88 protein-coding genes, 1 other RNA gene and 1 pseudogene (1 of these 90 cut by a window edge) are annotated in these 115,343 nt (G+C 58.9%); 47 read left to right on the plus strand and 43 right to left on the minus strand.

All coding sequences use genetic code 11. From position 1 onward, the window contains the following. From ACNA0I_RS12315 to ACNA0I_RS12355, 9 genes are all read left to right on the plus strand, one after another. The coding region (locus ACNA0I_RS12315) for a hypothetical protein (RefSeq protein ID WP_415806298.1) at positions 1–340 on the plus strand (340 nt) is incomplete at its 5' end. Next, complete coding sequence (gene lpdA / locus ACNA0I_RS12320; RefSeq protein ID WP_415806299.1) at positions 324–1,751, plus strand: dihydrolipoyl dehydrogenase; 1,428 nt, start codon at positions 324–326, stop codon at positions 1,749–1,751. The genes ACNA0I_RS12315 and lpdA, both read left to right, overlap by 17 nt. A 219-nt stretch (positions 1,752–1,970) precedes the next feature. Next, the gene (gene zapE / locus ACNA0I_RS12325) at positions 1,971–3,062 is read left to right on the plus strand and encodes a cell division protein ZapE (protein ID WP_415806300.1); all 1,092 of its coding nucleotides are present in this window, start codon (positions 1,971–1,973) and stop codon (positions 3,060–3,062) included. Positions 3,063–3,208: 146 nt separating this feature from the next. After that, positions 3,209–3,742, plus strand: a complete 534-nt coding sequence (locus ACNA0I_RS12330; protein WP_415806452.1) for a sigma-70 family RNA polymerase sigma factor — start codon at positions 3,209–3,211, stop codon at positions 3,740–3,742. A gap of 4 nt (positions 3,743–3,746) precedes the next feature. After that, positions 3,747–4,730 (plus strand): FecR family protein, encoded by a 984-nt coding sequence (locus tag ACNA0I_RS12335; protein ID WP_415806301.1) that lies wholly within the window; start codon positions 3,747–3,749, stop codon positions 4,728–4,730. A 166-nt stretch (positions 4,731–4,896) separates the two neighbouring features. Beyond that, positions 4,897–7,395, plus strand: a complete 2,499-nt coding sequence (locus tag ACNA0I_RS12340) for a TonB-dependent siderophore receptor (RefSeq protein WP_415806453.1) — start codon at positions 4,897–4,899, stop codon at positions 7,393–7,395. A 106-nt stretch (positions 7,396–7,501) separates the two neighbouring features. Then, positions 7,502–7,807 (plus strand): DUF3649 domain-containing protein, encoded by a 306-nt coding sequence (locus ACNA0I_RS12345; RefSeq protein ID WP_415806302.1) that lies wholly within the window; start codon positions 7,502–7,504, stop codon positions 7,805–7,807. Positions 7,808–7,899: 92 nt separating this feature from the next. Further along, positions 7,900–9,684 carry a PepSY-associated TM helix domain-containing protein gene (locus tag ACNA0I_RS12350; RefSeq protein ID WP_415806303.1) on the plus strand — a complete coding sequence of 595 codons (1,785 nt, stop codon included), beginning with the start codon at positions 7,900–7,902 and terminating at the stop codon, positions 9,682–9,684. After that, entirely contained in the window at positions 9,684–10,010 is a 327-nt protein-coding gene (locus ACNA0I_RS12355; protein ID WP_415806454.1) for a DUF3325 domain-containing protein, read from the plus strand. Before ACNA0I_RS12350 ends, ACNA0I_RS12355 begins: the two co-directional genes overlap by 1 nt. An 87-nt stretch (positions 10,011–10,097) precedes the next feature. Here the strand turns inward: ACNA0I_RS12355 and ACNA0I_RS12360 are convergent, their stop codons facing one another. The 6 genes from ACNA0I_RS12360 to ACNA0I_RS12385 all read right to left on the minus strand — a co-directional run bounded on the left by ACNA0I_RS12360 (position 10,098) and on the right by ACNA0I_RS12385 (position 16,398). Continuing rightward, complete coding sequence (locus tag ACNA0I_RS12360) at positions 10,098–11,597, minus strand: tripartite tricarboxylate transporter permease (protein ID WP_415806304.1); 1,500 nt, start codon at positions 11,595–11,597, stop codon at positions 10,098–10,100. Positions 11,598–11,625: 28 nt separating this feature from the next. Then, on the minus strand, positions 11,626–12,093 hold the full coding sequence (locus ACNA0I_RS12365; RefSeq protein ID WP_415806305.1) for a tripartite tricarboxylate transporter TctB family protein: 468 nt from the start codon (positions 12,091–12,093) through the stop codon (positions 11,626–11,628). Between the two features lie 17 nt (positions 12,094–12,110). Beyond that, the gene (locus ACNA0I_RS12370; RefSeq protein WP_415806306.1) at positions 12,111–13,070 is read right to left on the minus strand and encodes a tripartite tricarboxylate transporter substrate binding protein; all 960 of its coding nucleotides are present in this window, start codon (positions 13,068–13,070) and stop codon (positions 12,111–12,113) included. A 143-nt stretch (positions 13,071–13,213) separates the two neighbouring features. Further along, entirely contained in the window at positions 13,214–14,380 is a 1,167-nt protein-coding gene (locus ACNA0I_RS12375; protein WP_415806307.1) for a mandelate racemase/muconate lactonizing enzyme family protein, read from the minus strand. A gap of 52 nt (positions 14,381–14,432) precedes the next feature. Then, positions 14,433–15,215: an enoyl-CoA hydratase gene (locus tag ACNA0I_RS12380; protein WP_415806308.1), complete on the minus strand. Its 783-nt coding sequence runs from the start codon at positions 15,213–15,215 to the stop codon at positions 14,433–14,435. Beyond that, on the minus strand, positions 15,205–16,398 hold the full coding sequence (locus tag ACNA0I_RS12385) for a CaiB/BaiF CoA transferase family protein (protein WP_415806309.1): 1,194 nt from the start codon (positions 16,396–16,398) through the stop codon (positions 15,205–15,207). The genes ACNA0I_RS12380 and ACNA0I_RS12385 overlap by 11 nt, the downstream gene beginning before the upstream one ends. 276 nt (positions 16,399–16,674) lie before the next feature. Between ACNA0I_RS12385 and ACNA0I_RS12390 the strand changes: the two genes are divergently transcribed. The 4 genes and pseudogenes from ACNA0I_RS12390 to ACNA0I_RS12405 form a co-directional block, all read left to right on the plus strand. Then, entirely contained in the window at positions 16,675–17,334 is a 660-nt protein-coding gene (locus ACNA0I_RS12390; protein ID WP_415806310.1) for a GntR family transcriptional regulator, read from the plus strand. Positions 17,335–17,372: 38 nt separating this feature from the next. Then, positions 17,373–18,095, plus strand: a complete 723-nt coding sequence (locus tag ACNA0I_RS12395) for a ribonuclease activity regulator RraA (protein ID WP_415806311.1) — start codon at positions 17,373–17,375, stop codon at positions 18,093–18,095. 254 nt (positions 18,096–18,349) lie between these two features. Further along, positions 18,350–19,600 carry an ankyrin repeat domain-containing protein gene (locus ACNA0I_RS12400; protein WP_415806312.1) on the plus strand — a complete coding sequence of 417 codons (1,251 nt, stop codon included), beginning with the start codon at positions 18,350–18,352 and terminating at the stop codon, positions 19,598–19,600. Positions 19,601–19,657: 57 nt separating this feature from the next. Beyond that, positions 19,658–19,846, plus strand: a pseudogene (locus ACNA0I_RS12405) (ankyrin repeat domain-containing protein); the annotation flags it as partial. A gap of 87 nt (positions 19,847–19,933) precedes the next feature. On the opposite strand, the gene ACNA0I_RS12410 reads toward ACNA0I_RS12405, so the two are convergent. From ACNA0I_RS12410 to ACNA0I_RS12445, 8 genes are all read right to left on the minus strand, one after another. Then, complete coding sequence (locus ACNA0I_RS12410) at positions 19,934–20,146, minus strand: hypothetical protein (protein WP_415806461.1); 213 nt, start codon at positions 20,144–20,146, stop codon at positions 19,934–19,936. A 128-nt stretch (positions 20,147–20,274) separates the two neighbouring features. Beyond that, complete coding sequence (locus tag ACNA0I_RS12415) at positions 20,275–22,569, minus strand: ankyrin repeat domain-containing protein (protein ID WP_415806313.1); 2,295 nt, start codon at positions 22,567–22,569, stop codon at positions 20,275–20,277. Between the two features lie 555 nt (positions 22,570–23,124). Next, on the minus strand, positions 23,125–25,380 hold the full coding sequence (locus tag ACNA0I_RS12420; RefSeq protein ID WP_415806314.1) for an ankyrin repeat domain-containing protein: 2,256 nt from the start codon (positions 25,378–25,380) through the stop codon (positions 23,125–23,127). 71 nt (positions 25,381–25,451) lie between these two features. After that, positions 25,452–27,818, minus strand: a complete 2,367-nt coding sequence (locus ACNA0I_RS12425; protein WP_415806315.1) for a hypothetical protein — start codon at positions 27,816–27,818, stop codon at positions 25,452–25,454. Positions 27,819–27,997: 179 nt separating this feature from the next. Further along, a complete protein-coding gene (locus tag ACNA0I_RS12430) occupies positions 27,998–30,253 on the minus strand; it encodes an ankyrin repeat domain-containing protein (protein WP_415806316.1) in 2,256 nt (751 codons plus the stop codon). Positions 30,254–30,646: 393 nt separating this feature from the next. Beyond that, positions 30,647–32,905: an ankyrin repeat domain-containing protein gene (locus ACNA0I_RS12435; RefSeq protein WP_415806317.1), complete on the minus strand. Its 2,259-nt coding sequence runs from the start codon at positions 32,903–32,905 to the stop codon at positions 30,647–30,649. Positions 32,906–33,098: 193 nt separating this feature from the next. Beyond that, on the minus strand, positions 33,099–35,018 hold the full coding sequence (locus ACNA0I_RS12440) for an ankyrin repeat domain-containing protein (RefSeq protein WP_415806318.1): 1,920 nt from the start codon (positions 35,016–35,018) through the stop codon (positions 33,099–33,101). A 100-nt stretch (positions 35,019–35,118) separates the two neighbouring features. Next, entirely contained in the window at positions 35,119–35,466 is a 348-nt protein-coding gene (locus ACNA0I_RS12445) for a hypothetical protein (protein WP_415806319.1), read from the minus strand. A gap of 241 nt (positions 35,467–35,707) precedes the next feature. On the opposite strand from ACNA0I_RS12445, the gene ACNA0I_RS12450 reads away from it, so the two are divergent. The 5 genes from ACNA0I_RS12450 (at position 35,708) to ACNA0I_RS12470 (ending at position 40,408) form a co-directional block, all read left to right on the plus strand. Next, entirely contained in the window at positions 35,708–36,340 is a 633-nt protein-coding gene (locus ACNA0I_RS12450) for a GntR family transcriptional regulator (RefSeq protein WP_415806320.1), read from the plus strand. A gap of 103 nt (positions 36,341–36,443) precedes the next feature. Further along, a complete protein-coding gene (locus tag ACNA0I_RS12455; protein WP_415806321.1) occupies positions 36,444–37,418 on the plus strand; it encodes a tripartite tricarboxylate transporter substrate binding protein in 975 nt (324 codons plus the stop codon). 23 nt (positions 37,419–37,441) lie between these two features. Further along, a complete protein-coding gene (locus ACNA0I_RS12460) occupies positions 37,442–38,455 on the plus strand; it encodes a Bug family tripartite tricarboxylate transporter substrate binding protein (protein ID WP_415806322.1) in 1,014 nt (337 codons plus the stop codon). A 25-nt stretch (positions 38,456–38,480) separates the two neighbouring features. Further along, positions 38,481–39,542, plus strand: a complete 1,062-nt coding sequence (locus tag ACNA0I_RS12465) for an isocitrate/isopropylmalate dehydrogenase family protein (protein ID WP_415806323.1) — start codon at positions 38,481–38,483, stop codon at positions 39,540–39,542. 2 nt (positions 39,543–39,544) lie between these two features. Beyond that, positions 39,545–40,408, plus strand: coding sequence for an amidohydrolase family protein (locus ACNA0I_RS12470; protein ID WP_415806324.1), 864 nt, complete (start codon positions 39,545–39,547; stop codon positions 40,406–40,408). 95 nt (positions 40,409–40,503) lie between these two features. Here the strand turns inward: ACNA0I_RS12470 and ACNA0I_RS12475 are convergent, their stop codons facing one another. Together ACNA0I_RS12475 and tex are read right to left on the minus strand one after the other, a co-directional pair. Then, positions 40,504–41,850, minus strand: coding sequence for a tryptophan--tRNA ligase (locus ACNA0I_RS12475; RefSeq protein ID WP_415806455.1), 1,347 nt, complete (start codon positions 41,848–41,850; stop codon positions 40,504–40,506). Between the two features lie 270 nt (positions 41,851–42,120). Continuing rightward, positions 42,121–44,511: an RNA-binding transcriptional accessory protein Tex gene (gene tex, locus ACNA0I_RS12480; RefSeq protein ID WP_415806325.1), complete on the minus strand. Its 2,391-nt coding sequence runs from the start codon at positions 44,509–44,511 to the stop codon at positions 42,121–42,123. A 139-nt stretch (positions 44,512–44,650) separates the two neighbouring features. Here tex and ACNA0I_RS12485 point away from each other — a divergent pair, with 139 nt between their 5' ends. Further along, on the plus strand, positions 44,651–46,861 hold the full coding sequence (locus ACNA0I_RS12485) for an ATP-dependent DNA helicase (protein ID WP_415806326.1): 2,211 nt from the start codon (positions 44,651–44,653) through the stop codon (positions 46,859–46,861). Positions 46,862–46,981: 120 nt separating this feature from the next. Here the strand turns inward: ACNA0I_RS12485 and ACNA0I_RS12490 are convergent, their stop codons facing one another. Further along, on the minus strand, positions 46,982–47,776 hold the full coding sequence (locus ACNA0I_RS12490; RefSeq protein WP_415806456.1) for an outer membrane protein assembly factor BamD: 795 nt from the start codon (positions 47,774–47,776) through the stop codon (positions 46,982–46,984). Between the two features lie 109 nt (positions 47,777–47,885). Between ACNA0I_RS12490 and ACNA0I_RS12495 the strand changes: the two genes are divergently transcribed. From ACNA0I_RS12495 to phaR, 5 genes are all read left to right on the plus strand, one after another. Next, positions 47,886–48,860: an RluA family pseudouridine synthase gene (locus tag ACNA0I_RS12495; RefSeq protein WP_415806327.1), complete on the plus strand. Its 975-nt coding sequence runs from the start codon at positions 47,886–47,888 to the stop codon at positions 48,858–48,860. Then, complete coding sequence (pgeF, locus tag ACNA0I_RS12500) at positions 48,848–49,636, plus strand: peptidoglycan editing factor PgeF (protein WP_415806328.1); 789 nt, start codon at positions 48,848–48,850, stop codon at positions 49,634–49,636. Before ACNA0I_RS12495 ends, pgeF begins: the two co-directional genes overlap by 13 nt. Positions 49,637–49,771: 135 nt before the next feature. Continuing rightward, positions 49,772–51,394 (plus strand): PHA/PHB synthase family protein, encoded by a 1,623-nt coding sequence (locus ACNA0I_RS12505; protein WP_415806329.1) that lies wholly within the window; start codon positions 49,772–49,774, stop codon positions 51,392–51,394. 149 nt (positions 51,395–51,543) lie between these two features. Further along, entirely contained in the window at positions 51,544–52,281 is a 738-nt protein-coding gene (gene phbB / locus ACNA0I_RS12510) for an acetoacetyl-CoA reductase (RefSeq protein ID WP_415806330.1), read from the plus strand. 91 nt (positions 52,282–52,372) lie between these two features. Beyond that, positions 52,373–52,939 (plus strand): polyhydroxyalkanoate synthesis repressor PhaR, encoded by a 567-nt coding sequence (gene phaR / locus ACNA0I_RS12515; RefSeq protein ID WP_415806331.1) that lies wholly within the window; start codon positions 52,373–52,375, stop codon positions 52,937–52,939. A gap of 59 nt (positions 52,940–52,998) precedes the next feature. Here the strand turns inward: phaR and ACNA0I_RS12520 are convergent, their stop codons facing one another. From ACNA0I_RS12520 to cphA (ACNA0I_RS12540), 5 genes are all read right to left on the minus strand, one after another. Continuing rightward, positions 52,999–53,349: a BON domain-containing protein gene (locus ACNA0I_RS12520; RefSeq protein ID WP_415806332.1), complete on the minus strand. Its 351-nt coding sequence runs from the start codon at positions 53,347–53,349 to the stop codon at positions 52,999–53,001. A gap of 71 nt (positions 53,350–53,420) precedes the next feature. Beyond that, positions 53,421–53,585, minus strand: a complete 165-nt coding sequence (locus ACNA0I_RS12525) for a DUF1328 domain-containing protein (protein ID WP_094820350.1) — start codon at positions 53,583–53,585, stop codon at positions 53,421–53,423. A 32-nt stretch (positions 53,586–53,617) separates the two neighbouring features. Further along, entirely contained in the window at positions 53,618–53,818 is a 201-nt protein-coding gene (locus ACNA0I_RS12530) for a CsbD family protein (protein WP_094820351.1), read from the minus strand. A gap of 158 nt (positions 53,819–53,976) precedes the next feature. Then, a complete protein-coding gene (cphA, locus tag ACNA0I_RS12535; RefSeq protein ID WP_415806333.1) occupies positions 53,977–56,568 on the minus strand; it encodes a cyanophycin synthetase in 2,592 nt (863 codons plus the stop codon). Between the two features lie 30 nt (positions 56,569–56,598). Then, positions 56,599–59,223 (minus strand): cyanophycin synthetase, encoded by a 2,625-nt coding sequence (gene cphA / locus ACNA0I_RS12540; RefSeq protein WP_415806334.1) that lies wholly within the window; start codon positions 59,221–59,223, stop codon positions 56,599–56,601. A gap of 217 nt (positions 59,224–59,440) precedes the next feature. On the opposite strand from cphA (ACNA0I_RS12540), the gene ACNA0I_RS12545 reads away from it, so the two are divergent. After that, on the plus strand, positions 59,441–61,699 hold the full coding sequence (locus ACNA0I_RS12545; RefSeq protein ID WP_415806335.1) for a cyanophycin metabolism-associated ABC transporter: 2,259 nt from the start codon (positions 59,441–59,443) through the stop codon (positions 61,697–61,699). After that, on the plus strand, positions 61,686–62,162 hold the full coding sequence (locus tag ACNA0I_RS12550) for a cyanophycin metabolism-associated DUF1854 family protein (RefSeq protein WP_415806336.1): 477 nt from the start codon (positions 61,686–61,688) through the stop codon (positions 62,160–62,162). The genes ACNA0I_RS12545 and ACNA0I_RS12550 overlap by 14 nt, the downstream gene beginning before the upstream one ends. Here the strand turns inward: ACNA0I_RS12550 and ACNA0I_RS12555 are convergent, their stop codons facing one another. After that, on the minus strand, positions 62,163–63,296 hold the full coding sequence (locus ACNA0I_RS12555) for a GNAT family N-acetyltransferase (protein WP_415806337.1): 1,134 nt from the start codon (positions 63,294–63,296) through the stop codon (positions 62,163–62,165). Positions 63,297–63,402: 106 nt separating this feature from the next. Here ACNA0I_RS12555 and ACNA0I_RS12560 point away from each other — a divergent pair, with 106 nt between their 5' ends. Together ACNA0I_RS12560 and ACNA0I_RS12565 are read left to right on the plus strand one after the other, a co-directional pair. Continuing rightward, positions 63,403–64,221 (plus strand): ferritin-like domain-containing protein, encoded by an 819-nt coding sequence (locus ACNA0I_RS12560; protein WP_415806338.1) that lies wholly within the window; start codon positions 63,403–63,405, stop codon positions 64,219–64,221. A 110-nt stretch (positions 64,222–64,331) separates the two neighbouring features. Further along, a complete protein-coding gene (locus ACNA0I_RS12565; RefSeq protein ID WP_415806339.1) occupies positions 64,332–65,621 on the plus strand; it encodes a lytic murein transglycosylase in 1,290 nt (429 codons plus the stop codon). Positions 65,622–65,653: 32 nt separating this feature from the next. On the opposite strand, the gene ACNA0I_RS12570 is transcribed toward ACNA0I_RS12565, so the two are convergent. Both ACNA0I_RS12570 and ACNA0I_RS12575 read right to left on the minus strand, forming a co-directional pair. Further along, on the minus strand, positions 65,654–66,442 hold the full coding sequence (locus tag ACNA0I_RS12570) for a dioxygenase family protein (protein WP_415806341.1): 789 nt from the start codon (positions 66,440–66,442) through the stop codon (positions 65,654–65,656). A gap of 138 nt (positions 66,443–66,580) precedes the next feature. Beyond that, positions 66,581–67,486, minus strand: coding sequence for a D-hexose-6-phosphate mutarotase (locus tag ACNA0I_RS12575; RefSeq protein ID WP_415806342.1), 906 nt, complete (start codon positions 67,484–67,486; stop codon positions 66,581–66,583). A 137-nt stretch (positions 67,487–67,623) separates the two neighbouring features. On the opposite strand from ACNA0I_RS12575, the gene ACNA0I_RS12580 reads away from it, so the two are divergent. Further along, complete coding sequence (locus ACNA0I_RS12580; protein ID WP_415806343.1) at positions 67,624–67,902, plus strand: adenine nucleotide alpha hydrolase family protein; 279 nt, start codon at positions 67,624–67,626, stop codon at positions 67,900–67,902. Between the two features lie 30 nt (positions 67,903–67,932). Continuing rightward, positions 67,933–68,826: a YihY/virulence factor BrkB family protein gene (locus ACNA0I_RS12585; protein WP_415806344.1), complete on the plus strand. Its 894-nt coding sequence runs from the start codon at positions 67,933–67,935 to the stop codon at positions 68,824–68,826. Here the strand turns inward: ACNA0I_RS12585 and ACNA0I_RS12590 are convergent. From ACNA0I_RS12590 to ACNA0I_RS12600, 3 genes are all read right to left on the minus strand, one after another. After that, on the minus strand, positions 68,809–69,306 hold the full coding sequence (locus tag ACNA0I_RS12590; RefSeq protein ID WP_415806345.1) for a GAF domain-containing protein: 498 nt from the start codon (positions 69,304–69,306) through the stop codon (positions 68,809–68,811). The genes ACNA0I_RS12585 and ACNA0I_RS12590 overlap by 18 nt on opposite strands. Further along, complete coding sequence (locus ACNA0I_RS12595; protein ID WP_415806346.1) at positions 69,303–70,274, minus strand: Bug family tripartite tricarboxylate transporter substrate binding protein; 972 nt, start codon at positions 70,272–70,274, stop codon at positions 69,303–69,305. The genes ACNA0I_RS12590 and ACNA0I_RS12595 overlap by 4 nt, the downstream gene beginning before the upstream one ends. Before the next feature lie 81 nt (positions 70,275–70,355). Continuing rightward, positions 70,356–72,194 (minus strand): gamma-glutamyltransferase family protein, encoded by a 1,839-nt coding sequence (locus tag ACNA0I_RS12600; RefSeq protein ID WP_415806347.1) that lies wholly within the window; start codon positions 72,192–72,194, stop codon positions 70,356–70,358. A 113-nt stretch (positions 72,195–72,307) separates the two neighbouring features. On the opposite strand from ACNA0I_RS12600, the gene ACNA0I_RS12605 reads away from it, so the two are divergent. Together ACNA0I_RS12605 and ssrA are read left to right on the plus strand one after the other, a co-directional pair. Next, positions 72,308–73,282 carry a LysR substrate-binding domain-containing protein gene (locus ACNA0I_RS12605; RefSeq protein ID WP_415806348.1) on the plus strand — a complete coding sequence of 325 codons (975 nt, stop codon included), beginning with the start codon at positions 72,308–72,310 and terminating at the stop codon, positions 73,280–73,282. Positions 73,283–73,442: 160 nt separating this feature from the next. Further along, positions 73,443–73,829: a transfer-messenger RNA gene (ssrA, locus tag ACNA0I_RS12610) on the plus strand. 480 nt (positions 73,830–74,309) lie between these two features. On the opposite strand, the gene ACNA0I_RS12615 is transcribed toward ssrA, so the two are convergent. After that, entirely contained in the window at positions 74,310–75,536 is a 1,227-nt protein-coding gene (locus tag ACNA0I_RS12615; RefSeq protein ID WP_415806349.1) for a Hint domain-containing protein, read from the minus strand. A gap of 331 nt (positions 75,537–75,867) precedes the next feature. Continuing rightward, entirely contained in the window at positions 75,868–76,578 is a 711-nt protein-coding gene (locus ACNA0I_RS12620; RefSeq protein WP_415806350.1) for a class I SAM-dependent methyltransferase, read from the minus strand. Positions 76,579–76,921: 343 nt separating this feature from the next. Between ACNA0I_RS12620 and ACNA0I_RS12625 the strand changes: the two genes are divergently transcribed. From ACNA0I_RS12625 to ACNA0I_RS12635, 3 genes are all read left to right on the plus strand, one after another. Further along, positions 76,922–78,442: a DASS family sodium-coupled anion symporter gene (locus tag ACNA0I_RS12625; protein WP_415806351.1), complete on the plus strand. Its 1,521-nt coding sequence runs from the start codon at positions 76,922–76,924 to the stop codon at positions 78,440–78,442. Between the two features lie 10 nt (positions 78,443–78,452). Continuing rightward, entirely contained in the window at positions 78,453–79,508 is a 1,056-nt protein-coding gene (locus ACNA0I_RS12630) for an Ldh family oxidoreductase (protein WP_415806352.1), read from the plus strand. A 144-nt stretch (positions 79,509–79,652) separates the two neighbouring features. Beyond that, entirely contained in the window at positions 79,653–80,117 is a 465-nt protein-coding gene (locus ACNA0I_RS12635) for a hypothetical protein (RefSeq protein ID WP_415806353.1), read from the plus strand. A 183-nt stretch (positions 80,118–80,300) separates the two neighbouring features. Here ACNA0I_RS12635 and ACNA0I_RS12640 read toward each other — a convergent pair whose 3' ends face one another. Then, positions 80,301–80,678 carry a hypothetical protein gene (locus ACNA0I_RS12640; RefSeq protein WP_415806354.1) on the minus strand — a complete coding sequence of 126 codons (378 nt, stop codon included), beginning with the start codon at positions 80,676–80,678 and terminating at the stop codon, positions 80,301–80,303. A gap of 341 nt (positions 80,679–81,019) precedes the next feature. Here ACNA0I_RS12640 and ACNA0I_RS12645 point away from each other — a divergent pair, with 341 nt between their 5' ends. After that, on the plus strand, positions 81,020–83,479 hold the full coding sequence (locus tag ACNA0I_RS12645; protein ID WP_415806355.1) for a penicillin acylase family protein: 2,460 nt from the start codon (positions 81,020–81,022) through the stop codon (positions 83,477–83,479). Positions 83,480–83,636: 157 nt separating this feature from the next. On the opposite strand, the gene lhpI is transcribed toward ACNA0I_RS12645, so the two are convergent. The 4 genes from lhpI to ACNA0I_RS12665 all read right to left on the minus strand — a co-directional run bounded on the left by lhpI (position 83,637) and on the right by ACNA0I_RS12665 (position 88,210). Continuing rightward, positions 83,637–84,569, minus strand: coding sequence for a bifunctional Delta(1)-pyrroline-2-carboxylate/Delta(1)-piperideine-2-carboxylate reductase (lhpI, locus tag ACNA0I_RS12650; RefSeq protein WP_415806356.1), 933 nt, complete (start codon positions 84,567–84,569; stop codon positions 83,637–83,639). A 10-nt stretch (positions 84,570–84,579) separates the two neighbouring features. Continuing rightward, on the minus strand, positions 84,580–85,863 hold the full coding sequence (locus ACNA0I_RS12655) for a TIGR03862 family flavoprotein (protein ID WP_415806357.1): 1,284 nt from the start codon (positions 85,861–85,863) through the stop codon (positions 84,580–84,582). Positions 85,864–85,950: 87 nt separating this feature from the next. Continuing rightward, on the minus strand, positions 85,951–86,973 hold the full coding sequence (locus tag ACNA0I_RS12660; protein ID WP_415806358.1) for a Bug family tripartite tricarboxylate transporter substrate binding protein: 1,023 nt from the start codon (positions 86,971–86,973) through the stop codon (positions 85,951–85,953). Between the two features lie 67 nt (positions 86,974–87,040). Further along, positions 87,041–88,210 (minus strand): M20 family metallopeptidase, encoded by a 1,170-nt coding sequence (locus tag ACNA0I_RS12665; protein WP_415806359.1) that lies wholly within the window; start codon positions 88,208–88,210, stop codon positions 87,041–87,043. Between the two features lie 129 nt (positions 88,211–88,339). On the opposite strand from ACNA0I_RS12665, the gene ACNA0I_RS12670 reads away from it, so the two are divergent. Beyond that, positions 88,340–89,110, plus strand: coding sequence for an IclR family transcriptional regulator (locus tag ACNA0I_RS12670; RefSeq protein WP_415806360.1), 771 nt, complete (start codon positions 88,340–88,342; stop codon positions 89,108–89,110). A gap of 36 nt (positions 89,111–89,146) precedes the next feature. Here ACNA0I_RS12670 and ACNA0I_RS12675 read toward each other — a convergent pair whose 3' ends face one another. The 3 genes from ACNA0I_RS12675 to ACNA0I_RS12685 all read right to left on the minus strand — a co-directional run bounded on the left by ACNA0I_RS12675 (position 89,147) and on the right by ACNA0I_RS12685 (position 96,728). Next, a complete protein-coding gene (locus ACNA0I_RS12675) occupies positions 89,147–89,617 on the minus strand; it encodes a YaiI/YqxD family protein (RefSeq protein ID WP_415806361.1) in 471 nt (156 codons plus the stop codon). Between the two features lie 7 nt (positions 89,618–89,624). Beyond that, the gene (locus ACNA0I_RS12680) at positions 89,625–89,888 is read right to left on the minus strand and encodes a hypothetical protein (RefSeq protein ID WP_415806362.1); all 264 of its coding nucleotides are present in this window, start codon (positions 89,886–89,888) and stop codon (positions 89,625–89,627) included. Positions 89,889–90,032: 144 nt separating this feature from the next. Further along, positions 90,033–96,728 (minus strand): hypothetical protein, encoded by a 6,696-nt coding sequence (locus ACNA0I_RS12685; protein ID WP_415806363.1) that lies wholly within the window; start codon positions 96,726–96,728, stop codon positions 90,033–90,035. Between the two features lie 279 nt (positions 96,729–97,007). Between ACNA0I_RS12685 and ACNA0I_RS12690 the strand changes: the two genes are divergently transcribed. After that, positions 97,008–97,139 carry a hypothetical protein gene (locus ACNA0I_RS12690; protein WP_415806364.1) on the plus strand — a complete coding sequence of 44 codons (132 nt, stop codon included), beginning with the start codon at positions 97,008–97,010 and terminating at the stop codon, positions 97,137–97,139. A 235-nt stretch (positions 97,140–97,374) separates the two neighbouring features. On the opposite strand, the gene ACNA0I_RS12695 is transcribed toward ACNA0I_RS12690, so the two are convergent. The 5 genes from ACNA0I_RS12695 to ompA form a co-directional block, all read right to left on the minus strand. Further along, the gene (locus ACNA0I_RS12695; RefSeq protein ID WP_415806365.1) at positions 97,375–99,996 is read right to left on the minus strand and encodes a hypothetical protein; all 2,622 of its coding nucleotides are present in this window, start codon (positions 99,994–99,996) and stop codon (positions 97,375–97,377) included. 158 nt (positions 99,997–100,154) lie between these two features. Continuing rightward, positions 100,155–101,336 (minus strand): MFS transporter, encoded by a 1,182-nt coding sequence (locus ACNA0I_RS12700; protein ID WP_415806366.1) that lies wholly within the window; start codon positions 101,334–101,336, stop codon positions 100,155–100,157. A 353-nt stretch (positions 101,337–101,689) separates the two neighbouring features. Continuing rightward, positions 101,690–102,364 carry an HAD-IA family hydrolase gene (locus tag ACNA0I_RS12705; protein WP_415806367.1) on the minus strand — a complete coding sequence of 225 codons (675 nt, stop codon included), beginning with the start codon at positions 102,362–102,364 and terminating at the stop codon, positions 101,690–101,692. Then, positions 102,361–103,086, minus strand: a complete 726-nt coding sequence (ubiG, locus tag ACNA0I_RS12710; RefSeq protein ID WP_415806368.1) for a bifunctional 2-polyprenyl-6-hydroxyphenol methylase/3-demethylubiquinol 3-O-methyltransferase UbiG — start codon at positions 103,084–103,086, stop codon at positions 102,361–102,363. Before ubiG ends, ACNA0I_RS12705 begins: the two co-directional genes overlap by 4 nt. 91 nt (positions 103,087–103,177) lie before the next feature. Further along, positions 103,178–103,762 (minus strand): outer membrane protein OmpA, encoded by a 585-nt coding sequence (ompA, locus tag ACNA0I_RS12715; RefSeq protein WP_094820395.1) that lies wholly within the window; start codon positions 103,760–103,762, stop codon positions 103,178–103,180. Positions 103,763–104,141: 379 nt separating this feature from the next. Here ompA and gyrA point away from each other — a divergent pair, with 379 nt between their 5' ends. The 9 genes from gyrA to ACNA0I_RS12760 all read left to right on the plus strand — a co-directional run. Then, entirely contained in the window at positions 104,142–106,799 is a 2,658-nt protein-coding gene (gene gyrA / locus ACNA0I_RS12720; protein ID WP_415806369.1) for a DNA gyrase subunit A, read from the plus strand. Next, positions 106,796–107,929: a 3-phosphoserine/phosphohydroxythreonine transaminase gene (gene serC / locus ACNA0I_RS12725; RefSeq protein ID WP_415806370.1), complete on the plus strand. Its 1,134-nt coding sequence runs from the start codon at positions 106,796–106,798 to the stop codon at positions 107,927–107,929. Before gyrA ends, serC begins: the two co-directional genes overlap by 4 nt. Beyond that, a complete protein-coding gene (gene pheA, locus ACNA0I_RS12730) occupies positions 107,922–109,007 on the plus strand; it encodes a prephenate dehydratase (protein WP_415806371.1) in 1,086 nt (361 codons plus the stop codon). The genes serC and pheA overlap by 8 nt, the downstream gene beginning before the upstream one ends. Positions 109,008–109,126: 119 nt before the next feature. Then, positions 109,127–110,248, plus strand: coding sequence for a histidinol-phosphate transaminase (hisC, locus tag ACNA0I_RS12735; RefSeq protein WP_415806372.1), 1,122 nt, complete (start codon positions 109,127–109,129; stop codon positions 110,246–110,248). Further along, positions 110,245–111,150 (plus strand): prephenate dehydrogenase, encoded by a 906-nt coding sequence (locus ACNA0I_RS12740; RefSeq protein ID WP_415806373.1) that lies wholly within the window; start codon positions 110,245–110,247, stop codon positions 111,148–111,150. Before hisC ends, ACNA0I_RS12740 begins: the two co-directional genes overlap by 4 nt. Positions 111,151–111,153: 3 nt before the next feature. After that, complete coding sequence (gene aroA / locus ACNA0I_RS12745) at positions 111,154–112,488, plus strand: 3-phosphoshikimate 1-carboxyvinyltransferase (protein ID WP_415806374.1); 1,335 nt, start codon at positions 111,154–111,156, stop codon at positions 112,486–112,488. Position 112,489: 1 nt separating this feature from the next. Continuing rightward, positions 112,490–113,182: a (d)CMP kinase gene (gene cmk, locus ACNA0I_RS12750; RefSeq protein WP_415806375.1), complete on the plus strand. Its 693-nt coding sequence runs from the start codon at positions 112,490–112,492 to the stop codon at positions 113,180–113,182. 154 nt (positions 113,183–113,336) lie between these two features. Continuing rightward, positions 113,337–115,049: a 30S ribosomal protein S1 gene (gene rpsA, locus ACNA0I_RS12755; RefSeq protein WP_415806376.1), complete on the plus strand. Its 1,713-nt coding sequence runs from the start codon at positions 113,337–113,339 to the stop codon at positions 115,047–115,049. A 2-nt stretch (positions 115,050–115,051) separates the two neighbouring features. After that, positions 115,052–115,343 carry the 5' portion of an integration host factor subunit beta gene (locus ACNA0I_RS12760; RefSeq protein WP_094820404.1) on the plus strand. It continues 68 nt past the right edge of the window, so 292 of the gene's 360 nt are visible here — the first part of the coding sequence; the start codon lies at positions 115,052–115,054; its stop codon lies beyond the right edge, outside the window.

Consider the following 115,343-nt stretch of genomic DNA (forward strand, 5'->3'; position numbering starts at 1 on the left):
ACTCCCCTTCGCCTACCTCGCCAGGCGGGGCGGCTGGGCAAACTCGCTCCGCTACGCTGCGCTCAAACATGCCCAGCCGAAATCCCCCCGCCTTCCTTCGGTAGCGCTCGGCGGCCTCAACGGGGCCCGCAGCTTACCGCTAGGCAAGCCCCTCCCCACTGCTGGCGACATCTTCAATTCTGAGGGTGATTCGAGTGATGCTGGGGTTGGGGTCCGTGCTAGCCTTTATGCGGGTGATGCGGTGTTGTCATCGATGCAGGTTTATGCTGCGGGTGAGGCTTGTTCGGCTGGCGCTTCTTTAATTCCCAAATTTCGAGATCATTATGTCCAAACAATTTGACGTCGTTGTCATCGGTGCTGGCCCTGGCGGTTATATCGCCGCGATTCGTGCTGCGCAGTTGGGTATGTCGGTAGCGTGCATCGACGCATGGCAAAATGGCCAAGGCGGCCCGGCACCCGGCGGTACCTGCACGAACGTGGGCTGCATTCCGTCGAAGGCACTGCTGCAGTCATCGGAACATTTCGAGCAAGCCAACCATCACTTTGCCGAACATGGCATCGAAGTCAAGGGCGTGAGCCTGAAGCTCGATACGCTGGTTGGCCGCAAGAACACGGTGGTCAAGCAGAACAACGACGGCATCCTGTATCTGTTCAAGAAGAACAAGGTCACGTTCTTCCATGGCACGGGCGCGTTTGCTGGTCAGGTTGACGGCGGTTATGCGATCAAGGTGACGGGCACTGCCGAAGAGGATATCGTTGCCAAGCACGTGGTCGTGGCAACGGGCTCGTCGGCGCGCGAACTGCCGGGTCTGCCGTTTGATGAAAAAGTGGTGTTGTCCAACGATGGCGCGCTGAATATTGACGCTGTGCCGAAGAAACTCGGTGTGATCGGGGCTGGCGTGATCGGCCTGGAGCTGGGCAGCGTGTGGCGCCGTCTGGGCGCTGAGGTCACCATCCTGGAAGCCATGCCCGATTTCCTGGCGGTTGCTGATCAGCAAGTCGCCAAGGAAGCCCTGAAGGTACTGACCAAGCAAGGCCTGAACATTCAGACCGGCGTGAAGATCGGCGAGGTCAAGGCGACGGCAAAGTCGGTCAACGTGTCGTATGTGGATGCCAAGGGCGCCGAGCAAAAGCTGGCGGTGGACAAGCTGATCGTGTCGATCGGCCGTGTACCGTACACCGGTGGCTTGAACGCCGAGTCGGTGGGCCTGAAGCTGGACGAGCGTGGCTTCATCGCTGTCGATGATGACTGCAAGACCAACTTGCCCAACGTATGGGCAGTGGGCGATGTGGTGCGTGGGCCGATGTTGGCGCACAAGGCCGAAGAAGAAGGCGTGGCGGTGGCCGAGCGTATCGCCGGTCAGCATGGGCATGTGAATTTCGCGACCGTGCCTTCGGTGATCTACACCTCGCCGGAAATCGCCTGGGTGGGCAAGAACGAACAGCAGCTCAAGGCCGAAGGCCGCGAGTACAAGGCGGGCAGCTTCCCCTTTATGGCGAACGGCCGTGCGCGCGCGTTGGGTGATACGACGGGTTTTGCCAAAGTGATTGCGGATGCCAAGACCGATGAGGTGTTGGGTGTGCATATCATTGGCCCGATGGCATCGGAACTGATTTCCGAAGCCGTGACCATCATGGAATTCCGTGGTGCGGCCGAGGACATCGCTCGTATTTGCCACGCTCACCCGACTCTGTCGGAAGCCGTGAAAGAGGCCGCGCTGGCGGTGGACAAGCGCACGCTGAATTTCTGATTCTGAGCGATGCATCGACGAGCGCCGGGCTATGACGGCTCGGCGCTCTCGTCTGTAGTGATGGTTCGTTCAGGCCTGTGCGCGTTGGCCGATACGATGGCAAATGTTTGTCAGCCTATTGCGCAATGGTGCCCCGTTACCGGTGGCGCATACAGATTGCCAGATGAACGGTACGAGGCGGTTGAACCGCCTTTTTTCTTTTAGGTTTGCAGCTGCGATATGAACGTCCGCGAATACTATGAACAATCCCTGGCGGAGCGGGGGTATCAACCTGATGTGGCGCAGAAGCAAGCCATTGACCGATTGCAGGCGTATTACGACGACTGGGTACGTTTCAAGGCCCTGCGCTCGAATGCGTTAAAGAAGTTATTGAACCGGCCCGATGTCCCGCGCGGCGTGTATCTGTGGGGCGGAGTGGGGCGCGGCAAAAGCTTTTTGATGGACGCGTTTTATGCCACGGTACCGGTGGTGCGTAAAACACGGCTGCATTTTCATGAGTTTATCCGTGGCGTGCATCGCGAACTGGAAAACGTCAAAGGGATGCAAGATCCCCTGGACGAGGTGGCGCGGCGTGTGGCCAAGCGTTATCGCTTGATTTGTTTTGATGAGTTTCATGTGTCGGATGTGGCCGATGCCATGATTCTCTACCGCCTGTTGCTCAAGCTATTCGAATACGGCACATCGTTTGTGATGACATCCAACTATGAGCCGTCGACCCTGTATCCGGATGGGCTGCATCGAGATCGGATTTTGCCGGCGATCGAGCTGATTCAGAAACGCATGGATGTCTTGAATGTGGATGCCGGGATTGATTATCGGCGCCGTTCGCTGGAGCAGGTGCAGTGCTATCACTCGCCGCTGAACGAGCAGTCCAAGGCCGCCTTGCAGGATGCTTTTGATCGATTGGCCGACACGCCGCCGCAAGAGCCTGTGTTGCACATCGAGCATCGCGAGCTGCGTGCACAGGCGTTGGCCGGGTCTGTGGTGTGGTTCGATTTTGCGACGCTATGCGGCGGCCCGCGCTCGCAGAACGATTACCTGGAATTGGCCAGCCGTTTTCATGCGGTCATTTTGTCGGATGTGCCTCGCATGGGGCCACGCCAGGCGTCCGAGGCTCGCCGGTTTACCTGGTTGATCGACGTGTTTTATGACCACAAGATCAAACTGATCATGTCGGCGGAATGCGAGCCCGAAGAGCTCTACACCGAAGGCGCCTTAGCCAACGAGTTTCACCGCACCGTGTCGCGCATCCTGGAAATGCAGTCGCGCGAATACCTGGAATCCGAGCGCCGTTTGACGGTCGGGCTGTAAAAACCGCAAACGGTCGCTTCAGGAAGAAGGGTAGGGTGACGTGTTGTTGTGTTAACACGTCATGGCCTGGGTGAGGCGGCATGTTTACGTAATCTGATTGATAATAATAGTGGTTATCAATTACCATCGCGGTTTGCGCTTTTTCTCTGCCCGCCGTGAAAACCTCCATACCGAGCGTGGCCGTCGCGCCCGCGGCGGCGCCCATTGACGAGCTGTACCGTGATCATCAGCCGTGGCTGTTCCGATGGCTGCGGGGCGAGCTGGGCAATCCTTTCCGGGCAGAGGACCTGACTCAGGACGTGTTTGTGCGGGTCATTGCCGGCCGCAAGCAAGTCCGGGCCGAGCAGGCTCGTCCATTTTTACGCACGATTGCGCAGGGCCTGTTGATCGATCATTACCGTCGCGCCGGCCTGGAGCAGGCGTATCTCGATTATCTGGCCACCTTGCCGGAACCTCACCAACCCTCCGCAGAAACGCGCGCGGCAGTTTTGCAGCAGATCGCCATGCTGGATCGGATGCTGGCGGACCTGCCTGACAATGTGCGGCGGGCATTTGTGATGGCCCAGATTGACGGCTTGAGCTATACCGAGATTGCCGAGCGGCTCGGCGTGTCATTGAGTTCGGTACAGCAATATATGGCCCGTGCGTTGATGGCTTGCTATGTCTGCATCCAGGATTGACACGATGGGTGATCCCATTGCCCAGGCCGCTATAGCGTGGTGGGTCAAGCTGCAGTCGGGCGAGGGCGGGGCGGCCGCGTTGGATGCCTGTCGGCAATGGCGCGCAGCAGATCCGCGTCACGAGCATGCCTGGGCACGCCTGGAGCGCTTCGCGCATGCCGTACGGGATATCCCATCGGACTTTGCGCATACGCATTTGGTCGACGCTGCGACGGCGCGACAACACAGTCGTTCGCATGGACGGCAGCGACGCGCCTTGCTCAAGGGGATGGCTGCTGTGGCAGTACTAGGCGGTACTGGCGCCGCCGCGTACGAATGGACCCCTTGGCAGCGCTTGGTCGCTGATTACAGTACACGCGTCGGCGAACGCCGCCGTGTCCTGTTGCCGGACGATATTCGGATGGATTTGGCCAGCGATACGGCGGTGTCATCCGTCTTTCACGACGGGCAGCGTGAGCTGACGTTGTGGCGAGGTGAAATGGGCATCGCCGTCCGTCGCGATCTGGGCGTCTCTCCTTTGTTGGTCAACATCGACGGTAGTCGAGTGGAAGTGAACCACGCTCATTTTTCGTTGTGGCGGCAGGCGTCGGGGATGCGCGTCGATGTTTACGAGGGTTCGCTGCGTGTCAGCGCGCAGGATAGCGAGCCTCGAGTGCTGAGTGCGGGTGCAGCCTTGTATCGCAAGGCCGGTTCGTGGCATGAGGCAGCGGCGCAGAACAGCCGAGCTGCCTGGATGGATGGATTACTCGTCGCTAATGACGATCGATTGGCCGAGGTCATTGCCCAGTTGGCGCGCTATCGCCGCGGGATGCTCTCGGTTAGTCCGGAGGTGGCCGATTTATCAGTATCCGGCGTATTTCCGCTGGATGACACCGATGGCGCCTTGGACATGTTGCAGCACGTCCTGCCGATCACGATCAAGCGCTGGGGGGCGTGGTGGGTGCGGGTCGATAGCGCTGAAAAACCCGCTCAGCAACGCAGCGCGTAGATCGCCGCTCGCACCTCCGGATTTACTTTTGGTTTCTATTCAGTCGTCTTATCGCCTGCAGGTTTCTCGTGCTCGTGCGGAATGGCTTTTGTAAACCATTCATTTCCGCAGGAGTCTTGTCTTGTCTTTTCTTGCTTCCTTGTTCTCATCCCGGGCGGTCCGTCGCATGAGCGCTGGCCATGGCACACGAGGCGGCCGGCAGCCGGGCGCGTTGCCCGCGCTGGTGTTAGCGTTGGCGGGTGCCGGGTTGGTGTCGGTGCATCCGGCCGTATTGGCACAGGCGGCCGCGCAACCGGGCCAATCGGCGCCTGGCGCACGCAGCGTCTCCGTACCTGCGGGTCCGCTGGGCCAGGTGTTGACCGCCTTTGCGCGGCAGGCTGGCGTGTTGATTTCATTCGATACCGGCCTGGTATCGGGATTGAGTGCATCGGGGTTGCAGGGCAGCTATTCCGCCGGCGACGGCTTTCGCGCCATCTTGCAGGGAACGGGCCTGGAGGCCTATCCCGGAACGGGCGGCTGGCATTTGCGGCGTGCACTATCGACGGCAGGCGATACCGTGAGCCTGGCCCCCGTGGTGGTGCAGGGGCAGGGTGAGACCGGCACGGGTCAGACGTATGGTGTGGTTTCCACCGTCGCGTCCACTGGCACCAAGACGGACACGCCGTTGTTGGAAACGCCGCAATCCATTTCGGTGATCACGCAGACCCAAATCGCTCAACAAGGCGCAAACACGTTGAACCAGGTGCTTCGTTATACGCCTGGCGTAGCGGTCGAGACGCGGGGAGCCACTGCGACTCGATTGGATCAGTTCACGATCCGGGGGTTTTCTGCGACGAGCTACCTGGATGGTCTGCGCGTGTTCGGCGGCCGGGACGCCTTGCCGCAGGTGGACGCCTATCGCCTGGAACGCGTCGATGTCCTGAAAGGTCCTTCGTCCGTTATGTACGGCCAAGGCGGCCCTGGGGGCGTAGTGAACCAGGTCAGCAAGCGGCCGGTGGCCGGGCAAGTCAATGAGGTTGGTGTCGAGTTTGGCACCAACTCGCTATTGCGCGGAATGGCTGATGTGGGCGGCAGCCTGAACGACGACGGCACCTTGCTATATCGCGTGGTAGGGGCAGGCTATAAGGCCAATGGGCAATTGCACGATACCAAAGAGCGCCGCTATTACGTGTCGCCTTCGTTCCTGTGGCAGCCCACTGCGGACACCCGCTTGACTGTGTTGACGCACTTCCAGCGAGATCCCGATATGGGGGCCTACGGGGCGTTGCCTGCGATGGGGACGGTGCATGCATTACCGGATGGCAGCCGTTTCTCACGCAGTTTTTACGATGGGGACAAAGGTTTCGAGCGAAGCGACCGCAAGCACTATTCCTTGGGCTACGAGTTTGAGCATCGCTTTAACGACACCTTTAAAGCGACCCAGAAATTACGCTATGTGCACGCGGATGCCGAATATCGCAGCATCTACAACAGCGGCTGGGCAGATCCGGGCACCTATCGCTACCTGAAGCGCGGTTTGACCGGTACCGACGTCAAGTTCGATGCCCTGACGCTGGACAACAATCTGCTGGCCAATTTCTCCACCGGGCCTTTCGATCACACGGCCTTGTTGGGTTTTGATTATCAGCGCGTCAAAACAGATACCTTGTCGGCCTCGCAGACCGGCGATTTTCTGAACCTGGACACCTGGAATCCGAACTACGACATGGGCTTTACCATGCCGGCCTTCACCAGCGACCAGACCCAGACGCAATATCAAGCCGGCCTGTATTTCCAGGACCAAATCAAGCTCGGCCGTCTGTCGGTGCTGCTGGGCGGGCGTTATGACTGGGCGCGTACCAACACCAACGCGACCAATCTGAACACTGGGGTGCGCACGCATACGCCTCAGCGCGCACAGGCCTTTACCGGCCGTGCGGGGTTGCTCTATCTGTTCGACAACGGCGTGGCGCCGTACTTCAGCTATTCGCAGTCGTTCGAGCCGCAAAATGGCACGGGCTGGGATGGGGCTCCGTTTGATCCGGTCGAGGGCGAGCAATACGAGTTGGGCGTGAAATACGAACCCGCCGGCTCGCGTACCTTGTTGACGGCTGCTCTCTACGATATCCGCCGCAAAAATCTGACCACGACGGACCCGGATCCGACTCATATCTGCAGCGGCGGACGTTGCAGTATTCAAGCAGGCGAGGTACGCACCCGCGGTCTGGAGCTCGAGGCCAAAACCGAGCCGGTCGAGGGACTGAGCGTGATTGCTTCGTACAGCTGGATGCAGAACGCCTATACCAAAGACAACCCCAATGCCGCAGGTGTCAGCCTGAAGGGCACGCAACCGGCCGGCGTACCCAAGCATCAAGCTTCGGCATGGGTGCACTATGAAATGCAAAGCGGGCCGCTGGCCGGTCTGGGGATGGGAGCCGGTGTACGTTATCTGGGCGAAACCTGGGGCGATGCCAACAACACGTTCAAGGTATCCAGCGCCACGCTGTTTGATTTGGGACTGGACTACGACCTCGGCCGCTATCAGCCGGCGCTGAAGGGCTGGCAGGTCAGCCTGAATGTCGCCAACGTCTTTGACAAGCGTTATGTGGCCTCGTGCTTGAGCGAGGCTTGGTGCTGGTACGGCTATGACCGCACCGTCAAGGCAGCGGTGCGCTATCGCTGGTAATACCGAGGCGGGCGCCTGCGGGATGGTTTTCATCCTGCCCCGAAGGCACCCGCTTTTTTCTCGTAATGATTATAATTCTCAAATTATCGAGTTCGCAGGATTCGCAGTGAAACCTATTCCCGGCGCCGGGCTGGCGCGTTATCGATGGGCGGTCGCCTCACGCATCACCGCCGCCGTGTTTGGCGGGTATGCGTTGGCATCGGCAACGGCCGCCAGTCTGGCTGTGTGGTTGCCCATGGCGCGCATCGATGCCGTCGTGACGGCGAGCATACTCGCCTTTGTCGCCTATACGATTGCCGTCATGTGGGTGTTTGCTGCTCGTAATACGTGGCGCGCATGGATCGGGATTATCGTACCGACTGTATTGCTGGCAGGGCTGTTCTGGCTCAACCGCTTGGCGGGGGCCGCATGACAAGCGCCTCAAAATCCAGCGTTTCTCAGGCCGCGGCCCCGGTGGCCCCAGACAGCTCGTTGCCGTCCAAGGCTTTGGCGAAGTCGAAATCAATGCGTTCTCCTTCAGAACAGGGCGAGGGTTTTCGGCAAGCGATGGCGTGGCTGCACACGTGGGCCGGCTTGGTGTTCGGGTGGATCTTGTTTGCGATGTTCCTGACTGGGACGTTGGCATTTTTCCGGCCCGAAATCACCACGTGGATGCAGCCCGAGGTGCCAGCACAGCATCAGGTGTTGCCCGCAGACCAGGCCGCCGATATGGCGCAGCGCTATCTGACCGAACATGCGCCGGACGCCTCGCGCTGGTTCATCGATTTGCCCTCGGCACGTGAGCCTAATCTGAGTTTGTTGTACCAAATCCCCAAGCCCGCGCCGGGCGAGCGGGGGATCAAACGCGTGACACTCGATCCCGCTACGGGTCAGGAAATCAAAGCCCGTGAAACGCGCGGCGGCGATTTTTTATATCGCTTTCATTTCGAATTGGAAATGGCCCGTCCGTGGGGGCGTTGGCTGGCCAGCATAGCGGGGATGTTCATGCTGGTGGCCATCATCAGCGGCATCGTCACGCACAAGAAAATCTTCAAAGACTTCTTTACGTTCCGGCCTGGCAAGGGCGGGCAGCGTGCGTGGATGGACGGGCACAACGCCTTGTCGGTGTTGGGGCTACCATTTCATCTGATGATTACGTTCAGCGGGCTGCTGCTCTTTGTGGTCATGCTGTTGCCTGCGGGGATTTCGGCTGCCTATGACACGCCCCGTGCATATTTTGACGAGCGGTTCCCGGGCTCGCCTCAGCAGCGTCCGACCGACGGCCAGGCTGAGCTGTTGCCGCTGGGTCCGCTGGTGGCACAGGCAACCTCACTGTGGCAGGGCGGTAGTGCGGGACGCCTGGTGGTGACGAATCCCGGCAAACAGAACGCGATGGTGTCGGTGTCTCGAGACTCGGGCGAACGCGTATCGTATGGCCGCAATGCGCCCAGCATGCAATTCAATGGGGTCGATGGTGCGTTGTTATCGCGGCACGATAACAACAGTGCTGCGATGACGACTGCCGATACGATCATCGGTCTGCATCTGGGATTCTTTGCCGAACCGTTTTTGCGGTGGCTGTATTTCCTGGTCAGCCTGGCTGGGACAGCGATGGTCGGCACCGGTTTGGTGTTATGGGTGGCCAAGCGTCGTCAAAAAGCCGGCGCGGCGGCTCAGCAGAAGTTTTCGCTGCGTTTGGTCGATGCCCTGAACGCCGCCAGCATCGCCGGTTTTTGTCTGGCGGTGGTGGTGTACTTCTGGGCGAACCGATTGGTGCCGGCCGATGTGGCGGGACGTGGCATCTGGGAAACACGCGCGTTTTTCATCGCCTGGGGGTTGAGCTTTATCTACGCCTTTGCATTCCGTGCACGCAAGTGGATGGATCTGTTGTCCTTGACGGCGGTGTTGGCGCTGACACTGCCTGTGTTGAATGCTTTGACGACGGACCGGCATTTGGGGGTGTCCTTGCCTGCAGGCGATTGGGTCATGGCTGGCTTTGACCTGACCTCTCTGGCAGCGGCCACGCTGCTTGGTTGGATGGCTTACAAGGCGCGCAAGGCGTATCAGAAAAACAAAACATCATCAGCTCGCCCCGTTCCGGCAACTCGCAAGAGCGTTCGCCCTGAGGCAGTCGGTGCTGCGCGTGCTGCTGTATCTTCACAAGCGGCCGGTGTAGCGCATGCCATTGCTCCTACGCAACATGCCGGCGCAATACATACAGCCGCCCCGTCTCCAAATGTCGGCATCGCGCAAATCGCTGCTGCCGCCTCCGTCACCGCCAGCTGTACTGTTAATGAGGTGACGTCATGATGATGAGCATTGCCGCTTTTTGCTTGGCCTATGCCGGGTTTTCCGCGTTGTGCCTGGCTATGGACCGCCACTACGAGGATGTATTCGACCGCGAATTGCCGCGTCGTCATCGAGCTTCCCTGCGCATTGTCGGGTGGATTGCGTTGGCGCTGTCGCTATGGGCGTCGGCTGCGGTATGGGGATGGTCATACGGCACTGTAGAGTGGATAGGCATCTTGAGTTTTGCGGGCCTGCTTCTGATCTGGTTTGTCAGTTATCGGCCGGTTGCTGCGATTTCGGCTGGGGGGCTGTGCGCGGTGGCGGCACCCGTGTTGGCTTGGGTGTGAATAAAAACGCCCGGCATATGAAGACGTCTGCGCATTGGATATAGATCCACTCTGTGCAATGCACTTCAAATGCTGGGCTTGCCTACCCTAAATCGTGCTCGATTTCCGTTTCCAGAGTTTCGATATCAGCGGCATGAGCACCACCGAAGCCGCCAGCAGAAAGAACGCCAGCGAAATCGGCCGCTCGAAGAACACACCCAATCCACCTTCGGACAGGATCAATGTTCTCCGGACGTTGTTTTCCAGCATGGGGCCTAGCACCACGCCCAATACCAGGGGAACCGCTGAATACTCCAGCTTTAGCATCAGATAGCCCAGCACGCCTGCCCCCAACGCCAGCAGGACATCGGACATCGAGTAGTTGATCGAAAATACGCCGAACAGAATCATGCCGATCACAACCGGGTAGAGCAGGGCCGTCGACACGAATACCACGCTGGCCAGTAAAGGAATCATCAGCAACGTCAGAAACAACAGCATCACGTTGCCTATCCAGAAACTGCCGAACACCGTCCACACGAAATCCGGATTGTTCGTAAACAGCAACGGCCCCGGTTGCAGACCCAGCATCAACAGACCTCCCAGCATGATGGCGGTAGTTGCCGAGCCGGGGATGCCCAGTGTGAACATGGGTACCATGGACACATATGCCGCGCTGTTGTTTGCTGCCTCAGGGGCCGCGACGCCCTGCATGGCACCTTTGCCAAATTCTTCGGGTGTGCGCGATATCTTTTTGGCCGCCGCATAGGCCAACATCGTGGCAGCAGTCGCGCCCACGCCAGGCAGCACGCCCACGAGAAAACCCATGATGGATCCCAGCACCACCGCGCCTTTGCAGCGGATCATGTGGCTCACGCGGGGCAGTAACGAACGCAATGAGTAACTGGCTGCAGCCCGGGTGCCCTCAGTCTTTTCCGATAGATTGAAAAATATCTCGGCGAGTCCGAATATGCCAACCGCAATGATGGTGAAGTCGACGCCATCGAGCAAGTCCATCGACCCCAGGGTATAACGTGGCGGTCCCGAAATAGGATCCATGCCTATCATGCCGATCCAGATACCCAGAAACAGCGCGGTAAATCCCTTGATGATGTTGCGTCCGCCCAGCACGCTCACCAGAGAAAAGGCCAACACCATGACGGCCGTCATTTCAGTCGGTCCAAACTCAATGGCCACGCGTGCGATCGCCAGTGCCAGCAGCGCCATGACCAGCAAACCGAACACGCCGCCGATGAACGAGGAGAACACGCTGATGCCCAACGCCTCGCCCGCCTTGCCTTGTTTGGCCATTGCATGGCCATCCAGTACGGTCATGACCGATGCGGATTCGCCAGGGATCCCGAGCAGAATGGAGGTAACAGCGCCGCCGAACATGGCGCCATAATAAATCCCGCCCAGACCGGCGATGGCTTCGACACCGCCAAAGCCCACTGCCACCGGCAGCATGATCGCCACACCCGCAGCGGGACCCAGTCCCGGTAATACACCGACGAGCAATCCGATCAAGACACCGATCAATGTGGCAGCCAGCACCGACCAGGACAGCGCGTTGACTGTACCTTCGAGTAGCAGGACGATAGAGTCCATGTTGTTCCCTCATTTAATGTGTGTGCAGTCAGATTCCCAGCAATCCTTTGGGTAGCGGCACGCCCAGATACACACCGAAGGCCAGTTCTCCGGCGATCGGAAACAGCACCGCCGTCGCGATGATCTTGGCGGTAAAGACCCGGTCCCAGCGCGGCCGGATAATCCAGCCTATCGCGAACACCAGCGCTGCACACGCCAGCATCATGCCCAACGGCTCGGCCAGAAACACAAAGGCCACCAGAGCGCCGATGAGGGCCACCGGCTTGATCAGGCTGGGCAACGCGATTTCTTGAGCCAGTTTTTCCTTGCCTGCAACGCTGCGAACAAAATTCACTATGCTCAATCCTGCGATGGCCAATCCCACCCATAGCGGAAAAAAGCCGGCGCCAGGATTGCCGTCGATCATGTAGCCGTACGAGGGCGCAAAGTAAGCGATACTCAAACCCAACATAAACAAGAACATCGCAAAAACACGATCCAGTGTCTCGATTTTCATGATTGGCGTTCCGGTAGTTATTTGATGATGTCCAGTTCTTTCATGATGGCGACATAGCGCTCATTGGTCCGCTGGATCAGCGCCGCAGTCTGTTTAGCGTCTTCGTAGCGGGGCTCGTCTTTGTAGCGATCCAGATACCGCTCTTTCCACTCTTTGCTCTCGGCGACTTTACGCAGCACGTTTTCCCAGTACGCGACCACCTCCGGTTCGACGCCTTTGGGCATCACGACACTGCGCAGCATGGTGTGTTCGATGTCGTAGCCTTGTTCCTTGAACGTCGGGACATCAGGCATCGAGGACAGCCGTTCACCCGCACTCACGGCCAGGGCGCGCATGGTGCCGGCCTCGATCTGAGGCATGATTTCGCTGGGGTTGCCGAACATAAAATCAATGTGCTTGCCTAACACTCCCGTAGTGATTTCCCCTTCGCCATCGAAGGGCACTACGTCCACTTTGACTTTCATCTGCTTGCTCACCATGTCCGCCAACAGCCGAGCGTCCGAGACCACGCCGACCGTGCCCGTGGTCAGCCGTTTGGATTGAGCCATGTCTTTCAGCGATTGATAAGGCGAGTCGTTCTTTACCGCCAACACATAAGGCGACATCGAAATAGCAGCGATAGGTGTGAAATCTTCCTGTTTGAACGGTGCCCGACCGAGGAGCGGCGTCGTGAAAAAACTCACGCTGACTGTTGCCATGGTGTATGGATCGCCCTTGCGGCGTGACGCTTCCTTGTATCCGCGCGCACCACTGCTGCCGGGCAGGTTCTCGTACATGAAATCCACGGGTACGAGTTTGAGGTCTTTGATGACAGAGCCGATCGTGCGTGCCAGCACATCGCTGCCCCCGCCCGCACCAAACGGAATGATCATGCGTATATTCTTGTCTGGATACTCGGCGTTAGACGAGACAGGCATAGAGAATAGTGCGAGCACAGCGCAGGCCGACGCCAGACGAGCGGCGATAGAGATACTCATTTGTCTTCCTCCAGGAATGTATCCGGTGCCATGGCCCGGATCTTGTGTTGCTGCCGAGCCGCCTTGCGGTGAACGTGCCCATACGTGAACAGTCAGTCGCAGACGTGAAATGAGGCTTCTTGTGGAACTGCAAAACTGCGCTGCTACGTCGCGGCAACGGCCTCGCGCAGCAAGTATCCGTGGCTGTCGCGCCCCTCGAATCGGCTTTGCGCTGGGTCCGTGATGCGGGCGGCTTCCAGGGCATCGTAATTGGGGGTGAATCCCAATCCGGGCTTGCCGGATAAAGTCATGCGTCCGTCCACAGGATCTGGCGTGTCATAAAAGAAATGTTTGCCTGTTTGCCACATCCCATAGTGGAATTCGACAGGCCCGCCATTCATCAGGCCGCATAACAGATGCATATTGAAAATCGGCCAACCACCGCCGTTTGCCATGGGCAGGTTGTAGGCCTGGGCCAGATGCGCCACCTTCAGCGATTCGGTATAGCCGCCGTTGTAGAGCACATTGGGTTGCAATACATCCACCGCATGATGCGAGACCAGTTCGCGATAACGCCAACGGTGGCCTTCCATCTGTCCGGCGGCAATCGGCACCGACGTGTTGGCGCGCAGGTCCGCCAGCGCGCGCGCATCATTCTGCTGAATGGGCTCCTCGAACCACATCAGTTCGCAATCCTCGATCGCGCGGCACAGCAAGCGCGCCTCATAGGGGTTGAACCAGCAATTGGCGTCTATCATCAGCGCAGCGTCCGAGCCTATGGCCTCACGTGCGGCATGCACGCGCCGAACGTCGTCGCGCCACGTGCGCGAGGGCTCGCCTCCCACCACCATCTTCAGCATCGTGTGCCCATCGTCGATGAACTTGCGCGCGTAGTCGGCGAGTTGCCGTTCATCGAAAAACGGATAGCCAAAGGTCGCATACGTCGGCGCCCAGCTACGAAAACCACCCAGCAGCTCGTGCACAGAGCGCGACTCTCGCTTGCCCCGCAGATCCCATAGCGCGATATCGATGGCCGACAGCGCATTAGAGATCACACCGGTATAGGCGCGGCTGTTGAGCTGTTTCCACACGTGCGCGTGAATCGCTTCGGTGTGCAGTACGTCACGCCCCTTCAGTGCCGGCGCCAGATGATTTTCTATGCAGGCGATGACAGCCCAAGGCAGGATTGAGCCTGTGATGCCAAAGCCGCTTTGACCTTCGTCGGTCGTGACTTCGACAAAGACGAACATGCGGCTCTCGATCGATTTGCCGATACCGGGCAGGTCGATCTCATGCCGATGCAGCGTAGCGGTGATTTTTTCTATCTTCACTTTCTGTCTCCTCTTTTCTGTCGCTGGGCGGCCGTCGCGGGCTGAGTGACGATCAGCGGCCGGTGAATGCCGGTGGCCGTTTGTCCCGAAATGCCGCTTGGCCTTCCTTGTAGTCCTGGCTGGCAAAGCACGCGCGCAAGGCCTGTTGGCAGGCATCGTCGCCATACCTTCCCGGTTCGACGGCGTCGTCGATGGCCATCTTGCTGGCGCGCAAACTCAGCGGCGCCAGGGCCGCCATCCGCGCGGCGAGCTCCAGGGTCTCGGCCTCGTCGCGAACATCATTGATCAGGCCCACCCTCAACGCTTGAGCCGCATCGTATCGGCGTGCGGTAAACATGATTTCCTTCGCAACGGCAGGTCCCACGAGTGAAGACAACCGTTTCAACCAAGCTGGGTAGTAGCCCACTCCCAGCTTTGCTGCGGGGATACTGAAGCTCGCATCGGACGTCGCAAATCGCAGATCGCAATGCAGCGACAGCCCGACGCCTCCGCCAAAACATAATCCGCGTATCAACGCCACGGAGGGCTTGCCGAGGCGAACGAGACGCTCTGCGGCGGCCACCACCGTGTCGTTCCACAGCTTCACGCCGGCCTCGGTGCTGCGGCGCTCGCCAAATTGCGAGATATCCGATCCGGAAGAAAAAGCTTTTTCGCCCGCGCCGCGCAATACCAGGACGCGTACATCGGGATCGGCATCCGCCTGTTCCATCAACCCTGGCAAGGCAGCCCACATGTCGAAAGTCATCGCGTTATGTCGCGTAGGATGATCAATGGACAATGTAGCCACGCCGCCATCCTTTTGATAGCGCAGCGTTGGCGTGTGCTCAGATGACATGCTGATTCCTTAGTGTCTGGAGTTCGGACTGTGCTATGCCCAGTCCTTGCAGAATCTCGGTATTGTGTTCACCCGGCATCGGCGCTACCGTGCGCAACGTCGGGTGATAGCGGCTGCTCTTGATGGGCTGGCCGACCAATTGGATATCGCCCAGCTCGGGATGCCGTACCGGCCATGCGATACCCAGATGCTGTACCTGCGGGTCGGCAAAGGCCTGATCCACCGTGTTGACGGCACCGCAGGCCAGGCCGGCAGCATTGAGTTTTTCGATCCAGTATTCACGAGGCTGCTGCACGAATATCGCGTTGATTTCCTGATTGAGTGTTTCGCGGTTGATGGATCGATCCCGGTTGGTGCGGTATAGCGGATTGTCCAGCCACTGCGGCTTGTCCAGCGCCTTGCACAGGCGTTCCCACATCAGTTGACCCGGCACCTGCAACGTCATCGGTCCATTCTGAGCCGTGAACAAGCCAGTCGGGATGATGGTGGGATGATTGTTGCCGGCCTGCGCGGGGACTTCCCCTGCGACGAGCCAGCGGGCAGCTTGCAGGTCCAGGATCGCCAACTGCGCTTCCAGCAGCGAGGTCTGCACCCACTGACCGACACCCGTGCGCTCACGATCGAGCAGGGCGATCAAAATGCCGATCGAGCAATACAGGCCGGCCGTAGTGTCGGCAATGGCAATACCTGCACGCACGGGCCCGGATTCAGGCAGGCCAGTCACCGACATCAATCCGCCCATGCCTTGCACGATCTGGTCATAGCCGGGGCGCTTGGCATAGGGGCCATCTTGGCCAAAGCCCGAGATGCTCGCATAGACCAGGCGTGGATTGATCTGCCGAAGTGTCTCGTAATCAATCCCCAGGCGATGTTTGACGTCAGGCCGGTAGTTCTCGACGATCACGTCGGCGTTTTGCACCAGCTTTTCCAGCACGGCCCGCCCCTCGGCGCTCTTTAGATTGAGCGTGAGGCTTTTCTTATTGCGCTGCAGATTCTGGTAATCGGGGCCCAGTCTCATGCCTCCCATCTCAGTCTCGGTGGCAGGGTTGACGGGCTCTTCGATCTTGATGACCTCAGCCCCCCAATCCGCCAATTGGCGTACGGCCGTCGGGCCGGCGCGTACCCGGGTCAGATCAATGACCCGGTAGGGCGACAAGGGCAGCGAGTGTTGCGTGTCAGACATGGGCGAGTGCTCCTCTCATGACGTGTCAGGCCCATCCTTACCGCGAGGCGATGGGCCAGGCGAAAGCCGAACCTCAGGGGTACGGCCGGTTTTTGCTTTTGCTTTGTGGGATTCATGGTAAGAAGTCACTCAAAAAGTGTCAACACTTTTATTTAAATCGAATACGATTATTTAGAATTCGTCTTCGATATGAATCAATCTGACGGTAGCGCAGGTACAATTTGCCGTCATAATCGCCTTGTCGCAGCGACACATTTCTGCATACTTTCCGTGCCTATGACCCAACCATCCGAACAAAAGCTACCGTTGCTCGCCGCAACCGCGGCCGACGAAATCAAGCGTCTGATCTACTCGGGCGACATCGCGCCAGGTTCACGGCTGAACGAGGCTGCGCTGGCGCAGCAGATGGGGGTCAGCAGGGGGCCCATTCGTGAAGCCATACGCATCCTGGCCGGCAGCGGCCTGGTCACTGCTGTGCCGCACCGGGGCATGTTCGTACGCCAGATGTCGATGCGGGACATGCTCGAGAGCTATGATCTGCGTGCATTGATCTTTGGTTATGCGGCGCGGCGCACGACAGAATATCTATCGCCCGAGCGCACCGCTGCACTGGAAGATCTAATGACCCAGATGGAGGCCGCCGCTGAAATCTCCGACGGTGGCAGCTATTACGAGTTGAATCTGAAATTCCACGACTTGATCCTGGAATACAGCAATAACCGCCATGCTGCGCGTGCATACACCGAGTACGTCAACGAGCTGCATCTGTTTCGTCGTAAATTTTTCAATTACGCCGCCAAAATGAACCGTTCCAATGCAGAGCACCGCGGCATTGTCGACGCCATCAAGGCAGGTGACGTGGTTCGTGCCGGCGAGCTGGCCGAACAACACGTACTGGCAGGCAAGCAACGCCTGCTCGCCGATCTGGCCGATTGATTTTCCGTTTGTTCTCTTATTCGTTTCAGGAGCCTTCTATGTCTGTCGATGCCTTGCCTATTGAACCGAAGATCAAACAAGCCCTCGAAGGCGTCACGACGGCGACGCTGACCACGGTTCTGCTCAAAAAGGGCCTGCGCAATGTCTGGCTGCGCGGTGCGTTTCCGCTGGCTCCTTTTGACAAACGTATCGTCGGCCGTGCTTTTACGTTGCGCTTTGTGCCGGCCCGCGAGGACCTGGCGACGCCTGCGTCCTGGTCATCTCCTATCTCCACACGCGCCGCAATCGAAGCCATGCCAGAGGGCGCTATCGCGGTCGTGGACGCGATGGGCGTCAACGACGCGGGAATCTTTGGCGACATCCTCTGCGCGCGTATGAAAAAGCGTGGCGTGAGCGCGCTGGTGTCGGACGGCGTCGTGCGCGACCTTGAGGGCGTGTTGGGGACCGGGCTGCCCGTGTGGGCGAGCGGCGGCGCTGCGCCTCCATCTGTGGCTGGCTTGACGTTTGTAGGATGGCAAGAGCCCGTGGGCTGCGGCGGTGTTGCAGTTTTTCCGAATGACTACATCGTGCTCGACCGGGACGGTGCAGTACTGATCCCTGCAGACATCATCAACGACGTGGTGGAGGCATCTGTCGAGCAGGAGCGCATGGAAGGCTGGATCATGTCCGAGGTCGAGGCCGGCACCCCATTGCCGGGCTTGTATCCACCTAATGAGCAGAATCTGGCGCGTTATAAGGCTTGGCGGGCGAAGCAAGGCTGATCTATCGCCGTATTCCATTTTCACCCCTGCGGAGTCTTGCTCAGGGAAGTATCAATACGGGGGACGACTCGAACTTAAGCCAATAAGAACGCATCAGAAGTGCTGGATGGAACGCATCTGGCGGGCTGTCGTTCCTGATTGAAAGAGAATGGTCCTTTTTCGCCCAATTCCTGGGATCGCCGCGTGATCAAAAAATTTTTGGGAACAGATTGAGCGGTCATGGTACTCATGAATTTTCTGATAAGGGCATACCTATGTGGAAGGTTCAGCATTTTCCAGATTCATACGTCAGACGACCGGACGCGATATTGCTGTCAAGGCGGGAGGCGGCATTCAACGAAGTCTTTAACGCCGTCCAGGCGCATGATCCTCAAGCCCTTGCCGAGGCACTTGACGACAGCTCGTTCGATCTGGCGTCCTTCGAGCAAGAGAAGGGACACACGATCCTTCATTTGGCCATTTCGCTCGGTTATGACGATATTGCAATGATGGTTCTGCAACGTGCAGGCAACAATGCAAAAGTCATCAATGCAAAGGATAGGCAGGGATATACCCCCTTGATGGCTGCAGCGGCTATGCGCAACGTGGGTCTGATGAAAACGTTGGTTGATTCGGGGGCACTTGTCAATGACGGTATTACGCGCTCACAGGATGGCGGGCATATTCAAGCCGAAAGTGCTGCTGCTACTGCACAGTTGTTGATTGATGTCGATGGCAATATTCCCGACGCCTTTGGACGCGCCGTATTTCACCAGAATAGAGCCGCGGCAAAGTTGTATTTCGATGCGGACGCATTGTCTATTGTGCAAAGCAATGCTGATCACCTAGGCCAATTGATCCACCACGGGTATATCCAGACGGACGACGTGCACACATGTCTGGATCGCGCAATGCAATGTGGAAACCAAGCCGCTTGTAACGCCTTGACCAGGCCGGATGTCGTGCTATCGGTTTTGGTTGCCATGTCGAATTGTCCTGAGACAGAAAAAATAGCTACGCTCACGAATTTCATGAGCGCAGGTGCGGACACGACGAGTTGGGTCGGAAACGCGGTAACCAGGTGCGTGTTGAATGCGGACAAGTCTCGCGATCCAGAGGAAAGGGTGTGGGTTGATGCAGCAATGAACTGGCGTGACTTGGAGATCTTGAGGCTTGTGATTGCCGTCGGGGCTCCTACGATTCCCGAATTGGTCCGGCTGGGTGAACATGGCGACTTAGTGATGGCCCAAAGACTGATCAGTTTCGGGGCCGATGCCATTGGCGCTATGGAAACGCTGCGTGCGACAAACGAGCAGGCTGCAAACGTAGTCGCCTACGCTGCACTCAAGGGTGTACTGGACAAAGCAGATTTACCCGAAGAAGAAAAGCTGCGGAGGCTGATGGCTTTGATGCTCGAAGCAGACCGCGCCGTTGTCGGCCTGCTGATCGCGGACGAGTTGAACGCCGGAGCGCACGCTGCAGTCACGCTGTTGGGAATGGCTGAGGCGATGCTCTGGGAGGACTAACAGAAGTGCTGCCGCCAACGGCCGAAGGAGGCCGTTGGCGATTTCGCGATTCGGGCCGTGGGATCAAAGGACTCGAATAAGCCTAAGCAAAACAATATTGACGCCCTTTCTCATAGGCTGGATGAGTATCAGTTCGACTTGACTGCCATCGATGAAGTCGATGGGCAAACAGTACTTCATAAGGCCATTGCGCACGGCCATGATCAAATGGTAAGGATGCTGTTGGGCAGAGCGGGCAATGACCCGCTGATTCTTGATGCCAAGAATCGGTGCGATCGGGCAACGTGCTATCGGCACGATAGCTGTGCCGTCAAGCGAAAACGGAAGTACGTATTAGAAATCATCAAACGGGATGTCTCCGCCCATGAGCAGCGTCATCATATCGGCGAAGTTACCCAATACTTCCAGGATCTCGGTCCAATCGAGGCTAGAGATGGTGTCCCAGCCGGTTTCGGCATGCGCGGGGGCAACGCCAACGGCGATGGCCAGGGCAGAGGCGAGGAAGGCGCTGCGGAAAAACTTGGTGTTAAGAATCGACTTGAGCATGATTGTCCTTGAATCGAAGAGGATTTTTCGTGTTTTCTCGTGAAACGCTGCGGCTCGTTCACCCACTGCATAAGTGATCTATCGTCCGGATTCGTTCCGCGTAACGCGCTTCGCCGCACTCTGACCGATTAGCTGCTCGCGTTTGCAGGTAATAGCTCTCTGACTGTCTCCATCTGCTGGGGATTCACATGCGTCAACGCGACGTTAAGGTCAGCGCCCAGAACGAGCAACGTCTCTGCTACGAGAGGCTCCCCATCAGAAAGTGCAGCTGCCAGCGCCACGGATCTATCGGCTCCCACATCCATCAATGCGATGGCTGCGTCAATGAGTTCGGAACTGATCGCGATGTATAGGGCTTTGCCTGCGTCCGCGCCTGCCGCAACCAATGCTCTTGCCAAGCCCATTTCGCCCTGCGCGCACGCGTCGATCAGTTCGAAAGATCCATTTGTGGAACTGAGCGGAACAAGTTTCTTCAGTAGCGGCTCATCGCCGTTGTTGGCCAGAAACTTGAGCGTATTAAAGAAGTTGAGTTCAAACCCCGAGGACTCCCCACCTTCCTGAATCACCTCTTTTGCGAATGTCGGGTTTCCCGAATCAACAATATAAGAAAGTACGCTGTGAATGCTGGCACCGGCGTTGATCAGATCCAGGACAAGAGATGTGTTTTGATCGGCTATTGCAACGTCAATGGCAGGAGATATGTCCGTTCCCGCTTGTATCAATAAGCGTGATGACGGCACGTCCAATCCCTCTACGGTATACAGCAGTAGATCGGCAGCCACTTTTTGATTGGCGGGAACTAGCGTCTTCAGCGCGTTCCAATCAAGCTTTACGAAGGCATCCAGCAGAGCTGAGCCGGCAGGCCGGTCTTTATCCTCTAGTCCGTCCGTGATTTGTTGTTTTACTGATTCGTATAACTCTCGGTTGTCGGCCTGCGTTCGAAGCTCCCGAGCTGCTAGAATATTCTCTACGAACGTGATATCGGCCAATCCGCTATCGTGCATCATCGTGTTGGCATCGGCGACGTCTTGCGCCGCCGAATCCAATATCTCTCTGACATGAGAACGCTCGTCCTCCCGTACAAGCGTCAGCGCATCGTCTATCCGTGCACCGGCAGCAATAAGTAGTTTCGCGACAGGCAGCGCACTCGGATCTTTAGTGGAGTCCAACAACATCTTGGATACGTTTCCGCCAGCCTGAATCAATACTTGGAGTTTTGTGATCCACGGTGTCAGGCTTTCCGGCTGATGGCTGGCCATCTTTGTCAATACTTTTGACACGTCTGCACCGGCGGCAATCAACGATCTGACGGCGTCCGTATTGCCGTCATCCAGCAGTCGCAGCAGGCTTGTATGAGCGTCCATTCCGGCACGGATTAATATACCCAAGACGTGAGTATGCCGGCCTTTTGCCAGTGGCATTAATACATGATCTTGTTTGGTCGTGGTCTCCATGCGCATGGCCTCCATGCCGGCCCACATGTACGCGATGTCTGGATTGCTGTTGATGGCTTCGCTTACCAAGCTATCCGACCAGTCTTTCTTGGACATGAGCAGATTGACTATGCCGCCTACATGTGTACTGCCCCATCGGAGAAGATCGCCCAAGACTTCGTTGCCCGCTGCGCGCAACAGCAACAGCGTTTGCTTAGTCAGTTTCGTCGTGTTCGTGGCAATCGCATGCTCGAGCGCGGTGGTTGCATCGGCGCCTGCAAGAGTCAGGTTTCTTGCGAGCGCGGCTCGATTCGGCGACACCGCGTTATCGCGTCTGTCCAAAGTGCGCATGAGAACGAGTGACGGCTCTGCGCCGCTCTTGATGATTGCTTTTGCTTCCTCGATATGGCCCGTCTCACAAGCGCGCGCCAGGGCGGCATGCCGATCGGAGAAAAGCCTTTCAAAGCTATCAACGCGTTGCCGCAGAGCGTACTTATGTGACGCAGCCAGATTCCCGAAACCCTCCAACAATATTTCGGTATGGGCAATGGTTTGTCTTTTCAAGGCCAATCTGGCCTCGGAGCAATTCGCATCATTGCCGACGCGGACGGCCGCGCGGTCGTTTGCTATCAAAGATAGTGCCAGTCTGATATTCCCGTGCTCTACAGCAAGCATTAACGGGGTGTACCCATGGCGATCCACCTGATGAATCGCATTGCTGCTACCGCGAGATCGCTCTATCAATAATTCAACGATGTGGTCATCCCGGTCGTGCTCGATAGCGGAATGAATAGGATTCTGCCCGTTGCTATCAAGAGCGGCAAGATCAACCCTGAGATTGTCGAGCACATAAGAAACACCACGAAAGTCATTTTGCGCAATGGCCGCGCGCAGAGACTCGTCCGGACTCAGGTTCGCCAGGTAATCAAAGGGGCAATTAACGGGGTTGATCAGATGTGTTGTCGGCTGCGAGTTCGAAAGAGGATTCATTGATTAGCATCGTTAATATGAATAGATTGGGGACAGTTGACGCGCGAGCGTTCGCTGTTTCCGGGATCATTATCTGTGCGGCTGCCGCGTTGCCCCGTTCGCCGGCGGAAAAGAGGACCAACTCGCGTGGAAATCGCATTCCGTCCTTGGTGCGTCAGCGTTGACGGTGATCTATCGATCGCCAAAAGAAAACGGCCGCTATGCGGCCGTGTCAACGTGCCCGGGTATTCCGTTTCGTGCCCGGGGACTTGCGCGGTGCTCGTCGCAAGTCTTAATCGCTGCTTAGTGTTGCTTCAGCTCGCGATCGCAATCTGGGTTCCACATGTGTCAACGCAGCGTCAGGATCGGCGCCCAGAACAAGCGCCAGTTCTGCCAATTTGCCGCAATTGAACGGCTGCCAGAGGTGAGGGCCACATGAAGGCAGTTTTGGCCGTTGGGATACTGCTCTGCTTTGATGTCTATTTCAGCGTTCTCGCCAAACGCTCCGTTCCATACGGAGCAGTGCCGCGGTGTCGCAATCAAGCCGTCCCTAGGTCTTGTCAGGCCGGGTGGCGCTTAGCTGCCCGCGTCGGCTGGCAATAGGGTCTCGACCAGCGCCATCTTTTCGGGATCTACCTCTCTCAACGCAACATTTAGATCGGCGCCTAGAACAAGCAACGTTTCTGCTACTGAAGCTTGCGCGTCGGAAAGCGCTCTCGCAAGCGCAACGGAGTTATCTTTTATCAGCGCACCCAGAACTCCGGCCGTGCCAGGATCGCCAGCGTCAAGTGCCTCGAAAAAAGTGTGAGCGTTGTTAAAGCCTGCAGAAATCAAACTGAATGCCAAGCTCTCGGAGCTTGTCGTACTGGTCTGGGCCGGTTCGATAGTGTGCAACGGATTCAGTTTCACTATTGCGGCCATGTTACCGGCTTTCGTCAGATGGCCAAACATGTCCACTATGTTGAACTTGCTTAACTTGATCAATTCTTTTGCGAAAGGCGTTCCTTTTGAGTCAATTGCGTGCCCCAGTACACGATGTGCGAGATCGTCGGCGGCGAGAAGCAGCCTCGCGATGAGCACAATGGCCTTATTGTTGTCTTGGATCTTGCTTATTGTCCAGTCAATGGCAGCGGATATATTCGTTCCTGCTCTTACTAACAATCGTGATGACGGCACATCATGGTGCTGCAACATCATCAGCAGCACCATGACAGCCGCCCGTGAATTTCCGGCTACTCGCGACTTAATTTCGTTCCAATCGGTACTCAACACGGCACGCAGCAGGTCTGCTTCAGCCTGATGTCCCTCAGTCTGTAGCCTATCAGCCGTTTTTGTTAGTCCTTCGTTAATCGGACGGCGGGTAGGTTGATCAATGAACCCCTTTGCCACCAAAATACTCTCCACCAAAGTGATATCGGAAGATCCAGCATCGCGCATCATCCTGTCGACGGCAGCGGCGTCCTGCGCTGCCAATGCTAGCGTTTTCTTTACCTCGGCACGCGTATTTTCCGGACAAAGGGCGACCGCAGCTTCAGCGTTCGCACCGGCAGCCAGAAGTATTTTGGCCACATGCAGTCTGTCCTTCCCATTAGTCGAGGCTAGCAGGAGCTGTGACATGTCCGCTCCGGCCCTGATCAATGTCTGTAGTTTATCGATCCCTATTCTCAGCCCTCGCTGATGATTGCCCATCATTTCTTGCAGCAGCTTTGATACGTTGGCGCCGGCGGAGATTAAAGATCTAACGGCTTCTATCTTTCCCTCATCAACCAGCCGCAGCAGTGTTGAATGACCGTCCACCCCTGAATCAAGCAATAGCTTTATGGCGTCGACACGGCGGTTTTTGGCCAACGAAATTAATGTCGGATCTGGTTTGACTGCTCCGGATCGGACCCAGAACTGCACTGCGGCCTTATCGCCCTGGAGGGCGGCATTTTTTAGGGCGTTCGACCAGTCTTTCTTATTAATGCTATGGAGGAAGATTTTGTCGAACGCAGTCGCCCGCTCCAGGATGAAATCCTTCAGAACGTTGCTGGATGCACCGAGCATCAACAGTGTTCGCACAGGGTGGTAATCAATCTTCGTGGAAAGCGCGTGCTTGAGTGTAGCGGTAGGGTGTGCGCCCGCCGCAAGCAGGTTTCTCGTGATAGTCGCTCTTTCCGGCGACACTGATAAGCCGCTGCCATTCAGCGTACGCATCAGAACAAATGACGGGTCTGCGCCAGCAGCGACTATTACTCTGGCTGCCTCGATATCGCCAGCCCGGCAAGCATTTTTGAGGCTATTATGCTGAACCATAAATGACTGTTCAAAGCTGTCAATGCCTCGGCCAAGGGCGAGTCTATGTGCCTCAGCGATATCGCCGCCGCTCTCTACCAGGAGTCGGGTATGGCCCAGGGTTTGCTGTTTGCGGGATAATCTGTCTGGATGACACGTAGCGTCATTGCCGTCGCTATAGGTCGCCTGCCTGTCCTTTATCATGAACGTTGCCAGACTGATCTTTCCCTGTTCGACGGCCAGCATCAGCGGCGTATATCCATTGCGATCCAGTTCATGGATTGCATTACTACCCTCGGATCGTTCGATCAACAGATAGACGATGTTGTCATCGCGGCCGAGATCGATAGCCGAATGGATAGGATTTTGCCCACAGTAATCAAGGGCGGAGAAATCGACCTCGGAATGATCAAGGACGTAAGAAACACCATCAAAATCATTCTTTGCAACGGCCAGGCGCAGGGATGCGTCGGGACTCAGGTTCCTCATGTAGTCAAAGGGGCAACTAACCGGGGTCGCCTGATGTGTTGTCGGCTGGTGGCTCGAAATGGGATTCATTGGCTAATATCAGTAGATTGAGTATTTGCGCTAGCTCGGCAGGGCGTAGGGAGTTGAACGCTCACATTTGCTCATTTGCTTCTCTGGAAGCCTCTATTCACGTTAGGGGTGCCTGGCGATGGCATCAACAGATCTCTAGCGCCCGTCAGGGCCAAAACCAACGTGCCGGCGGCGTCGTGCTCGTTGTCCGTTCGCAGCTTCCTGATTGACGCGTCAAAGTCCGCCCCCGCGAGAAAGAGTTTGCGCGCGTCTATTCGATTGTTTTTCCTGCCTAGATCTACTAATAAATCCTGCGTGGGCGCTCCAAGTGCAACAAGCCACCTCAGGTCGGCAGTCCTGCCGTCGTCAATGAGTTTTTCGAGCAGGGTGTCTGCATTGGCTCCCAGCTGAAACAGCTGAGTCAGCCTGGCGGCTTTTACTCCAGGGGTCAGTGCTTCGGTATGGAACACGGTTGACGTTGCTTCTTGCCCTACAGACTTGTGCTGTCCCTCGAGTAACTTCTGCGCGGTTTTGATGTCGCCAAGCTCAATGGCTTGCAGCAACGCAACGGATAACTTAGCGCCTAGCGTCAAGAGATCTCTTTTCGCTCGGAACTTATCGTCGATAAATGCGTGCCTCAAGGTCGTATGAATATCTACCCCTGAAGCAACCAAGCGTACTGCCGACTCCTGATGCCCACTCTCCAATAATGAAATCAAGGCGCCATGCCCGTCTGCGCCAAACGCAACGAGCGCATTCGCAATCTCGGTATGCCCGTTTCGGGCAGCCTGCACCAATGTCTCTTGGCCGTTGTCGTTCATGATGGAAAGGAGTGCGCGTGCGGACTCTAGCTCGCCGTTTGCGACGAGTTTACTGAGCGCCTCGCTCGATACGTCCTTTGCTTGGATAAGCATTCGTGCGACATTCATGTCGCCAGCCCTCAAGCGGTCAGTTAACGTTTCGAGTGCGTCCATACCAGCATTGAGCAATGTGCGAATTGCATCCAACTCCCCGGCTTGACTCAGCGTTTTCAGTGCGCCAACGGTGTCGACCGGTGTGTCCAACAAACTCGCCACATCGACAGCGTTTTCGTCCCTCGCAGCAGACAGAAGCGCGGCATTTCTCTGGGTCGATGAGAGCCGTGAAACGTCCATTTTTATCTCGTGGATATATTGCATTACGTCGGCCGGCAGATAGTGAGTGTCCACGCCCGCGACAATTAATAGCCGTATCGCTTCAAGGCCAGCCGGGTTGTCCTGTCGGTATAGGCTGAGAAGGCTGTGCAGCACATTTTCTGGTAACACGCCGGCAGCCAGTAATTTTTTTGTCGCCACCAGATTTCCCGTAGTAGCAGCTGTCATCACAAGTCTGACGGGATAGTCATTGTCATAGGGGTAGCCGTTCACCCTAGAGTCGACGAGTTTTTTTATTGCACGGGCGTTACCGCTCGCCGTCATGCCGTCTGGGCCTAGATCATCAATGCAATTGCTAAGGCCAACTAATTTGACCATGGCGTCAAAATTTCCGTTGTTGGCCAGCCTCAATATAGCGATCATGTCGCTATGCGGAGAAGCGTCGATGCTGTGCCTGTTCTTATTATTGACTGCGGTCATCAAAAATGAAGCAGCCCTTTTACTCGTCGCATCGCCAGAATTTTCTACGATCGTTATCAGCGCCTTGGGGACATCTGCCCCGCCGTCAAGTAGATTGCTCAATGGTATGGGGGCGCTTGTATTTAGGAGTTGCGCTTCGAGAGGGAGATTCCCGGCTAGGATACTAAAGTGTGTAGCCGCGGAGACTAATGCTTCCGATCCCTTGGCTCCCAGCAAAACCAGTGTGCGCGCCTCATCCGACCGGCCTATTTGCGTTAAGTGGTTCAATGCCTTGGTCGCATCCACCCCTAGCCGGACCAGCAACTTTGCGCCATTCAACCCGTCTTCACCGTTCATGGGGCGAACGAGGTCGGACAACACCTTTGGGGCATCAACGTTGCTAGCGATCAAGCGTTCGGCTATTAGCGCATGGCCTCGTTCCGCGGCAGATTCCAGGGCTCGGGATAGACCGACACTAGCGCCGGCGTTGAGTAACGCGCCAACCACATGAGCGTCGTCGGATGCGGATTTGGCTGCATGCATGATAGGGGTGTACCCCGTATCATCCTGGCTGTCGACGAGACCGAGATTTCGCTCATAAGACAGTCGTGCGAGATTCACCGCGATTGAATGGCTGCCAGACGTGACGGCCATATGAAGGCAATTTTGACCGTTGAGGTACCGCTCTGCTTTGACGTCTATTTCAGTATTCTCGCCAAATGCCAGCGCTTCGAACGTTTTCCAATCGTCTTTCTGTAAAGCCCGTAGTAGTTGATTTTTGGCCTTTTTGACACTAGCGCTTTCTGACCAATAATCGTCTCCGATAGAGCTGGGCAGATTCCGAAAAAGGTTGATTTCTGTAGGCATAGAACGGTTCTCTATAGGAAAACGCCACACAGCGTTGACTTGGAAGCCGCCCGACTGCCATTCGGCTCATGATCGCCGTTTGCGTAATGAGCGGCTAGGTCACGTAAGTAACGAAGCCGCTCGTTGCGTTCCATACAGGTAGCGTCCCGTTACCATATGGGACGCTACGATAGGAATACCTAGCTGCCCGCGCCGGCGGGTAACAGCGTCTTGACCAGCGGCATCTTTTCCGGGTCTACCTCTCTCAACGCGAGATTCAGATCGGCGCCTAGAACAAGCAACGTCTCTGCGATTGAGGTTTGCGCGTCGGAAAGAGCTCTCGCAAGCGCGACGGATTTGTCGTCTAATGCTGCCCCCAGAATTCCGGCCGTGCCAGGATCGCTAGCGTCAAGCGCCTCGAAAAAGGTTTGAGATTTCGTAAAGCCCGCAGATCTCAATTCCGATGCCAAGTCCTCAGATCTTTTTGTGCTGGTATAGGCCGCTTCGATGGTGTACAACGGATTAAGTTTAGCGATTGCGGCCAGTTTTCTGGTTTTCCACAGATGGCTAAACATGTCCGCCATGTTGATCCTGCTTAACTTGATCGCTTCTTTGGCGAAAGGTGCCCTGTTGGAGTCAAGAAGATACTCAAGTACGAGATGAGCTTGACGGTCGGCAGCGTGAAGCAGCTTAGCGATGTGCAAATTGAACTTATGGTCGTCGTCCATGCCTGTATTTGCCACTTCAACGGCCCGAGTCATATTCGCTCCCGCTTGCAATAATAAGCGTGATGACGGAATGTCGCCGATCTGCAGCATAAGGTTAAGCACCACGCGCCCCGCGAGCTGATTTCCGGCTACTCCCGCCTTAATTTCGATCCAATCAACACGCATCACGGCACGCAGCAGGTCTGCGTCGGCTTGACGTCCGTCAGCCTGTAGCACGTCTACCATTTTCGTTAGTATTTCGCGATGTTCGCTCCGGTCGCCTCGAGCAATAAACTCCTTCGCTAAAAAGATATTCTCTGCCAAAGTGATATCGGAAAATCCGGTATCGCGCATCATCTTGGAGACAGCAGCGACGTCTTGCGCTGCCAATGCTAACGTTTTCGTTACCTCAGCACGCTTGTTCTCCGAGCAGAGAGCTACTGCAGCGTCAGCGTTCGCACCAGCGGCCAGAAGTACTTTTGCTACATGCAGTCTGTCCTTCCCATGAGTCGCGGCAAGCAACAGTGGTGACAGGTCCGCTCCGGCCTTGATCAATGTCTGGAGTTTCTCGATCCCTATCCTCAGCCCTGGTCGCTGATGGGCGATCATCTCGCGCAACAGCTTCGGTACGTTTGCGCCGGCGGAGATTAAAGATCTAACGGCTTCTGTATCGCCGTTACTAAGCAACTCCAGCAGTTTCGAATGCGCATCCACTCCTTCATCAAGCAATAGCTTTATGGCGTCGGTGCGGCGGTCTTTGGCCAAGGAAATTAATGTCTGATCTGGTTTGACGACTCCCGATTGGAGCCAGAACTGCACTGCGGCCTTATCGCCCTGGAGGGCGGCATTTTTTAGGGAGTTCGACCAGTCTTTCTTATTAATGTTATGGAGGAAGATTTTGTCGAACGCAGTCGCCCGCTCCAGGATGAAATCCTTCAGAACGTTGCTGGATGCACCGAGCATCAACAGTGTTCGCACAGTGAGGTAATCAATCTTCGTGGAAAGCGCCTGCTTGAGTGCGACGGTAGGGTTTGCGCCTGCGGCAAGCAGGTTTCTCGTGATAGTCGCTCTTTCCGGCGACACTGATAAACCGCTGCCGCTCAGCGTACGCATCAGAGCAAATGACGGGTCTGCGCCGGCAGCGACTATTGCCTTTGCTGCCTCGATATCGCCAGTCCGGCAAGCATTTTTCAGGTGATTATGCTGAACGATAAATGACTTTTCAAAACTGTCGATGTTTCGAAGGAGGGCGAGTCTATGTGCCTCAGCGATATCCCCGCCGCTCTCTACCAAGAGTCGGGTATGGCCCAGGGTTTGCTGTTTGCGGGACAATCTGTCTGGATGACACGTAGCATCATTGCCTTCGCTATAGGTCGCCTGCCTGTCCTTTATCATGAACGTTGCCAGACTGATCTTTCCCTGTTCGACGGCCAGCATCAGCGGCGTATATCCATTGCGATCCAGTTCATGAATTGCATTACTACCCTCGGATCGTTCGATCAACAGATAGACGATGTTGTCATCGCGGCCGAGATCGATGGCCGAATGGATAGGATTTTGCCCATAGTAATCAAGGGCGGAGAAATCGACCTCGGAATGATCAAGGACGTAAGAAACACCATCAAAATCATTCTGTGCAACGGCTAGGCGCAGGGATGCGTCGGGATTCAGGTTCCTCATGTAGTCAAAGAGGCAGCTAACCGGGGTTGCCTGACGTGTTGTCGGCTGGTGGCTCGAAATGGGATTCATTGGTGAATATTCGTGGATTAAATGGATCGATGGATATCTGACGTAACCGCGTTCTTAGTGGTGTGGAGGGGCAGTCAGTTAAGATAAATTGCATGAACTGAGTGGCAGTGTTGCAGTTTGGGTTCCACGGTGCGTATCAATATGCTTGGAGGCAGCCTGTGGGCGCGTTCGGTAATGTGCTGTAGCGTTCGCTACGCTGTCCACGCTGTTTCTAGGCGACTGTCTGTACGGCCGTATGTCGGCGAGTTCGACGGCAAAAAAAAGCCAAATCGCGCCGGATGCAGTTGCGTCCGATTTGATTTGGCTAATGTGTTCGGCTGAACGGGATGTCCCGTTCGATAAAACGTGTTGCGTGTATAGCAGCTACACGCGGCTATTCAGGTCGAAAGGAAATTAACTGCTCGTGCCGGCGGGCAATAGGCGCCTGGCTTTCTCAATATTCTTGGGATCCACCTTTGTCAACGCGACCCTCAGGTCTGTCCCAAGAGCAAGCATCATCTCAGCTATCAATGGGTGTTCGTCGGAAAGGGCTGCCGCAAGCGCCACGGATTTATCGGCACCTAAACTCATCAGTGTTTTGGCTGCGTCGGGGGCGTCAGAAATGATCGCTCGGTATAGAGCGCGATCTGCGTTTACTCCTGCGGAGATCAACGCGCGTGCCAAGCCCGCATTGCCCTGGTTGCATGCATTGATCAGTTCGCCGAGTCCATCGGTGATGCTTAGCGGAAGAAGTTTCTTTAGTAGCGGCTCGTTGCCGCTTTCCGCTAGAAACTTGAACATATCAAAAATGTCGATCCGGGCCGTCTCAATCACTTTTTTTGCGAATGTTTGCTCTTTTGAATCAATCAGAGAATTAAGTACGCTATGCGCGCTCTGGCCGGCCATGATCAATCTCGCGGCGAGAACAGGGCCGGTAGCGCCGTAATCGCTCATGGCTGCCTTAATGGTCGCGGATATATCCGCTCCTGCTTGTATCAACAGGCGTGATGACGGCGCATCCGCTGCTGACAGCAGATCGTGCAGAACGTTGGAAGCCGCTTCTGGATGGGTGATTGTTAGTGTCTTAATTGCGTTCCAATCAACTATTTCGACGGCACGGATCAGGTCTGCTTCTGCCTGCTTTCCTTCTGCCTCCCGATAGGCTGCATGTTTATGTAGTATCTCTTTATAAGGTCCCATATTGGGTCGGTTTCTCATCCCCTGAACTAGCAGGATGTCCTCCAACAGCGAGTTATCAGCCATTCCGGCATCGAGCATCAATTTGCTGGCGTTGGCAGCGTCTTGCGCCGCCAATTCCAGTGTTTTCCGGACATCGGAACGTTGATTCTCTGGTGCAAGTTCTACCGCGCCCTCAGCCTTCGCACCGGCAGCGATAAGCACTTTTGCCACCGATAGACTCGCCTCGGTTTTCGTCGAGTCAAGCAACATCCGTGATAGATCCGCGCCGGCCTTGATCAAGGTTTCCAGTTTCTTGATCCCCAGTGTCAAACCGTCCTTTTGATTCTTATCCATCTCCGACAATACCGTTGACACCTCTGCGCCGGCGGAAATCAAGTGTTTGACACCCTCTGTGTTGCCCTCCTCAAGCAAGCGCATCAGTGTCGAATGGGGGTTAACGCCTTCAGCCAGCAATAATTTTATGGCGGCATTGTGGCGACCATTTACCAAAGGCATTAATACTTGATCGGGTTTCAGGCCGCCCAACCTGTCGATCCAGAATTTCACAGCGCTCGCATTGCCTTTGATAGCTTCGCTAATCAGTGCCTTTTCCCAGTTGGTCCGCGACTTGAGCAAATACCACATGTTGGTGGTCAGTCCTGTACCCCGGAGATCCTCCATGGCTTTGCGCCCTGACGCGCCTAACACCAACAGTGTCTGCACAGTCGATCGGGACACCGAAGTGGAAAGCGCTTGCTTGAGCGCGACAGTCGGGTCGGCGCCTGCCGCGATTAGGTTTCTGATGATGGTGGCTCGATTCGGCGAAACCTCGCCACCGCGTCCGGTCAGCGTGCGCATCAAGACAAATGATGGATCCACGCCGGCCTTGATGATGGCTCTAGCCGCGTCGAGGTTGCCATCCTCGCAGGCGTTTCGTAGATGGACATGCTGCAGGGAGAATAACTTTTCAAAGCTCTCAATGTCTCGCCGAAGGGCGAGCTTATGCGCCGCGGCGATATCACCACCAGTTTCCAGTAATAGTCGCGTATGGGTAATGGTGCTTTGCTTTCGCGCCAATCCAGCCGGTGAGCAATTTGCATCATTGCCTGCGCTGACGGTCGCCTGCCTGTCCTTTATCAAGGACGTTGCCAACCTGATATTTCCGTGTTCGACGGCGAGCATCAGCGGCGTGTATCCATTGCGATCCATCTCATGAATCGCGTTACTGCCGAGAGATCGCTCTATCAACAGATTAGCGATGTTGTCGTGGCGACCGAGGGCAATAGCCATATGGATGGGATTCTGTCCACTGAAATTCAGAGCCGAGAAATCCACCGTGAAATTAGCAAGGACGTAAGAGACGCCACGAAGATCATGTTTCGTAATGGCCGCGCGCAGAGAATCATCCGGACTCATGTTGTCCATGTAGTCGAAAGGGCAATTAACGGTGTTTGCCTGATGTGTTTTCGGTTCGTAGTTCGAAACGGGATTCATTGCTCAGTATCCGTAATGGAGATAGATCGATGGGTAGCGCCATACTGAACAAATCTGTGGCCTGCGTCACTCGGACCGGTCTGGTTCTGGTTCGGCAGTTCCTTCAGGGACTAGTGAGAAAGATTCCGATATCGCACCGGACCGTAGCGAATGATCGATGCGCCGCTGTGTGGTTGTTCAACGGGTCAAAGAATTAGTCACTGCTTCCGGTTGTGCGCGCTATCCGGGGTTCGTTAGATTTGGGCCTGGCCGGCTCGAACGTTGCTGCGACGGCGGCCACCATCCACAGGTTCGCGACATCTCGCTCGCGTCCTGCTGCGTCGTGCTCGCCGTTGGCGGTGTACTCTCTGGCGTTCTTTAACAGCTCCTCTCTCAGGAATAAAAAGTCTGTCCCTAAACTAATTAGTTTCCGCGCCGTCTCTACACCCACTCCGCTGCCTAGCTTTATAAGTGCTTTGGTAGTCGGCCCATTGGCGGCAATCATGAGCTTCACCGTCGCGAAGTGCCCCGCGTTCACTGCTTCAATAACCAGTTCAGTCGCCGCTTCCTCGCCGTTCTTGTTTATCAGTCCTTGCAGCTGCGCGATTTTTTCTAAATTGGATAAATCTCTTTTCTGCAGCACATTTTTTAGCGCGGCATATGAAATGATGTTCAGGGCATCCTGTGTGCGTCTTGCCAAGGCTTGCTTGCTTATTGCCAAGGTCTGATTGCCGCTTGCCGAGGCCTGTTTGCCGCCTTCAGTCGCACTGTCGATGACTCTAAGCAGCCAATCTATTGGTGGGGAAAAATCCGCCCCCATATGTATCAGTTGATACGCGCGCCGTTGTGCAGCCCTTTTATTGTCTGTGCTTCTGCTGAGATCCAGCAGTGCAGCGGTGGCAGATGCTCCAGCCCGAATGAGAAGTCGCACGGTATCTAGCGATTCACCTGCGCTCACCATTTTGCGAATCAAATCACTGGTGGCCTTGTATGCTCCCGCAGCGATCAAGGTTCTAAGTGCCGATACCTTTTCTGTGTCGGCCACGTCGCTCGTCTCGAGTAGATTGTTTAGCGCAGCCGCGGCAATGACGTGCGCCGCAGGGTGCGTCGCCGCACGCAGCAGCCGCATCGCGCCGATCGCATCGGCGCCCAGCGCAATCAGCTGCTGCGCCATCATTCCGTTGTTACTCTTACCTAGGCGCGTCAAAGCGGCAATGGTGGGCGCTCCGACAGCAATCATGAGCCTGATATCATCCAGGTTGTCGCGCACTGTGGACGCGTTTTTCTGTCTCTCTTCGGCTGGGATGCACGATACATCTGTGTTTAGCAGAAACTCATTTACAACGCCAGAAATCCAATGTTTGGTGTCAGACCCGGCGTTTATGAAAGTTTTTAGCGCGGCAATTTTTTCTGTGTCGGGTCGATTTCTCATCGCGGCTAACGTCAACCGCACGACGCCTGGTTTCGTTAAACCGGCTATGGCCGCCTTGTCACCCGTTTTCAAAGCGTTCTTTAGAGGATCTAGAACATCATCTGCCCGGATGCACTCGTGCTCAATCATCGTCCGCATTGCGGTGATGCCATTTTCCATGGTGGGTGGGGTATCTTCTCCAGCCTCAAAGCGTAGTTTGAGGCCGTTGTTTTCCCAATTCTGAGCGGCAAATTCGAATGCGGTACATAGATCGCGATAAGCTTCAATCAGCGTCCGTGCCTTGGCTCGCTCGAAATCAGCCTGATCCAAATTTGGGGCAAGCCTACCCGTGTCAGCATGTGCTTTGGCTAGTACGTGCATCAACACGATGTTCTGCGTTGCGATCGCGTGCATCAATGGCGTGTATCCATGCCAATCTTTAGCCTCAAGTAGACCCAGAGCGTTTTCCGCTCGTTCCAGCAACATCGACGTGATCTCCTCATGACCCAGCGAAACTGCTAGATGGAGTATCGTTTTTCCAGTGGCATTGTCGACGGTTTGCAGATCAAACTGACTCTCGTCTAGCGCATTAGACAAAACTTCAACATCGCCGCTCGCCACGACACTAAAGATATCTTGGTCAGAGAGTGTTGGCTCGGCAAAATCTCCGATCGACTGCATCGCGAATAATGCCTGGGAGGCCAGACGCTGAATTGATTCCATGGGGTCGATACCTAAAAGCAATCTAAGTAACGGCCGCACGAGGTGTGTTCCATCTATGGGGCGCCTGCATCGGCGCTCTACAGAGCCAACGCGGGGTTTATTACCAGCGGACTTCCAACGTATGCGCGTGTGCGTTGTCCCACCCCTCGGCGAATCCATATAGCCCCGCCAAGGCGAGGACCGTGGCTTGGCGAACCCCTGCACTCACCACCGCCGGGTCCATGCCACGCAAGACGGAGTCGCCGACGAAAGGTACGATCAAACCGTCTTTCGTGGATTTCGCTGCGTCTCCAAAACCAAGCTCGCCGCCTAGCGTTTGGCCGATGGCGTAGCCTGCAGCGTGAGCCGCCATGCTCATAAATAGGGTTCTCTGCAGTTCCATGTTGGCAGAGTCCGGTTTGATGCCGCCGCACACGTTCGTCAAGTCATATAAAGAAAGTTGGCGCATGATTGCCTCCAATTTTCACAAAACAAGGAAAGGGAAATTTCAGTATCCGATGGGTACTGAGAGGTAACACCTTTTATCTGAAAGATGGTCCGAAAGGTGATTCCTTAGCATAGCCTTAACAGCCGAGAGTGGCAGGGCGGGCGTCCACAGTGCCGTCAAAAATAAGACCTGGCATCATGCCTTTATTTGACCATCTATTTTTTGTATGCAAAAATATATTTAAGAATATATAGGGACACTCATGCCTATCCCGCAAGCCAGTTCGCAGGCGTTCGCCGCCTATAACGAGATCAAGCAGCGCATTTTCATGGGCGAATTTACGCCGGGAATGCGGCTGCGCGAGATCGAGGTTGCCGCGCTGCTGGAGATGGGGCGTACGCCTGTGCGCGAGGCGCTCAAACGCGTTCAGGACGAAGGGCTGTTGCGGCATGAGCCCGGACGAGGCATGGTTGTCGCCACGATGGATCAGCAAGAGGTGGGCGAGCTCTATGCCATGCGCAAAGTGCTGGAGTCGGCCGCTGCCGCCATGGCGGCTCAGCATGCGACGGACGCCGAGATCGCCAACATGCAGGCGATTTTGGACGAGGGCGATGTGGATCCGGTGGCATTGAATCTGCGTTTTCACGACGCTATCTATAGCGCCGCGCATAACCGGCATTTGATCAGGTCGTTGCGCTCGTTGACCGATACCACCTATCTGTTGGGACGCAGCACATTGAGTTCCAAGGCGCGAGCGAAGGTCGCGATGAAAGAACACAACGATATTGTGGAAGCCATCCGCAGCCGTGACCCTGAGCGTGCCGCAGCCGCCGCACGGCATCACATTCACCAGGCATTGCTGGAGCGCCTCAAGCTGCTGCGACAGCGCGGTTGACCTATTCGCCTATCGAATGGTTTCGTCGCGGCCGGAATAAAAGAATCTGTTTCACCTCACCAAAATAAGTTGGCCTATTCAGGCAATCAGGAGACATCGCCTTATGCGTTACTTGAAGCACTTCCGCCGATATGCAGCTTTAACCGTCGCATGCGTCATGCCTGTCTTGGCCTGCGCCCAGGGTTTTCCCACTAAGCCCATCAAGCTGGTAGTGCCGTTTGCGGCGGGTGGCGGCACGGATAGTATTGCGCGCGATATGGCCCGCACCTTGAGCGAGCGTCTGGGGCAGCCTGTCGTGGTGGAGAACCATGGCGGCGGCGGGGGCTCTATTGGGGCCAATAACGTCGCACATGCCAACCCCGATGGATACACCTTGTTGTTCGCGACGTCGACGTTCGTCACCAACGCTGCCGCAGAGGTCTCCAGCTCCTACGACGTGGAGAAGTCTTTCGCGCCGGTGGCGCTGATCGGGCGTGGTCCCTTGCTGGTGGTGGCTAACAAGGACCTGGGCGTAAAGTCGATTGCGGATTTGCGCAAGCTGGCCACTGAGCGTCCCGGCGAGATCAATTTCTGCTCGGCTGGTGCGGGCAGTATCAATCATCTGTCCGGCGAATTGTTCAAGCAAAAGGCCAATGTGCAGATGATGCATGTGCCATACAAGGGCAGCGGCCCCGCCACGGTGGATCTGCTGGCGGGCCGAGTGCAGGTGTTCTTTGCGACGGTACCGACTATTTTGGGACAGGTGAAGGAAGGGCGAGTGCAGCTGTTGGCCGTGACGCGGGAGCAGCGTTCCCCCTTGTTCCCCGATGCACCGACCATGGCGGAAGCGGGTGTATCGGACTTCAACATTTCGACGTGGTGGGGCATCTTGGCGCCTGCTGGCACTCCGGCAGTGATCGTTCAGCAGTTGAATGCGGCGGTAAACGAGGCGGCAGCAGCAGACCTGGTACGTCAACGATTGACGAACGAAGGTGCAGACTTGTTCGCAGGTACACCAGATGATTTCGGCAAGGCACTGTCGGCAGAGCTGGCGTTGTGGCGTGGTGTGGTAAAGCAATCCGGCATGCACCTGGATTGATATATCGGTGCGGGAGACCTCTTATGTCTAATTATTCTTTGCCGCAGCAGCCGGCGCGCCGCCGTCTGTTAGCCAGTGCTGGCGCTGTTGCCGGCTGGATGGCGCTCGGCGGACGCGCTGCATTTGCCCAAAGCGATTACCCCTCGCAGCCTGTGACGGTAATTGTGCCCTATGCGCCGGGAGGCCAAGGCGATGTGTTTGCGCGTCTGATCGGCGAAAAACTCGGCAAGTCATTGAAGCAGACCGTTGTGGTGGAAAACCGGCCCGGTGCATCAGGCGCGATTGGAGCGCGCATGGTTGCGCGCGATGATCCCGATGGATATCGCTTGCTGTTGGGACAGACCGGTGAAATGGCGGTGAACCCGTTCGCCATGCGAAACCTCGGTTATGACCCACAAAAGGATTTTGTGCCTATCGCGCTGGTCGGCGATTCGCCCTTGGTGCTCGTTGTGCCGGCGGAATCGCCGTACAAGACGCTGTCGGCGCTGATTGAGGCTGCATTGGCGAAACCGGACAGCGTGACGTATGCCTCCTCCGGTACGGCGACGCCAGGTCATTTGGCAGCGGCCGCATTGGCGTTGGGCACCAAGAGTACGATGGTGCATGTGCCCTATAAGGGGGCAGGCCAGGCGATGACGGATTTGCTGGGGCAGCACGTCGATTTCTTCTTTTCCAGCGCGGCAGCGGCAATGGCGCATATTTCTGCTGGCAAGCTGAAGGCTCTGGCGGTGTCCACTCCCAAGCGTATCGCCGCGTTGCCGGATGTCCCCGCGGTGGCTGAAAAGACAGTGCCAGGATTCGAGTTCAGCTTATGGGGCGGGTATTTTGCGCCTGCAGCGACGCCGTCTCCCGTTGTGCAGCGATTGAATCAAGAGATTAATGCTGCGCTGTCCGATGCGTCCATACGTGAACGTTTCGAGGTAGATGGCGTCGTCATTCGGCCCAATACGGCAGAGGAGTTCGCGGCGTTCGTTCGTCGCGAAATGGAAAAGTATCAACGCCTGGTCGCACAGACCGGCGTGTCTATCGAACCTTAACGTCATTTATTTTCGAGGTGTTCTCATGAAGATCGTTGTATTGCCGGGTGACGGCATCGGGCCTGAAACGATGGCGGTGGCGGTGGATGCGCTGCAGGCTGTGTCACAACGTTTCGATCTGGGCTTGCAGCTGGATCACGACATCGCGGGGCATGACAGTCTCAAGCGTCATGGCGCTACGGTGACACCGGCATTGCTGGAAAAGGTCTTGGCCGCTGACGGTCTGATGCTGGGCCCCATGGCGACCTATGACTTCAAGGACGAGTCCAAAGGCGAAATCAATCCTTCGAAGTTCTTTCGCAAGAATCTGGATCTGTACGCCAATATTCGTCCGGCCCGCACTTATGCAGGTACGCGAGCGCGGTTGGGCGAATTCGATCTGGTGGTTGTGCGCGAAAATACTGAAGGTTTTTACGCGGATCGTAATATCGAGTCGGGCGGCAGCGAGATGCTGATCACGCCTGACGTCGTCGTGTCCTTGCGCCGTATCACGCGTCAATGTTGCGAACGTATTGCACGCTCTGCTTTTGAGCTGGCGATGACGCGCAAAAAACACGTGACGATCGTACACAAGGCGAATGTGCTGAAAATCGGTGATGGTATGTTCATCGATATGTGCCACGAAGTCGGAAAGGAGTTTCCCGAGGTACGCGTGGATGACGTCATTGTCGATGCAATGATGGCGCATGTGGTTCGCGCACCGGATCGCTATGACGTGATCGTCACGACCAATATGTTCGGCGATATTCTGTCGGACCTGACGGCGGAGCTCTCTGGCAGTCTGGGGTTGGGGGGCTCGCTGAATGCCGGACGTGATCATGCCATGGGACAAGCCGCGCATGGTTCGGCTCCTGATATTGCGGGCAAAGATCTGGCTAATCCCGCATCGCAGTTGTTGTCGGCCGCCATGTTGTTGACCTGGTATGGCCAGCGCAAGGGCGGACAAAAATTCCTCGACGCTGGCAAGGCGATTGAAGCTGCACTCGCCGCCAGCATTGCGTCGGGCCAGTGCACGGCCGACGTGGGCGGCAAGTTGGGTACGCGTGCTGCCGGCAAGGCTGTGGTCGATCAGTTGCGGGCAGCATGATCATGGCCACGCCAGCGCTGCCCCCAGCAGCTTGTGATTGCCACGTTCACGTCGTAGGTGATCCTGTCCGTTATCCCATGGTCGCGGATCGCCACTACACGCCAGGGCCTGCTTCGATGCCGGACCTGAAGCGACACATGAGCTCATTGGGTATCACCCATGCAGTGATCGTGCAGCCTAGCGTGTATGGCACGGACAATACTTGCATGTTGGATGGTTTGCGCGATCTGGATGGGGCAGGGCGTGGTGTGGCGGTATTGGATGACAGTGCTTCCGACGCGTTGCTTCGTGATTTTCATTCATCGGGCGTGCGTGGATTACGCCTGAACCTGGAAAGTACAGGCAGCCGCGATACACGGCGCATGCGTGATGATCTGCAAGCGTGGGCGCAACGGTTGGCGCCTCTGGGTTGGCACGTGCAGGTGTATGCCTCGTTGGATGTTATTGCAGAAGTTGTTCCCATTCTGCAAGCGTTACCGGTGCCTGTTGTGTTGGATCACTTTGCCGGCGTGCCGGCAGGCACGGCGTTGACTGATTCGCGGGTGCAGGCCATATTGGGGTTGGTCGCGTCAGACGCGGCCTATGTCAAGCTGTCTGCGCCCTATCGCATCGATGCCTCGGGTACTGCTGTTGAGGCTGTGGCGGGATTGGCGGCGGCGTTTATCCAGGCCAATCCTGATCGCATGCTTTGGGCCAGCGATTGGCCGCATACCAACCGTGAACCCGGGAAGTCTCCGCTGGAGATCAGCGCCTATCGGCAGATAGGCCCCCGCCGATTGGCGCAGGACATCCACACCTGGCTGTCCGATGAGGCGCTGCGCACGCGCGTGCTGGTAGAGAATCCGGCGCGCCTGTACGGCTTTTAAGCCGTCTTTGTGCCGGATGAGGCGACTTGAATCCCGTGCAGATGCGTGGGACTCGAGGCCGCCTTTGCGCTGGGACAGGCGTTGCTTGTGCCCCGTCAGCCTTGTGCGGCCAAGGCTTGGCGCACCTGCTCCAACAATGCATCGCGCTGCGCTTCGTCGTCGGCGGCAGGCCCTTGAGCGATGGCCGCGCCATCCAGCACCGCCGTGTAGCTGAGTCCATCGACCCGCAGAACATCCTGGTCGCTGCCAGCCTGCAGGCGTTGTACCAGTGCGCCCGCCTCTTTGGGATTATCAAAGCTGCGCGATAGCAAGAGCTCTTGGCCGTCTGCGCCCAGCAACCGGAAACGGAACGTGCCGTCGTCATCGCGAAAGCTGACAAAGCGCGCTGCTTTGTTGGATTTCTTGGTGGTGGTTTTGTCTGCTGCCGGGATGGCGGTATGGCGGCGCAGACCGACGGCCTCGCGCAATTGCGCCATGAACGGCGTCGCCAGTTTGCGGGCCTTTTGGCCGCCGGCTTGCAGGATGTCTTCGATACGCTCGGGATGCGCCATCAGAGCCTGATAGCGTTCGCGCATGGGAGCAATATCGCGCTCCAGGCGCTCGTAGAGAGCCTGTTTGGCGTCGCCCCAGCCCATGCCGGCCTCGAGCTCTGCGCGGAAGGCCGCGGACTCATCCTCGGTCGCAAAGGCGCGGTACAGCGTATACAGATGCGAGCCCTCGGCATCCTTGGGTTCGCCCGGTTGGCGCGAGTCCGTCACGATGCGCATGACCGCAGCGCGCAGCGCAGCCGGATCACCTTCGAACAGCGGGATGGTGTTGTTGTAGCTCTTGGACATCTTGCGCCCGTCCAGACCCGGCAGGGTGGCGACGGATTCTTCGATGACGACTTCCGGCAGGACAAAATATTCGCCGTTGTAGAGGTGGTTAAAGCGTTGAGCAATATCGCGCGCCATTTCCAAGTGCTGGATTTGGTCGCGCCCCACAGGGACCTTGTTCGCGTTGAACATCAGGATGTCCGCCGCCATCAGCACAGGGTAGGAAAACAGGCCCATGGTGATGCCGTCGTCCGGGTCGACGCCCTTGGCGGTATTTTGATCCACTGAGGCTTTATAGGCATGGGCGCGATTCATCAGGCCCTTAGCCGTGACGCACGTCAATATCCAGCACAACTCGGGAATCTCGGGGATATCCGATTGGCGATAAAACGTCACGCGTTCGGGATCCAGGCCGCCAGCAAGCCACGTGGCCGCGATTTCCAGGCGGGACCGCGCCACGCGGGCAGGATCATCGCACTTGATCAGCGCGTGGTAGTCCGCCATGAAGTAGAACGCATCGGTACCCGGCTGGGTGCTGGCGTTGATGGCTGGGCGGATGGCGCCAGCCCAGTTGCCGAGGTGAGGGGTGCCAGAGGTGGTGATGCCGGTTAGAACGCGGGTACTCATGAGCAGGGCGGACAAAGCGTTATTGGACAGTCGCCCAGTGTAACGCGTCGGCGTGACAATTCGGCCGGGCAGCAGCCGGACGGACTGGATGGCGGTACTTTGGAGCGCGGGGGCCGTGAATCTCGATTGATTCATGGAGGCGCGCTCTGATCGATGTACTTCGTCAGGGAAAAGAGCCCCCAAAAGATGAACGGAATTTCAGCTTTTTGGGGGCGCTCGTGGGGCTATCCCGCCCCTGTGTTTTGTCGAGACGGCGGACAGTCTGACGGATCAGCGTTTGAGCTTGGCGAAGGCGTCGGCCATGGCGCTGTTACGCGGCTCGTTGCGGCCAGCATCGGCCTGAGGGCGACGGCCACCGCCGCCGGCTCCGCCGTTGCGTGCCGCGCCGTTGCCGCGTGGCGCGTCATTGCCGCCACGGCGCGCAGGCTGGGCCGTGTCGTTCAAACGCATGGTCAACGCGACGCGCTTGCGGGCGGCATCGACTTCCAGCACTTTGACGCTGACGGTTTGCCCCACGCGCACGACATCGCGCGGATCCTTGACGAATTTCTCCGCCAAGGCCGAGATATGCACCAGACCGTCTTGATGCACGCCGATGTCCACGAACGCGCCAAAGTTGGCCACGTTGGTGACGACGCCTTCGAGCACCATGCCGGGGTACAGGTCGTTCAGTGTTTCCACGCCTTCTTTGAACTGGGCAGTCTTGAACTCGGGACGCGGGTCGCGGCCGGGTTTTTCCAACTCGGCGAAAATATCGCGCACGGTAGGCAGACCAAAACGATCGTCCGTAAAGTCGGACGGCGATACGCCCTTGAGCGCCTCGCGTTGGCCGATGATCTGCTGGACGTCGGTCTTGATTTTGGCGACGATGCGTTCGACCACGGGGTAGGCCTCCGGGTGCACCGCCGAGGCGTCCAAGGGGTTGGCGCCATTCGGGATACGCAGGAAGCCGGCAGCCTGTTCAAAGGCCTTTTCACCGAAGCGAGGAACCTTGCGCAGTTGATCCCGCGTGGGGAATGCGCCATTTTCGTCGCGCCAGGTGACGATGTTTTTGGCCAGCAGGGAATTCAGCCCCGACACACGCGCCAACAGGGCGGCCGAAGCGGTGTTCACATCGACGCCGACGGCGTTCACGCAGTCCTCGACCACGGCGTCCAGCGAGCGGGCCAGCTCGCGTTGATTGACGTCGTGCTGATACTGACCGACGCCGATGGCTTTGGGATCAATCTTGACCAATTCGGCCAACGGGTCTTGCAGGCGGCGGGCAATAGACACGGCGCCGCGCAGCGTGACGTCCAGATCGGGGAATTCCTGCGCGGCAGTTTCCGAGGCGGAATACACCGATGCGCCGGCTTCGGAGACGACGACACGAGTCAGTTTCAGATCGGGGAACTGGCTCATCATGTCGCCCACCAGTTTTTCGCTTTCGCGCGAGGCTGTGCCGTTGCCGATGGCGATCAGCTCGACCTGATGGCGGGCTGCCAGGGCGGCCAGCGTGGCGATCGTGCCTTCGCGGTCACGGCGCGGCTCGAACGGATACACGGTGGCGGTATCGACGACCTTGCCGGTGCGGTCGATGACGGCGACTTTGCAGCCGGTGCGGATGCCGGGGTCCAGGCCCAGCACAGCCTTGGGGCCGGCCGGTGCGGCCAACAGCAGATCTTTCAGATTGGCGGCGAATACGCGGATCGCCTCGGCTTCGCCTTCTTCGCGCAGGCGGCCAAACAGCTCGCTCTCGAACGCGGTCAAGAGCTTGACGCGCCAGGTCCAGCGGCAGACTTCGCCCAGCCAACGCGAGCGCGGCGAGGCATCCAGGGCGAACAGGCCATTGCCGAGTTTCAGGAAACTGGCCACGCGTGCTACGCAGGGGTGCGGCGTCTGAGCCTCTAATTCCGCCTCCAGTCCCAGGCGCAGTTCGAGTACGCCTTGTTGGCGGCCGCGCATGAGCGCCAGGATACGGTGCGAGGGCAGGGTGCGCACCGGTTCGTTGAAGTCGAACCAGTCACGGAAATTCGCGCCTTCGGCTTCTTTGCCTTCGGCGACCTTGGCATACAACAGTCCGGTGGACCACAAGTGGTCGCGCATGTCGGCCAGCAGATCGGCGTTTTCGGCGTAGCGCTCGGCCAGGATGTCGCGCGCACCGTCCAGGGCAGCCTTGGCGTCGTTGATCGAAGCCTCGGGATTCAGGTATTGCGCCGCCAACTCGGCAGGGTCGCAAGCCGGATCGGCCAGAATGGCATCGGCCAAAGGCTCCAGGCCGGCTTCGCGAGCGATCTGGGCACGGGTGCGGCGCTTGGGTTTGTACGGAGCGTACAAGTCTTCCAGGCGTTGCTTGGTATCTGCGGTAGCAATTTCCTGTTGCAATTCGGGCGTAAGTTTGCCCTGTTGCGTGATGGATTCCAGGATGGCGCCGCGCCGCTCTTCGAGCTCGCGCAGGTAGCCCAATCGGACTTCTAAGTTGCGTAGCACCGTGTCGTCCAGGCCGCCGGTCGCTTCTTTGCGGTAGCGTGCGATGAAGGGCACGGTGGCGCCGTCGTCCAGCAACTCGACGGCAGCGGCGATTTGGGAGGGGCGGCTGCCCAGCTCGGTGGCAAGCTGGGCAAGAATACGGGCTTGGTCGACGCTGGGCGCAGTGCTCGTGGTGGCGGAAGTGTCAGGCATCTCGATACGGCTGCAAAGGGAAATCAAGGGCCGGATTTTGCCACAAGGCGGCGACAGGGCGCATGTCGAGGGCTATTTTGAGCACGTTGCCCTGGGGGCTCGGGGTATCATTGAGCGCCCCTAATCGTTGATGTGATTGATGCTAGATCTGGATATTTCCGAGTTTTTTGCCGTTGACGGTCCGTTGAGCAAGGCCTTGCCTGGCTATAGCCCCCGTCCGGCCCAGGTCGAACTGGCACAGGCGATCGGCCAGGCCATCACCGATCGCGCGACCCTGGTGGCCGAGGCCGGGACCGGTATTGGCAAGACCTGGGCCTATCTTGTGCCCGCCATGGTGGCTGGGGGGAAAGTCGTCATTTCGACAGGAACCCGCACGCTGCAGGACCAGTTGTTTTCCCGAGATTTGCCGCGTGTGCGCGCTGCCTTGGCCGCGCCCGTGACAGCGGCGCTGCTCAAGGGGCGGGGTAATTATGTCTGTCACTATCACCTGGATCGCCTGCAAGGCGACGAGCGCGCGCTGAAATCCCGTACCGAGATTTCGCAACTGCGCCAGATCCAGGTCTTTGCTGGCATCTCCAAAACCGGCGATCGCGCCGATCTGGGAAAAATCCCCGAAGACGCCGATATCTGGAATCGAGTGACGTCTACGCGCGAAAACTGTCTTGGCCAGGAATGTCCGCGCATCCGGGATTGTTTTGTGGTGAAGGCCCGGCGCCAGGCCCAAGACGCCGACATCGTGGTCGTCAATCACGCTTTGTTCATGGCCGATCTGGTATTGCGCGAAGAAGGCGTGACCGATTTGCTGCCCGAAGCGGACACGGTGATCTTTGACGAGGCGCATCAGTTGCCGGATACCGCAACGCGATTTTTGGGCAGTAGTGTCTCGACCCATCAATTGCTGGATTTCGGCCGCGCTCTGGAGGTCGCAGGGCTGGCATACGCGCGCGAAGCCGCAAAATGGGCCGATGTCAGCCGCCATGTGGAAACCACCGCCCGTGAGTTGCGCCTGGTCTGTGCGCCCTTGGATCAACTGCCGGGGCGCAAGGCGACCTTTGAGGCCATGCCGGACGCAGAGCAATTCGATGCCGCGCTGGCCGCGCTGCGCCAAGCAGTCGAGGCCGCCACGCGGGCATTGGCGGGCGTCGCGGAAAAGCATCCCGATCTGGCTGCCGCTGCCCGCAGTGGCGCAGACATTGCATTGCGCCTGGCAAAGTGGTCGACACCCGCCAGGGACGGCGCCGACGGGCGGCTCGGCGTTCAGGATGACGATGCTGCGGCCGGCCATGGATCCAGTGTCACGCGTGACTCAACACTGGCCGACGAGGGGTGGGGACTGGACCTGCAAGCCCTCGCGTCGGCTCAGCCGCAGACTGGCGAAGAACTGATTCATGCCGCTGAAAATTCGTCGGCTCCATCTGCGGATGACGGTATGTCCACCGCTCGCGCTTTACTGCAAGGTGCTGCGGCTGCACGGTTGTTTAGCGGTCCGGCGGTGCGCTGGGTGGAGCACGGGCAGCATCATGTCCGGCTGCATTCCGCCCCCTTGTCGGTGGCTCAGGCGTTCTCCAAGTTTCGCAAACCCGGTCAGGCCTGGATCCTGACTTCGGCGACGTTGTCGGTGCAGGCGGACTTTGGCCACTACACTCGTCAATTAGGACTAAATGACGCCCGGACAGGGCGCTGGGAGTCCCCTTTCGACTATACCAACCAAGGGTTGTTGTTTGTGCCGCGCGATATGCCCGAACCGCAATCGCCGCGTTTTGCCGAGCGTTTTGTACAGACGCTGATACCGCTGCTCGAGGCCAGCCCGGGCGGCACCCTGGTGCTGTGCACGACCTTGCGCGCGGTGGATCGTGTGGCCGCGTTGTTGGCCGAGACGTTCGAGGATCAGGGATACGATTGGCCCTTGCTGAAGCAGGGCGATGCGACGCGCCGCGATCTGTTGGAGCGCTTTTGCAAGCTCGAGCATCCGGTGCTGGTCGGCAGCGCGACATTCTGGGAAGGTATCGACTTGCCTGGCGATGTGCTAACCCTGGTCGCCATCGACAAGCTCCCCTTTGCACCGCCGGATGATCCGGTGATCGAGGCCCGGCTGCGCGCCTGTCGAGAGCGCGGCGGCAATCCCTTTGCGGAATATCAATTGCCCGAGGCGGCAATTTCGCTGAAACAAGGCGCCGGCCGCCTGATTCGGACTGAAAGCGACTGGGGGGTACTCATGGTCGGGGATGCCCGTCTCGTCGAAAAACCCTATGGCAAGCGTTTGTGGCGTGGCTTGCCGCCATTTTCCCGGACGCGGGATATGAACGAGGTTCTGGCGTTTTACGCCCGCCGCGAGCAGGGCGATTACTGAGCGTTTCCCGGGCAGCCACGTGGCAGGGGTCAGACCGCGAGTGCCGATATCGGCTCGGTTCCGGATAAATGCAATGTGCCGCCCATTGGGCGGCACATTGTCATATCGACTGGGCGGAGATCATTTCCACGAGAACGGGTTCCACCAGCTCTTGTCGGTCAGCAGCGTTTGTTCGTTCATGGTGCTGTCCGGATAGTTGGTCTTGAGCACGCGCTGGGCGTCGTTCTGGAGGTCAGTCATTCCCAGCTTGCCATACGAGGCCGACATGATGACCAGGGCTTCTTCGGAGGCGGGAGCGCCCTCGAAATCGGTGATCACGGTCTGGGCACGGTTGGCCGCTGCGATGTAGGCGCCGCGCTCGTAGTAGTAGCGCGCGACATAGACCTCGTTCATGGCAATGGCGTTGACCAGCCATGTCAGGCGCTGTTGGGCATCGGGCGTGTACTTGCTCTGGGGAAAGCGCTTGATCAATTCGTTGAAAGCGTCGTAAGAGGCCCGCAACCCTTTTGGATCGCGCTCTGCAGGGTCCTGGCCCGTCAGGTTGCTCATGAATGCACTGGCAGGGGTGAAGTTGATCAGCCCTTTCAGGTAGAGCATGTAATCGGTGCCAGGATGATTGGGGTACATCTGCTGGAACCGGTCGATGGCGGCAAGCGCCTGTTCGTTTTCGCCGTCTTTCCAGTTGACGTAGGCCAGGTCGATCAGGGCTTGCTGAGCATAGACCCCGAACGGATATCGGCTTTCAATGGCGGTGAGCCGGTCGCGCGCATCGTTCCAGCCGCCGGCGTCCATTTCGGCTTTGGCGTCGGTGTACAACTGTTCCGCGCTCCAGCCGGCGGTCTTGTCGTACTTGGTGTCGGTGCCGCTGCAGCCTGCGACAGTCAGAGCGACGGACAGCGCGATGGCCGCGCGCAGGAGCGAGCCGCGTAGAGCAGGGCGGTTCGAGAGGGCAGCAGTGCGGAAAATCACGAGATACGTTTCCTTGGTGTTAGGATGGCACGGCTGAATTATATGATCTTGCTTCATGTCCCATACAGACGCCCTTGCCGTTGACAGTGCCAGCTTCGCGGCAGATGACGAACCTCAGTGTATTACTGTGCCGCCCGGCACGCGAGCGGACCGCCTGGACAAGGTCCTGGCCGCCCTGCTGGACGGGCATTCGCGCAGCCGTCTGCAGGGATGGATCGAGGCCGGCTGGGTCCAGGTCAATGGCGCGGCCGCCAAGGTGCGCCAGGTGGTGGGGCCCGGCGACGTCATCGCCGTCTGGGAACAGCCCGCCCCGGAAAGCCTGGCGTTTACGCCCGAGCCGGTCGAATTCGGGGTCGTGGACGAAAGCCCCGACTGGATCGTCGTGAACAAGCCCGCGGGGCTGGTGACGCACCCAGGCGCCGGCAACTGGCACGGCACGCTGCTCAACGGCCTGCTACACAGATATCCCGAGCTGGCCCGGGTGGCGCGCGCCGGGATCGTGCATCGCCTGGATAAGGATACCTCCGGTTTGATGGTGGTCGCGCGTAACGACTTGGCACAAACTCATCTGGTTCGACAACTTCAGGCGCGCAGCATGGGCCGGGAATATATCGCCCTGGCTCACGGCTGGCTGAAGACGGCTGGTGTGGTGGATCGTGCGATCGGCCGTGATGCGCGCGTGCCCATCCGCATGAGTGTCGAGCGCCCGATCGCTCCGAAACCGGCTGTTACCCACTATTCCCCTTTGAGACAAGGCCGCGCGCCTGCGGGAGAGCCGGTGACTGAGGTGGTTTGCCGCCTGGAAACGGGGCGTACGCACCAGATCCGCGTGCACTTGGCCAGCCTGGGACATCCGTTGTTGGCCGATACGATTTATGGTGGACGCGAGGCCGCCGGTGCGACACGGCAGATGTTACACGCCCGCGCCTTGCATTTTGATGATCCCAGCGGCCGAGGCGATGCCGTTTTTCGTGCCGACCCGCCTGACGACATGAGACAAGCCCAGGAAGCCACACAATGGAACGCGTGATTCACGGATTGCCCGTTGTTACCGGCCCGCAATGGCCAGGCGTGCACTATTTCTGTACCACGCGAGCCGGCGGCGTAGGCGTATCGCCGCACGACACTCTGAATCTGGGGCTGCGCGCCAACGATTTGCCGGAGACCGTACAGGAGAATCGCCGCCGTGTGCGCGCAGCCGTTCCTGCCGATCCCTTGTGGCTGCGCCAAATCCATGGCACTGAGGTGGTCGATGCCGACAATCCTCCTTCGGCAACGGATGCGGGGGCGACGGAGTTTGCTGCGGACGCCAGCGTGACCTCAGCCCCCGGGCGGGTATTGGCCGTCATGGTGGCGGACTGCCTGCCCGTGTTCATGACGGATCTGGATGGCACAGTTGTCGGAGCTGCTCATGCCGGTTGGCGTGGGCTGGCTGGCGGGGTCCTGGAAAACACCTTGCGGCAACTCCGCGCCAAAGCGCCGGCCGCACGTGGCTGGCGTGCCTGGGTCGGGCCCGGTATCGGCCCCGACCATTTCGAGGTCGGAGAGGATGTACGCGAGGCCTTTGCCTCTGGTGGTCCGCAGGCCTTGGCCTGCTTCACGCCTCGTGCCGGGCATCCTGGAAAATGGTTGGCAGACCTTCCTGCGCTCGCGCTATTGCGGCTGCGGCGGGCAGGGGTTGAGGACGTGCATGCTTCTGGACTGTGTACGGTGTCGGATCCCGCGCGCTTTTTCTCATACCGGCGCGACGGCACGACAGGCCGCATGGCGCTGCTCGCGTGGCGCGACAGTTCGTTTTCGGTATAAACCCGAGTTCTTGTATACCCGCATTGACAGCCTCAGGGGCGCCATGCACCATCGGGCTGTCACGCAGGTGATTTAATCTCGCGGGGAGGCAGGTCGCTGCTGCATTCCTGCTCCAGACCATAACAAGGTGTCGAAGTGAACGCCCCTATTTCCGCTGCTTGGCCCGTCCCGGTTAGCGTGGCGCCGGACGCGCTGGCAGATATCCAAGCCGACTTTTCGCGAGAGTGGCTGCGTATTTGCGACGAGGCGCAGCGTGGCGTCCTGGCGCCGCCTGCCGATCGGCGTTTTCGTGGCGCGGCGTGGGCTGCCAGCCGCCAGCATCTGCTGATGGCGCACGCGTATTTGTTATCGGCGCGGGTGCTCTCGCGTATGGTCGACGCGGCGCAAGTGGGTGAGCCGCTGCGCAACCGGCTGCGCTTTTCCATCATGCAATGGGTGGACGCGTTGTCGCCGTCGAATTTCCTGGCTTTCAACCCTGACGCACAACAGTCGATCATTGACACGGCGGGGCGGGCGTTGAGTGACGGCCTGGCCAATCTGGCCAATGATTTGCGCAAAGGCCGCATCAGCCAGACTGACGACAGCCAATTCGAGATCGGCCGCAATGTGGCCACGACGCCGGGTCAGGTCGTATTCCAGAATCCGCTGTTCCAGTTGATTCAATACACACCGCAGACGGATACGGTCTACGCGCGTCCGTTGGTGATCGTGCCACCCAATATCAACAAGTTCTATATCCTGGACTTGCAGCCGGCCAACTCGTTCGTGCGCTATGCGGTTGCGCAGGGGCACACGGTTTTCATGGTGTCGTGGCGTAATCCGCTGTCGAGCGATCGGGACGGCGTCGATCAGGCCACGTGGTCCGAGTATCTGGATAATGCGGTGCTCAAAGCCCTGCAGGTGGCCAGCGACATTTCTGGACAGGATCAAGTCAATGCATTGGGGTTTTGCGTGGGGGGCACGATGCTGGCATCGGCGTTGGCCCTGGCCCAGGCACGCGGTGAGCATCCTGCCGCGTCCTTGACGCTATTGACCACGATGCTCGACTTTCATGACACCGGCGTACTGCAAGTTTTCGTCGACGAAGCCCATGCCATGCTGCGCGATCAGCAGATCGGCCAAGGCGGCTTGATGGCAGGCCGCGATCTGGCGACGACATTCTCGTTTCTGCGGCCGAATGAGCTCGTGTGGAACTATGTTGTGGGCAATTACCTGAAAGGGCAGACGCCGCCTGCATTCGATTTGTTGTTCTGGAACGGCGACAGCACCAACCTGCCGGGGCCCTTTTTCACGTGGTATTTCCGTAATACCTACCTGGAAAACAATCTCAAGGTGCCTGGGCGCGCCCGTGCCGGCGAGGTCGCATTGGACCTGACCCGCCTGAAAATGCCGGCCTATTTGTACGGTTCGCGCGAGGATCACATCGTGCCTTGGACCTCTGCCTATGCGTCAACGCAGTTGCTGCGTGGGCCGCTGCGTTTTGTGCTGGGCGCGTCCGGCCATATCGCCGGCGTCATCAATCCGCCCGAGACCGGCAAGCGCAATTACTGGGTCAGTGAGGATGCGGCCTTGCCAGGCGACCCCGGCGTATGGTTTTCGCAAGCGACCGAGCATGCTGGCAGCTGGTGGCCCGATTGGTCGCAGTGGTTGGCAGAGCATTCCGGCGCCAAGCGCCGCGCGCCCGTCAAAGCCGGGAATACCCGCTATGTGCCGATCGAGCCGGCGCCAGGCAGCTACGTTAAAGTTCGAGCCGCCTGAGGCCGCTCGACAGGTTCTTTTTGATGGATGGGAGTCTTTTAGATCAACAGTGAGTATGCGCAGCAAGCAGTCTTTATCGAATAAGCAATCCGGCAGTATCAGTAGCAGGTAGTACGTTATTGAGGCGCTCAGTGCGCAGGAGGAAGGATATGAGCGGGAAACTGGCATACGTTACGGGTGGTATGGGCGGCATAGGCACGGCGATCTGCCGCCGATTGGCCAAAGACGGGTTTCGCGTAGTGGCCGGCTGCGGCCCGAGCCGCAACTATCAACAGTGGCTCGATGAGCAGGCTGCCCAGGGATTTACCTTCCATGCATCGGTCGGCAATGTATCCGACTGGGACTCCACCGTGGCCGCGTTCGAGCGCGTGTCCAATGAATTGGGCCCTGTTGATGTGTTGGTCAACAACGCGGGGATTACCCGCGATGGCTTGTTTCGCAAAATGTCCGCCGATGATTGGCGTGCGGTGATCGACACCAATCTGAACAGCTTGTTCAATGTGACCAAGCAGGTCATCGAAGGCATGGTCGAGCGTCAGTGGGGCCGTATCATCAACATCAGTTCGGTCAATGGGCAGAAAGGGCAGTTCGGACAAACCAATTACTCTACGGCCAAAGCCGGTATTCACGGCTTTACGATGGCTCTGGCCCAAGAGGTCGCCAGCAAAGGCGTGACGGTCAATACGATCTCGCCAGGATATATCGGTACGGATATGGTGCGCGCCATCCGCCCGGATATGTTGGAGAAGATCGTCGCGACGATCCCGGTGCGCCGTCTCGGAACCCCCGAAGAAATCGCTTCGATGACGTCATGGCTGGCTTCAGATGAATCTGGTTTTTCGACGGGCGCCGATTTTTCGCTCAATGGCGGCCTGCACATGGGCTGATGAGAGACGAGCCGGAAAGCATGTGCAGGCGTTCCGGCTTACACTAGGAATACTTCAAAGCTAAAGAGATCGCCCGATCTCGGGGACAACCATGACGCAAGCTCAAACTGGCGCCGGTCAGCGCCTGATTAAAAAGTACCCCAATCGTCGTTTGTACGATACCCAGACGAGCACCTATATTACGCTGGCGGACGTCAAACAACTGGTGTTGGCGAACGAGGAATTTCAGGTGGTCGACGCCAAGAGCGGCGACGACTTGACGCGTAGTATCCTGCTGCAGATCATCCTCGAAGAAGAAAGCGGTGGCATGCCGATGTTTTCCTCGAACATGCTGTCGCAGATCATTCGTTTCTACGGCCACGCCATGCAAGGCATCATGGGCTCATACCTGGAAAAGAATATCCAGGCGTTCATGGAAATTCAGCAACGCATGGCAGAACAGTCCAAAGGCTTGTACGGCAGCCAATTTGGTCCCGAGGCCTGGGCGCAATTCATGAACGTGCAGACGCCGATGCTGCAGAACATGATGAACAACTACATTGATCAAAGCAAAAATCTGTTCGTGCAGATGCAGGATCAAATGCAAGACCAGACGCGTGCCATGTTCTCTTCGTTTCCGTTTACGCCGGGCAGCGGCCAAGGCGGCGGCCGGAAGTAGGGAAAATGGCGTCAGACCCGATGCGCGGAGTCATCTTCGTAGTCTGACGCCTTTATCTGCTATTTCTTTTCAGCTTTGCTTGGGTCGACCTTGATGCCGTTCTGCACTTGCTTGACGCCTTCGACATCACGCGCCACCCGGGCAGCCTGTTCGACCTCGGCCTCGGTGCCTACGGTACCGCTGAGCACGACCGTGCCATCAGTGGTCTCGACGGCGATGTCCAGCGCGCTCAGCGTCGAGTCGGCGACAAGCGCGCCTTTGACTTTGGTCGTGATGACCGTATCCGATGCGTATTCACTAACAGACTGTTTGTTTGTATCGCCCTCGGCAGCATGAACGGCTGTGCCCACGGCGCCGAACATGGCACCGGCGCCGATGGCCGTGGCAATGATCAGTTTACGCATGTTCATAGAAATGCTCCTTCTACATAGCGATGACGTGGCATCGGGGGAGGGNGCGGCCGACTATGGCCGCGCATGGTCTACTTCTTTCTAAGCACACCGCTCAATATGGACAGCACCGCCAGGATCAAAAACACGAAGAACAGGATCTTGGCAATGCCAGCAGCACCGGCGGCAATACCGCCAAAGCCCAAGACGGCGGCGATGATAGCAATCACGAAGAATACGGCAGCGTAATACAGCATTTTGGATTCTCCTCGAAGTTGCAATTAGCCCATTAGCGGTTGGCGTCGAAAAAAGTGCGGACTTCCTTTTCGGCTTCTTCCTTGGTCTTGCCGTAACGTTCCTGGATCAAACCGCTCAGCCGTTCAGCATTGCCTTCAACGCGAGTCAATTCGTCGTCGGTCAGTTCGCCCCAGGCCGCCTTGGCTTTACCGGTCAATTGTTTCCACTTTCCTGCAACGATATCGTTGTTCATAGTGATCCTCCGGGTTGATGAGCGTATTACCACCCTACGAGCGACCCGGGCGGGCTGTCAAACGATGCTGTTGGTAAATGTAAATAGGGCCGCAGCGATTCCCGTGGTGAAACACGGGAGCGCTGCGGCCTCGGGCGCAGTTACTGATTAGTAATGTTTTATGCTGTTTTGATGGACGAGTGTAACGATATTCTGCGCTGGAGATGCGCCAGCGCTTCATCCACCTGATCTACCAGCACCAGGCACAAATCGCCCTCTGACAGGGAATCCAGCGCAGTATCGATCGCCAGAAATTCACCATGGATTTCCTGCACATGGCGGGTGCGGCGTGCGGCGCTCAAACCCTCGCGCAATAATGCCAGGACTTCCCCGTCGGCCCGGCCACGCTGACATTGATCCTCGTACAGCACGACTTCGTCAAAGGCATCGCCCAGGATTGCGGTCTGCAGTCGCAGATCCTCGTCTCGCCGGTCTCCGGCGCCGCTGATCACTACGCTACGCCGTCGAGCCGGCATGGCCTCGATCGCTCGCACCAGCGCCTGGATCGCATCGGGATTATGGCCATAGTCGGCGATGACAGTTGCCCCCTTGTAGTCGAACACATTGAAGCGGCCGGGCACGGTCATCGCATCACTGACAAATGTCGCGAGTCCCGAGCGTATAACGGCCCAATCGATGCCGAGAGACCACGCAGCCGCCATCGCAGCCATGGCGTTATCCACCTGAAATCCGATGCTGCCGTTACGCGTCAGAGGTATATCTCTGAGCGAAATCGTGATTTCGCTATCGTGCTGCGCAGCGATGATGGCGGGACCGTCACGGTACACCACACGGTGTCCTTGGGCGCGATGCGTGCCGATCAAGGGATGCGTCGGATCATCGGAAAAATACACTACCGTCCCGGGACACGCGACCGCCATCTTGGCGACGGCAGGGTCGGTCGCATTCAGTACCGCAGCGCCGCCCGCATGCACGTGCTGCACAATCACGCGTTTGACGACCGCCAGATCTTCCACAGTACTGATATAGCCCAGCCCCAAATGGTCGCCCATGCCCAGATTGGTCACGATGGCGACATCACAGCGGTCGAAAGCCAGGCCCTCGCGCAAAATGCCGCCACGCGCAGTTTCGAATACGGCCGCATCGACATCGGGATGAGCCAGGATACGGCGCGCGCTGCGAGGGCCGCTGCAGTCGCCAGTATCGATGCAGCGCGAGCCGACATAGACCCCATCGGAATTGGTCATGCCAACGCGATGGCCCGCACTGGCAAGCAGGTGCGCCGTCAATCGCACCGTCGTCGTTTTGCCGTTGGTGCCAGCCACTGCCACGACAGGGATACGGCCGTTATCGCCATCGGCAAACATGCTGGAAATAATCGCCTCACCGACTGTGCGGCCTTTGCCGAACGAGGGATTCAAGTGCATGCGCAGACCCGGCGCCGCATTGACCTCGACGACACCCCCATGTTGTTCCTCAAGGGGCAGTTGCACGGTCTCGGCAACCACGTCTACGCCGCAAATATCCAGCCCTATCATGCGCGCAGCCGTCACGGCGCGGGCCGCCAGTTCCGGATGGACTTCGTCGGTCACATCCGTTGCCGATCCGCCGGTGCTGAGATTGGCGTTATGGCGCAAGGTGATCAAAGTGCCGGCGGGAGGAATCGAATCGGCGTCATAACCCTGATTTTGCAGCGTGGCCAACGCGATGTCGTCAAAACGGATTTTCGTCAATGACGTGGCATGGCCATCGCCGCGCAACGGATCGGCGTTCACTTGCTCGACCAGTTGGCGGATGGTGTGGCGTCCGTCGCCTGTCACGCGAGGTGGATCTCGGCGTGCGGCCGCAACCAGGCTGTCTCCCACCACCAGTAATCGAAAGTCGTGGCCAGGAATGTAGCGTTCAACAATGATTTCGTCGCTGATCTCGGCGGCGACTTCGTATGCGGCAATGACCTGCGCGCGGCTCTCGATATTGACCGCGACGCCGCGCCCCTGGCTGCCGTCCCGAGGCTTGACGACGACAGGACCGCCCAACTCCTGTGCCGCTTGCCACGCAGATTCGGCGTCTGATACAGAACGCCCTCTGGGCACGGGGACGCCCGCCGCATGCAATAGCATTTTGGTCAGGTCTTTATCTTGCGCGATGGATTCTGCGATGGCGCTTGTCGCATCCGTTTCTGCGGCTTGAATACGGCGTTGACGGCTGCCCCAGCCGAATTGCACCATGCTGCCCTGCGTCAAGCGGCGAAAGGGAATATTGCGCGCCAGCGCCGCATTGACGATAGATCCTGTACTGGGTCCCAGTCGCACGTCTTCGTCCAGCTCGTGAAGTTCGGCCAGCACGGCCGGCACGTCAAACGGCGAGCCCGACAACACGGCCAACAGCAATTGCGTGGCTGCCTCCATGGCGCGCCGCCCCACGTCTTCTTCGCTGTACTCGACGACGACCTGGAACACGCCGGGTTCTACCGTGGCGGCTGTACGCCCGAATGTCACCGGGCAACCTGCGTGGGCTTGCAGCGCCAGCGCAGTGTCCTGCAAAACGTGAGCGATAGAGAGGGCGCCATGATGACCGTCGGGACGCAGCCGGCCGATCTGAGGAAATCGAGCACGTAGCTCGGCTTCGAAATGAGGCAGATATTCGTCGATGGCGCACTCGGCATCGTCACAGGTGACAATGGCTTCGATAGCGGTATTGCGGCTCCACAAATTGGGGCCGCGCAGGGCGCGAATACGGGAAACTTCCATGGCCTAGAGTCCTGTGCGAGGCGTTGTTATTTATTGTTGAATCCAGTGACGCACGCGGTCGATGGTGGGACCGGAGTAGCTCTCGTCAGATTGCAGCAGAACAAAGTCGCCGGGTTGAATGGCATTCAGTACCTGATCAATGGCACGCGCGTGATCCGGTTCGTCTTCGATTCTGATGGTTTTAGAGAGCTCCAGCGCCGCTCGCGCGAGCCCCTGGCGCAAGCGCGCACGCGCTTCACCGGCGGGCCGGCGGCTATTCACGGTGGCATCGTCATACAGCACTACGTGATCAAAGGCCTGGGCGAGCAGGTGTCCCTGTTCGATGAGGTCGGCATCGCGCCGGTCGGCGCCTGCGGCATATACGGCACAGCGCCGTTCAGCAGGGAAGTTCGCTGCCGCATCAACCAATGCTTGCAGTCCGGCGGCGTTGTGCACATCATCGACGACGACCGTGGCGCCCGCGCGTTTGAATAGTGTGAACTGCCACGGCGCATCAGCCTGGTCTACGTCAAAAGCTTCGATACCTGCGCGGATGATGGACTCTGGAATGTCCAACGCCCAGGCCGTTCCCACCGCAGCCAGTACGTTTTCGATCTGAAAACCAACACGGCCGCCATGCGTGAGTGGGATGTCTGCCACACGGGTCAACAAGGTTTCGTCCTGCCCCCTGGCGAGGACAATATTGCTGTCCCGTATGAAAACCGCGCGATGGCCCAGGGCGAGATGCGCACGCAGCACGGCCAGATCGGCGTCCACGCTGAAAAACAGAACCTCGCCGTCGCACAGCGGGGCCATTTCCGCGACCAGCGGATCTCGCGCATTCAGGACGGCAACGCCCGTGGGAAGCACCACGTCGACCTGTGTGCGAAACACATTGGCCAGACGCTCAGTGTCCTGAATGTCGAAATCGCCCAAATGATCGCCCTGGGCGATGTTGGTCACGACGCCCACCTGGCAGCGGTCATAAGCAAGCCCCTGCCCAAGTATCACCGCGCTGTCGTTCTCTATCACCGCGGCTTCGGTGCTGCGGCTCATCAGCAGCCGCCGGGCGCTTTCCCAATTTGCACAGTCACCAGTCTGCACGTGCTGACTGCCGATATAAAGCCCCTCGCTGCACGCCAAACCTGTTTGCCGGCCGGATAGGGACAGCAGACGGGCCGCCAATCGCGCCACCACGGTTTTGCCGTTGGTGCCCGTGATGCCGACCACAGGGATACGACCGTCGTCGTCCTCCGGGAACAGGTGATCGACAATGGCTCGGCCGACAGGACGCGGTGTTCCGTCGGCAGGCCTCAGGTGCATGAGCAAGCCGGGGCCGGCGTTGACCTCGACGATGGCGCCACGCTGTTCGTTCAAGGGTTTTGATATGTCTTCGGCGACCAGATCCACGCCCGCAATATCGAGCCCGACGATTTTGCTGGCCAGCACCACGGTGTGCGCCGTATCGGGATGCACACGGTCAGTGACATCAAAGGCCACATTGCCGCTGCGCTGGATCAGGACGCGCCTGCCACGTTCGGCAATACTGTCGGCCGACAGCGATTGCCGCGTCAGTTCCAGGCGGGCAGCAGAGTCCAGGCGTACCTTGTTCAGCGGGTGGTTTTCGGTGCGGCCTCGCCGAGGGTCGGTATTGAGCTGCAGCTCAATCAGTTCGGCGATGGTGTGTTGTCCGTCGCCGGTAACCCAGGCCGGTTCTCCCGCTGCGGCAGCAACCAGGCGATCTCCCACGACCAGCAGGCGGTGCTCATTGCCCAGCACAAAACGTTCGACGATGACGCCGCTGCCTTCGTCTACGGCGACTGAGTAGGCGGACAAGACCTCGGCTTCGGTGGTCAAGTTGGTGAATACCCCGCGGCCATGGTTGCCGTCGCAGGGTTTGACCACCACGGGCAGGCCGATGTCCTGGGCGGCTTCCCAGGCGGCTTCGGGCGTGTCGACTTCACGGCCTTCGGGTACGGGCACACCGCATTCGGACAGCAGGGATTTGGTCAGGTTCTTGTCCCGCGAGATGCCTTCGGCGATCGCGCTGGTGCGGTCCGTCTCGGCTGTCCAGATGCGCCGCTGTCGGTTGCCATAGCCGAATTGGACCAGGTTGCCTTCGAATAACCTGATGCAGGGAATGTCGCGATCGTCGGCGGCGTCCACGATACAGGCGGTGCTGGGGCCCAGGCAGTGCGTGTCGACCAGGTCATGCAACCTCGCTACCGCGCGGTCAACGTCGAAATCATGGTCTTTGATGGCAGCCAATACCAGGACTCGCGCCTCGTCCAGGGCCGCCCGCGTGACCTGTTCTTGCCAGGCTCGCACCACGACTTTGTAGACGCCGCGCCGCGAGGTCTCCCGCGCTTTGCCGAAGCCGCCCGGCAGACCAGCCAGCGTTTGCAGCTCCAGCGTCACGTGTTCCAGGATATGGCCGGTCCAGGTGCCTTCGCGCAGACGTTGCAAAAAGCCGCCCCGTACGCCAGGGCTGCAGCGATGCTCGATCAAACCCGGCAGCCAGGCAGAGAGCCGCTCGTAAAACCCGGGAATCAGGTTCGACGGGTAGTCCTCCAGGGCGCCAATATCCACCCAGGCTTCAAGAACCGGGCGGTAAGTCCAAATGTTCGGGCCGCGCAAAGCCACGACATCGAGAAATTCAATGTCTTTATCGTTCATGGTCGAGGAGGGGGGAGGAGCGTCGGCGGACAGGGTGCCCCACGATGTGGCGGGGATGTCGTGCAGAATGCGAAGCCGAAGCCTGGGCTGGGATGATTCCTAGTAGTGGAAATTGATAAATCCGGCTGCTACTATACGCCGCCTTTTTACGCCGATAAACTCGTGCTGTTGTAAGGAAGGGACAGGCCGCCTTCCCGGCCTCGCCGGACCGCCATACATGAAAAACAAGCCGCCCTTTTTGGGCATTTCCGGGCAGCCTCACGCGGCCCTGTACGACGCAATGCAGTCCCGCCTTGCGCCCGGCGAAGCCATTCTGGCCTGCTTGGAAACCGATCTGGATACCCGGCTGCGTTTCCGCCCCGGCCTGGTTGTATTGACCAATCAACGATTGCTGGCAAAGTCCCCCGACCACGAGCAGTGGCGCGAATGGGGACTGACTTCGACGTTGCGGTTGAACTTGCATGATCATGCGGGCGCAGCGGTCTTGTCGCTGAACGAGGGCGATGTGGGGCTAGCGGTTTGGTGCTTTACCCTGGCAAATAATTCCGCAGCGTTGCGTTTACTTGCAAAGTTCGAGGCACGGCAGCACAGCGCTGCGCTTGACGACAAGCCGCGTTGTTCAGGCTGTGGTCAGCCGTTGCCGGCAGAGCATGCCGAGTGCCAGACATGCGTGCCGGCTACCGAGCCGCCTACATCGACCTGGGCGTTACTGCGTCTATGGCGTTTTGCAAAACCCTATCGTGCAGCCTTGATTGCTGGATTCATATTGACGCTGCTGGCAACGGCAGCCACGCTGGTGCCGCCTTATTTGACGATGCCCTTGATGGATGACGTGCTCATCCCATTCCAGAACGGCACGCCGATCGATCACGGTCTGGTGCGCTGGTATCTGGGCGGCTTGTTGCTGTCGGCAGTATTGGCATGGGGCTTGGGCTGGGCGCGCACGTATATTCTGGCGTGGGTGAGCGAGCGTATCGGCGCCGACCTACGCACCACGACATACGAGCATTTGCAGCAACTCTCGTTGCAGTATTTCGGCGGAAAACGTACCGGCGATCTGATGTCCCGCATTGGCAGCGAGACCGATCGCATCTGTGTTTTCCTGTCTTTGCATCTGCTGGACTTTGCGACCGATGTGCTGATGATCGCCATGACGGCGGCCATCCTGGTGTCGATCAATCCCTGGCTGGCGCTCGTCACGCTCGCGCCATTACCGTTTATCGTGTGGATGATTCATGCGGTGCGTGACCGGTTGCGCCATGGTTTCGAGAAAGTCGACCGCATCTGGGCGGAGATCACCAACGTCCTGGCCGATACGATTCCCGGTATACGCGTGGTCAAGGCCTTTGCCCAGGAAAAGCGCGAGGTACAGCGTTTCCGGCAGGCGAATAATCGCAACCTCGAGGTCAATGATCGCGTCAATAGTTTGTGGTCGTTGTTCTCGCCTACCGTTACGTTGTTGACGGAAATCGGCTTGCTCATCGTATGGGTTTTCGGTATTTGGCAAGTCGCCAACAAACAGATCACGGTGGGGGTGCTGGCGGCATTCCTGGCCTATATCGGCCGTTTCTATACGCGGCTCGATTCGATGAGCCGCATCGTGTCCGTCACACAGAAAGCAGCCGCGGGCGCCAAACGGATTTTCGATATTCTCGACCACGTGTCCAGCGTTCCCGAACCTGCGGTTCCTGCACGGCTGGAACGAGTGGATGGCCGTATCGAACTGCGCAACGTGGCGTTCCGCTATGGCAATCGCTCGGTGATTCGAGGCCTGAATCTCAGTATCGAGCCTGGAGAAATGATCGGGCTGGTAGGCCACAGCGGGTCGGGAAAAAGCACTTTGATCAATCTGATCTGCCGCTTTTACGATGTGTCCGAGGGCGCCATTCTGGTGGGCGATACCGACATTCGTTTACTGCGCATTGCGGATTATCGGCGCAACATCGGTCTCGTATTGCAAGAGCCGTTTTTGTTCTTTGGCTCCATCGCCGAGAACATTGCCTACGGTAAACCGGAGGCGACACGAGACGAGATTATCGCCGCGGCACGCGCCGCCCATGCCCATGACTTCATCTTGCGATTGCCGCATGGTTATGACTCTCTGGTGGGCGAACGAGGCCAAGCGCTTTCGGGTGGCGAGCGTCAACGTATTTCCATCGCACGGGCACTGTTGATTGATCCTCGCGTATTGATCCTGGACGAGGCCACTTCATCGGTCGATACGACGACAGAAAAAGAAATCCAGAAGGCTCTGGATAATCTGGTTCGTGGGCGGACGACGATCGCGATCGCACACCGTCTCAGCACCTTGCGTCGTGCGGATCGTCTGGTGGTGCTCGATCATGGCAGCGTCGTCGAGCAAGGCCGGCACGAAGAGCTCATGGCTCGCCAGGGAGCCTACTATCGCCTGTATCAGGCCCAGGCGCGAACCAACGAAAACGATCTGCCCTCAGGGGACGATGATGAACAATACTAAGCCGGCGTTTTCCTTGCGTCTCAATGTCTCAGGCCGTTGGGTATACGTATCGTCGGAGGGACAGGCGCACGAAGACGTTCAGGTCGTACGGGCGTTTCCGATCAGCGATCCGCTGCACGGCATCTCTATTGTGAGTGCGGACGGATATGAGCTGCTGTGGCTGGACACGTTGGACGACTTGCCTCGCGAGACGCAGCAGCAGGTAAATGATGCCTTGGCCAGCCGCGAATTCATGCCGGAAATTCTGCGCATTAATGCGGTGTCCACCTACGCCACGCCTTCCGTCTGGGACGTTCAGACAGATCGGGGCGATACGTCGTTCACGCTAAAAGGCGAGGAAGACATCCGTCGCCTGGTCGGACAGACCTTGTTGATCGACGATAGCCATGGCATTCATTATCTGATCCGCGATGTTGCTGCGCTGGACAAACACAGCCGGCGTTTGCTGGATCACTTTCTGTAGTCAGGGCACGCGCCGAAATGGTGTGTGGGCTTCCAGTTCGCCCAGATAGCCGTCTACAGCCTGTGTCTCGCGCTCAAGAAAATCCTCGATTGCTGCGGCGAATCGGGGATCAGCAATCCAATGCGCCGACCATGTAGGCGTGGGGAGCAGGCCTCGCGCCATCTTGTGTTCGCCTTGTGCGCCACCCTCGAAACTGGCCAGCCCATGTTGAATACAGTAGTCGATGGACTGTAAATAGCAGGTCTCGAAATGCAGGCCCGAGACAAACTCCAGCGATCCCCAATAACGCCCATACAGCGTGTCGCCGCCGCGCATATTCAAGGCTGCGGCGATGGGGTGTCCATCTCGCAGCGCCACGATCAACACCATGGTGCCGGGGATCTCGCGATGCAGGCGTTCGAAAAAATCTGCGCTCAGGTAGGGGGCATTGCCGTGCGCAAAATAGGTCTGCTCATAGCAACGGTAGAAAAAGGCCAAGGACTGCGCATCGATTTGCGTGCCATGCAGCCAGCGATATTCGATGCCTGCTTCAAGGACCTTTTTGCGATCCTGGCGGATTTTTTTTCGTTTGTCGTGATTCAACGCAGACAGAAAATCATCGAGATGCGCATATCCCGCATTGCGCCAATGAAATTGCACGCCTTCGCGCACCATATAGCCGGCCTCACGCAGCGCGAGTAAATCGTCTTCCTCGGGGAACAGCATGTGCAGCGAAGACACTTTCAATCCCTGCGCCAATTCGATCAAACCCTGCGCCAAGGCCAGACGGTCTGCTGGGTTGCCGGCCAACAGCCTCGGTCCACTGACCGGTGTAAACGGGATCGAACTCAAGAGCTTCGGGTAATAGCGCAAACCATGCCGCTCAAAGGCGTCGGCCCAGGCGTAGTCAAAAACGTATTCGCCTCGTGAATGGGATTTCAAATAGAGCGGTACGCCACCGATCAGACGCTCTTCGTTGCGCAGCACCAGGTAGTATGGCGTCCAGCCCGTTTCAGGCGAGGCACACCCCGTCTCGTGTAATGCGGACAAGAACTCGTGGCGAACAAAAGGCTGGTCGCCCGCCAACGCGTTCCATTCGGACGGGTCTATTTGGGATAACGAGGTGGCGATGCCGAGGCGAGCGGGAGAGGTCATGGCGTAATGATAAAGTCTGGCCGACGAGTTGCCGCAATCCGTGATACCGGCATTGTGGTTACTATGGAGCACACCCATCGCAAGGTGATGATTTTCTCGCTTTTGTATGACCGATACTGTGATTTCTGCCCTGATTGGCCTCGATCTGCGTAGCCAGGCCCTGTCAGCCTTGGCCGCGAGATCCTGGCCGGACAAATTGGCCGCCGTCCGAGCTATTTGCGACAATGCTGAGCTGCGTACCGACGGGGTGTTGGATGAGCCTGTCAATTTACCCGGACGCCCCGACGCGCCCGAACTCGTACCGCCTCAACAGGTCAAACAGCGCTCTGTGCAATCGCCAGAGGGGCGCGCCGTGTTGTTGCATGCGCTCGCGCATATTGAGTTCAATGCGGTGAACCTGGCGCTGGATGCCGTGTGGCGGTACCCGGGCATGCCCGAAGATTTCTACCGCGACTGGCTGCGAGTCGCGCGTGAAGAGGCCTATCATTTCGACCTGCTCAATACGCATCTGGGCACATTGGGTCATGTTTACGGCGACTTTCCCGCGCACAACGGCTTATGGGAAATGGCGGAAAAAACCCGTGACGATCTGCTGGCCCGTCTGGCGCTCGTGCCGCGCACCCTCGAGGCCCGCGGCCTGGATGCGTCGCCGCTGATTCGTGACAAGCTGATCAGCGCCGGGGACAAGGACGGCGGCGCTATCCTGGACATCATCCTGCGTGACGAGATCGGGCACGTGGCGATCGGGAATCAATGGTTTCGTTATCTTTGCGATCAGCAAGGGCTGGATCCTGTGGCTTGCTACGCTGAGTTGGCGCAACGTTATAGCGCCCCAAAGCTGCGTGGGCCGTTCAATCTCGAGGCGCGCCGGTTGGCGGGGTTTGATGAAGCCGAGTTGGCGGCGTTGCAGGGGACTGTCCGTTAACGCAGCGGAATGGTTGGGGGCAGCGAGCGTGTCAGGCCGGTTACAGCGCGATACTATGGCGTAACCTCGCCAGTCGGCTATTTTTCGCGCCAGCTTATAAAATCCTGCCCATGACACTACGATACTCCTTGCCCCTTATCACTCTCGCGCTGTGGGCGGGCGCTGCACCGCTGGCGTCAGCCGCTACATCCGGTAATGCCGCTGCCGAGGTTGCCTCGGCAACCGCGTACAGTTCCGCCGATTTCGCTCAGTGCCTGTCGCAATTGCGTGGCCAGGCGATCAAGCAAGGCGTATCGGCCAGCACCTACGATACCTACACCAAAGACCTGGAGCCCGACCTGAGCGTCCTGCCCCTGCTGGATGCGCAACCCGAGTTCAAGACGCCGATCTGGGACTACATGGCTTCGCTGGTTGACGACGAGCGCGTTGCCGATGGCAAGCTCGCTTTGCAGCAGTGGCAGGCCGAGTTGGCTCGTGCGCAGTCTCAGTTCGGCATAGATCCTGCGACCGTGGTCGCCGTGTGGGGTGTGGAAAGCAATTTCGGCAAAATCCTGGGCGGACGTCCGTTGCTGACCTCGTTATCGACGTTGTCATGTGTCGGCCGCCGGCAAAGCTATTTCCGTGGCGAGTTCTTTGCTACGCTGAAGATCATTCAGCAGGAACACCTGGGCGTCGAGCGTCTGAATGGTTCGTGGGCGGGCGCATTTGGTCAGACGCAGTTCATGCCCTCGACGTATCTGCGATTGGCCGTAGACTTTGATGGCGACGGCCGACGCGATCTGGTCGATAGCGTACCCGATGCGCTGGGCTCGACCGCCAATTTCCTCAAACGCGCTGGATGGGAGCCCGGTATGCCTTGGGGCTTTGAGGTGAGCCTGCCCGATGGCATGGATACCTCCGGCGCCGGACGCCGCAACAAACAACCCATATCCACCTGGGCGGCAAAGGGCGTCAAAAAGGCCGATGGCAGCGCATTGCCCGCTGGCGATATGCAAGTCGCGTTGTTATTGCCAGCAGGCCCGTCGGGTCCGGCGTTTTTAGTGACACGGAATTTTGACGCGATATATTCGTATAACGCGGCAGAAAGCTATGCACTGGCCATCTCCCATCTCTCGGATCGTTTGCGCGGTGGTGGACCGTTTGTACGTGCGTGGCCGACCGACGATCCCGGCCTCTCTCGCGCCCAACGGCGCGAGTTGCAGTCCTTGCTGATTGCGCGCGGTTTCGATATCGGCCAGCCCGACGGCTTGATAGGCGCGCGTACCCGCGAGGCCCTGAAATCCATCCAGCGCGACGCAGGCCTGGCACCCGACGGCCGCGCGGGGATGAAGTCATTGCAATGGCTGCAGCAGAATGCGCCCGCGGGGCAGCCTACGACGAGCGGCGCTGCATCGCAGTAGTCTGCCCTTTGTCATGGGCCTTGTGTTCGTGTTCAGTGCGCAGCGGGCGCATTGAACACATAGCTGTCCATGGACAACACGCCATGGGTGATGCCCCCATCCAGTACATCGACCTGGGCACCGGGGGCAGCCGCGCCTGCGGCAATCAACAGCGGTAGATAGTGTTCGGCGGTAGGATGTGCTCGCCGTGCTTGCGGTGCGTGTTCCAAATAGCCCACCAGCGCCTCCTGATCATGCGTTTGCACGGCTTGGCGAGCCCAGTTCGCGAACGCTTTCACATATGGCTCATCCGCACCATGCTGGCGGAACTCGTACAAGTTGTGCGTCAAACTGCCCGAGCCGACAATCAACACGCCTTGTTGCGATAGCGGCGCCAAAGCCTGTCCCAACGCCCAGGTCTGTTCAGGGCTGATATGCATCGGCAATGAAAGCTGCAGCACGGGAACTTGATGTTCGGGGAACATGTGCATCATCGGCACCCAGGCGCCATGATCAAGGCCACGTTCGGTATCCAGGTCTGCGTGATATCCCGCATTTCTCAGCAACGCGGCAATGCGTTCGGCCAGCGCAGGGTCGCCTGCGACGGGGTATTGCAACGCATACAGTTCAGCGGGAAAGCCGCCAAAATCATGAATGGTTTGAGGGCGTGCCGACGCGGTAATGCTCAGGCCTGGCGTCATCCAGTGAGGCGAGACGATCAGCACGGCGCGCGGCGCGGGTAGGCGCTCGCCCAACGCTTTGAGTTGTGGGCCGGCCAAGCCTGGCTCGACCGCAAAGGTCGGAGCCCCATGAGAGACGAAAAGCGTAGGTTGGGCTTGCATAGCAGATATCTCCAATAAAACAGGGGGCGCCTCAAATTCATTGAGGACGCCGTTTTCACTACTGTAATTCCGTTGTTATTTGAGATAAATCTGCGTTTCGTGGACAGATTGTTTCGAATTTCGGGTTAATCAGTGTCTTTAACTCGTCGCCGACCAATTGATCGACAACGACACGCTTTCGGTCGCTCCCGGGGCTACTGTCATTGCGTCGTCTAGCACCCGGGCAGTTTCGATGCATGCCATGTGCGACCACGAGTCGTCCGCCATATCTGCTAATCGCGCGGCCTTGGCAGCACCGGGGTTCCACACCACGGCGGATCGTGAGCCGTTCGCCTGCAGGCGGATATCGCGTTTCCAGCCTGGATCATGCAGAGTGATGGGCGTCGTCGTGTCCAGGTATATCCGGTCGGTTTCGCCATTGAATCTGACGGCCCCTTGCTGTTGGCGAGGTTCCCAATTTTCCAACGTGTCCAAATAGCGATGGCCCTCGAGTCCCTGGATGTTGACATGTTGGCTGTCCGAGACCGCCAGGTAAGTATGCAGCGCCAGCGTTGTGGTCAGGTCCTGCACCCCCTGATTGCGCACGGACAGCGTGATTTCGATGTTCTTGCCGAATCGCATCCGTAGCGTGAGCTGGGCATGATGTATCCATCCCGGCGCATGGTTCCGCGGCGCCTCGAAGGTGAATTCCAGGCTCGCCGTGTCGGCCTCGATGTATTGCTCCGCCAACTGCCAGTCGACCTGCCGTACCCAGCCGTGCGATGCGGCACCCGGCGTGGCAGCGACGCTGTCGCGTACCGATTGCGGGTTGCGATCGTAAACCCCAAACCAGGGCCAGCAAACTGGTATGCCTCCGCGCACCGGTACGCCAGGTTTGAAGACGGCCTGTTCGGACAGCCAGATTAACGGCCGGCCTCCCGCCGGGGTATAGCTCAACAACTGTGCGCCTTGCTGAGACACCAGCGCGCTTCCATACGGGGTGTTGATGCGCCAACCTGCTAAAGCGCCGATCGATGTCGGCTCGATACGTGAATGTGAGGTCATAGGGCGTGGCCAGGGGGAAAATGGAAATGGTACTCGGGATAGGCAGTATTGCATGTGTTGCCTCATGATGGACATCCATGCCCTGGCACGTCACTTGCTGGGCAATGGGTTTCCTCCTGTATCGATCAAGGAATATCATGCCTACACATTCCCTGCCCGAGGTTTCCATTTCCGCTCGAGATGCCGGCTCGATGGTGAGACAGTTGAAATCCTTTGATGACCAGAGGCCCGGCTTTCCCGGCGAGCATCTGATCGTGCTCAGTCTGGGCGCCTTGCTGATGGTCGCGGGTATGCGTAGTCGTACTGTGCTGCGGCGCGGTATTCTGACCGCGGTCGGTACCGCGTTAATCGGACGTGCCGCCAGCGGTAAAGATGGCATCGCGCGCGTGGCGAGAGTGGTGAAGCGGTTGAGCTGATGAGCAGTACCGGCCGATGCGGAGCGCCGAATGCATATCAAACGTTTCTACGGTTTGGCTAAACAGGCCGTTAATAGCTGGCTGGATGATTACGCGCCGAGTATGGGTGCGGCTATTGCGTTCTATACCGTGTTTTCCTTGGCGCCTTTGGTCATCATTGTCATCGCGATCGCCGGTTTTTTCTGGGGCGAGGAAGCCGTGCGCGGCCAACTGTTTCAGCAGGTCCACGCCATGATCGGCGCAGAAGGCGCCAAGACGATTGAAGGCGTCGTCCGAGGTGCGCAAGAACCATCACAAGGCGCCGTGGCCACCGTCATCAGTGTTGCGGTATTAGTGGTTGGCGCGACGACCGTATTCTCGGAGCTGCAAAGCGCGCTGGATCGCATCTGGAAAGTCGGTGCAAAGAAACAGTCCGGAATATGGAGCATGATCCGCGCCCGTTTGCTGTCTTTTGGGCTGGTGCTGACACTGGCCTTTTTGCTGATGGTGTCACTAATCATCAGCTCGGTGCTCGCGGCATTGGGCAGTTGGGCGGGCGGCATGATGCCCGGCTGGGAAATCTTGCTGCAGGGGCTGAACATCGCCGTCACATTGGGTACATCGACGCTGTTGTTTGCGTTGATCTATCGATTCATGCCGCAGGCGCCTGTCGCGTGGCGGGACGTCTGGACAGGGGCTTTGGTGACGGCGGTGCTATTTGAGATCGGCAAATTCTTGATCGGACTGTACTTGGGTACGGCGTCGGTCGCATCGTCCTATGCGGCGGCAGGCTCGCTCGTGATCGTACTGATCTGGGTATATTACGCCGCCCAGGTATTCTTGCTCGGGGCGGAGTTCACTAGGATATACGCCGAGGCGCATGGTTCGCGCCGGGAAAGTGTGCGCGAACCATCGCTCGAAACGGGATCAGCGCGGAAATCCTGACACCGTCAAATACGCCGCCAGTCGTGCAAAGCTGACATGCGCGTCGTGAACGCGTGCTTCGCGCATCAGAAAATTGACTGTCCCCAGGCACACATCGCCCACGACCACCGGCACATTGATCACCGACTGCAGACCCAGTCCCAGGATCGCCGAATGATCGTCAAACGAGGCACGGATCGCGTCCGGGCCTTCGCCGACATAGATACGCCGCTGCAATAGCACGTGCTCCCCCCAGGGCATCCCGCGTTTCTGCTTCGATCCGCCCGGAGGATAGGATACGGGATCCGAACTGTACAGCCGCACCACAGCCATATTGACCGAGTCGAAACGATTCACAGTGCATAGCGCCTGCTGCAACACGGGTTGCGACCATTTATCCATGGCGGCAAATACCGTCGCAGGATCGGCGCTGGCCAGCGCGTCAGTCATGGCGGCACTGTCGCGTACTGCCTGGGCGATTCGAACGTCCAATTCCGTCATTGCGCCTTGATCCCCAATTCGCGCACGATGGCGGAGTATTTCTGCGCATCGGCCGCCACTGTCTTGGCAAAGCCTTCCGGTGTCGATTGCATGACCAGTACTCCCATATCGCCCATTTTCTTTTTCACTTCCGGCAGGGTCAGGATGCGGTTGATTTCCGTGTTCAGCTTGGCCACCAACTCGGGATCCATTCCGGCTGGTCCAAAGGCGCCATACCAAACCGCCATCGAATAACCCGGTACGGTTTCCGCAACGGTAGGGATATCGGACAGCAGCGGTGAGCGCGATTCTTCGGTCACTGCCAATAGCTTCAGTTTCTTTGCTTGCACGTGCGGCAAAGTCTGCGTGCCCGCACTGAACAGCACCTGCGTACGATCCGCGACTGTGTCCAACACCGCCGGTGCGCCGCCGCGATAGGGGATGTGCACCATCTTGACGCCGGTCGCTTTTTCAAACATCGCCGCACTCAAATGATTGGTCGAACCAGGGCCTGCCGAGGCATACGCGATCTTTTCGGGGTTGGCCTTGGCATAGTCGATGAACTCTTTGACGTTATTGACCGGCAGCGAAGGGTTCACCACCATCGTGTTTGTCACCAGCGCGAGCTCTGCGATCGGCGTAAAGCTTTTCACGCCATCAAATGGCATGTTGTCGTAGAGCGCCTCGTTCATCGTATGAGTGCTCATCGATCCGATCAGCAAGGTGTAGCCGTCCGGTTCCGAGCGCGCCACAAAAGCCGATCCGATATTGCCGGAGGCTCCCGAGCGGTTTTCCACGATCACCGGCTGGCCATACGTCTTGGTCATCTGTTCGGACAGCATGCGCGCCAGAATATCTGTCGAGCCGCCTGCCGCCCACGGCACGATCAGCGTAATCGGTTTCTCCGGCCATGCCGCCATTGCTGCGGCGGGCACGATGCCCGCCACTAAAACGAATGCGCGTAAAGCGCTGCGAAATGAAAAAGCCATGGATCAATCCCCTTGTTATGTGCGGCCTGCGCCGCGATAAAAATGCGAGTCCCGAGCGCGGGCCCGCTTGTTAAATAGCTATCAACGTCCGGCGGCATAGCTCTGCATGCCGCGCGGATTCGCGCCTGCGCGCAGCAGTCTCGCGCCATTGCCAGCCGGTTCCCGTGTACAAACGCTGATGCGGCCCTCGGACCAGGGCGCTCCGACCTTGACCTCGTGACCGGCCGCGCGCAGCGCGTCCAACGTGCGCTCGGGCATGCGCGATTCCACCGTGATGCGGTTGAGCGTTGTCGTGCGCGGCCAGAATGAGCCCGGGAAGTGATCGATATGCCAGGCCGGTGCGTCGATGGCCTCTTGCAGATTCATTCCACACAATGCATGGCGCAAGAAAAATGCCACGGTCCATTGATCCTGTTGATCTCCGCCGGGCGTACCGAACGCCATATAAGGCTGGCCATCACGCAACGCCATGCCGGGCGATAGCGTGGTGCAAGGCCGTGCACCTGCTTGCAGCTGTCCTGGCAGACCTTCGTCGAGCCAGGTCATTTGCAATCGCGTCGTGATAGAGAATCCCAAACCGCGTACGACCGGACTGGACGACAACCATCCACCGGATGGCGTCGCGGCGACCATGTTGCCGTCCTTGTCGATGACATCGATGTGGCAGGTGTCTCCCACGAACAGCTCGCGCTCCAGCCACTGGTCCACGGGCGGTAATTGGGCAAAGGTCGGTTCTCCTACACCAAAACGCGTATCGGCCTGTGCCAGTGCACGGCGTGCGGCGTCCAGGTCGGGCAACCGTGGCGTACGCCCACCGGGCGATCCAGGGATGAGTTCGCGTGATGCCTGGTCACGGATCAATGCTGCGCGTGCACGCGCATAATCATCCGACAGCAAATCGGCCAACGGCACATCATTGCAACGTGGGTCGCCGTACCAAGCCAGCCGATCCGCAAACGCCAGTTTTGCGACTTCTGCAATAGCATGCACGAACGCGGGCGAGTCGGCCGCGAGTCCCTCTAGCGGCAGATGCCGCGCCATCGCCAACTGCTGTAAAAACACCGGCCCTTGCGACCACACGCCGCACTTCGCGACGGTATAGCGGCCAAAATCCACCATGGCAGGTTCTTCGTAGGTCGCCTGCCAATCCGCCATATCCTCGCGGCGCAGCAGGCCCGCATTCCGTTCACCGGTGCAGTCGCGCATCGGGGTACGGTATGCAGCGTCGATCGCCTCGGCGACAAAACCGCGATACCAGATCTCCAGCGCGGCATCGATACGGGCACGCCGATCGCTGCCTTTGTTATTGGCCTCGCTAACGATCCGTGTATAGGTATCGGCGATGGCGGGCGTACGCATCAGACGTTCGGGGTGCGGCACCTTGCCGTCGGGCAGCCAGACGTCGGCAGAGCTGTGCCATTCCTGGCGAAACAGATCCTGTACCGAATAAATGGCCTGCACAATGCGCGGCACCAGCGGAAAGCCATTGCGTGCGTAATCAATCGCCGGACGCAGCACGTCTGCCAGTTCCCAGGTACCGTGATCGCGCAGCATCGTCAGCCACGCGCCAAACGCGCCGGGCACGGTGGCAGGCAACAGCCCCACGCCGGGGACCAGATCTACGCCCATATTCCGGAAATAGGCGGGCGTTGCCAATTGAGGCGCCGTCCCCTGGCCGCATATTGATTGGATGCGCGGATCGTTTTCGTTCCAGAACAGGATCGGCACCTCGCCGCCCGGGCCATTCAAATGCGGTTCGACAATCTGTAGCGTAAAGCCGCCCGCGACTGCAGCGTCGAACGCGTTGCCGCCACGCTCCAGCACGCTCATGGCGACCTGCGTGGCCAGCCAATGCGTAGACGATGCCACGCCAAACGTGCCGCGGATTTCCGGGCGGGTCGTGAAACTGGGGGAAGACATAGGCGGATATCGGAGGAAAGCGCGGGAAAGAGGAGGTCAGTATAAAGAGTACGAATAACGGTAATATGCGTATTTCCAATTGATGCATAACTGTTTGGTTATGCTTTTATGCCATGACAGCTGTGCGCTCATCCCATTCCGATACCACTGGCCGTCGGCCCGGTGCACGATTGTTTTCACGGCTGAAATTGCGCCACCTGACGTTGCTGACGCGATTAGGGCGTCTGCGTTCATTGACGCGTGCAGCCGACGCGATGGGCATCAGCCAGCCCGCTGCGACCAAGGCGCTGGCCGAAATTGAAGACATCTTCGAGGCGCCCTTATTCGTGCGTTCTCGTCAGGGACTGGAGCCCACGCCGCTGGGCAAACTGGCTCTCGTGCGAGCGGAACGGATGATGCTGGACCTGGACCATTGGGGCCAGGAAATGGAGGCCGTACGATCCGGCAGGGCCGCTCAATTGCGGGTCGGGGCGATTCCCTTTGTCTCCGGCCGCGTTTTGACGCCAACGCTGGAGCGCCTGTGCGCAGAGGGCATCAACGTCGTGCTGCATCGAGCGACCACCGACCAGCTCTTAAAGGAGTTACGCGCGCACGAAATCGACTGCGTCATCGGCCGCGCCGCAGCGGCCGTGGGCATGAACGACATGTGGCACCAGGTGCTGTACACGCAGCGGCCTGCGTTGATCGCCCATCCCGCGCTCGCCCGGCGCATTGCCCGTACCAAGCCCGACTGGCGCATGTTGGCCGACGTAGACTGGATCTTGCCGTCGTCGGCGACGCCCATCGGCAACATGGTGACCGAACTCTTCACCCGCGAACAAGTCCGCCCGCCTGTCGCGCGAGTGGAGACCTATTCCATCGATGTGATCTCGGGGATGTTGCGCAGCAATCAAAATCTGCTTTCCATTGTTCCAGAGGATATTGCGCTTGACATGGAGCAGGGCGGCGGCGTGGCGCGTGTGGCCTGGGAATGGAACTGGGAATTGCCGCCAGTCAGTTTGATACGCCAGGTGCGCGACTTGCCGTTGGATGCGGAGGAACGGTTTGCCCAGATTGTGCGAGAGGTGTGCGCGACCATGCCCATTTAAAAGCCGCAGGGATTTGCGCGGGTAACGTGCCGACAATGCACGGGCCAGCGCCTCGTTGGGCGTGCTGGTGAGAAGCGAGCGGGGGAGTGGCTCTGCCTGTCCCGCAGGAGGGGAGCGTGGGTGCTTTATCTGGCCCAATTGGAGTACAATAGAGAATCTTGGGGCCGATCCGGATTCGACGTGGGTCGCGAAACAACTCAGGGCATGCCGAGCACCAGTAAGCTCGTAAAACCACTGGAACACTTTAAACGCAAACGAAGAGCGTTTCGCTCTCGCCGCTTAAGCGGTGAGCCGCTGCACTGATCTGTCCTTGGGTCAGGCGAGGGAAGGCAACTTCCTAGGGGGCAACCCCGAATCGCAGCAGCGTCCTTTACAAGGAATCGGTCTGCACTGGGGTCACACGGTTCAGGCTTAAATTACGTGAATCGCCTTGGTCCGGCCTGTCGATCGGCTAAGTCCATGGTTAAAACTAAATAGGTCGACTACGCATGTAGAACTGGTTGCGGAGGGCTTGCGGACGGGGGTTCAATTCCCCCCGGCTCCACCAAATTAGCAAGCATTAGGTAGTGACAGACAGGGACGGACGGGTTAACCGATCCGTCCTTTTTTGTTTGGAACATGCTTGCCGGCAGCCGGCCAAAAGAAAACCGCCCGTAGGCGGCCGATCGAGAGCAAGCGCGGAGCGCCGCGCTTTCAAATTTTCCCTGGGACTCTGCTCGTGAGCCGCAATTCCAATTCCTGCATGTATTCCCGTAGTTCGTGTTCGGCGGATGTCGCCTGACTCGGAGCGGGGGCGGGATTGATCAGCTGCCGTCCGGCAGCGACAGCGCGTCGAGCGCGTAATTCGGATTCTGATAAAGGTTTAACTGTTTGATGGTAGAAAGACTCCATCGCCATCTCCTGATGTGTGCAGCATGAGCGTGAACTGATAGCTCAGGGCTCAACCTTACATGCGGCTCAGGAATGCGACCAACTCAAGAATTGCAAAGTGTGCAGTCATACACGACGTAAAGACCGCCCCTTGTGCTTATCCGTTGGCAACAGCGATAGGAGCTTCGACACTCGGCAGGCTCATCGCACGAGCGGCATATTTTTCGCGCAGAGCTGCTTCCGCAACGGGGTCGCGCAACACCGCAAAACCGGGACGATCAGCACGACGACGTTTGCGATCTTGCGGCCGTAGTTCGGAAACAGCCACGTTCTGGAAAAAATCACGGTTCCCGCCATCAGCCCACGATTCAGAATACACGCCATGTGCGATCACTACGTCGAACTGATCCAATTCCACGTGGTAATACTCCACCCATTCCGTGCGTGGCTCTTGCACGATGGTGCGGCCATTGATGAGACACCTGGCGCGTACCAGCACGCCGTCTAGCCATAAATGGTGCCAAGGTGACACCAGCAGATCGGCATCCGGCATACTCGCGGCGAAGGCGTGCTGGCGAATGCGGATGGGCAATGTTGCTGCGCGCTCATCGTCGGTGCGCAGCAGCGCGACACGGTACTTGCGCCAGCCGATCCATTTCACGGTGCGCCATCCGGATTGGCCCCAGACTTGATCGCCGGCCTGCAATGCTTCGATAGCGACGTCTCCGCGTGGCGTACGTAAACGCGTGCCTTTTAGAAAGCAGACCGGCATCACAAAATCGCCGTTGGTGAAGTAGCTTTGCGGATCGGCGGCAATGACGTTTCCTACGCTCGCCGGCATGCCCTGGATCGACATCGTTACCGGCAAGGCGCCGCTTACGAAATGGACTGTACCCGTCTCGGATGTAGGATCGTAGTTGAACTGCATAAAGGTGGCGTTGGGCACATGAATAGAATCGCCCGCGCTCATGCCATTTATCATGATAGGGCTTGTGATGCCGGAACTCACATAAGTGAAACTGCCATCTCCATCGCCACCGAACTCCACGTTCAGCTTTACGGTACCGCCATTAGGTACAGGACCCGTAAACTGATTCACCGTAGCCGAGGAGGTCCCATCGATCAGCAGCTTGCCCGGTATCTGATCAGCACCGGTGGTAGCGAACAACAAGTCTGGCGTGTCCAGGGTTGCGCCGTTGGTCACGATCACTGTCGCGCCCGTCGTCGGAAACATAAACAGCGGGACCGACACTGTCAGGTCCACGCCGTCGACGCTCAGTGTCTGCGACCCGGGGAGCACGGCGGCACTGTTGGTACCCGGGTCTGCATTGGTCTGATCGACCGTCGCGTCGGAAACCTTCAGATCGAAGAAAAAATTCGCCATTATTTGATTGCGCCTTTATTAGCGGCAGTGATGTGGCGTCAGCGTCCACGTCGCCGGGGTTATTACACGAGTTTTGGCGTGGGGCTTGCCTAGGATAGGGTATAACCAATTGAAACAATCATTAGGCGCTGATTACAACAGATACTTGTGCAAGCGCTATATTTTATTTTTTGACAAATTTATTCTATATGTGACGTTTGACGCCGCTTAACGGATCTTGAGAACGAGACTCTGCGCCTGCGCCGCAAACGAAACACCGCACCGAACCTGGGATTACCACTGTCGTGGTAGACGGAGTCGATCCCAGCGCCTCACGCTGGATATGGCTTCGTTACCGCTCGGCGCTCACCACGAGCCAGCGCCCGTACATCGATTGCGGGCTGCCTGCCTGTTCCCAATAGCGGGCTTCGTCGGCATCTGCTGCGTGAGCGGCCTTGCGGCGGCAGTAGGTTTCCCCCGGCCATCCCAATAGGCGTTCGACGTGCCGCTTTGGCTTCGGCTCGTCGACCTCGTGCAGTTCAATTTGCCGAAATCCTGAAGTGGTGAGCACGAGGTGCAGTTGAGGAAATGAAAATGGAAAATGCGTGATGTAGTCGCCCCGCTTTTTGCCATACATCGGGCTGAACCCTGAGTGAAATCCTCGCAAGAAGAACTGGCCTCGCGATCTGACATGCCATGTGTTCGGCGTGGTGACAATCAATTTGCCGCCGGGCCGCAGCACATCGCGAAAGCCTTTCAGGGCGGATCCTGGGTTGGTGAGCAAATGAATGGCTTCGCAGCAAACTACCGCATCGTATTCGCGGGGCAGCTTGGGCAAGGGCTCGTCCAGATCCTGCTCGCGGACCATCCCATAGACAGGTACCTCCACGGGATATTCCCATAACCCCAAACCGTCGATCTGCAAATCCGGCTGACGCCGGGCGAATTCGTGCCCCAGCCAACCATGGCCGCATGGCGCATCCAGGACCGCACGGGCCCGATGCCTTTGCAATATATCGAGGACCACAGGGTGGTAGGGTTTTTTGATCAGGTGTGGTTGCACTGTGGTTTCCGTCCGTACTGCGTGTCGGTACTAGCGTAAGCCAAGAATGCCCGAAACTTTCGCGCATAGATGGACTTGTCTCGGCCAAAAATGAGCGAATAGGACAGGGGGGAGAGCGCCACCGTTCGTGATCGACGGCGGTTATTACGAGGGGAATTGATGACGTGGATCGGTATTGATATTTCGCAATAATCGCGTGCGAAGCTGAGGGATTGTTTCTTATTCCGTCGTTACATTGTTATAGAATATTCCTGCGTTGCCTGCGACCTATTGTTATTCGCGGCGCTGCCCGCGAACGGCTCCGGTTGCATTCGATGCCCCATTTTGGTTACCGGAGAAAGGCATGTCTGAGCCTGTCGCTGTTCCCGTTAAACCCGCCTCACCTGCGGCCCCACCCGCCAGTCCCCCCAGCAAAGCAAAAATCCCCATTGGCTTGATCGCCGGTGTCATTGCCATGCTCGTCGTCCTGTTTATGCCGATGCCTGACGCGCTGCCCGTTGCGGGGCATCGCATGTTGGCCATCCTGGTATTCGCCGTGGTGGTATGGATCACCGAAGCCGTGTCGTACGAAGCCAGCGCCATCATGATTACCACCTTGATGGCGTTTTTGTTGGGTACCGCTCCGACAGTGCAGGACCCCAGCGTCGTATACGGTACGTCCCGGGCCATCACGATGGCGTTGACCGGGTTTTCAAATTCTGCGCTCGCCCTGGTGGCTGGCGCGTTGTTCATCGCTGCCGCCATGACGTTCACGGGCCTGGATAAGCGGATCGCACTGGTCACCTTGTCCAAGGTCGGCACCAGCACGCGCCGCATCATGATGGGCGCGATTGCGGTCACGATTGTGCTCAGCCTGGTGGTGCCGTCCGCGACGGCGCGCAGTGCTTGCGTGGTGCCGATCATGATGGGTGTCATCGCTGCGTTCGGCGTGGAAAAACGCTCGCATATCGCCGCCGGCATCATGATCATCGTGGCGCAGGCGACCAGTATCTGGAACGTTGGTATTCAAACTGCTGCTGCGCAGAACCTGCTGACGGTGGGCTTCATGGACAAGATGCTGGGCCAGCGTGTGGCCTGGTCTGATTGGCTGGTGGCCGGTGCGCCGTGGGCCATCATCATGTCGGCGTTCCTCGTGGTCCTCGTGTTGAAGCTGTTGCCGCCCGAGACCGATGCGGTCCAAGGCGGCAAGGAAGCCGTCGAGCAATCGCTGCGTGACCTCGGCCCGATGACGGGCCCGCAAAAACGGCTGATGATCGTATCGGTCCTGCTGCTGCTTTCCTGGTCAACAGAAGGGAAACTGCATCATTTCGATACGACGTCGACGACGTATTTTGGGTTGGTGTTGTTGATGCTGCCGCGCATCGGCGTTATGACATGGAAAGACGTACAGTCGCGTATTCCATGGGGTACGGTGATCGTGTTCGGGGTCGGCATCAGCCTAGGTACTGCACTCTTGACGACGCAGGCTGGCCAATGGCTGGGGTCTCAGGTGGTGACTAATACTGGTCTGGATAAAGTCGGGCCGGTGGGTATCTTTGCCATTCTGGGCGCTTTCCTGATTCTGATTCACTTGGGTTTCGCCAGTGCGACGGCGTTGACGTCCGCCATGCTGCCGATTTTGATCTCGGTGCTGCAAACCTTGCCAGGCGATTTCAATCGCCTGGGCATGACGATGTTGCTGGGCTTCGTGGTGAGCTACGGTTTCATGCTGCCCATCAACGCACCGCAGAATATGGTCTGCATGGGCACGGAAACCTTTACCGCCAAGCAATTTGCCAAGGTGGGTATTGGCATCACGATTGTGGGTTTCGGGCTGATGTTGGTGATGGCTGCAACGTACTGGCGCTGGCTGGGCTGGATGTAAGGGTGCTGCGATGAAGATACATATCGAAGACGCCATCGTTTATGGCACCGCGCTGTTGGTGGCGCAAGGCATTCCGGATGACATTGCCGCCAATGTGGCCGAGCATCTGGTGGAGTCAGACCGTGTTGGCTATACCAGCCATGGCCTGTCGATTCTGCCGAATTACCGCAAGGTATTGGAAAAGGGCCTGGCCAATGGCTCGGCGCGTCCCACGGTGATGTACGACCATGGGCCCATGCTGGCGTTCGAAGGCAATCAAGGCCTGGGACAGCATGTGGGCAAGGTGATCATGCAGCAGGCCTTACAACGCACACGCGAACATGGTCAATGCATTGTGACGCTGCGCAATAGCCATCATCTGGGCCGCATGGGTTTCTACGGTGAAATGGCGGCGCATGACGGCTTTATCCTGCTGGCGTTTACCAACGTGATCAACCGCGCGCCTACGGTTGCGCCATTCGGCGGAGCGCAGGCTTGCATGACGACGAATCCTTTGTGCTTTGCCGGCCCGCTGCCAGATGGCCGGCCGCCTTTTCTGGTGGATATGGCGACGAGTTCGATTGCCGTGAACAAGGCGCGCGTTTTGGCGGCAAATGGCCAGCAGGCACCGGAGGGATCGCTAATCGATGCGCAGGGGAATCCGACTACGGATCCTAATGCGTTGTTTACCGATCCTCCCGGGGCGTTGTTGCCCTTTGGCGGGCACAAAGGCTATGCGATGGGTCTGGTGGCTGAGCTGTTGGCAGGCGTACTGTCGGGTGGCGGCACCATACAACCGGCCCGTCCGCGCGAAGGCGCAGCGATGAACAATATGTTCGCGCTGCTGCTCGATGCTCGCGTGGGTTTTCAGACGGATTGGCGCATTCAAGAGGTCAGCGCCTTTATCGACTATCTGCACGCGTGCAAGCCGCAACCGGGCGTGGACGCGGTACAGTATCCGGGTGAATACGAGGCCACGAATCGCGCGCGGAATAAGCACCAGATCGAGTTTGCCCCTGCGATTTGGGATAGCCTGGCAAAGTTGGGGGGAGAGCTCAATGTGCCGCTGCCGAGGCCGTTGGACTGAGCTTTATTTGTGCTGATTGGGGCAATTGCGCCGCGGCCGTTCCGTGTTCGAGACCTGTTATCGATTACGCAAGGATCGTGGCTGCCGCCGCTGGCTCAGTTTGTAGCGAGGACGACGATCTGCGGATTTCCATAGGAACGCACAATGCCCATTGTTCTAGCCTTCATCGTGCTCGCAGCCCTTATCTATGGCGCTGTTGCGCTGTACATGGTCACTGCTGCGAGGTTCGGCTGGCTGGCGGGTGTCGGCGCCGATTTATTGGCGGTGGTCGTAATCGTCGCAGTGATCGCTGCTTTCGTTCATCGATATCGCACGATTCACGGTAAAACCGTCGATGGCAAACGTATCGTGTCGCTCAAGGAATCCTGGGGCGAGATTCACCTCGACGCCAAGGCCAAGCGAGGCTCATTGACGGTCGAGGGAAGCAGGGCGCAATTTATTTTCACCGACATTGCAAGCGCACACGCATTGAAGCGCGCGGGGAGTTGGATGCTGGCCTTGCATCTGGACCACAACGCTCAAGGCGACTGGGAAATCCCCATGCATGATCACAAGCAAGCGCACCGCTGGGCCAAGATATTTACCTTGGCAGCCGAACAAAATCTGTGACTATTTCTGAGCCACTGTCAACAGCAGTCTGTTCGACTGCATGGCTGGCTCCTTGGTGTCAGAGCCTGTAGTGTGCCGCGCGGATACGACATTGTTGTCGACTGACTATCGTCAGTAACTCGCTGCTAGACCTGTCGACATAAAAAGCGGCACCCGCAGGGTGCCGCTGATCTGCAAGCAAACTTATCTGTTGCCGCACATGTCAGAGGTCCTCACTTCGTTGATGGCGGTCTCTTGGCGATTGGGGACATAGTTATGGTCTAGCTGCAGGCCGGTTTGGCTGCCCGGGACGCACGAGTCGCCACCTGCGCCGGAGGGCATTGCATAGCGGTCACCGGCATATCCCTGGCCACCTTGCGCCGGATTGGTTTGGCCCGCCGGCGGGATCTGGCCGGGAGGCACGGGTGCGTTGGGCGGCACTGCCGTTCCATCATTCGGCGTTGTGGACGGCGAACTGCTAGACGGCACACCCGTATTGGGCATGCTTTGGGCATATGCGCCGCCAGCCATGGCGCCTATGACGGTTATCGCTGCAACCCGGGCAAGTAATTCACGCTTCATGTGAGTTCTCCAAACGGTGTGTGGGCTCGGTGCACCGCAACTATCGTGCCCGCGGTGGCTACCGTGATTTGAATTTTGACTCCGTCTGGGTGCACGTCGAGTCTCGAACGGCAACGAACCGTCGGTAAATCTTTCTGTGCAGATACGTAATAAAAGCTTCCCAAGAGCGCTGATAGACCTCGATGTCCTCGTCCATAGGTCCGCTTTTTATGCAGCATTGTTACGTTGATTGAAAAAATTCACGAAATACAACAATATTTCTCTGCCATCTGTTTACATTATTGGCAATGCGCCGGGACAGGTGCGACGGCGCCAGCAGGTCAACAGGGAGGAGGAGAGATATGCGTACGTTCAATCGCAAGATCGCCGCATGGCTGGCATGTGGCGCCGTGGCATTGCTGGCAGGCTGCGCGGGGCCGGGTGGGGACAAACATGCCACCATCGATATGCCGGGATTGACGCAGCCGGTAGAAATCCTGCGCGACCAGCACGGCGTGTCGCACATTTACGCCCAGAATCAACACGATCTGTTCTTTGCCCAGGGGTTCAACGCGGCGCGAGACCGTTTGTGGCAACTGGATCTGTGGCGCCGGCAGGGCGAAGGCAAAATGGCCGAGCAGTTTGGCCCGCGTTTCGTCGAGCAAGACCGGGCAGCTCGCCTGTTTTTGTACCGCGGCAATCTGCAGGCGGAGTTCGCCAGCTATCACCCCGAAGGACAGGCGATCCTGACGGCCTTTGCCGATGGTATCAACGCCTACGTCGACTGGGTGAAAGCCAACCCGGAACAACTGCCGCCCGAATTCAAACTGACGGGTACCCTGCCTGGCTACTGGAGCCCGCAGACCTCTCTGATCCGCATTTATGGACTGACTCGTAATGTCACTAGCGAGGTCAAGCTGGCGCAGCAGGTCGCGGCAATGGGGGTGAATACTGTGCAAGACCTGGGCGTCTATGAGCCGCCTATTGCTTTGCAAGTGCCGGCTGGATTGAACGTAAATCAGATCAATGAAAACATTCTGGCCGACTACAACCTGGCTCGAAAGGGTCAGAAATTCGAGGCGGGCGATTTCCCTCGCAGCCCCTTGGCTGCGGCCGAGCGCGAGGAGCTTGCGCGCAGCCTGTCGGCCAATATGCTGGCCTCGCTGGACCCGGCCTTTGATCCGATGGCTCCACGTTACGAGAGCAACAACTGGACCATCTCTGGTCAGCGCACCGCCACAGGCCGACCGATCTTGGCGGGCGATCCGCATCGTGCGATCGCGATGCCATCGCTGCGCTACATGGTGCATCTGAATGCGCCAGGCTGGAATGTCATTGGTGCAGGTGAGCCTGCCTTGCCGGGTGTATCGATGGGGCATAACGACCGTATCGCATTCGGCCTGACCATCTTCGCCTTTGCCGACGAAGAGGACCTCTACGTGTATGACACGAATCCCGCGAATCCCGATCAGTACCGTTATCGCGGCGGCTGGGAAACCATGCGGTCGCTGGACGAATCGATTCCGGTACGAGGCCAGGCGGCCGCGACACGGCAGTTGAAGTTCACACGGCATGGGCCCATCATTCACGAAGATCGGGTGGCTCATAAAGCTTACGCGCTGCGCGCGGCCTATCTGGAGTTTCCGGGCACCGCGGCATATCTCGCCAGTCTGCGCCTGAATCAAGCCCAAAACTGGCAGGAATTCGTCGCCGGTATGGAGCGGCACTACACGCCCAGCGAAAACATGGTGTATGCCGACGTGGACGGCAACATCGGCTGGTTTGGCGGCAGCATCGCGCCGATCCGCCCACGCAAGGACTGGTCCGGCATGCTGCCGGTGCCGGGCAATGGCGATTACGAGTGGAACGGTTTCCTGCCGACGCGTTCGCTGCCTAAAGCGTTCAACCCGCCCGAGGGCTACATCGCTACGGCCAACGAATACAACCTGCCTTATGACTATCCGTACAAGGACATGTCCGGGCGCGCCTGGGCGGAGCCGTTCCGGGTCAAGCGGATCCGAGAGGTTCTGGCCGACGCAAAGGGACTGAGTCTGGAGACTTCGCAACATTTGCAGTTCGACAATCTGTCGCTGCCGGCACGCACATTGACGGGCTATGCAAAAGCATTGAACTCTACCGATCCTGTGGTTGGCGAGGCGCTGCGTTTGTTGAAGGACTGGGACTACCGTACCGAAGTCGATTCCGAAGCCGCCACCGTGTATGAGTTCTGGCTGCCAGAGGTGGTCAAGCGGGTCTCCGAGTTGTACGTGCCGCCGCAGGGCAGCAAGGTGTTCGGTCAGTTGGCGACGATCAAGGTGCTGGAAAAACTGGCGACGCCCGATGCGGCCTTCGGTCCGCGGCCCGAGCAAGGCCGGGCAGCGTTGCTGCTGGCCGCGCTGGGCGATGGCATGCGCAAGCTGACTGCAGCGCTGGGTACCGATTCCAGGCAATGGGAATGGGGCCGCCTGCACCATATCCAGTTCGAGCACAGCCTCGCCGGCCTGCTGCCGCCCGACACTGCCAAAGCCTATGGCACGCCTCGGTATCCGGTCAGCGGGGACAACGATACGGTGCATCGCGCGACATTCCGCAAGTCGGATTTCCGGCAGATCAGCGGCGCGTCGTACCGGCAGGTGATCGACGTAGGCAACTGGGATAACTCGCGCATCCAGAATATGCCGGGACAGTCTGCTGATCCGCGCAGTCCGTATTACCGGAATCTGCTGGAGGGCTGGGCGACAGGGAAATATATTCCCATGGCGTTCAGCCGTCAGAAGGTTGAGAGTGAACTAGGTGACACGCTGGTATTGCGGCCTCGATAGCGTGCAGCAACAAGGCAGGCGGCATGCCTGCCTGATCGAGGTGTGGTATTGCCGACGGCGCAGCTTGACCGAGCTGCGCCGTCTTATTTTCTGCTCTCGCCGTGCCGACTCTACGAATGAGTCGTCAATAGAATCTGTAAGCAGGCGTGCCTGGCGATCAGCCAGCCTGATAAACCAGAATGGCCGAAGCCAGATCTTCAGACGCCGTTCCGACGGCTTTGTACACCGTAATTTCGTCCGCAGACCTACGTCCCTGATGAACGCCATTGCACAAGTCTTCGAGCGTGGCTTGCACGTCGGCGGCGTAGAACCGGCCGTTCTGAATAGGGGAAAGCAAGTCTCCCGATTTTTCCAGCGCCTCGGTGGTGTCGATGAACACGGATGTGTCGGCGAACGTCTCGTCGTCTGTTTCACGCATGGCGGGTTGAAAACTGCCAATGAGATCCAGGTGTGTTCCGGGTTGTAGCCAGGCTCGCTGAATCAGCGGCGCACGCGATAGCGTCGCGCAGGAAACAATATCGGCCTGTTCGACTGCGTGGCGCAGATCGGTGACGCTACGCGCGTCAAAACCTGCGGCGCAAAGCTGCTGTGCGAGGCTATCAGCTTTTTCGGCATTGATATTCCACACCGAGACTTTCCTGATGGGGCGTATCGCCGCATAGGCCGGTGCAAGTGCCCGGGCAACGTTGCCGGCGCCCACGATGAGCATGTCGGTGGCGTCCTCGCGTGCGAGATAGGATGCCGCTAATGCCGAGGCCGCCGCAGTGCGCCGTACGGTGATCTGATCGCCATCGATGATGGCCAGGGGCTGGCCGTTAGTGGCGTCAAACAGGGTATAGGTGGAAAACAAACCAGGTTTGCCTTGTTTGGCGTTTTCCGGAAAGATCGTCACATGTTTGATGCCGAGATATTTGCCGTCTTGCCATGCAGGCATGATCAATAGCGTATCGGTGGTGCGCTCGCGTTCATTAATGGTATGGATATGCCGGCGCGGGACTACGCAGGTCTCGATGAACATCTGCCGAATGGCTGGGATCAGTGCATCGAATGAAAGGCGTTCTGCAGTGGTGTTGCTGTCGAAAATTTTCATGGATGGGATCTCAATCTATCGAGTTTCCAGGCACAAGACGCGCATGCACACCGTCGGCCGCGACTGCACCGCTGGCCATGCTTGCCGTCAACAGATAACCGCCCGTCGGGGCTTCCCAGTCGAGCATTTCTCCGGCGCAAAAGATGCCAGGCGCGTGTCTGAGCATCAGTGTGTCGTCGGTAGCCTCCAGCCGCACACCACCTGCGCTGCTAATGGCTTCATCGATCGGCCGCGTGCGCAATAGTCGCAGAGGTAGTGCCTTGATACGGCGTGCCAGCAATGCCATATCGTGCCAATCTTGTGCCGCTGTGCATTCGCGCAGCAGTGCTGTCTTGACGCCTTTCAGTCCAAGCCGGCTTTGCAAATGACTGGCCATGGAGCGCGCGCCACGAGAATGTGAAACTTGCGCGACGACTTTGTCGGCAGAGAGGTCGGGCAGTAAATCGACCCAGGCGAATGTTGAGCCCTGTGCATCAATCGCGTCTCGCAATCCAGCTGACAGGGCATAGACCAGGCTGCCTTCGATGCCCGATTCGGTCAGCATGAATTCGCCACGTCGCCATGTGCCGGGCTCTCCATCGCGATCGAGCGCCATGGCGATGGATTTGAGGGGCATTCCTGCATAGCGTTCGCGCAGGTGTGCGCTCCAATCCGCCTCAAAACCGCAATTGGCCGGGCGCAGCGGGGCGACGTCTATGTGGTGTTCCTGCAGGCCTGCAACCCAACTGCCGTCCGAGCCCAGGCGAGCCCAGCTGGCGCCACCAAGTGCCAGGATTGCAGCGTCGGCATGCACCGTCAATGAGCCATGCGGGGTTGTAAAGTGCAGCCTCTGAGGGGCAGGTGTCTCGCCCTCTGTCCAGCCGTTCCAATGGTGCCGCATGTGAAAACGCACCCCTGCGGCGCGCAGTCGTGACAGCCAGGCCCGCAACAGCGGAGCGGCCTTCATTTCGAGCGGAAACACGCGGCCAGATGTGCCGACAAATGTCTCGACTCCCAACCCGTGCGCCCATTCACGTAACGCCTGTGCGTCCAGGCGATGCAGCCAGGTGGCCACGGCCGAACTGCGGCTGCCAAAACGCTGATTGAAGCGTTCCGATGGCTCGCTATGCGTCAGATTCAATCCGCCACGGCCAGCCAGCAGGAATTTCCGTCCGACAGACGGCATGCTGTCGTAAACGTCGGCCAATATGCCGTGGCGCGCGAGCGTCTCAGCCGCCATCAAACCGGCGGGACCACCGCCGATGATGGCGACGCGGACGGCGGTGGAGGAGGCGGGTGAAGTCGAATCGGGCATGAGCAAGGAGCAGGAGGCGGTGACGAGATTGTCGCATGCCCCGCGTTGGGTATCCGGCGCCCCTTGTCCCTCGCCGAGATAGGCAGCTCAGTCCGCCTGCACGTAACCCGTAACCCGGATCATCTCTTTGTACTTCTTGATCTCATCGGTATATGCCGCCTGGGCCTGCTCCAATGTCATCGATTTGGATACGTTGCGGCCGTCGGCCTCCAGCTTGGCGATGACGGCCGGATCCTGTAATGCCTGGCCTATGGCGCGATTCAGCGTTTCCTTGATCGCTGCGGGCGTACCTTTCTTGACGAAATAGCCTGCATAACTGGCATATTCAAACTGAGCGAGCTTGGGGATCTCGGTGATACTGGGCACCTTTGCCAATACCGCAGGTTTGTCTTTGGACAACACTGCCAGCGCCTTGAAACGGCCAGTGTTCACCATTTCCAGCATGGAGGCCTGAAACGGCATGATGGTGAAGTCGATCTGTTTACCCACGAGATCCTGCACGACCGGCGCAGTGCCTTTGTACGGAATGTGCGTAAATGGCACATTGGTGAGTTTGCCCAGATACTCGGTGACCAAATGATAGAGCGAGCCTACGCCGACCGTTCCATAGGTCAGCGAATTTGCCGCGTCGCGGGACCCGGCTAGTTTCAGAAACTCTTCTGTCGTGTTGACAGGCAGATCGGCACGCACCAGCAGCACCAGGTGAGTGATGGTGATCGGCTGCAGGTTTTCGAACGCATCGGGCTGGTATCGCACCAGACGGTTGGTCAGCGGGGGAATGATCAGTTCGTTCTGCGTACCCTGGAAAAAATAGTTGCCGTCGGCGTTGGCATTCAACACTTTCGAGGCGGCGATGGTACCGGTGGCGCCGCCCAGATTCTCGACCACAACCGGAGTCTTTAGCGCCTCGCCAATAGGGCCTGACAAGATACGGGCGCTGACGTCGCTAGGGCCGCCAGCAGGATACGGAACCATCATCGTGACCGGGCCCGCAGGATAGGCGGCCGCCCGGGCGGATTGCATGGCTGGCACAGTCATTGCCGGCGCCAAAGCCAGTGCCAGGCCGGTTTTGAGAAAGGACCGCCGTGCGTCTGCTGCGTGTGCGTTCATGGGGTGTACTTTGCTGTCAGAAAGGGAAGGACAAAAAGCGATTGATGCGGACCGGCAACGTTGCTCGTTACCATTGCTGCTCAGAAAGCCTGGTCAGCGTATTCAGCACAGCGAGTCCACGAGGAACGATCGTGTCGATCTCGCAATACTCGTCGAGCGTGTGGAACTTTCCGCCCACGGGGCCGGTGCCGCATAAGGTGATGACCCCCAGGCTGGAGGTCACGCCAGAGTCGGCACAGCCGCCGCTGAACTCCCCTTCGGCCTGGTGCCCGATGGCGTTCAATTCTGATTGGTACAACTCGAATAATTGCTTGGATTGCGCAGTCGGTACGAACGGGCGGAATTCGCCTTTGATATCCAGCTTGGATAAGGTGCCGGTGATAAAGGATTTGTTGCAGATGCAGCGTATGCTGCCGACGAGCGATTCGCGCTGTTCCAGATTGAAAATGCGCAGATCAATGGAGGCCTTGGCTGATGGCGCCGAGGTATTGACCGAGAGCCCGCCGGACACGAGACCCACATTGACGGTGACGCCCTGATCGATGTCGGTGAGTTCGTCCAGCGCCACAATCTTGTGGGCGAGCTCAGAGATGGCACTGATGCCCTCGGAAAAATTGGCACCTGAATGCGCAGCGCGGCCCTCGATATCCATTTCGAAAAACACACCACCTTTGCGGCCGGTGACAACGTTGCCCGAAGGACGGCCAGGCTCGGCATTGAATGCAAAACGGGCTTTCTGGGCAAAGGGCACGATGATGTCTTTACTCAGCGGAGAGCCGATTTCTTCGTCGCACGTGAATAGGGCGGTGATCTCGGGCAGCACCTCCGGGCTTTGCGCCGCAGCGGCCAGGATGAAAGCGTTCATCACGACACCAGGTTTCATGTCGGCGACACCGGGGCCGTAGGCGCGGCCATCCTGGATACGAAACGGCCGTCGAGCGGCTTCGCCGGCGGGGAATACGGTATCGCAATGCCCCATCAGTAAAACGGGTTGTCCCACTGTGCTGCCTGCGTTCACCGTGACAGAAATCGCGGCCTCTACGTCACCGACAAAATGCGAGGTTATGGATAAATCATGCTCGGAGAAGAATGATTCCAAGCGGCGGAATACACGTGCCACGCCGGCCTTGTCGTAGCTGTTGGAGTCGATATTGACCAAGTCTGCGAGCAAGGCCAGCATGTTGTCATGCTGGCCAGCCAGCCATTGTGCTGCGGGAATCCCGGCGCTTTTGTTCATTTTTCCAGTCCGTTGGGAAGGGGGCAGGCAACCTGTCTGCCCCGGAGCGTTGCGTTGAGTGTGGTATTGCTATGTAATACTTGATATTATTATGCGCTACTCAGCGATACCGGTCTATTCTGGAAAACGATGACAAGCAATCCTTTATACGTAGGCTCTGTCGGCAAGGCATTTTCCGTGCTGAACTGTTTCAAGAGCGCCAGCGGCGACCTGAGTTTGACGGAAATCATGGAGCGAACCGGGCTGGACAAGAGCGCGGCGCAGCGCTACGCCTATACGCTGAATGCCGAAGGTTATCTGGAGCAGAATCCGCAGACGCGCCGGTATCGGCTAGGAAAGCGCGTGCTCGATTTGAGCTTTCATTTTCTGCGCACACATGAGCTGGTAGAGGCGTGGAATCCCATCATGTTGAGCCTATCGCAGGCCACGGGTGAAAAGATCAGTCTGTCTTTGTATGACGGCCGCGAATTGGTGCACGTGATGCGCCACCAGACCAAGACCGAGCATTACCACGCATCGTTGATCGGCCGTCGCGTGCCTTTATTCTGCACGGCCGGTGGGCGTGCGGTGCTGTCGCGGCTGGACGATGCGCAACTCACGTCGATGCTGACCGATGTCGCGTTGACGGCTTATACCCAGCATACTTTGACAGCGCCGAAGGCCATCAAAGCTGCATTAAAGCCCGTACGAGAGAAAGGCTACGCCATGGTCGTCGATGAGTTCGTCATCGGCGAGATCGCGCTGGCTGCTGCGGTGATCGACGCGAACGGTGCACCGATTGGCGCATTGCATCTGGCCGGGGAGTCGCGCGAATGGACCGCAACGGACTACGAGGCAAAGTTCGCACCGCACCTGCTGAATGCGATTGCACAGTTCCAACGGCGCAATCAGTTCGGGTGAGAGGCGAGCGGATGGCTTGCGATGTGGCGCCGGCCGCTAATTTGACGGCTTTGCCGTCAACCGCGCATGACGCGCCAACAGCGTGTCCAACTGATTCGCAAAGGATTTGCGATCAGCCTGGCTGAACGACGCCGGGCCACCCGTCTCGATGCCGCTGGCCCGCAATTCCTCCATCATGTCACGCACGGCCAGACGCTCTCGAATCGTCTCGGGCGAATAGCGTTCGCCGCGCGGATTCAGCGCCATGGCGCCTTTTTCGAGCACCTCGGCGGCCAGAGGGATGTCTCCGGTGATAACCAGGTCGCCAGCGTTGGCATGCATGACGATATGCGCATCTGCCACGTCAAATCCGCGCGGCACTTGCACCGCGCGTATCAGGGGCGACGGCGGTGTGCGCAACATCTGGTTTGCCACTAGCGTGAGAGGGATTTGCCAGCGCTGAGCGGCGCGGAACAGGATGTCCTTGATGACGGCAGGGCAGGCGTCGGCGTCGACCCAGATATGCATAGACAATTCAGGCGTCGAGCGCTCTTTGCAGGAGTTCGGCCACGATGTCGTTCGTGGATACGCCTCGTTCCTGGGCCAGTGTGCGCAGGCGATCGGCTTGCGCTTGGGTGAGTTTCAGCGGAAAAGGCACCAAACCTGCTGCCTGGTCCAGTTTGCGTTGTTCGCGCCGATCGATCATTTGATCGGAGCCGTAACGGCCGGGCGTGCCCGACTGTTTCAACTGGCCGGCAAGTTTCAGGGCTTTGTTCTTTTCGAGATCGAATTTGTTCATGTTTTGTCGTGGTGAGGCAGGCTTTTAAGAACGGCTCGAAAAAAGGATTTTTTTGAGTTAGTCAGATCGCGGCAAGATCGAGGGCCTCGGCGACGTGCCGTTCAGCTACGGACTATAGCCGATTGGCATCGAGCGAAACGACACTCAATATCGCCAGCTCGCTTTCAGCGTTCCACCATGGCTGTGAACCTGGCCGGAGAACAAGCCGTCATACTGCAGCCGGACGTCGAGTTTGTCACCGCCGAACAGTTGCACGCCCGCGGTCAGCCGCCCGAACGTGCTGCCGGTATCAAGGGTGGCGGTGGCGAGCCGGCTGCCGGACGGGGCTGCCGCTAGCTTGGCGTGACTATTCCAGTGATCCGTGCTGCTCAGACTCAACCCCATGCCGAGATACGGCCGGGCGACATAGCCGTCGCCCAAGGCGACGCGGCCGCCCACTTCAATGCCGGGTGTCAGCACGACTGCCCAGTCATCGCTGTGTTTGTAATCCAGATTCAGGGCCCCCGCTCCATTTTCTGAATATGACGGCATGCTGGTATAAATCACATCCAGATCCACCATGGGCCTGATGTAGGCGTTATCCAGTTTGTGGGTATATGCCACACGCAGGCGTTGTCCGAGCGCAAATACCTCGGGCGAACTCTTGGCCGTGGTATTCGTGCCGGGCAGCTGAATACGCCGCGAGCTGTCATAACTGCCGTAGCTGCCGCTCAATGTGCCTGCCACTGTCCATGGGCCGGACTCATACTTTAACGAGGCACCCAGAAAGCCCGTATCGCCACTCATGCGTTGGCGGTGGTCATCAGCGGTGATGTGGCCATTTTCATAGGCAGCCGACAGGCCGGCATACCACTGCGGCGCGATCTGATGCTGCATGCCAACCTGATACGTGACGCCGCTCGCGTCAAACGACGAGGTGCCATGACTACCGTCGACGCTTGTCTTGCGGGCAGCGATTTGTCCCCAGACGCATGAGGATTCACTGAGTTGCCGATCGGCGTTTTGGTAGTGTGGGCAACTGAGCAGGGAGCTTGCGAACCGCGCCATGTCCGCTTGTTTCAACGCAGCAGGCGCAGCGGCAATGCCAGGCGACAGGCTGGATAGCGCGTTGTTAAAGCTCGCGGGTCCTTGCGCGGCGGTTTGATCGAGCTTTGCATAGAGACTGGCGAGATCTTCGGTGCCGCCGCGTTCCCAGATGTCCTGCAGGTGAGAGCCGATTTCGCGTAAATTGCGTCCGGCACCGTAGGTCTGTGACAAGGTGTCGAAATGAGCCTCGCCCGCTGTCACCGTGCCGTGCCCGCCTGCGTACTGCGTATCAAAATCGAACAGCGGCGAGGTTCCCTGCAGCGTCGTGTTGGTAGGAATGTCGTTTGCTTTCAGGAACACGACCGGTCGGCCCGGCATCAGGCGGCTGCTGTTGACGTTGATCATGCCGTCGAGCTGTGCCGTGCCATCGACCTGCAAAAGATCTGCCTTCTGAGAGACAAAATCTGCCCCGATATGCAGCACGCCGCCAGAGTCCTGTGTGAAATCGCCGCTGATATGCGATGCCGCTGTGCCTTGCTTCAGACCCACCAGGTAGTCACCGTGGTTGATCACATGCCCGTTGATGTTGGCGGCCTTCAGTACCGTGCCGAAGTTTTCTATCGTCCCGAGCGCAACGCCTTGGTCGCTCAGACTCATCGAGCCGGCAACGTTCCCGTAGTTGGTGACAATCGTTGAGCCCGTTCCGGTTTGTTTGATGGTGGTGCCGGTCGACGACAGGCTGCCGCCGGAGTTGATGGTGACTTTGTTTGTCTGGGCAGTACCGTCAATCCAGACACCGCCGCCAGAGCCTGCGTTCACCGTGCCGTAGATCTCTACATCGACGGTCTTGCCATTGTCTACGGCACCATCGCTTTGCGCAAAAATGGCGTAGGCGTTGCTGCCCGTCGCAGTCAGGGAGCCTGATTGCAGGATCGTGACGTTGCCTGCGTAGCTGCCCGTGTATCCAGAGCTGGTGTGGTCATAGGCCGAACCCGCATAGCTGCCGCGGCTGTCGCCTGCCAAGCCGCCGCCATCCGCGATGGACTGCGCGATGATGCCGTAGGCACCGTCTCCAGTCGTTTGCAAAATGCCCGTATATTCGAGAATGATGTCGCCTGCCGAGGCGTTCGCGACAGGCGCCGATACGCGCGAAATGCCGTTCCATCCTGGGGAGATCGCGCCGTTTGCGGTGTAGCCGGCAATGCCGCCGCCACCGCCGATCGCTTGCAGCACAATGCCGTGAGAGCCTGTCCCGGTCGTCAGAATTTGACTTTGCCCGCCGGGCGTCACGTTGCCGACGTTTCCGCCTATCGTAATGTTGATGTCACCGCTGATGGCCGTCTGAAAATACGATGACGGTTGCTGGGCGAGGATGATTGCTTCGACATTGTCGGCACTGCCTGATGCGACGATGCCGCCGCCGCCGCCAATGGTCTGCGCGACCAGTCCAAAGGCGTGCTCACCGGTAGTTTGCACGTTCAGCCAGGAATAGATGCCGATGTTGCCGCCGTTTGTGGGCGCTGCAGAATTCTCCTCGTGTATGCCTCCGCCCCCTAGCAGGATGTCTAACCCGGTGTAGTTGCCATTCGCGCTGATGTCGCCAGAGGCGACACTCGCTGTACCGCCTCCGCCGCCGATGGACTGCAGCACGATGCCATGGGAATTGAATCCCCCTGTAGCGACCGAGAGCGCACTGAGTATCTCGCCATTCGACGTGATGTCGCCACCTGTGCCGCTGTTACCTGTGTCGCCCGTGATACCCAGCGCTACGCTCGGTATCTCACTATTCGAGTGCGTGGTGTGGGCCGACCCGTCCGTGCCTTGTCCTCCGCCACCGCCGATGGTTTGCGCCAACAGGCCGAAAGCGACATCGCCCTTGGTGACAATAGCGCCTTTGGACCAGGTGCCGTCGCCTTGGGTGTTGATGTTGATCGCGCCACCGTTGCCCGCGCTGCCTCCGGACCCGCCGACTCCCATGGTGACCTGTGCAGCGCCGCTGACACCCGACGCGGTGGAGGTGCCTCCGACACCACCGCCGCCGCCGATGGATTGCAGGACGAGGCCGTCTGCGTGGTCGCCCGTGGTGGCGGTGGTGCCTGCATAGTTGACGTTAACCGTGCCGCCGTCACCGCCGCCGCCGCCTTGGCCACCGACGGCCAGCGACATGGCATAGCTGCCGGTGCTGTCGTCGTCTTGCAGATCGGCGTTGTCCGGATCCGAACTGTAGCTAGTGGGTCCGCCCGAGGCATCGGCACCCGCCGATCCGCCCAGGCCGCCGCCACCGCCGATAGATTGCACCAGGATGCCGTCGGCGTCGCCGCCCGCGGTCGTGATCGTTCCGTCCGCGCTCAGCGTCATGGTGCCGCCAGTGCCCGCCGCCGCACCCGTTCCTCCGACGCCTACAGACACTGCGGCCTGAAAGCTGTCATCGGCGTCGTCATCGCCGCCACCGCTGATGTTGGCAGACAGGCTGACCGTGCCGCCCTGCGATGCTCCGCCGCCGCCTCCGATAGTTTGCAGCAGCAGGCCGCGCGAACCCGAGCCTTGTGTCTGTAATACCGCCCCTTGATTGAGCTGAGCGTTGACCGTGCCGCCATTTCCGCCGCTTCCGCCGGTGCCGCCGACGCCGATGGTCGCGGTGATGGTCTGGCCTGCGGCTTTACCACCGCTGTTGCTGCTTCCTATCCCCGCATTGCCCCCGCCCCCGCCAATGGATTGACCCATCATGGCGTTGGAGAAGTCATTGAATGTGTGAACGGATGAGCCCGCGTCTTGAGTGATGTTGATGCCGCCACCGCTACCGCCTTCTCCGCCGGCGCCGCCCAAGGCGACATCGACGTTGACGGCGAGGCTGGCAGCCGTCGTGGAAACGGTGGTGCTCATCGCGTGCGATGCGCCGCCCGTGCCACCGCCACCTCCAATGGATTGGGCCAATACGCCATGAGAGCCGATGCCGCCCGTGGTCAGATTGGCGCCATCGCCGAGCCCTATAGTGACCGACTCCCCGGAGCCTCCGGCACCACCTTGGCCGCCTATCGAGAGGCTGGTTGAAATGGCAAAAGGCGTCTCGGGGTCAGGCACAGCGAAAGTCAGGCTGTTGGCTTGCGCGCTGCCGCCGCTGCCACCGCCGCCACCGATAGACTGTGCCAGGATGCCGAATGAATCCGCGAGCGCCGTATTGGATGTACTTGATGCCGTGCTGACGGTCGTATCGGTGAGCGAAACTGCTACCGTGCCGCCGTCGCCGGCTTTGCCGCTATTGCCGCCCAGCGCCATGGCCGAGGTGAAACCGACGCCGGCCACGGCGTCATGCGCAGCACCGCCGTTGCCTCCACCGCCACCAATGGATTGCGCGGTGATGGCGGCTGCGGCTTGGCCTTGTGTGGCCACAGCGGCATTCGATGACGTCAAGCTTATCGCGCCACCGTTGCCCGCACTGCCGCCTGCACCACCGACTGCCAAGCTGCTTTCGGAAAGCACGGCTGTCTGTGAGGATGAACCGCCTGTGCCGCCGCCGCCGCCGATGGATTGCAGCAATATGCCCATGGCGCCGTCACCGGTGGTGGTGGCCGTGAAGTTATCGCCCGTGAACGTAACGGAGTCACCGTTACCGCCGCCGCTGCCACTGCCGCCCAGGGCAGGGACCGAAGTGCCGGCCGTCAGGCTGAATACGCTGCCCCCATTGCCGCCGCCGCCGCCGATAGATTGGGCGACAGCGCCATGAGCATAAAGGCCGGAAGTGATTATCGTGGCTCCATCGCTCAAACCTACTGTCACTTGACCGCCGTTGCCTCCCGCGCCGCCAGAACCGCCGATTGCGGACACGCCTTCGGCAGACCCGCCGTTGCCGCCACCGCCTCCGACGGATTGTGCCAATAAGCCGATCGCGGCCTCGCCAGCGGTCGTGATGGTACCGGAGAGTGAGGCATCGACGCTTCCAGCCGACGTGTCGCTAGCGCCGGCGGCGGTGCCGCCCACCGAGATCACACCAGAGGCTCCGCCGGCCGTACCGCCGCCACCGCCGATGGACTGCACCAAGGCGCCAATGGCGCCGTATCCTTGGGTGGCGACGGTGCCGCCGATTGTGGTATCAGCCGTTCCCCCCGCGCCGCCTGCGCCGCCATTACCCCCCAGCGCGATGACGCCCGTGCCGGTCGCCCCTGCGCCGCCGCTGCCGCCTATGGACTGTACCAATACACCATAGGCATATTGTCCTGAGGTCTGGAGTTTGCCGTTCGTCGTCACGCTGGAGGTCCCGGCCGTCCCGCCGGTGCCACCATTGCCCGAGCTGTCGCTGATCCATTGGCTCCAATAACCACCGGCTCCGCCACCACCCGCGATGGACTGTGTAACGATCGCGGCAGCGTAGTCTCCTGAGGTAGAGACAGACGAGGTCGCATCGATCGTGGCGACGGCTTCACCGCCATTGGCGCCGGCCCCGCCGGATTTGCTGCCGATGCCGCCCAGCCCGCCCATGCTTTGAGACAAGATGCCGTAGGCGTATGTGCCAGAGGTGGTAATCACGGAGTTGTTTGTCAATGCCGCGCTAGCCTGGCCGGCTTGGCCGCCATCGCCGCCGATGGTGTCCGATGGGGGTTCTTCCCCCGATTCTCCAAAGCCACCGCCGTCACCGCTGCGCGATCGCACCAGGACCCCTAAAACACTGTCCCCGCCAGTGGTTACGGCGGTGTTGGAGAGCGTAGCGGAAGCGCCTGCGGATGATCCTCCGTTGCCAGCGGTCGCGTCATCTGTTCCGTAGTCGCCGCCGTCGCCGCCTTCGGAAATCACCAGCACACCGGCACTGTCTTTGGTCGGCGCTTGATTTGCGACGACGGTGATTCGGGTGGTCGAGGCGCTCTGTCCTACGATTGCCTGGGCAACGTCTGCGATGCCGCCGTTGCCGCCATGGTCGTCGGTCCAGATGACTGTGCCGCCCGCGCCGCCCAGACTGGTCGCTACTACCCCAGCCACGCTCTGCGTTTGTTGGCCGGGGGCGGTGTTCCAATACACCGCCACATTGCCGGTCACCGTTGCGGATGCGGCATAGGAACCTGACGTGTTCGTGCCTGTACTGCCGCCATTACCGGTCGGATCGTTGTCAGAGTTGGGGCCTTTGGCGAAGCCCCCGCCTGCGCCGCCGATACTGGCAGCGGCGACTCCCCATGCGTTTCCTGCACCGTTCAGTGCAGCGCCGCTCGATCCTAATGTCACATTTCCGTTGCTGACGACGGTCGCGGCATTGGCGACACCGCCGTCGCCGCCGTAGTTGTCTAGTATTCCCGAATTCGCATCCGCGCCCGCTCCACCTTGAGCGCTGGCGTACATCCCGATGACGCCACCATTGAGCGTGTCTGACGATGACGCGGAAATCGTGATGTCCGCGCTACTGTTACCGGTCAGACTGGCAGAGGCGGCAGAGCCTCCGTTGCCTCCGTTGTCATTGTCACTTGGCGTGCTTCCGTCCCCGCCGATACTACTGGCCTGTGCACCGATGATCCTGGTAGTGGTTGAGGTCGGCGTCAACGAAATCGCACCGTTGTTCACAACGGTGACAACCAGCCCGGCGCCGCCATTGAGATCCGAGTCGTTGCCCGCCGTTCCCTGGCTGATCATTTTTATCCCGCTGACAGCCTCAGTGCCTTCGACGGAAATCGTGGCGGAACTGGTCAAATCAATACCGTCAGTCGTGGTCAGCGTGACAGGCGTCGAAACCGTGCCTTGGGCCGTACACTGAGAAATGCTATTGGCGACCGTGCAGTTTTGCGCAAATGCGTCCGATGGCGTGCAGGCCACCGTTGCGCATGATGCGAGCAACAGGGCACTACCGTGCCAACCCAACGCGCGATTGAGTCGCAGAGGAGAGAACAGGGCAGGGAGGCGTCCAGACGAAGATGCTGATGCGGGAGAAAGGCAATCAAGAGTGACTGTGATCGATACTGCAGACTTCGTCGTTTTTTTCATCAGAGTAGCCGTGTGTGACCGAGTAGCAATGCAGAGGAGCCTGGGCCGCGGCTACGCCAAATGAGGATTTCCCAATAGGGCGCCTCGGGCGGCGATAAGTCACCCGACTGCCAGAGAGGGTAGGAGGCGTTGATGCAGCGACGTCAGCAATCCTGTTCCCGTGCCACACCAATGACGACGATGGTCGAATCTGCAGGGGAAAAGGGGCCAGTTTTTGATCAGGCCGTGAGTTTAATTGTTATTTTTGAGGATAAAAAGAAGTAATTTAAAATAACAAGAGATGATGTCCGGCGCTCTCCGGACGATGATGCTGACATGCCCGACAGGATTACATGGCGACGAGGTCGCCACGAACACCACGCTGGCATATTTCGGCGTTGCGCTGAATGCAGCCGAAATAAATACCAAGCATCATAAAAAAAGGCGTGCAGCACTGGCTGGGGCCGGGTGACGGATGCCCGGACGCCCACTTGATCGCTGCGTCTAGTGCACGGGCAGTCTATTGCGCCAAGTCATATTGCCATTGCATCGGTTCATCATCCTCATACCAATCTCCTTTGCTCCAATACAGCTTGCTGCCCGTCGGCGAGAGGCCCATCACACCCAGATAGCCCGGAATCGCCAACTGATGCCAGGTTCGGCCGCCATCCCGAGTGTAGAAATGCGCATCTGTGTCGATCTCTGCGCGGTCTCTCGAGAACGGGATGAGTAACCGGGGCACGACTGTGTCACCCCATTCGCTCACCACCTGATAGTCCCCGTTATTCCAGAAATAGCGCGCCGACGTGCGATTTTCAGCCATCCAATCCGGCAGTACCGACGGCGTTTTCTGACGTTCGATCCATTCGCCGGTTTGGGTATCGAGCTTGGCCAGCCATTCTCCGTCTTTGTCGTGCAGGACGGCATAGGTGCGGCCATCGCGCGAAGTCGACAGATGGTCTACGCGCAAGTGCGGGTGGCGCGTGACATTGGTGATCTGCCATTCGCCTGAGGGATCGGGGCGCGAAAGCGTCGCCCGCGTCATCAGCATGGTTCGATGCTGGGTTTCGCCGACGGAATACCACATGAACTCTGACGCCCATGCATAAGCCTGGGTGTCGCTGACCTGAACGACAAAACGCTCTTGATCCATGTCCCGCCGCATCGAAAAATCGGCAGTGGGTTGCCCGGTCATTTCCTGCAGATAGGAGACCGGCGCAATCAAGGGCTCGGGGCTGTAGATGACGGTCGAGGTTTGCCCTTGATCCGATGAGTAGAACAAGGCCGTTGGCCTGGTTTCCTTGCCGTTGGCGTCGCGACGGGTAGGCGCAGGCTCTGGGCGGCCCCAGATCCCGGCGGGCTCGTCTTCGCTCGGCGGTTCTTTGCCCCAGGCCCAGACGTCCTGATCCGAGGAAAAGGTAGGCTTGATATTCCAGGCCAGCCCATCGACCTCGGTCATGAAGCCCGATTCCAGCCAGGTCCAGGTGGCGCCATGGTCTGTAGAGCGGAAGATGGCGGTTTGTTCTTTTTCGGGCAACGCAGGAGACGACGACCCGGGCCGGTCCATACCGGTGAACAGGAACAGGGTCTCGGACTTCGGTGATACCACCAGGCAAGTGACGTCAGGGACGGTGGCGACCATTTTGAATGTGCCGTCATCCTGCAGTAACGACAGGGTGGTCAACACGGCGCGAGAATCAAACAGGCTGAAAGGACGTTGAGAGGCTGCTTTGTCTTCACCCAGGATGAGTGCGCTCAGATCCGGGATACCCTTGGGGATGTAAGACGGGGAGCCCGTGGACGCTTCGTTTCGTCCAACCAGCCACGTCCCGTGCCGGGTTTCGACAACGCCTGTGCACCATTGCTCCATGGAGCGCCACCGCGCGTCGCCGAGTTTGCCGGTTACGGCCATGCCTGGCCTGCCTCCTGCAGTGCCCATGTTGGTACTTGCCAGGGTCCAGCCTATGTACAGTGGAATGCAGGCGCAAAGCATCAGGACGGCCAACACGCCTGTCCAGCGCCGTGGCGATTGACGAAATCTGCCGCTGGCCAGGCACAGCAATACCATCGCCGCCAGGTTGAGGACGATGGCGAGCGCCAGGCCGTTCTCGGGATTGCGGGTGAGCTCGCGCGGCAATGACTCGATGAATCCCGGGTTGAGCCACATCCAGCCCCATACCAGCGCCAATATCAGGAAACTGGTCAACAGATACGCGGCAACACCGGACAGCAGCGGCTTGATGACGAGTCCGAAAGTGCTCGGCCGGGCGATTGTCAGGCGGCGTACATAAATCGTCGCTGCCAACAGGCATATCAGGCTGGCAAATACGATCTGGCTCAGCGATAGCGGCAGGCTCAGTCCATTGAGCACATCCAGCGGCAACTGTATGTCCGACAGTTGAGCGGCCCATGGCCAGAGTCCGATGTAGGTGAGCAAAGCCAGCACAACATGCAGCCCCAGACATCCCAATAAAAAGGACACAAAGGCGATGCTTCTTTGCAGTGGTGCCGCCCGGTCGGCGAGATGATTGTCCTCTGCGAGAGTGGTGTGTGTTGTGTCGACGGGCTTTTTCGCGAACAGGAAATGCAGCCAGACGGGCACCCAGGCCCATAGGGGCATGGTGGCGTAGATGAGGGTGGTGATAGACCTGTTCGCCTGCAACAGGAGGGGAGGCATCAGCTCGAACCAGTCGCCTCCCTTGGCCTGCAGGGTTTGCAGTTCGTCGACCCAAAGGTGTTGGAAGTGTCCGAGTATTTGCAACCGGACAACATAGGACCATATCAGCGTGGCCAGGACCAAAACGATCCACCGAACATCGTTGCCTTGGCGCTGTGTTGTCCACGGACGCCGGTGGATGAGCCAGGCGCTGAACAGAAACACCAGCAGGCATTCGATCATCAAGACCGGCACTAACGTGAGGGCATACTGAAACCCGAGCGGAAGGTTCAGTATCTGCAGCGGCACGACCGGATAGAGGTGGCGCAGCCAGACGCTATGCGTTTGCACCAGCGACTGCACGGTCGCCTCGGGCAGCAGGTAAAAGACAAAGAACAGCAGCTCCGGCAGACCGCGTATCAGCAGATAAATCAGTGTGATTGTCAGCGCGTAGCGTTTGAACCGGGGGGAGTTGTCTCCAGACATATTCGGCTTGTTAGGTGTTGTCGACGACGCATTATTACCTACAAGCGCTTGGCGAATCGGGTGGGCTGTTCTTTGATCGAACGGCCGAACGAATCCTGCCGGAGCTTGCCCTTGTGATGGCGGCTCATGAGAGAGCCGCTATCACAAGGCGTCTGTGCTCACGCGTTCGCACAGGAGGGCGGAATTGCCCTTCGTGCGCGTTGCTTGCTCGAGATGGCCAGGGCTGCTCCTAATCCCATGGCGGCCAGCACAATCGCTGCGGCCGTTGCACCCAGCCAAACTAATCCATAGTGGTCGATGACGTAACCGCCCACGATCGCGCCAATGCCGATGCCGGTATTGGCTCCGGAAATGTTCAAGGAAGCGGCAAATGCCGGCGCATTGGGTGCGGACTTCATGACGCGCACATGGCATACCGTAAAGAGCGCTGCCTGGGCGACGCCCCAAAGGCCTAACGCGAGTGCGAGCAATCCGGGCGAACGCATCACGGGACCCAGCACGATCAGGCCAACGGTCATCAAGCCAGCAAACAGCAGCGTGGCACCGAGGGCGCTGCGGTCGGCCAATCTGCCGCCGACCAGATTGCCGATGAGCCCGATGCCGCCAAATGCCATCATGGTCCAGCCTACCCATTGACCGTTGAAGCCGGCCAGACGCTCCAGCATGTCGGCCAGATAGGTGTAGGCCGTAAACATGCCGGTGAAGATCATCAGTGACAGCAGGACGTGCCCGATGACGTGCGGATCGCGCAGAATGCTTAATTGCGTGCGCAGTTTGACTTGCTGCGTCTGCTGCGGCGGGCGAGGAAAGAAAGCCCACAACATCAATGCCTTGGCGAACGCTACGACGGCTAGCACGCCAAAAGCGGTGCGCCAGCCAAAGCCGTCGGAAATCAGTACGCCAATGGGAATGCCAAACACGGTGGCAGCGACGATGCCGAATCCCACCATGGAAATGGCTCGGCCCGCACGAGCGGGGCCGGCCAATTCGATAGCTGTCGCGCTGGCCAGCGACCAGAACACCGGCAAAGCCAGGGCCGGCACGAAACGCGCCAAAGCCATGATGCCGATGTTGGGGGCCACCGCGGCGACCGTATTGGATAGGCCAAACAGCACCAATGTCCCGATAAAAAGCCGCTTGCGATTCATGTTGCTCAACAGCGCGGTCAGAAACGGACCGGCGGCGGCAATCGTAAAGGCGAACAGCGTGACGAGCAGCCCGGCCAGGGACACCGTGACATTCAGATCGCGCGCGAGTGGAGGGAGCAATCCGACGATCAGAAACTCTGTCGTCAGAATGGTGAACCCCGCAGTGGAAAGCAACAAAATAGGTAGCAGCATGATTTGATATGTCGCGTTGGTGAGACGCGGCAGAAAAGGTGTCGGCAGGCTTGGGGACCGTGATCGCGTTTCCCTCCATTCAGGCATTACGTCGCACGCTGTTTGCCCGCCGGGAAAAAGCCAGCGGGGCGCAGCCGGATGCCTGTCTGAGAGCGTTCAGGGAATAGACCTACCGCCGCCTACGGTAAACATAGGCGACGGAGTCATCGCTAATGCAGGGATAACCCGTACTTTAATAGGACTTAATGAAGGGATAAAGACGAAAGGCTTGGCATGACTGTTTGTTTGGGACGAACAATCATGCAGACATCGACGTTGCCGCTACGGTGACTATGTCAGGGTAGCGGCTGATGTCAGCGCGCGTCGCGGGGCAGCAGGGGCTCAATGGCTTCCCAGAGATCGGCAGGGGTGTTGGCGGTGGCCTCGGCCGACCAACTGATGACGTTTTCGTCCTGCCCCAGGTAGCCGTAGGCTGCGGCGATGGCGGGCATGCCCGCCGCATGGGCCGCCTGGACGTCACGTAAATCATCACCCACATACACGCAGCGGTCAACCGCGTACCCGGCCTCCCGCGCGGCGTGCTGCAGCGGCAAGGGGTGAGGCTTGGAATGCGCCGTGGTGTCGCCGCATACCAGGACAGCGCTGTCCCGGGTCAGACCGAGAAACTCTACGATGGGCAGCGTCAGGTGGGTGACTTTGTTGGTGACAATGCCCCAGGCGTGCCCGCGTTCACGAATGCCATGGAGCAATTCGGCGATGCCTGGGAACAGCCGGCTGTGTACCGTAGAGTTGGATGCGTAATCTTCCAGAAACTGCAGCCGCGTGGATTCGTATTCAGGATGGTCGGGCAGCATGCTCAACGCGACACGCAACAATCCGCGAGCGCCTTGCGAGGCGACGGGACGCAGGGTTTCGTAGGGCAGGGCGTCCAGGCCGCGGCGAGTGCGTTGACGATTGGCGGCAGCGGCCAGATCGGGGGCCGTATCGGCCAGCGTGCCATCGAAATCAAACAGAATCAGTGCGCTCATTTGCGGGTGGCCATCAGATAATTCACAGAGGTGTCGCCCGACAGGCGGTATACCTTGGTAATGGGGTTGTATTCCATGCCGCGCATGCTGGTCGGCTCCAGGCCGGCTTGGCGGGCCGATGCCGCCAGTTCGCTGGGTTTGATGAACTGGTCGTGGCTATGGGTGCCGCGCGGCAGCAGGTTCAGGACGTATTCCGCCCCGAGGATGGCAAACAGGAAGGATTTCGCGTTGCGGTTCAGCGTCGAAAAAAACACCCAGCCGCCGGGTTTGACCAGGGCGGCGCAGGCGCGAACAACGGAGCCGGGGTCGGGCACGTGTTCCAGCATTTCCATGCACGTGACTACATCGTAGTGACCAGCTTGTTCGGCAGCCAGATCCTCGACTGGGACGGCGCGATAGTCGACTTTGATGCCGGATTCCAGGCCATGCAGGCGCGCGATCTTGAGCGAGCGTTCGGCGAGATCGATGCCGGTGACGGTGGCGCCTGTGGCGGCCATGCTCTCGGACAGAATGCCGCCGCCACATCCCACGTCCAATACTGTTTTTCCGGCCAGGCTGCCTGCGCATTCCTGGATCCAATCCAATCGCAGCGGATTGATGGCATGCAGGGGCTTGAACTCGCTTTCCGGATCCCACCAGCGCGCGGCCAAGGCGGCGAATTTGTCTAATTCGGTTTGGTCAGCGTTGACGCCGGGACGAGTCGAGGAGGCGGATTCAGTCATGAGCAGCAGGCAGTGCGGCGTGCCGTGACACGCCGGAATGAAAAAAGGGCCTCGCAAGCGAGGCCCCTCATTGTAACGGCTAGCGCATCAATTACTGATTGCGGCTGCCGACAATTTCAACTTCTACGCGACGGTTCTGGGCACGGCCTTCACGCGTCTTGTTCGAAGCGACGGGCTGCAGTTCGCCCTTGCCTTCGGTGTAGATGCGGTTCGGGTCGATGCCACGGCTAACCAAGTAAGCCTTGACCGAAGCAGCACGGCGCTCGGACAGACCTTGGTTGTACTTCTCGGTACCGATCGAGTCGGTGTGGCCGACAGCGATGATGGTCTCGAGATTGATGCCTTGTGCTTGCTGGGCAACTTGATCCAGCAACTGACGGCCTTCCGGCTTCAGGGTGGACTTGTCGAAGTCGAAGAACGTGTCAGCGTTGAACACGACCTTGGTGGCCGCAGGCACGGGCTTAGCGGGCGCTTGAGCGACCGGTACACCATCGCAGCCCGGGATGCCGGTGGCCGGCGTCCAGAATGCATCGCGCCAGCACAGTTCATTCGTGCCGTTCATCCACACGTCGCCGAACGGATTGCGCCAGTTGTCCACGGTTTGCGCGGAAGCAGCACCGGCAGCCGTAACGGCGGCGAAGGCGAGCGCCAGAGCGAATTTGGAGGGTTTGTTCATGTTTCTCCTCGTTGAGCTTGAAGCTGGATAAGTGACTCGCAGCGAATCCCCGCCGCATATCAGGAAACGGGGTCAGTATAGCAATGCTCGGAAAAGGTTCAAAGAATCGCTACTGAGTCTCCTGCGTGCTGGAAACAATCTTAAGGCATTTGATGATCTTTGGCTCCCCTGGAAGACGGCATTGGCACTCGATATGAGCTTTTATTTCTTATGGGGAGGTAGGGATGTTGGTTTTTGGCAACAAGGTGGCCCGTAAGGCCGTCGATGGGCGTGTGTCGGAGGCTCCGAATTAGGCTCAAGGGAGCTCGAGGGAATCGGATGATAGAATTTCCTGTTTACCCAGCCCGGGTTTCTCTTACTCGATTCAGTCGCTATATATATGGATTCCTTCGCCAAGGAGACGCTTCCGGTTTCGCTGGAAGAAGAGATGCGCCGCAGTTACCTTGATTACGCCATGAGCGTGATCGTGGGACGTGCGCTCCCAGATGTGCGCGACGGCCTCAAGCCCGTGCACCGACGCGTGCTCTACGCGATGCATGAACTCAACAACGATTGGAACCGCGCCTACAAAAAGTCCGCGCGTATCGTTGGTGACGTTATTGGTAAATATCACCCGCACGGTGACCAGTCGGTGTACGACACCATCGTGCGTATGGCGCAGGATTTTTCCATGCGCTATATGTTGGTCGACGGACAAGGTAACTTCGGCTCGATCGACGGCGACAGTGCCGCGGCCATGCGTTACACCGAAGTCCGTCTGGCCAAGATCGCCCACGAGTTGCTGGCCGACATCGACCAGGAAACGGTGGATTTCGGCCCCAACTACGACGGCAGCGAACAAGAACCGCTGTTGTTGCCTTCGCGCCTGCCCAACCTGCTGGTCAACGGCAGCTCGGGGATCGCGGTGGGGATGGCCACCAATATTCCGCCGCACAACCTGCAAGAGGTGGTCGACGGCTGCTTGTATTGCCTGCGCAATCCAGGATGCTCGATCGACGAGTTGATCGAAATCATTCCCGCGCCCGACTTCCCGACCGGCGGCATCATCTACGGCATGGCAGGGGTCCGCGAGGGCTATCGCACGGGCCGTGGCCGCGTGGTCATGCGCGCGAAGACGCACTTCGAGGACATGGAAAAGGGCAATCGCCAGGCCATTGTGGTCGACGCCATTCCCTACCAGGTCAACAAAAAGACGTTGCAAGAGCGTATCGCCGAGCTCGTCAACGAGAAAAAGATCGAGGGTATTTCCGATATCCGTGATGAGTCTGACAAAGACGGTATGCGTCTGGTCATCGAGCTCAAGCGCGGCGAGGTGCCCGAGGTCATTCTCAACAATCTGTACAAGAACACGCAGTTGCAGGACACCTTCGGGATGAACCTGGTGGCGCTGGTCGATGGCCAGCCCCGACTGCTCAATCTGAAACAGTTGATCAGCTATTTCCTGCAGCATCGTCGCGAAGTGGTGACACGCCGTACCGTGTTCCAACTGCGCAAGGCCCGCGAACGCGGCCACGTGCTCGAGGGTCTGGCGGTCGCGCTGGCCAATATCGATGACTTCATTGCCATCATCAAGGCCGCCCCGACCCCGCCGGTCGCGCGTCAGGAACTGATGTCGCGTTCGTGGGATTCGTCTCTGGTGCGCGAGATGCTGTCGCGCGCGGATCTCGATGCGGCGGGTGGCCGGGCGGCATTCCGTCCCGATGATTTGCACGAAAGCTTCGGTTTGCAAGGCGATGGTCTGTATCGCTTGAGCGACACGCAGGCTCAGGAAATCCTGAACATGCGTCTGCAACGCTTGACCGGCCTGGAGCAGGACAAGATCGTCGGCGAATACAAGGACGTCATGGCGACGATCGCCGATTTGTTGGATATCCTGGCCAAGCCCGAGCGTATTACCACCATCATCAGTGAGGAACTCCAAGCCATCAAGGCCGAGTTCTCGACCGGCGCCAAGGACACGCGCCGCTCGGATATCGAAATGAATGCGACCGAGCTCGATACCGAGGACCTGATTACGCCCACTGACATGGTGGTGACGTTGTCGCATGCCGGCTATATCAAGAGCCAGCCTCTGTCCGAGTACCGTTCGCAAAAACGCGGCGGGCGCGGCAAGCAGGCGACGGCGATGAAGGAGAATGACTGGATCGACCAGCTCTTCATTGCCAATACGCACGATTATCTGTTGTGCTTCTCTGATCGCGGCCGGGTGTACTGGCTCAAGGTCTGGGAGGTCCCGCAAGGCACGCGCAACTCGCGCGGCAAGCCTATCGTCAATATGTTCCCCTTGGTCGACGGCGAAAAGATCACCGTTGTACTGCCCGTGAAGGAATTCAGCGAAGACCGGTTCGTCTTCATGGCCACCTCGCGCGGTACGGTCAAGAAAACGCCATTGTCGGATTTCTCCAATCCGCGCAAGGCGGGCATCATTGCCGTGGGCCTGGACGAAGGCGATTACCTGATCGGCGCTGATCTGACGGACGGCAAGCATGATGTCATGTTGTTCTCGGATGCCGGCAAGGCTGTGCGTTTCGACGAAAACGATGTGCGACCGATGGGCCGTAATGCACGTGGTGTGCGAGGCATGACGCTCGAAGACAGCCAGACGGTGATTGCGCTGCTGGTCGCCGGTGACGAGTCGCAAAGCGTGCTGACCGCCACCGAAAATGGCTACGGCAAACGCACCTCGATTACCGAGTACACCCGCCATGGCCGCGGCACCAAGGGCATGATCGCCATCCAGACCTCGTCGCGTAATGGCAAGGTCGTCGGTGCCGTGCTGGTCATGCCGTCTGACGAAATCATGTTGATTACGACGGGCGGAGTGCTGGTGCGTACTCGCGTCGGCGAGATCCGCGAGATGGGCCGTGCGACGCAGGGCGTCACGTTGATCAGTGTCGATGACGGCAGCAGCCTGTCGGGCGTGCGTCGCGTGGTCGAAAGCGATGCGGACGACGTCGATGGCGAAGACTCCGAGGCGCCGGACGCTGATGGCGACAACGATGTTTCGTCCGAACCGACTGAACCTACGGAGCAATGATGGCTCGTCCCTGGAACTTTTCGGCGGGCCCGTCGGCTCTGCCTGAAGTGGTATTGCAGCAGGTCGCTGCCGAAATGCTGGATTGGAACGGCAGCGGCATGTCCGTGATGGAAATGAGCCACCGCGGCAAGCATTTCGTGCAGATCTGCGACACCGCGGAATCCGATTTGCGCGAACTGCTGGGCGTGCCGGCGGACTACGCCGTGATGTTCATGCAGGGCGGCGGTCTGGGCGAGAACGCGATCGTACCCATGAACTTGATCGGCCGCCGTGGCTATGCTGCCGCGGACTTTGTGCTGACCGGCCATTGGTCTACCCGTTCCCATAAAGAGGCCGGGCGTTACGGCGATGTGCAGATTGCTGCGACCAGCGGCGTCGCGACGCAGATCGACGGACGCGAGCAGGCGTCCTGGACCTGGGTGCCTCCTGTGCAAACATGGAACGTTCGCCCTGAGGCTGCTTATCTGCATCTGTGCAGCAACGAAACCATTCATGGCGTTGAGTTCCTGGATTGGCCGGACATGGCTGCGCTGGGGGCGCCGGACGTGCCCTTGGTCGTTGATGCCTCGTCGCACTTTCTGTCGCGTCCGCTGGACGTGACGCGTACCGGCCTGATGTTTGCCGGCGCACAGAAAAACGCCGGCCCCGCCGGTGTCACCATGGTGTTGGCGCGCCGCGACTTGATTGGCAAGTCCCTGCCGATTTGTCCGTCGGCGTTTGATTACGCCAATGTGGCGGCAGAGCATTCCCGTTACAACACACCGCCTGCTTTTGCGATTTATGTCGCTGGCCTCGTATTCAAGTGGATCAAGGCCCAGGGCGGCGTAGCCGCCATCGAGGCGGCCAACCGCGCCAAGGCAGAACTGCTGTATGGCTATCTGGACGGCACGTCGTTTTACCGCAACCCGGTTCATACGCCGGTGCGTTCGCGCATGAATGTGCCGTTCGTGTTGCGTGACGAATCGTTGAATGATGCCTTCTTGCAAGGTGCGGACGCCGCCGGGCTGATGCAACTCAAGGGTCACAAGAGCGTGGGCGGCATGCGCGCCTCTATTTACAACGCGATGCCGCTTGAGGGCGTACAAGCGTTGGTGGATTACTTGAAAGAGTTCGAGCGCCGTTATGGATGATTCACTGCAGGCCCAGCTCAAGCCATTGCGCGAGCGTATTGATTCGATCGATGCCCAGATCCTCGAACTGCTGTCGCAGCGCGCTCGTGCGGCGCTGGACGTAGGCGAGGTCAAGCATGCGGCGTCGGCTGACGGCCCCGTGCTGCGCCCGGAGCGCGAGGCCGAGGTCATTCGCCGTTTGCAGCAGCTCAACCGCGGCCCCTTTCCCCGTGATGCCGTGGCATCGGTGTGGACGGAAATCATTTCGGCCTGCCGTGGTCTGGAACGCGGCATGACGGTGGCTTATCTGGGGCCGCGTGGCTCGTTTTCCGAGCAGGCTGCGTTCGAGCATTTTGGCCGTTCGGTGCAGCCCCTGCCGTGTCCGTCTTTCGACGAAGTCTTCCGTGTGGTCGAGGCGGGCCAGGCGGATGTGGGCATGGTGCCAGTGGAAAACTCCACAGAAGGCGCGGTCAATCGCAGCCTGGATTTGCTGCTGAGCACCTCGCTGAAGATCCTGGGCGAGCGTTCCCTGGATATCCGTCATTGCTTGATGACGCAGTCGGGCACCATGGAAGGCATCACCGCCGTCGCCGCGCATCCACAAGCCCTGGCCCAGTGCCAGGGATGGCTGAGCCGCAATTATCCGGGCCTGGAGCGTGTCGCCGAGTCGAGTAATTCCGAGGCGGCGCGTGTGGCCGGCAGCAATCCCGCGATTGCGGCGATTGCCGGCGAAACGGCAGCCCCTGCGTGGAATCTGCAAATCGTGGAGGCCGGTATTCAGGATGATCCGAATAACCGTACTCGCTTTCTGGCCGTGGGTGATATGCAGCCGCTGCCCAGTGGAAAGGATAAAACCAGCCTGATTCTGGCTGTGCCAAATCGCGCCGGGGCGGTCTATGACATGCTGGCGCCGATGGCGGCCAATGGCGTGTCGATGACGCGTTTCGAATCGCGTCCCGCCCGCACGGGCCAGTGGGAATATTATTTTTACGTTGATGTGCTGGGCCATCGTGATGATCCGCAAGTGGCGCGCGCATTGGCAGATTTGCAGTCGCAGGTGGCGTTCCTCAAAGTCTTGGGGTCGTATCCGGCGCAGTGATTGACAGGGCTGGGTGTGTTCGCCCGGCCTGTGGCGATTTTCCTGTCATTACCCATCATTGATTTTGCCGCAGTGCCGTTGCGGCTCCGCAGTCACTTTCTTAGCTCTCGCGCATACTCATGACTACCGCAAACAAGTCGTTGACCGCTCCTGCTCACGTCAGCGCTATCGCACCCTACCAGGCGGGCAAACCCATCGAAGAACTCGCCCGCGAGTTCGGTCTGGATCCGGCGACCATCATCAAGTTGGCGTCGAATGAAAACCCGCTGGGTATGCCGGCATCGGCACGTGAGGCACTGGTTGCCGCGGCCAACTCCCTGGCACGCTATCCGGATCCCAATGGCTTTGACCTGAAGGCGGCGTTGGCCAAGCGCTATGGCGTTCCCGCGAGCTGGATCACGCTTGGCAACGGCTCGAACGACATTCTGGAGATTGCCGCGTTGGCACTGCTGGAATCCGGGACGTCGTCGGTCTACGCTCAGCATGCCTTTACGGTGTACCGCTTGGCCACGCAGGCCCGTGGCGCGCGGCATATTCAGGTCCCGGCGCGTGATTACGGTCATGATCTGGGCGCCATGTTTGCAGCGATCGAGGATGACACTCGTCTGGTGTTCATCGCCAACCCCAACAATCCCACGGGGACCTTTGTGCCCGGCGCGGAGATTGCGGCCTTCCTGGAGCGCGTGCATGCGGCTCATGGCGATCGTGTGACAGTGGTGCTGGACGAGGCTTACAACGAATACCTGGATCCCGAACTCCGTTTCGACAGCGTGGCGTTAGTTCGCCAATATCCCAATTTGATTGTGTCCCGCACGTTCTCCAAAGCCTACGGTTTGGCGGGCTTGCGCGTGGGCTTTGCCGTTGCACAACCGGTCTTGACCGATTTGCTGAACCGCGTCCGTCAGCCGTTTAACGTCAATACGCTGGCCCAGGCGGCTGCGATTGCAGCGCTGGCCGACAAAGACTATCTAGAGCGTTCTTATGCCTTGAACAAGGCAGGCAAGCAGCAGTTGAGTGAGGCCTTTGATGGTCTGTCGCTGCGTTATGTGCCCAGCTATGGCAATTTTGTGTTGGTCCACGTGGGCGATGCCGCGCGTGTCAATCTCGAGTTGCTCAAGCGCGGTGTGATTGTGCGCCCGGTCGCGGGCGACGGTTTGCCCGAATGGCTACGCGTTACGGTCGGCCTGCCTGAGGAAAACCAGCGTTTCATCACTGCATTGACGGAAATTTTGGCGGCATGACACGCGAAACTTCTGCGTCCGTTGCACAGGGGGCCGATGGCCCCCTGATTCCTGTGCTGGCCGTCGTCGGTGTCGGGTTGATCGGTGGTTCGACCGCGCTCGCACTGCGCCGTGCCGGACGGGTGGGCCAGGTGCTGGGGGTAGGGCGCAATGCGCAATCGCTGGCGCAGGCGCAGGCGTTGGGACTGATTGATGCGGTGGCGACACCGGAACAGGCGGCAGCGCAGGCCGATGTCATTTTGTTGTCGACGCCGGTAGGCGGCCTGGCCAAGATGCTGGCGCAGTTGCGTCTGCATTTGCGCTCGGATACCGTGTTGACAGATGCCGGCAGCACCAAAGTCGAAGTCGTGCAGGCAGCGCGCGCGGCGTTGGGCGATCGTATCGGTCAGTTTGTTCCTGGCCATCCGATTGCCGGCGCAGAGCGCAGCGGCCCCTCGGCAGCGGATGCGGGGTTATACCGGGATCGCACCGTGATTTTGACGCCCGTGCCAGAAAATGCGCCGGCGGCGGTCGCACACGTGCGTGACTTGTGGCGCGCGTGCGGCGCACGCGTGATCGAGATGGACGCCGAATCGCATGATCGGGTGCTGGGGTCGGTCAGCCATATGCCGCATTTGTTGGCGGCTGCATATATGGCGCAGGTTGCCAACGCTGATGACGCCGCGCTGCGGTTGTCCCTGGCAGGGTCGGGTTTTCGTGATTTCACGCGTATTGCCGCGGGTTCGCCTGAGATGTGGCGCGACATTTTTCTCTCTAATCGTGACGCGTTGCATACCGAGTTGAAGGCCGTCCGCGAGGTGTTGGATCAGATGGAGCGCGCCATGGCAGACGGCGACGGTGCGGCTCTCGAGGAAATGCTGTTGCAGGCCGCTCAGGCGCGCCGCAATTGGCGCAAGGAGTAGTTCATGGCCGGACCGTCATTTCTTGATTTGCCCCGCGCGCGGCAGGCGCGCGGCCAACTGGCCTTGCCAGGCTCTAAAAGTATTTCCAATCGTGTGCTGCTGCTGGCGGCATTGGCCGCCGGGCGCACGGATATCTCGGGTTTGCTGGACTCGGACGATACGCGCGTGATGTTGAATGCATTGCGACAGCTGGGGGTTGAGGTCACGGATACCGGGTCGGGCAGCGTGACCGTTGCCGGCGCGGGCCGTTTTCCGGTGAAGCAGGCGGATTTGTTCCTGGGCAATGCGGGCACTGCGTTTCGCCCGCTGACCGCGGCGTTGGCCTTGATGGGCGGGCAGTATCGCTTGTCGGGAGTGCCGCGTATGCACGAGCGGCCCATTGGTGATCTGGTCGATGCGTTGCGGCAATGGGGAGCCGAGATCAATTATGCAGGCCAGGAGGGATATCCCCCCTTGGAAATCGGCGCTGGCGCGATCCGTGCCGGGGCCCCTGCCAGCGTACAGGGCGCTGTGTCCAGCCAGTTTCTGACGGCGTTGCTCCTGGCCGCGCCGGTGCTGGCTCAGGAGAGTGATCAACCGGTGGTCATCGAGGTGATCGGCGAGCTGATTTCCAAGCCTTATATTGAAATCACGTTGAACCTGATGGCGCGTTATGGCGTGCAGGTGCGTCGCGACGGCTGGCAACAATTCGCGATCGACGCCGGTGCGGCCTATCGCAGCCCGGGGGCGATTGCCGTTGAGGGCGATGCCTCGTCTGCATCGTATTTCCTGGCCCTGGGAGCGATCGGCGGCGGCCCGCTGCGGGTGACAGGGGTGGGCGCCAACAGCATCCAGGGGGATGTCGCCTTTGCGCAGACTCTGGCAGAAATGGGCGCGCACATTGAGTATGGGCCCGATTGGATCGAGTCGCGTGGCATTCGTGTGGATCGAGGCGAGCGGCTGAAAGCCTTTGATACCGATTTCAATTTGATCCCGGATGCCGCCATGACGGCGGCCGCCCTGGCATTGTTTGCCGATGGGCCGTGCCGGCTGCGTAATATTGGCAGTTGGCGGGTCAAGGAAACCGACCGTATTCATGCCATGCATACGGAATTGACCAAGTTGGGCGCTGTGGTCAGCTCGGGGCCGGACTGGCTCCAGGTAACGCCTCCCACCGAGAATGGATGGCGGGATGCGCATATCGGCACCTGGGACGATCACCGTATGGCGATGTGTTTTTCGTTGGCCGCTTTTGGGCCGGCCGCGGTGCGCATTCTGGATCCTGGCTGCGTGAGCAAGACCTTCCCCGATTATTTTGATGTGTATGCCGGGCTGGTGTCCGGTGACGGTGCGAATTGACATGACGACAGACTCTGGCATGCCTGCCACGGAATTCACCGCGCGGGCCCCCGTGATTGCCATTGACGGGCCCACCGCCTCAGGCAAGGGAACTATCGCGCATCGCGTGGCGAGCGCGCTGGGGTGGGCGATATTGGATAGTGGGGCGTTGTATCGCCTGACGGCGTTGGCGGCCTTGAATCGCGGTCTGCTTGCCGAGGACGAAGCGAGCGTGGCGGAGGTAGCGCGGGGGCTGGACGTCTGCTTTGAGGGCGACCGGATCCTGCTCGAGGGTACTGATGCGAGCGAGGCCATCCGCCAGGAGCAGGTCGGCAATTTCGCCTCGCGTGTCGCGGCCTATCCTGCTGTGCGGCAGGCTTTGCTCGAGCGCCAGCGCGCGTTTCGCGTGGCCCCCGGCCTGGTGGCCGATGGCCGGGATATGGGCACCGTGGTGTTTCCGGATGCAGCCCTGAAGGTATTTCTGGTGGCCGACGTCGAGGCTCGTGCGCAAAGGCGTTGTAAGCAGTTGATCGAAAAGGGAATTTCTGCTAATCTTGACGACCTTCTGCGCGATATGCGCGAACGCGATGCGCGAGACATGCAGCGCAGCGTAGCGCCTCTCGTACCGGCCGCTGATGCACATGTGCTGGATTCGTCAGCGTTGACGATCGAGCAGACTGTGCAGGCAGTGCTCGGTTTTTGGCAGCAGGTTTAACCGTTTTTCGTTTTCCGTCCCTGGTGGCGGCTCGTAGCTGACAGGCATTTGCCTGGGGCATATGGGCTCTGCCGGGTTCATTCACTCCACTGTTGCGGGCAATCCGCTTCGGTGTGTTTTTAATGGCCATTTTGGCCCAATGGATTTCAACTCAATGTCTTCCGTTTCCACTCCCGCCACCGGCAGCGAAAGCTTTGCCGACCTCTTCGCAGAAAGCCTCAAAAGCCAGGACATGAAGTCCGGCGAAGTCATCAGCGCTGAAGTCGTGCGCGTTGATCACAACTTCGTCGTCGTCAATGCCGGCCTGAAGTCCGAAGCGCTGATCCCCCTGGAAGAGTTCCTGAACGACCAGGGCGAGCTCGAAGTGCAACCTGGCGATTTCGTCTCGGTGGCTATCGATTCCCTGGAAAACGGCTACGGCGACACCATTCTGTCGCGTGACCGCGCCAAGCGCCTGTCGGCCTGGCTGCAATTGGAACAAGCCCTCGAAAACGGCGAATTGGTCACCGGCACCATCACCGGCAAGGTCAAGGGCGGCCTGACCGTCATGACCAACGGCATCCGTGCATTCTTGCCCGGCTCGCTGGTTGATCTGCGTCCCGTCAAGGACACCACCCCGTACGAAGGCAAGACCCTCGAATTCAAAGTCATCAAGCTCGATCGCAAGCGTAACAACGTCGTGTTGTCGCGCCGCCAAGTGCTGGAAGCCAGCATGGGCGAAGAGCGCCAGAAACTGCTCGAAACCCTGCACGAAGGCGCAGTGGTCAAGGGCGTGGTCAAGAACATCACCGACTACGGTGCGTTCGTTGACCTGGGCGGCATCGACGGCCTGTTGCACATCACCGACATGGCATGGCGCCGCGTGCGTCACCCCTCCGAGGTCCTGCAAGTGGGCCAGGAAGTCGAAGCCAAGGTCCTCAAGTTCGACCAGGAAAAGAGCCGCGTCTCGCTGGGCGTCAAGCAACTGGGCGAAGACCCGTGGGTGGGCCTGGCCCGTCGTTACCCGCAGGGCACCCGTCTGTTCGGCAAGGTGACCAACCTGACCGACTACGGTGCGTTCGTCGAAGTCGAAGCCGGCATCGAAGGTCTGGTGCACGTCTCCGAAATGGACTGGACCAACAAGAACGTCGATCCGCGCAAGGTCGTGACCCTGGGCGAAGAAGTCGAAGTCATGGTCCTGGAAATCGACGAAGACCGTCGTCGTATCTCCCTGGGCATGAAGCAATGCCGTCAAAACCCGTGGGAAGAGTTCGCCACCAACTTCAAGCGTGGTGACAAGGTCCGCGGCGCCATCAAGTCGATCACCGACTTCGGCGTGTTCGTGGGTCTGCCCGGCGGTATCGATGGCCTGGTTCACCTGTCCGACCTGTCGTGGGCCGAGACCGGCGAAGAAGCCGTTCGCAACTTCAAGAAGGGCGACGAACTCGAAGCCGTCGTTCTGGGTATCGACACCGACAAGGAACGCATCTCGCTGGGTATCAAGCAGTTGGAAGGCGACCCCTTCAACAACTTCGTTGCTACCTACGACAAGGGCGCTGTGGTGCCTGGCGTGGTCAAGTCGGTCGAGCCCAAGGGTGCTGTCGTGACCCTGTCGGTCGACGTCGAAGGCTACCTGCGTGCTTCCGAAATCTCGGTTGGCCGTGTCGAAGACGCGACCACCGTGCTCAAGGAAGGCCAGAACGTCGAAGCCATGATCGTCAACGTCGATCGCAAGACGCGTTCGATCCAATTGTCGATCAAGGCTCGCGACAACGCCGAGACGGCCGATACCCTGCATCGTATGTCCGAAGCCAGCGCTTCCTCGGGTACGACCAACCTGGGCGCGTTGCTCAAGGCCAAGCTGGATCAACAGCGTAACGACGGCTAATAGTGACCAAGTCGGAGCTGATCGCCGCATTGGCGGCCCGCTATCCCCAGCTGGCCGCCCGCGACACCGATTACGCGGTCAAGACCATGCTCGACGCAATGGCTCAGGCGCTCGCCTCGGGCCAACGTATCGAGATCCGTGGATTTGGCAGCTTTTCGTTGTCGCAGCGCTCACCCCGCATCGGACGCAATCCCAAGTCCGGCGAGCAGGTGCTGGTGCCTGGTAAACAGGTACCGCACTTCAAAGCCGGCAAGGAATTGCGCGAGCGGGTTGATCAAGTGACTGACAATGCAG

This window comes from Bordetella muralis (genome assembly GCF_965139205.1).
Lineage (GTDB): Bacteria > Pseudomonadota > Gammaproteobacteria > Burkholderiales > Burkholderiaceae_B > Bordetella_A > Bordetella_A muralis.

Excerpts from the sequence above, each read along its gene's own strand:
- ompA (WP_094820395.1), bottom strand. The coding sequence starts at position 103,762 with ATGAACAAACCCTCCAAATTCGCTCTGGCGCTCGCCTTCGCCGCCGTT.
- ACNA0I_RS12440 (WP_415806318.1), bottom strand. The coding sequence starts at position 35,018 with ATGGAATCAATTCAGCGTCTGGCCTCCCAGGCATTATTCGCGATGCAG.
- ACNA0I_RS12640 (WP_415806354.1), bottom strand. The coding sequence starts at position 80,678 with ATGAAGCGTGAATTACTTGCCCGGGTTGCAGCGATAACCGTCATAGGC.
- ACNA0I_RS12425 (WP_415806315.1), bottom strand. The coding sequence starts at position 27,818 with ATGCCTACAGAAATCAACCTTTTTCGGAATCTGCCCAGCTCTATCGGA.
- ACNA0I_RS12665 (WP_415806359.1), bottom strand. The coding sequence starts at position 88,210 with ATGAACAAAAGCGCCGGGATTCCCGCAGCACAATGGCTGGCTGGCCAG.
- ACNA0I_RS12570 (WP_415806341.1), bottom strand. The coding sequence starts at position 66,442 with ATGCAAGCCCAACCTACGCTTTTCGTCTCTCATGGGGCTCCGACCTTT.
- pheA (WP_415806371.1), top strand. The coding sequence starts at position 107,922 with ATGGATGATTCACTGCAGGCCCAGCTCAAGCCATTGCGCGAGCGTATT.
- ACNA0I_RS12675 (WP_415806361.1), bottom strand. The coding sequence starts at position 89,617 with ATGCATATCTGGGTCGACGCCGACGCCTGCCCTGCCGTCATCAAGGAC.
- ACNA0I_RS12455 (WP_415806321.1), top strand. The coding sequence starts at position 36,444 with ATGCGTTACTTGAAGCACTTCCGCCGATATGCAGCTTTAACCGTCGCA.
- ACNA0I_RS12740 (WP_415806373.1), top strand. The coding sequence starts at position 110,245 with ATGACACGCGAAACTTCTGCGTCCGTTGCACAGGGGGCCGATGGCCCC.
- ACNA0I_RS12450 (WP_415806320.1), top strand. The coding sequence starts at position 35,708 with ATGCCTATCCCGCAAGCCAGTTCGCAGGCGTTCGCCGCCTATAACGAG.
- tex (WP_415806325.1), bottom strand. The coding sequence starts at position 44,511 with ATGCCTGACACTTCCGCCACCACGAGCACTGCGCCCAGCGTCGACCAA.
- ACNA0I_RS12670 (WP_415806360.1), top strand. The coding sequence starts at position 88,340 with ATGACAAGCAATCCTTTATACGTAGGCTCTGTCGGCAAGGCATTTTCC.
- ACNA0I_RS12475 (WP_415806455.1), bottom strand. The coding sequence starts at position 41,850 with ATGAGTACCCGCGTTCTAACCGGCATCACCACCTCTGGCACCCCTCAC.
- cphA (WP_415806333.1), bottom strand. The coding sequence starts at position 56,568 with ATGGAAGTTTCCCGTATTCGCGCCCTGCGCGGCCCCAATTTGTGGAGC.
- ACNA0I_RS12555 (WP_415806337.1), bottom strand. The coding sequence starts at position 63,296 with ATGACCTCTCCCGCTCGCCTCGGCATCGCCACCTCGTTATCCCAAATA.
- ACNA0I_RS12460 (WP_415806322.1), top strand. The coding sequence starts at position 37,442 with ATGTCTAATTATTCTTTGCCGCAGCAGCCGGCGCGCCGCCGTCTGTTA.
- pgeF (WP_415806328.1), top strand. The coding sequence starts at position 48,848 with ATGGAACGCGTGATTCACGGATTGCCCGTTGTTACCGGCCCGCAATGG.
- ACNA0I_RS12495 (WP_415806327.1), top strand. The coding sequence starts at position 47,886 with ATGTCCCATACAGACGCCCTTGCCGTTGACAGTGCCAGCTTCGCGGCA.
- ACNA0I_RS12520 (WP_415806332.1), bottom strand. The coding sequence starts at position 53,349 with ATGAACATGCGTAAACTGATCATTGCCACGGCCATCGGCGCCGGTGCC.
- ACNA0I_RS12630 (WP_415806352.1), top strand. The coding sequence starts at position 78,453 with ATGAAGATACATATCGAAGACGCCATCGTTTATGGCACCGCGCTGTTG.
- cphA (WP_415806334.1), bottom strand. The coding sequence starts at position 59,223 with ATGAACGATAAAGACATTGAATTTCTCGATGTCGTGGCTTTGCGCGGC.
- serC (WP_415806370.1), top strand. The coding sequence starts at position 106,796 with ATGATGGCTCGTCCCTGGAACTTTTCGGCGGGCCCGTCGGCTCTGCCT.
- zapE (WP_415806300.1), top strand. The coding sequence starts at position 1,971 with ATGAACGTCCGCGAATACTATGAACAATCCCTGGCGGAGCGGGGGTAT.
- gyrA (WP_415806369.1), top strand. The coding sequence starts at position 104,142 with ATGGATTCCTTCGCCAAGGAGACGCTTCCGGTTTCGCTGGAAGAAGAG.
- phbB (WP_415806330.1), top strand. The coding sequence starts at position 51,544 with ATGAGCGGGAAACTGGCATACGTTACGGGTGGTATGGGCGGCATAGGC.
- ACNA0I_RS12695 (WP_415806365.1), bottom strand. The coding sequence starts at position 99,996 with ATGTCTGGAGACAACTCCCCCCGGTTCAAACGCTACGCGCTGACAATC.
- ACNA0I_RS12680 (WP_415806362.1), bottom strand. The coding sequence starts at position 89,888 with ATGAACAAATTCGATCTCGAAAAGAACAAAGCCCTGAAACTTGCCGGC.
- ACNA0I_RS12390 (WP_415806310.1), top strand. The coding sequence starts at position 16,675 with ATGACCCAACCATCCGAACAAAAGCTACCGTTGCTCGCCGCAACCGCG.
- ACNA0I_RS12430 (WP_415806316.1), bottom strand. The coding sequence starts at position 30,253 with ATGAATCCCATTTCGAGCCACCAGCCGACAACACGTCAGGCAACCCCG.
- ACNA0I_RS12385 (WP_415806309.1), bottom strand. The coding sequence starts at position 16,398 with ATGTCTGACACGCAACACTCGCTGCCCTTGTCGCCCTACCGGGTCATT.
- ACNA0I_RS12590 (WP_415806345.1), bottom strand. The coding sequence starts at position 69,306 with ATGACGGAATTGGACGTTCGAATCGCCCAGGCAGTACGCGACAGTGCC.
- hisC (WP_415806372.1), top strand. The coding sequence starts at position 109,127 with ATGACTACCGCAAACAAGTCGTTGACCGCTCCTGCTCACGTCAGCGCT.
- cmk (WP_415806375.1), top strand. The coding sequence starts at position 112,490 with ATGACGACAGACTCTGGCATGCCTGCCACGGAATTCACCGCGCGGGCC.
- ACNA0I_RS12645 (WP_415806355.1), top strand. The coding sequence starts at position 81,020 with ATGCGTACGTTCAATCGCAAGATCGCCGCATGGCTGGCATGTGGCGCC.
- ACNA0I_RS12690 (WP_415806364.1), top strand. The coding sequence starts at position 97,008 with ATGCAGCGACGTCAGCAATCCTGTTCCCGTGCCACACCAATGACGACG.
- ACNA0I_RS12530 (WP_094820351.1), bottom strand. The coding sequence starts at position 53,818 with ATGAACAACGATATCGTTGCAGGAAAGTGGAAACAATTGACCGGTAAA.
- ACNA0I_RS12615 (WP_415806349.1), bottom strand. The coding sequence starts at position 75,536 with ATGGCGAATTTTTTCTTCGATCTGAAGGTTTCCGACGCGACGGTCGAT.
- ACNA0I_RS12400 (WP_415806312.1), top strand. The coding sequence starts at position 18,350 with ATGTGGAAGGTTCAGCATTTTCCAGATTCATACGTCAGACGACCGGAC.
- ACNA0I_RS12585 (WP_415806344.1), top strand. The coding sequence starts at position 67,933 with ATGCATATCAAACGTTTCTACGGTTTGGCTAAACAGGCCGTTAATAGC.
- ACNA0I_RS12360 (WP_415806304.1), bottom strand. The coding sequence starts at position 11,597 with ATGGACTCTATCGTCCTGCTACTCGAAGGTACAGTCAACGCGCTGTCC.
- ACNA0I_RS12370 (WP_415806306.1), bottom strand. The coding sequence starts at position 13,070 with ATGAGTATCTCTATCGCCGCTCGTCTGGCGTCGGCCTGCGCTGTGCTC.
- ACNA0I_RS12470 (WP_415806324.1), top strand. The coding sequence starts at position 39,545 with ATGGCCACGCCAGCGCTGCCCCCAGCAGCTTGTGATTGCCACGTTCAC.
- ACNA0I_RS12485 (WP_415806326.1), top strand. The coding sequence starts at position 44,651 with ATGCTAGATCTGGATATTTCCGAGTTTTTTGCCGTTGACGGTCCGTTG.
- ACNA0I_RS12595 (WP_415806346.1), bottom strand. The coding sequence starts at position 70,274 with ATGGCTTTTTCATTTCGCAGCGCTTTACGCGCATTCGTTTTAGTGGCG.
- ACNA0I_RS12605 (WP_415806348.1), top strand. The coding sequence starts at position 72,308 with ATGACAGCTGTGCGCTCATCCCATTCCGATACCACTGGCCGTCGGCCC.
- ACNA0I_RS12410 (WP_415806461.1), bottom strand. The coding sequence starts at position 20,146 with ATGCTCAAGTCGATTCTTAACACCAAGTTTTTCCGCAGCGCCTTCCTC.
- ubiG (WP_415806368.1), bottom strand. The coding sequence starts at position 103,086 with ATGACTGAATCCGCCTCCTCGACTCGTCCCGGCGTCAACGCTGACCAA.
- ACNA0I_RS12445 (WP_415806319.1), bottom strand. The coding sequence starts at position 35,466 with ATGCGCCAACTTTCTTTATATGACTTGACGAACGTGTGCGGCGGCATC.
- lpdA (WP_415806299.1), top strand. The coding sequence starts at position 324 with ATGTCCAAACAATTTGACGTCGTTGTCATCGGTGCTGGCCCTGGCGGT.
- ACNA0I_RS12655 (WP_415806357.1), bottom strand. The coding sequence starts at position 85,863 with ATGCCCGATTCGACTTCACCCGCCTCCTCCACCGCCGTCCGCGTCGCC.
- ACNA0I_RS12395 (WP_415806311.1), top strand. The coding sequence starts at position 17,373 with ATGTCTGTCGATGCCTTGCCTATTGAACCGAAGATCAAACAAGCCCTC.
- ACNA0I_RS12580 (WP_415806343.1), top strand. The coding sequence starts at position 67,624 with ATGCCTACACATTCCCTGCCCGAGGTTTCCATTTCCGCTCGAGATGCC.
- ACNA0I_RS12340 (WP_415806453.1), top strand. The coding sequence starts at position 4,897 with ATGAGCGCTGGCCATGGCACACGAGGCGGCCGGCAGCCGGGCGCGTTG.
- ACNA0I_RS12625 (WP_415806351.1), top strand. The coding sequence starts at position 76,922 with ATGTCTGAGCCTGTCGCTGTTCCCGTTAAACCCGCCTCACCTGCGGCC.
- ACNA0I_RS12380 (WP_415806308.1), bottom strand. The coding sequence starts at position 15,215 with ATGTCATCTGAGCACACGCCAACGCTGCGCTATCAAAAGGATGGCGGC.
- phaR (WP_415806331.1), top strand. The coding sequence starts at position 52,373 with ATGACGCAAGCTCAAACTGGCGCCGGTCAGCGCCTGATTAAAAAGTAC.
- ACNA0I_RS12350 (WP_415806303.1), top strand. The coding sequence starts at position 7,900 with ATGCGTTCTCCTTCAGAACAGGGCGAGGGTTTTCGGCAAGCGATGGCG.
- ACNA0I_RS12355 (WP_415806454.1), top strand. The coding sequence starts at position 9,684 with ATGATGAGCATTGCCGCTTTTTGCTTGGCCTATGCCGGGTTTTCCGCG.
- ACNA0I_RS12700 (WP_415806366.1), bottom strand. The coding sequence starts at position 101,336 with ATGCTGCTACCTATTTTGTTGCTTTCCACTGCGGGGTTCACCATTCTG.
- ACNA0I_RS12550 (WP_415806336.1), top strand. The coding sequence starts at position 61,686 with ATGAACAATACTAAGCCGGCGTTTTCCTTGCGTCTCAATGTCTCAGGC.
- ACNA0I_RS12600 (WP_415806347.1), bottom strand. The coding sequence starts at position 72,194 with ATGTCTTCCCCCAGTTTCACGACCCGCCCGGAAATCCGCGGCACGTTT.
- ACNA0I_RS12545 (WP_415806335.1), top strand. The coding sequence starts at position 59,441 with ATGAAAAACAAGCCGCCCTTTTTGGGCATTTCCGGGCAGCCTCACGCG.
- lhpI (WP_415806356.1), bottom strand. The coding sequence starts at position 84,569 with ATGAAAATTTTCGACAGCAACACCACTGCAGAACGCCTTTCATTCGAT.
- ACNA0I_RS12660 (WP_415806358.1), bottom strand. The coding sequence starts at position 86,973 with ATGAACGCACACGCAGCAGACGCACGGCGGTCCTTTCTCAAAACCGGC.
- ACNA0I_RS12560 (WP_415806338.1), top strand. The coding sequence starts at position 63,403 with ATGACCGATACTGTGATTTCTGCCCTGATTGGCCTCGATCTGCGTAGC.
- ACNA0I_RS12465 (WP_415806323.1), top strand. The coding sequence starts at position 38,481 with ATGAAGATCGTTGTATTGCCGGGTGACGGCATCGGGCCTGAAACGATG.
- ACNA0I_RS12365 (WP_415806305.1), bottom strand. The coding sequence starts at position 12,093 with ATGAAAATCGAGACACTGGATCGTGTTTTTGCGATGTTCTTGTTTATG.
- ACNA0I_RS12575 (WP_415806342.1), bottom strand. The coding sequence starts at position 67,486 with ATGACCTCACATTCACGTATCGAGCCGACATCGATCGGCGCTTTAGCA.
- ACNA0I_RS12420 (WP_415806314.1), bottom strand. The coding sequence starts at position 25,380 with ATGAATCCCATTTCGAGCCACCAGCCGACAACACATCAGGCGACCCCG.
- ACNA0I_RS12435 (WP_415806317.1), bottom strand. The coding sequence starts at position 32,905 with ATGAATCCCGTTTCGAACTACGAACCGAAAACACATCAGGCAAACACC.
- ACNA0I_RS12525 (WP_094820350.1), bottom strand. The coding sequence starts at position 53,585 with ATGCTGTATTACGCTGCCGTATTCTTCGTGATTGCTATCATCGCCGCC.
- ACNA0I_RS12635 (WP_415806353.1), top strand. The coding sequence starts at position 79,653 with ATGCCCATTGTTCTAGCCTTCATCGTGCTCGCAGCCCTTATCTATGGC.
- ACNA0I_RS12415 (WP_415806313.1), bottom strand. The coding sequence starts at position 22,569 with ATGAATCCTCTTTCGAACTCGCAGCCGACAACACATCTGATCAACCCC.
- ACNA0I_RS12705 (WP_415806367.1), bottom strand. The coding sequence starts at position 102,364 with ATGAGCGCACTGATTCTGTTTGATTTCGATGGCACGCTGGCCGATACG.
- ACNA0I_RS12335 (WP_415806301.1), top strand. The coding sequence starts at position 3,747 with ATGGGTGATCCCATTGCCCAGGCCGCTATAGCGTGGTGGGTCAAGCTG.
- aroA (WP_415806374.1), top strand. The coding sequence starts at position 111,154 with ATGGCCGGACCGTCATTTCTTGATTTGCCCCGCGCGCGGCAGGCGCGC.
- rpsA (WP_415806376.1), top strand. The coding sequence starts at position 113,337 with ATGTCTTCCGTTTCCACTCCCGCCACCGGCAGCGAAAGCTTTGCCGAC.
- ACNA0I_RS12565 (WP_415806339.1), top strand. The coding sequence starts at position 64,332 with ATGACACTACGATACTCCTTGCCCCTTATCACTCTCGCGCTGTGGGCG.